The sequence below is a fragment of the Caulobacter sp. GW822-FHT01G02 genome, assembly GCF_058802865.1.
The window spans coordinates 110,437-225,779 of the sequence record NZ_JBXAON010000001.1 but is presented as its reverse complement, the minus strand read 5'-3'; the positions used below and the strand labels follow the sequence as shown (position 1 = coordinate 225,779).

Sequence of the window (115,343 nt, the reverse complement as noted above, 5' to 3'; positions counted from 1 at the left end):
GGCGCCCTCGCCCTGCCGGAAGCCGAAGCGCAGGCGCTCGAAGTCGACCTCGACCCGCAGCTCGACGGGGCCGGCGGCCAGCGGGATGGGCGCGGTGAAGCTGTCGGACTGCGGGCTATCGGGGCTGCAGCTCATCACCCGCAGATGCTTGCCGATCGCGTCGTCGTGGCCAACGTGCAGATAGTGCAGCTTGGAGCCGTTGTAGTAGCAGATCAGCCCCGCGGCCTGCTGGAAATGCTCGGGCTCGAAGTCCAGCACCGTGGCGGCCGAGTAGCAATGGGCCTGCTGGCGTCGGGCGACCAGGGCCTGGCGGAAGACGCTGCCCACGCTCTCGCGGCCGTAGAGGCGCAGGAAGCCGGGCCTGACGGCCAGGCTGAAGATCTCGTCCGGATACGGTGTGCGCAGCCATTGGAAGTCGATCGGCAGGTCCGGACCGTCGAAATCCGCGCGCACCGGCGCCGTGGGCCAGGGGTGCTCGGGCAGGTCCGGCGCGGGCGTCTCCAGCGTCGGGTCGCCGGAACCGTCCAGGGTGCGCGGCCAGCCGTCCTCGCCCCAGACCAGCTTCTGGATCGCCGTCTCGCGCCCCAGGGGGCAGCGGCCACGATTGGGGAGCGGACGACCGGCCAGATAGACCGCGTAGGTCTCGCCGTCGGCGGTCTCGACCAGATCGCCGTGGCCGGCCCGTTGCAGCGCCACGTGCGGCCGGTCGCGGGATGTCAGGACGTAGGTCTCGGGGTGCAGTTCGTAGGGGCCGTCGAGGCCGCGCGACCTTGCCATGGTCATGGTGTGGCCCCAGCCGGTGCCGCCCTCGGCGGTGACCAGATAGTACCAGCCATCGCGCTTGTAGAGGTGCGGCGCCTCGGTCAGGCCGATCGGCGTGCCCTCGAAGATCACCTTCCGCTCGCCGACCAGCTTCCGCTCGGCGACCGAATATTCCTGCAGCACGATGCCGGCGAAGCGGCTCTTGCCCGGCCGGTGATCCCACAGCTGATTGACCAGCCACTTGCGGCCATCGTCGTCATGGAACAGCGACGGGTCGAAGCCCGAGCTGTTCAGATAGATCGGGTCCGACCACGGGCCGTCGATCGTCTCGGCCGTGACCAGGTAGTTATGAAAGTCTCGCAAGGACGCGCCCGAGGCCCCGCCGACCGTGGTGCGGCCATAGCGCTTCACGTCGGTGAAGATCAGCCAGAACTTGCCGTCGGCATGGGTCAGGCACGGGGCCCAGACGCCGCAGCTATCGGGGTCGCCGCGCATGTCCAGCTGGCTCGGACGGGTTAGCGGACGGGTCAGCAGCCGCCAGTTCTTCAGATCCTTCGAGTGATGGATCTGGACGCCGGGGAACCATTCGAAGGTCGAGGTCGCGATATAATAGTCCTGCCCCACCCGCACGATCGACGGGTCGGGATTGAAGCCGCGCAGGATAGGGTTCTGGATCACGCTCATGCCTTTACCGTCCTGGAAGCCCCATCTGGCGCGGCGCGGTCCTTGACCAGCGTCCACAGCAAGACCGCCCCGGCGATGTCCAGAACGCCCAGGGCCACGAAGAACGGGTCATAGCCGATCGTCGTCACCAGCCCGCCGATCAGCAGCGAGAAGATCAGCAGACCGAGATTGCCCATCATGCCGGCCAGGCCCGCCACCGTGGCGACCTCGTCGCGGCGGAACAGGTCCGAGGCCATGGTGATGACGGTCACCGACAGGGTCTGGTGCGCGAAGCCGCCCAGGCACAGCAAGGCGATGGCCGCGTAGGCGCTCTCGACCTTGCCGACGAACACCATGCCCGTCATCAGGACCGCGCCCAGGGTAAAGGCGATGCGGCGAGCGTTGATCAGCGAAACACCGCGCTTCTGGAGGAAATGCGCGATCACCGGCCCGGCCAGGCAGCCCAGGTCGGCGGCCACGAACGGCATCCAGGCGAACAGGGCGATCTGCTTGAGGTCGAAGCCGCGTGTCTGCGACAAATAGAGGGGCACCCAGAACGACAGCGTCCCCCAGGTCGGGTCGGCCAGGAAGCGCGGCAAGGCGATGCCCCAGAACTGGCCCTGCTTGAGGATCGAGACGATCGACGGCTTGGCTCCAGTGGCGGTCAGGTGCGCCTCCTGGCCCGCGGCGATCAGCGCGCGCTCCTCGTCGGTCATCGACGGGTGCCGCTCGGGCGAGCGGTAGAAGAAGAGCCACAGCACCACCCAGACCAGGCCGAAGGCGCCGGTCAATACGAAGGCCGCTCGCCAGTTCCAGGCCAGCACGGCCCACACCACCAGCGGCGGCGCCAGCACGGAACCGATCGAGGCGCCGATGTTGAACACGCCGCCGGCGAAGCCCCGCTCCTTGGCCGGGAACCAGGTCGCCACCGTCTTCATGCCGGCCGGCTGGGCCGAGCCCTCGGCCAGGCCCAGGAAGGCGCGAAGGAAGGCGAAACCCTGCCAGTTGTGGACCAGCCCGTGGGCCATGGCGATCAGCGACCAGGCGGCGGCGAAGACGGCGAAGCCGGTGCGCAGGCCCAGGGTGTCGAGCACATAGCCGCAGACCGGCTGCAGCATGATCCCCAGCTGGAAAGCGCCGGTGATCCAGGAATACTCCTTCACGGAGATATCCAGGTCCTTCATCACCGTCGGGGCGGCGATGCCCATGGTCGAGCGGGTCAGGTAGTTGACGATCGCGCCCAGCATGACCAGGCCGATGATCCACCAGCGCAGGGCTTTCAATTTCGGCAAGGCGGCTCTCCCCGTCGGGCGCGCTCAAGCCGGCCCATTGGATGGTACCGCTATCGCCGATAAGATCTGACGTCCACCCTGTCGTGGTCTGATATCATCCAGCCTTCTTGGACGGCGGATGACCGGCCGTCAGGGCCTTGGCGCGGCCGGCGGCGCGGGTCGAGACGGACGGCGCCTTCTTGGTCGACTTGGCGGAAGCCTTGCCCTTGGGCCGGACCTTGAGGCGGGCGTCCTTCTCGGCGGCCAGCTTCTGGAAGGCTTGCATATGCTTGTCCGCCCGCTGCTTGCAGTGGGCGTGTATGACCTCGAGCTCCTTGTCGGTCAGCTTCTCGATGCCGATGAATTCGTCCTCGGCCTCGGTGGTGGCGCGGATCAGCTCGTCCAGCTTGGTCTGCAAGGCCAAGCCGTCGCGGTTCTGGGTGTTCTGGATCAGGAACACCATCAGGAAGGTGATGATCGTCGTGCCGGTGTTGATCACCAGCTGCCAGGTCTCGGAGAACTTGAAGATCGGCCCCGTCACCGCCCACAGCACCACCAGGCCAACGCAGATCAGGAACGCGGGCGGGCTGCCCGTGGCGCGGGCCGTGACGTTGGCGAATTTGGCGAACAGCTTGTCCACGAGCGACCTCCGGAGCCTTTCCGCGGAAAGGCGCCATCTTCTTGGGGTTCGAGCGCGCTACGCGCTCGGGATCGCCCCGGTAACGCCTAGACGGGCGCTGAAGCTCCGCGCTGTGGCCTCGGTTGGTGCGGAACCCGGGCGCCCTGTCGCTCGATCTCGCCGATGAAGCGGTCCTTACCGTCGGCGGCAGACTCCCAGACGAACACGCCGACGCAGTCGTGCGCCGCCGCGACCTCGGCCGCCAGTTCCAGGGCGTCGACATCGTCCTCGGCGGCGTTGGCGATGAAGGTCAGCGACACGCCGTCGGCCCGTCGCGGGTAGAAAAGGTAGGTGGGCATGATGCGAACTCCTGCCTTTCGAGCGGGAGTGAAGCCGGGGCTTCGTCTCTCAGTCATCGGCGCTCGAGAAGGCCGTGCCGATGATAGCCAGAGCTTAACACCCCGATTTGGGGATATCGAGCAAATACAGCCAAGTCGAAAAATAAATGTTAGTCGTAAACCCGACATTCACGCGCGCGTGATTGCTATAAACCACCGAAATACATGATGAATAGGAAGTACTCTCGATCCGTGATCAACGTCATGATTGACCCTTGATCTGCGATCGAGGCTCGAGAAACAATGCTCCGGATCCCCACCCGCGAAAGCCGGGTGAGATCAGCTTATCTGTAGCGGATCGTCCAGCTGACCTTGATCGGCCCATTCAGACCGGCGGCGCCGGTGCAGCTGGTCAAGGCCGTCATCGCGCCGGTCGGGCCGCGATAGGCCTTCTCGTCGACCAGGGCGCGGGTCGAGCAGGCCAGGCCCTCGACCTTGAAGCCGGTGACGTCACCGACTCCGAACGTCGTTGTCCCGCCCCTGGTCACGGCCTTGCCCGAGAAGCTGGCGAAAGCCAGGTCCACGGCCCTCACGGCGACACCGGACCTGGGCGTGAACACGTCCGTGCGGCGAATAAGGCCCGGCTCCAGGATGTAAGTCGTCCTGACACTGAAACGGTCGTCGGCGACCGGGGCCTTCTGGCCGAGGCGGTCCAGCTGGTCCTGGTCGTAGGTCACGGTCGTACGCGCGCCCCGCCCGTCCACCCTGACGTGGGCGGCATAGGCCAGCGGCGCCAGCTGCGCGCCATCCGCCAGGGTGATGCGCGGCAGCAGTTGCGGGAACACGCCGTCGGCCACGCCCTGCAGCAGACCCGGCGAGAACGGGATCGGATAGTACGGCGTGTTCATGTGCTGGCTTTCGCCGCCATTGATGATCGGCAGGGCGATCACGCGCCTCTTGTCGCGCAGGGTCACGACCAGCCGGTCGTTCTTGCCGCGCGCGAACCAGGTCACCGTCCGCTTGGGCAGCTTGTCCAGCCAGGCGCTGAAGCCAGGGTCGGGCGCCTTGTCCTTGAAGCCCAGCGCGTCCCAGATCGCGCTGGTATAGATGTACTGCCGACCCAGGCTCAGGTTCTCGCCCAGGATCCGGTGCTTGCCGCGATACGTGTCCGTCCGGCGGCCATGCTCCCACAGGTCGACCGAGCCTGTCCCGGGATCGAACCAGAAATCCATGTAGCGGGCCGCCACGCGCGACGAGAACGCATAGGCCATGGTCTTTTCTTCGAGCGTCAGCACGTCCAGCTTGGCCGCGGCGGTCAGCACCTCCAGGAAGGCCGTCTCGCCATAGGCCCCGATGCTGCGGCCGTATTCGAAACCCTCGCCGCGAAGGTTCAGGCGCGGCAGCATCAGATCGACCGAGCGGCGCAGCCATTGGCGCACCTCGGGCGTGGCGGGCATGCCGGCCTCGATCAGGCGGTGGCTGATCTCGCCGATCAGAAGCACGCTGTAGCGGTCGAAGCGCCCCTCGCCATCGGTCTCGTCGGCGAAGCCGTACTCGCCCGAATACTTGCGATAGTGGTCCAGCGTCTTGCCTAGCAGGGCTTCGCTGGCCGAGGCGTCCTCCCAGCCCAGGCGATAGCGCAGCCGCGCCACGCTGAAGGCGACGCCGTAGTAGTTGTTGGGCAGGTTGATCAAGGTCAGGTCGTCGGCGCGCACGAAGCGCCGCCAATCCAGCTTGGCCTTCAGCTTCTCCAGGGTCGCCGGCGCGATCGCCTCGTCCAGCAGGCCGGCGTCCTTCAGCATGTGGATCGCCTGACAGTAATAGTAGACACCCCAGGTGTCGTTGGGATCGTCGACGGTCAGGTCGGCGATCTGGCGGTAGGCGGCCAGGTAGCGCTGGAACTTCGGATCGGTGCGCGGAGTGTCGACGATCAGGTAGGCGAGCCCGATGGCGATCTTGCCGGGCAGGAACTTGTCGTCGGCCTCGAACACCTTGACCCCGTCCAGGGTCATGTCCCGCTTCTCGGCCAGCAGCGTCTCCAGCAGCACGGCGGTCTGCGGCAGCAGGCGCTTTTCCACCGTTTGGTTCATCGGCGCGACGGCGCCGGCATACAACGGCCCGCGAGGGTTCTGGTCGGCGGCGAAGGCAGGCGCGGCGACCGCGAAAGCCGCCGCCGTCAGCGGAAGAAGCTTGCGCAACGCAGTGGCCTTACCAGTTGAACATGGTCCCGTCCTGAAGACGGTTCACCGGCAGGTAGGCGCGCTTGTATTCGTACTTGCCGGCCAGTTCCTCGTCGATGTCGACGCCCAGGCCCGGCTTGTCGCCCGGGTGCAGCATGCCGTCGTCGAAGGTGTAGGCGTGCGGGAACACGGCGTCCGTCTCCGGCGTGTGGCGCATGTATTCCTGCAGGCCGAAGTTGGGGATCGACATGTCGAAATGCAGGGCCGCCGCCATGGTGATCGGCGACAGATCGGTAGCGCCGTGGCAGCCGGTCCTGACATGGTGCAGGTCGGCGAAGGCGGCGATCTTCTTGAGGTTGCTGATCCCGCCCGCGTGCAGCACGGTGGCCCGCAGATAGTCGATCAGCTGCTCCTCGATCAGCTGCTTGCAGTCCCAGACGTGGGCGAAGATTTCGCCGACGGCCAGCGGCGTGGTGGTGTGCTGGCGGATCAGGCGGAAGCCGGCCTGGTTCTCGGCCGGGACCGAGTCCTCCAGCCAGAACAGGCGGTAGGGCTCCAGGTCCTTGCCCAGGCGGGCGGCCTCGATCGGGGTCAGGCGATGGTGGACGTCGTGCAGCAGGTGCACGTCCCAGCCCAGGACTTCCCTCGCCTTCTCGAACAGTTTCGGCACGTGGTTCAGGTACTTGGCGGTCGACCACAGGTTCTCGGTGGGCAGGTTGCCGTCGGCCGGCTCGTAGAACATCTTGTCGCCGGAGACGCCGTAGGTGCTGGGCAGGCCCGGCACGCCGGTCTGCAGGCGAATGGCCTTGTAGCCCATGGCCTTGTACTTCACCGCCTCGGCGATGGTGTCGTCGATGGTCTCGCCGTTGGCGTGGCCGTAGACGGTGACGCCCGTGCGGCAGGCGCCGCCCAGCAGTTGATAGACGGGCAGGCCCGCGACCTTGCCCTTGATGTCCCACAGCGCCATGTCGACGGCCGCCAGGGCGGTCATGGCCACCGGACCGCCGCGCCAGTACGAGCCGCGATAGAAGAACTGCCAGATGTCCTCGATCTGATGGGCGTCGCGGCCGATCAGGCTGGGGACCATGTGGTCCCGCAGGAAGCTGACCACCGACAGCTCGCGCCCGTTCAGGGTGGCGTCGCCGACCCCGGTGACTCCGTCCTCGGTCGTGATCTTCAGCGTCACGAAGTTGCGGCCGGGACAGGTGACGATGACCTTGGCGTCGATGATCTTCAGCATGGACCTGGAGTAGCTAAGCGAGACCGTAAAGTGGCCTGACCACTTCTAGCGACTTATCCGACAAGAAGCTAGTGACCTTGCCACACCGCCGGCCTCAAGCCCCGTAGCGCGAACATCGGCCATACAATAGGCTAAGCTCGCGCCGACGCCGCGTCGGCTCGATCAGCGAAAACACATGACCACTTCGACGGCCGAAACCCGCAAGCTCTACCAACAGGTGGCGAATTCGATCGCGGATTCGATTCGCGACGGCACGCACCGCCCTGGCCAGCGCCTGCCGTCCGAGCGGGATCTGGCGGAAGACTACAAGGTCAGCCGCCCGACCGTTCGCGAGGCGATGATCGCCCTGGAAATCCGCGGTCTGGTCGAGGCCCGTCACGGCTCGGGCGTCTATGTCACCGAAGCTCCGCGCGCCGAGGTCACCGCGCCCGAACTGGACATCGGCGCCTTCGAGCTGACCGAGGCCCGCCGCCTGATCGAGGGCGAGGTCGCGGCCCTGGCCGCCGCCACCATCACCGACGAGGAACTGGCCGATCTGGCGACGATCATGGACGATATGGTCGTGGAGAATGACAGCGACCCGCGCGGCGGCGAGCGCGCCGACCGCCGTTTCCACGTCACCATCGCCCAGGCCAGCCGCAACAGCGCCTTCGTCACCGTCGTCGAGAACCTCTGGGACCTGCGCTACAAGTCGCCCCTGTGCCGCGCCATGCTGGAGCGCGCCCGCCAGGTCGGCGTTCGCCCGTTGATCGACGACCACCAGGAGATCCTGCGGGCCCTGAAGCAACGTGACCCCACCGCCGCCCGCAACGCCATGCGCGAGCACCTGGGCCGGGTGATCGACAACCTGCTGACCGCGACCGAGATCGACGCGCTGGAACGGGCGCGGAACGAGGTCGCCGCCCGGCGGACCGAGCTGGCGCGCCGGTCGGCGATTTAGCGCGACTACTTCCCGAACCCTGAAATCACCAACCGGCTCTGCGCCGCCGGCTCCTTCTTGGCGATGAAGTCCGCCTTCGCCGCGAAGCCCGCATCGCCATAGGCCCAGGCCGCCAGGTCGTAGAGCGGCAGCGCTTCGTCCGTCGCGTCCTGCGGCTTCAGTTCCTTGTACGGAAACGCCGCCTCGTCGCCGACATAGGGCGCCAGATAGTCGAGAGCGGCGCGGATGCCCTGCCCCTTCGGCCCCTTGTAGCCCCACAGGTCGACGCCGACGCAGGGGCCCAGTTCGGCCAGGCCGACCAAGGGTTCAAGCGCGAAGTAGCTGTAGTGCAGGCCTCGGGTGCGGGCGAGTTCCTTGGGCATCTTGCCGTCGGGGTCGATCTGCGGATCGATGCGGGTCTTGCCCGCCTCGGCGATCACCGTCCTGGCCAAGTCCGGCCGGCGGGCGAACAGCGAGAAGGTCGCCAGCTGGTAGTCGTACCAGATGCCGTGGTTGTTCTGGGCGGCGCGTTCTTCCTTGGCGGTCGGCCCCGTTCCCAGCCAGGCGACGTAGTCGCCGAACCAAGCCTCCAGGCCCCTCTGCTCCGCCGGCGCGAGCGCCTTGGAGGGGGCCAGGAGGCCGATCGACTCGACCACGCGCAGCAGGCGGAAGGTGTCGAGCACGCCCTCGGCGCGGCCCAGGGTGCGGCCGGGCACGCCCTGGGCGTAGCTCATGGACGGTTTCATGCGCGTGGCCGGATCCAGAAACCACACGCGCAGCAGCTGGGCGGCCTTGGTCGCGTACCTGGCATCGTCGGTGAAATAGTAGGCCAGGGACAGGGCCTCGACGGCGCTGGCCATGCTGTCCATGCGCACGGCGTCGAAGGCGTTGGTGTTCCGCTCCGGATTCACCTCGCCATCCTTGCGGATATAGGGCTCGCCGGTCGGCTGGGCCGGATCCGGCCACCAGTACGGGCCCATCGAGAGGTAGTCGTGCTTGTCGCCGCTGGGCGGGACGCGGGTCTTCTCGGTGACGGCGTAGGACGGACCGCCCAGCGCCTTGTCGGCGCGGGCCAGGAGGGCCTTGTAGGCCGGCGCCACGGACGGGACGGCGAGATGGGTCTTGGCGGCCTTCAGCCATTGCGGCTTCCAGCGGAAGGTGCGGCGACCGTCGAAGTCGGCGGCGTAGCCGTCCTCGGCCTTGCAGACCGGACCCGTTTTACCTTGAGGGGCGGCCAGGGCCGGCGCGGCGGTCGAGAGCGCGCCGACGGCGACGGCGCAAAGGGCCAGGGCTCGGATCGTCGAGTGGATCATCGGGCCTTCCCTCCTCCTCGTGTCGCCCGCCGCGTCGAGGCCGCGAGCCCGCGCTGGCGCCATCCAGGAAACCGGCGCCAAACCGGCTACACTGAAATTGGGCTACCGGACAAGCTAACTGGCATGACCAAAATTCCATTCCGCGGGCGCGATTTGCCCAAAAGCGATCGGATCAGGTAAGACAACTTTCAGCGGAGCCGCCAGGCGACGCGACGCGACGTCCGGCAGAGGCGCGCCCCACGGGAGGTTTCGATGCGCGTGCGGTTCGCGACGGCTGTGATCTGCCTGGCCTTGAGCGCCGTTCCCGCCCCCTTCTCCGCCGCCGCGCGGACGTCCCAACCCGCCACACCAGCCAAGGCTTCCGCCGATCTCTCCGCCGCCGCCCTGACCCTGGGCCGCGCCGTCGCCGACTGGCAGCTGCGCCACATGGACGGCCGGTTCGATTATGTGAAGACCCAGCACGCCAAGACCCAGAACCCGCGGGGCTGGATCCAGGGCGCCTTCTATGCCGGCCTGACCGCCTTCGCCGAGCGAACAGGCGACCAGGGCTACGCTCAGGCCCTACGGACGCACGGCGCCCAAGAAGGCTGGGGTCTGGGCCAGCGCCCGCTGCACGCCGACGACCACGTCATCGCCCAGTCCTGGATCTGGGTTTACGGCCGCGACCACGAGCCCGCTCAGATCGCGCCGGTGAGGGCCCGCTTCGACGCCATCCTGGCCGATCCGCCCAAGGCGGACCTGACCTTCGTCGACGGCACGGAGGATCAGCCCTGCCAGGCCCGCTGGTGCTGGAGCGACGCCCTGTTCATGGCCCCGCCGACCTGGACCGCCCTGTCGGCCGCCACCCAGGATCCGCGCTACGCCGCCCATGGCGACAGGGAGTTCTGGGCCGCCACCGACTGGCTGCTGGACAAGCAGGAAGGCCTCTATTTCCGCGACAGCCGCTACTTCGACCGCAAGGACGATCAGGGCCGCAAGATCTTCTGGGCCCGCGGCAACGGCTGGGCCTATGCGGGCCTCGTCAACATCCTGAAGATCCTGCCCGCAAACCACCCGTCGCGCCCGCGCTACGTGGCGCTGTTCAAGCGGATGTCCGCCAGGCTGGCGACCCTGCAGAAGCCCGACGGCTACTGGCCGGTGTCGCTGCTGGCGCCGGAGCAGGGCCCGCCGGAAAGCAGCGGGACCGGCTTCTTCGTCTATGGCCTGGCCTGGGGCGTGAACAACGGACTGCTGAAAGACCCGAAGTACGAAGCCGCCGCGCGCCGGGGGTGGAGCGCCCTGGCCCAGGCCGTGCAGCCGGACGGCAAGGTGGGCTGGGTGCAGCAGGTCGGCTACGCGCCCGACCACGTCGTGGCGGGCGACACCCAGCTCTACGGCGCGGGGGCGTTCCTGCTGGCGGCTTCGGAAGTCTCGCGCGGTCGCTTCTAGCGCCCACTCCACCCTTTCGAATTCAGCCCTATCCCGGCGATCTCGCGGGGCATGCGCCCGCGCGCAGTCCCACGCGACACCGCGCGAGCCTGAATATCGATATTCAACGAACGCCTCGATTATTATATACACTAAAAACGCTACATAGAGTTCAGCGTTCCGCGAACGATGTGATTTCCGCATTGTTCCCAGAGTGGATCTATAAATTTCCGTAATGTTTCACCAACGATATGGCCTCGTCTCATTCCCGCCCCAATTGGCCAAAGTCGTGGCCTTAAAGATACAGCTTCACGACAATTCTATTACACGAATTGCCTCACGATTGACCACTTGCTTCGGAAGCGCCTAAGGCGCCGACAACCGCCGGATCGCGGCGGGAAACACATCTTGCATCGGGCTGTAAGGACGTCGGCGCTCGCGCCGGCGAGGGCGGCCCGGAAGGATAAAGACATGAACTATCAGTTTACCCGGGGTCGTTTGCTCGCGACCTCGATGATCGTGGGCGTGGCCACGCTGGCCGGCTTCGCCGCGAACGCTCAGACCGCCGCGCCGGCCGCTCAGCCGGCCGCCCAGGACAACGAGGTCGAGGCCGTCGTCGTCACCGGTTCGCTGCTGCGCCGCACCGACACCGCCACCCCCTCGCCGGTCCAGGTCCAGACCAACGAACAGCTCAAGGCCCAGGGCATCACGACGGTGGCCGACGCCATCCGCAGCCTGTCGGCCGACAACTCGGGCTCGGTCCCCGCCGCCTTCGGCAGCGGCTTCGCCGCTGGCTCGACGGGCGTTGCCCTGCGCGGCCTGACCGTCAACTCGACCCTGGTGATGATCGACGGCCTCCGCAACGCCAGCTACCCGCTGGCCGATGACGGCCAGCGCTCGTTCGTCGACCTCAACTCGATCCCGTTCAACGCGGTCGAGCGCATCGAGACCCTGAAGGACGGCGCCTCGTCGCTGTACGGCGCCGACGCCATCGGCGGCGTGGTCAACATCATCATGAAGTCGAACTTCCAGGGCATGGGCGCTGACCTGTCGGTCGGCACGTCCGAGCACGGCGGCGGCGACCAGTACCGCTTCAACGGCGAGGTCGGCTACGGCGACCTGAACACCGACAAGTACAACATGTACCTGGACGTCGAGTACCAGCTGGACAAGCGCATCCGCATCGATCAGCGCGGCTATCCGTACGACACCTTCGACCTGTCGGGCATTCCGGGCGGCAGCAACGACAACCCGGGCGCCGGCGGCAGCACCTACTACGGTCAGGTCAAGCGCGCGAAGATGGGCACGGCGGGCGACATCTCGACCGGCGTCGCCCTGGCCGACCAACTGTGGCAACCGCTGCGCACCTGCGCGGCCGACGCCCCGCTGACCACCTCGGCCGGCGGCGCGTACTGCGCCCAGAACGTCGCCAAGCTGGGCGACGTTCAGCCCAAGCAAGAGCGCGTGGGCGCCTATGGCCGCTTCACGATCAAGCCAAACGACAACTTCCAGGCCTATCTGTCGGCCAGCTTCATGCAGTCGAAGACTTCGACCCGTGGCGCTGAACGCTCGATCTCGTCGTCGACGCCGCACAACCTGTCGAACATCGTCCTGCCGGCCCTGCTGTCGAACGGCCAGCTGAACCCGAACAACCCGTTCGCGGCCGAGGGTTATGACGCGCTGATCCGCTACCGCTTCAGCGACATCCCGTTCTACGCCAACTACACCAACCGCATGGCCCGCCTGGTCGGCGGCGTCGAAGGCTCGGCGGCCGACTGGAACTACAAGGCCAATCTGGTCATCGCCCACGGCTGGCTGGAGAGCGCCAACCATGGCTACATCAGCTACGACGCGCTGATCGACGCGGTGAACAACGGCACCTACAACTTCCTCGCCCCGTCGAAGAACAGCCAGGCCGTCCGCAGCGCCCTGGCCCCGGTCCTGGCCAAGACCTCGACCAGCGACCTGGACTCGATCAACTTCCAGGCCTCGCGCGACGTCTTCAACCTGCCGGGCGGCCCCGCCCAGCTGGGTCTGGGCGGCGAGTTCCGCTACGAGGCGGTCAACGACCCGGCCCTGAACCCGACCAACGACGCCCAGGGCCTGGGCAACGCCCGCACCATCGGCAACCGCACGGTCGCCTCGGCCTTCGCCGAGCTGGGCATGCCGGTGCTGGACAATGTCGAGGTCAACGTCTCGGGTCGCTACGACCACTATTCGGACTTCGGCGGCAACTTCTCGCCGAAGATCGGCGTCAAGTACACGCCCATCAAGACGGTCGCCCTGCGCGCCACCGTCTCGAAGGGCTTCCGCGCGCCGTCGTTCTCGGAATCGGGCGACTCGGCCAGCCAGGGCTTCACGAACTTCTCGTTCGCGAACTACCCCGACTTCGTGGCGGCCCACGGCGGCAGCGAGTATACTAAGACCTACTCGCTCTCGAGCATCACCGCGGCCAACCCGGACCTGAAGCCGGAGAAGTCGACCAGCTACACCATGGGCGCGGTGTGGGCCCCGACCCGCAACTTCAGCGTCTCGCTGGACTACTACCACATCAAGAAGACCGACGTGATCGCGCAGGCCAGCGCGGGTAACGCCATCGCCGCCTACTATGCCGGCGAAGCCATCCCGGCCGGCTACGTGGTGACCGCCGACCTGCCGGATCCGGACGCCCCGAACGCCCTGCCGCGCATCCTGTCGGTGGCCTCGCCGTACATCAACGCCGACTCACTGCGCACCAGCGGCATGGACCTGAACGTCCAGAACACGATGTACCTGCCCGCCGACGTCAAGTGGACCAGCGAGCTGAACGCCACCGTCCTGTTCGACTTCAAGTACACCCAGGGCGGGGTGACCTATAACTACGTCGGCAAGCAGGCCCCGTACGTGCTGTCGTCGGGCGCCGGGACGCCGAAGTACCGCGCCTCGTGGAGCAACACCTTCACCCGCGGTCCGGCCACGATGACCGGCACCCTGAACTATGTCAGCGGCCTGCGCTCGATCGACGAAAGCTATGTGGGCGACCAGACCTGCCTGTACGGCGACGCCGACTTCAAGTGCCACACGAAGGACTTCATCTCCTTCGACCTGACCGGCGGCTACGACGTCACCGAGCACACGACGGTCTATGCCGACGTGCTGAACCTGTTCGACGCCGGCCCGATGTTCAACCCGGCCAACTACGCCGCGGTGAACTGGAACCCGACCTACTCGCAGTCGGGCGCCGTGGGCCGCTACTTCCGCGTGGGCGTCCGCCTGAAGTACTAGTCGTTAGCGGATCTCGCGTACGGACCGCGTGCGTATGGTCCGATGAGATGGAGGGGGTCGTCCGCGAGGGCGGCCCCTTTCCTTTTGCCCTGTCCTTGTGCGGGTGAAAAAATGGGCTGGGCCTGCCGTTGCCGCGGGTGCGGAAACGCTCTCCACTTACGTCAGTCTAAGGAAGGGCCGACGCACCGTTGCGTTCGCCATGGGCAACGGGGTTGGAAATGACGCGAAGCAGAGCAATGGCCGGGGCGGCCCTCGGCATGGTGCTGGCCTTCACGGGGATCAGCGGCGCGATCGCCGCCGACATCACCCCGCCGGACAAGGCCTTCGCTCAACCGGTCGGCAGCGACTACTTCCTGGCCGACTACACGGCCTACGAGGCCTATCTGAAGACCCTGGCCGGCCAGTCGGACCGGATGAAGCTGGTCGACATCGGCAAGACCGAGGAAGGCCGCACCATGTGGGTGGCGATCGTCTCCTCGCCCGCCAACCTGGCCAAGCTAGACCGCTACAAGGAGATCGCCCACAAGCTGGCCAAGGCCGAGGGCGTCAAGGAAGACGAGGCCCGCAAGCTGGCCGCCGAGGGCAAGGCGATCGTGTGGATCGACGCCGGCCTGCACGCCAGCGAGACGATCACCTCGCAGGGCCAGATCCAGGTGCTGTACCGGATGCTGACCCAGACCGATCCCGAGACGCTGCGCCTGCTGGACGACACCGTCATCCTGTTCGGCCAGGACAATCCGGACGGGATGGAGATGGTCTCGGACTGGTACATGCGCAACCAGGATCCGAAGAAGCGCGAGTTCGGCTCGCTGCCGCGCCTCTATCAGAAGTACGTCGGCCACGATAACAACCGCGACAGCTTCATGTCGGCCATGGCCGAGACGACCAACGTCAACAAGATGCTGTTCCGCGAGTGGTATCCGCAGATCATCTACAACCAGCACCAGACCGGCCCGAACGGCATGGTGGTGTTCGTCCCGCCGTTCCGCGACCCGTTCAACTTCAACTACGACCCGCTGGTCATGACCGAGCTGCAGGAAGTCGGCATGGCCATGCACAGCCGCCTGGTGGCCGAGGACAAGCCGGGTTCGGGCGCCCGCAGCGCCGCGCCCTACTCCACCTGGCATAACGGCATGGAGCGGTCGGTCGCCTACTTCCACAATTCGATCGGCCTTCTGACCGAGATCATCGGCGGCCCGACCCCGACGACGGTCAATCTGGTGCCGGAACTGCAGCTGCCGGGCAACGACCGCCCCGCGCCGATCGCGCCGCGCGAATGGCGTCTGCAGGACTCGCTGGACTACCAGTGGACCATGAACAGGGCGGTGATCGACTACGCCGCCCGCAACAAGGAACGCCTGCTCTTCAACATCTGGAAGATGGGCGACAACAGCATCAAGCGCGGCGGCAAGGACAGCTGGACGATCACCCCGACCCGCGTCGAGGCGCTGCAAGCGGCCGGCAAGGGCAAGCCGGGCGTGGGCCGAGACGCGGTCGACCCGAGCCTGTTCAAGTCGGTGCTCCAGACCCCGGAAGAGCGTGACGCGCGCGGCTACGTCATCCCGGCCGACCAGGCCGACATGCCCACGGTGGTCGCGTTCCTGAACGCCTTGATCAAGACCGGCGTCGACGTGGACAAGGCGACCAAGCCCTTCACGATCGGGGCCAAGACCTATCCGGCCGGCTCCTACGTCGTGCGCGCGGCCCAGGCCTATCGCCCGCACATCATGGACATGTTCGAGCCGCAGGATCACCCGCACGACCTGGAATATCCGGGCGGCCCGCCCAAGGCCCCGTACGACGTCACCGGCTACACCCTGGCCTACCAGATGGGCATCAAGTTCGACCGCATCCTGGAGGGCTTCGAGGCCCCGACGGCGCGCGTGCCGGACCTGATCTCGGTGACGCCGGGCGCGGTGAAGGGTTCGGGCGGCGCGGGCTGGCTGGTCAGCCACGAGACCAACGCCAGCTTCACCCTGACCAACCGTCTGCTCAAGGCCGGCGCCAAGGTCTATTGGGTCAAGGACGGCGCCAAGGCCGGCAAGACCGCCTTCGGTCCCGGCGCGATCTTCGTCCCCGCCTCGCCCGCCGCCAAGGCGGTGATCGACAAGGGCGTCAAGGACCTGGGCATCGACGCCTACGCCATCGGCGGCAAGCCGTCGGGCGCGACCATCGCCCTGAAGCCGATCCGCGTCGGCCTGGTCGACGTCTATGGCGGCTCGATGCCCTCGGGCTGGAACCGCTGGATGTTCGAGAAGTTCGAGGCGCCCTTCCAGGTCGTCTATCCGCAACGCCTGGACGCCGGCGACATCGCCAAGGATTACGACGTGCTGGTGTTCCCGGACGGCGTCGTCCCCGCCCCGGCCGACGGCCCGTTCAAGGCCGGCCGCGGCGGTTCGCAGCCCAAGCCCGAAGAGATCCCGGCCGAGTACCGTCCGTGGCTGGGCCGGGTGAGCGACGAGAAGACGCTGCCCCAGATCGCCGCCTTCGTGAAGGGCGGCGGCTCGGTCGTCGCCATCGGCGCCTCGACGCGCCTGGCCACGGCCCTGGGCGCGCCGGTCGAGGTCGCCACCGCCAAGATGGAGAACGGACAGCTGAAGGCCTTCACCAACCGCGAACTCTACATTCCGGGCTCCGTGCTGCGCGCCAAGGTCGATCCCAAGCAGCCCCTGGCCTATGGGGCTTCGGACCAGGTCGACGTGTTCTTCGACCGCAGCCCGGCCTTCACCGTGAAGGCCGACGCCAAGGGCGTGTCGCGCGTGGCCTGGTTCGACGCCGACAAGCCGCTGCGCAGCGGCTGGGCCGTGGGTCAGGAAAAGCTGAAGGGCTCGACCGCCATGCTCGACATCGATGTCGGCAAGGGCAAGGTCTTCGCCTTCGGCCCCGAGATCACCCAGCGGGCGCAGTCGTACGGAACGTTCAAGTTCCTGTTCAACGGCCTGCTGTACGGGCCGGCGGTCAGCGGGAAGTAGATCGGAGCACGGCTTCTGGCGTTTGAAGCTGGAGCCGAGAAACAAAATCGGCGCCGGAGGGGAATCCGGCGCCGATCTCGCTCGGGACTACAGGGGGAGTCGCCCCGAGAGCAGCAACTGTCCGACGCGAACTGGCGACCACGTCGGACCGTGAGAGCCGGACGAGAAACCGGACCGCAGCCCCTCGCCGATCTCAAGATGAAGCTTGCGCCACGTCCGGAGCGGCGACGTTGATTTAACGCAAACGGAAATGAAATCGGCGCCGGGAGGGCAGTCCCGGCGCCGATGAATCGCGTCCCAAGAGGTCTCTCAGGTGGGGGGAGGTTGACCCCTAGGGCGCGATTGCCTCGGCTCCGGGACGACGCGGGTCGGCGCCGCCCAGGAAGAGACCCTTGTCGATCATGATCGACTGGGCGGAGCCCATGGTCTCGTCCGAGGACAGGGGGTGGCCCATAGCCTTGAGGGCGGCCACCGTGTCGGGATTGAAGTTCGGCTCGACACGCAGATTGTCGCTGGCGTCCTGGAAGATGCGCGGCTGGTGGGTGGCCTCGGCCACGTTCAGCTTGAAGTCGACGATGTTGACGATGACCTGCAGCACCGTATCGATGATCGTGCTGCCGCCCGGCGTGCCGGTGATCAGCCATGGCTTGCCGTCCTTGAAGATCATGGTCGGCATCATGGTCGACAGCACGCGCTTGCCCGGCTGCAAGGCGTTGGGCGGCAAGGGCCTTCCACTCTTCTGGGCCCGCCACGCCGCGGCGTGCGAATAGTTGTTCATCTGGTTGTTCAGCACGAAGCCCGCGCCGGCCACCATCACGCCCGAGCCGAAGTCCGCGCCCAGGGTGAAGGTGTTGGAGACGGCGTTGCCGTCGGCGTCGGCCACCGAGAAGTGGGTGGTGTTGTGGCTCTCGAACGCCCACGGATCGCCGGCGCCCAGGTCCTTGGCGCTCTTGGCCTTGTCCGGGTCGATCAGCTTGGCGCGCTCGACGCCGTAGGCCTTGGAGGTGAAGCCAGCCAGCGGAACCTTGACGAAATCGGTGTCGCCCAGGAACCGCGAACGGTCGGCGTAGCCCAGCTTCATGGCCTCGGCCATCAGGTGCAGCGACTTGGCCGAGCCGGGCCCCGAGGCCTTCAGGTCGAACTGCTCAAGAATGTTCAGCATCTCGAGCAGGGTCGCGCCGCCGGCGCTGGCGGGCGGCGAGGTCTTGACCATGAGGCCGCGATAGGTCCCCTCCAGCGGCTGGCGGACCACGGCCTTGTAGGACGCCAGGTCCTCGGCGGTGATCAGGCCGCCGTGGGCCTTCATGTCGGCGGCGAAGCGCTGGGCGATCTCGCCCTTGTAAAAAGCGTCCGCGCCCTTGTCGGCGATCTGGCGCAGCGACCAGGCCAGGTCCGGCTGCTTCAGGGTCTCGCCGGCGCGGTAGAGCTCGCCGCCGGCCTTGTAGAAAGCCGCCTTGCCGGCCGCGCTCTCGGACAGGCGCTGCTTGCCCCAGCTGAACACGAAGGCCTCGTCCGGCGACAGGACCACGCCGTCGCTGGCCAGCCTGAAGGCCGGCTCGACGACCTGTTTCCACGGCAGACGGCCGTACTTCTGGTGGGCGAGATAGAGGCCCGCCACGGTGCCCGGCACGGTCGGCGCGCGATAGCCGCGCGAGGCGACGTCGTCCATCTCCTTGCCGTTCTCGTCGACGAAGGTCTCGAGCTTGGCGGCCTTGGGGGCGATGCCCCGATAGTCGATGAAGACCGTTTCCCGGGTCTTGGCCATATAGACCATCATGAAGCCGTCGCCGCCGATATTGCCGGCGCGCGGCAGGGTCACGGCCAGGGCGAAGGCGGTGGCGACCGCGGCGTCCACGGCGTTGCCGCCCTGGCGCAGGATCTCGACGCCGACCTTGGTGGCGATGGCGTTCTGGCTGACCACCATCCCCTTCTCGCCCACGACCGGCGAGTGGATGCTGGGATATTCCAGCAGCTGTTTCTTCTGGGCCAGGGCGCCGCTCGAGGCGATCGGCGTGAAGGCCAGGGAAATGGCGGCCAGGCTGACCGAGACGAGACGAATGAACTTCACGGCGGCCTCGTTCAATAGACGCAAATCTTCACTCCGCTTTCCCCGGCGTTCGCCGGGGAAAGCGGGTTAGTGAACTAGAACTTCTTGGACAGGTTCATGTACCAGTAGCGGCCCGTGGCGTTGTGCAGGGCGCCCGAGTAGCCGAAATTGGACGCCGAGAGCGGCGGATCCTTGTCGAACACGTTGCGCGCGCCGATGCGGACCGTCGAACCGCCGAACATGCCGTCCTTGAACGCGTACTGGCCGTAGAGGCTGAGCGTGGTCCAGTCCTTGATCGGGAAGTACTCGCCGTTCACCTGCGCCGGGCCGGTGTCGTAGGCTTCGCCGACATACTGCACGAACGCGCCGGCGCCCCAGCCGTTGTAGCGCCAGGTGAAGCTGGCGGTGCCGCGGAACTCGGGGTAGCCGTCCATCTTGATCTGGTTGCCGGCCGACGAGATCGTCAGGCCCGGCAGTTCGCCAGAGGCGACGGCGCTCTGCAGCAGCGACTCCAGCGGGCTGGCCGACTGGTCGTACTTCAGCAGCTTGGCGACATTGACCGACAGGCCGAAGTCGCCCCAGGCGGTGTCGTCCAGGTCGTAGTCGATGCTGAAGTCGGCGCCCTGGACCATGCGCGGCTGCAGGTTCTGATAGGTGTCGTTGATGTAGGCGATGTTGCCGACCGTGGCCGAGCCGACCGGAGCCTCGCGGACGACGTTCGGGTTCGACGAGCCGTGCAGGCGCAGATAGTAGTCGTAGGCGATGGCGTTATAGCCGCCGACGACGCCGATGACGCCCTTCTCGCGGATCGACCAGAAGTCGGTCGTCAGGGTCAGCTTGCCGTACTGGGCCGGAATGAAGGTCGGCTGATAGACGAAGCCGACCGTGGCGTTGTCGGCCTCTTCCGGCTTCAGGTTCTTGTTGCCGCTGCGCGACTCGATCGTGCTGGCGGTCGCGCAGGTCGTGCCGTTGAGGCGGCAGGCGGCGTAGTCGATGCGGTTGTTCGAGACCGTCGCGCCGTCGCTGTAGAACTGCGGCAGGTTCGGCGCGCGGAAGCTCTGCGAGACCGAACCGCGGAAGGCCAGGCCGTAACCGACCTTCCAGTAGATCGCGCCCTTGGGCTTATAGACGCTGCCGAAATCCGAGTAGTCCTCGCCGCGGGCGGCGATCTGCAGGCTGATCTCCTCGACGAACGGGATGTTCATCTCGGGCGAGATGACCGGCACCGCCAGTTCGAAGAAGGCCGACTTCACCGAACGGCTGCCGTGCACGTCCGGCGAACCCGAAGCGCCCAGGACGTCGGTGTTGTAGGTCACGCCGGTGACGCTGTTGGTGTACTTGATCTTGCCGTCCAGACGGTCGTCGCGATTGTCATCATAGGTTTCGCGGCGCCATTCGACGCCTGCCGCGAAGCCCACGTCGCCGCCGGGCAGGCGGAACAGGTCCTTCTTCGAGACCTTGAAATCGGCCAGCGCCAGCGAGGTTTCGCTGATCCGATAGACGTTGATGAGGAACGAGTTGATCGTGTCGCGGCTGTTGGGCGAGGTGTCGCCCAGCGCGTAGTTGTCCAGGTTGCCGCCGTTGAACGGGTTGTAGGCCGACGCGTCGGTGCGGTTCAGCGCCTGCTGGAACAGCGTGTTGCTGATCGCATTGTGCGTCATGTCCTTGGTCCGGGCCTTGGAATACAGCGCCGCCGAATCCCACTTCCAGCCGTTCCACGAGCCCTTCAGCCCGCCCAGCAGGCGGTAGCTGTCGTCGGTCACCGTGTAGGTGCGCGGGCCGGTGTCGACCACGCGATAGGTGAGGATGTTCATCGCGGCGCCGCCGGTCGGCACGCCGGTCAGGTTGGCCAGGCGGTTGACGCTGCCCACGGGGCCGAAGGGGTTCCAGTAGGCATTCGCCGCGATGGTGATGGGCGCGGTGCTCAGCGGCGCGGACTGCTCGCGGCTGCCGGTGAACAGGGCGTGGTAGTAACCCGCCTCGCCATAGGCCGTGATGTCGCCGAAGTCGTGCTCGACGGTCGAGAACAGGTTGGTGCGCTCGACGCCGCCCTTCAGGGTGCGGTCGGGGTTCTCGTCATAGCGCAGCACGCGGTCGTTGGCGCCCGTGATGGTGCCCGACTTGATGCAGATGCCACCGGTCAGCACGGTGCTGGAGCAGCCGGCCGCCGTGTTGCTGACAGGCTCGATGTGGAAGACGCCCGAGGTCGTCAGGGCGCTCGTCCCCTGGCGCACCGCCGTGGTCGCCGGGATCAGGGTGAACGACCCCCACGGGCTGGAGGTCGAGCGGCTGTCGAACGTGGTGTTGTCCACCCACGGGGTGTTGGCGACCTGGGCGCGGTGATCCTCGCTGGCGGAATAGTCGCGCTCGCTGGCGTTCAGACGGCTACGGCCGGTGTAGTTGCCGAAGAAGGTCAGGCGCGTGCCGTCTTCCAGGCGCGTGCCAGCCTTCACGTTGAACGAGCCTTCGCGGTAGCTGGTGCCTTCCGAGCCGCCGTACTGGGCTTCCATCTTCAGGCCGCGGAACTTGGTGTCGAGCACGGTGTTGACCACGCCGGCCACCGCGTCGGTGCCGTAGATGGCGGCGGCGCCGTCGCGCAGCACTTCAACCCGCTTGACGCCCGCGACCGGGAACGAGTTGGTGTTGACGGTCTGGACCGGCACCAGGTTCTCGGTCTGCGTGCCCGGCGCCAGCACGGCGCGGCGGCCGTTCAGCAGGGCCAGGGTGTTGCCGGTGCCGAGGCTGCGCAGGTTCAATGAGGATACGTCACCGCGCGCGTCGTTCAGGTTACCCGTGGTGCGGGCTTCCTGGAACTGCACGTCGCCGGCCTGCGGGATGGCGCGGAACAGTTCGTCGCCCGACACCGCGCCCGTGGCGATGATGTCGTTCTCGCTGACCACCGTCACCGGCAAGGCTTCGGTGGTGCGGGCGCCTTCGATCTGCGAGCCGACGACCACGATCGCTTCGACCGTCTGGGCCTCTTCACTCGTCGCGCCGGCCCCCGCGCCAGGAGACTGGGGGGCTTGGGACTGGGGGGAGACGGCCGATGCCTGGCGCAGCGTGATCGTCTTGCCGTCGTCGGAGGCCACGACCAGGCCCGCGGCCTTGGTCAGGCGGGCCAGGGCGTCGGCGTCGGCGACGTCGCCGGTCACCGCCGGGGTCGTCTTGCCCGAGGCGGCCTCGAACGGGAACAGCACCTGCTTGCCCGATTGCTTGGCGAAGGTCTGCAGCGCGCTGACCGCGTCGCCGGCTGGAATGTTGAAGCTGTGCCGGGCCTCTTGCGCCAGGGCCGGACCGGCCAGGACGAGCACGGCGGCGGACGCCATCAGGAAGCCGCGGACCGTGCGGCGGCGAGTGTCGATCGACATTTTTCTTGGTAACCCCTCGGGGCGTCGTCCATCCCCATGGGAAGACGCCTTCAGCCCTACCGACGCGAGGGATCCTCGTTTCCGCCACTCGGCCGGAAACTTTTTCAGCCCACTTTTTCTCAGCCGGTCTTTTCGGAGACCACGCGACGCGTCAGGCGGATGGCCCCGTCCGAGCCCGCGGCGGCGCGCACCGGGAAGGCGCCGGTCACCGCGCTGACGAAGCTGTTGGGTTCGGTCGTCTGAAAATAGCCGGCCAGACGCAGGCCCGAGATCGACGGATCGGCGATGCGGATCTGCTGTCTGTTGTAGCGGTTGAACTCGGCCACCGCCTGCTCCAGCGACTGACCGTTCAGGGCGATCGCGCCCTGTCGCCAGGCCAGGGCCCGGTCGATCTCGCTGTCGGATACCGCGCGCGAACGGCTGCCGGCCGAGCTGTAGATGGCGGTGACGCCGGCCGTCAGACGCAGGTCGTCCTTGCGCTCGTCCTTGTGCTCGCCCGGGGCCGCGTCGAGGTCGACCGCGCCGCGCTTGACCGTCACGGCCGCGCCGTCCGAGCGCAGACGCACGGCCATCTCGGTGGAGCTGTCGGCCTGCATGACCGCGTCGGCGGCCTTGATCACGAACGGGCGGACGTCCTTGGCGGCCTCGAACACCGCCTCGCCCTTGATGAGCTTCACCTCGCGCACGCCCTTGCGGTAGCGAACGACGACCTTGCTGTCGGTATTGAGCTCGATACGGCTGTTGTCGCTAAGGACCACCACGCGGCGCTCGCCGATGGCGGTGGCGTAGGCCGTGCCGCCGTCGAACGTCATCGTGCCGGCCACGACCAGGGCGATGGCGGCCGCGGCGGCCATGCCGCGCGCCCACGGCGTCCGCGCTACGTTCGGGCGGCGCTCGGCCAGCAGATCGCGATCCGGACGCTCCACGCCCGGGCGCAGGGCGCGCAGACGCTCAAGCCGCGCCCAGGCGGCGGCTTCGCGCTCATAGGCGGCTTCATGCTCGTGGCTGTCGTCGCGCCAGGCCTCGAAGGCGGCGCGATCGGCGGCCGAGCACGAAGGATCGTCAAGCCGGACCACCCAGAGGGCGGCCGCCTGCCTTACCGCTTCGCGTCGTGATCCCGTCTCGCGCTCCATGAGCGTCCTTCGTCGACCTTATTCTTGCGTCCGATACGACGTCCCAACTTGTCGGAACAGTACCGAAGGCCCTTCACCAGATGCTTCTCAACAGTAGAGACGGATAGTCCGAGCCGAACCGCTATGTCCTCGGGCGAGAGGCTATAAACTTTTCTCAACGTAAAGACGCGTCGGCATTGAGTCGGAAGTTCGGCGATCGCGTCGGCCAGCAGCCGCAGCTCTTCGCGTGATTCGAGCATCATCTGCGCGGTGGGCGTTTCGTCGATCGGTTCGATGCGATCGAAGTCGGCGACGGCGGTGATGGTCAGGACCTTGCGGCGGCGCAGCGCGTCGAGCGCGCAGTTGCGCAGGATGCGGGTGGCGAAAGCGCCCGGATTTCCGATCTCGCGCCAGGTCTTGCAGGCGATCGCGCGAGCGAAGGTCTCGTGGACCAGGTCCTCGGGATCGCTCTGGCCGTCGCGACAGAACTGTCGCGCATAGGCCAGCAGATCCGGCTCCAGCGGCAGGATCTCGCGCCTGAACCAGGCGCGACGGTCTTCGTCTTCTTGCGCCATCGACGCTCCCCTCGGCGGCCAACCAAGCGGATTAAGAGCCCGAAGGCAACCCGGCGGCGGCGCGGCCGCCGGGTCGCGGAAGGCGGCTGCCTAATCGTCGATCGCGTTGTGGCGCGTGTCCTTCAGGAACAGACCGCCGATAACGGCGGTCACCGAGGCGATGATCACCGGGTACCAGAGGCCTGAATAGACATCGCCCGTCGCCGCCACGATCGCGAACGAGGTCGTGGGCAGGAAGCCGCCGAACCACCCGTTGCCCAGGTGGTAGGGCAGCGACATGGCGGTGTAGCGGATCCGGGTCGGGAACAGCTCGACCAGCATGGCCGCGATCGGGCCGTAGACCATGGTCACATACAGGACGAGCAGGAACAGCAGGCCGATGACCTTGGGCTTGTCGACCAACTGGCTGTCGGCCTTGGCCGGATAGCCGGCGACCTTCAGCTGGTCGCCCAGCTCCGCCTCCCAAGCCTTGCGCTCGGCGGCGAAGGCCTTGCCGGTCGCGCCTCTTGCGTCGAAGCCCGACAGCGTTACGCCGCCGACCTGCACGGTGGTCGGCGCGCCCGGACTGGCCTCTCGCACGGAGTAGGTGACGCCGGCCTTGGCCAGATAGGCCTTGGCCACGTCGCAGGCGGTGTTGAACTTGGCCTTGCCGACCGGGTCGAACTGGAAGGCGCAGGTGGCCGGATCGGCCGAGACCGTCACCGGCGCCGAGGCTTCCGCCTGGGCCAGCAGCGGGTTGGCGTAGGTGGTGATGGCCTTGAAGATCGGGAAATAGGTCGCCGCCGCCAGCACGCAGCCGGCGATGATGATCCACTTGCGGCCGATCTTGTCCGACAGCCAGCCGAAGAACACGAAGAACGGCGTGCCGATCAGCAGGCCGCTGGCGATCATCAGGTTGGCCAGGGCGCCGTCGACCTTCAGGGTCTTTTCCAGGAAGAACTGGGCGTAGAACTGGCCGCAGTACCAGACCACCGCCTGGCCCATGGTCAGGCCGAACAGCGCCAGCAGCACGACCTTCAGGTTCTTCCACTGGCCGAAGGCCTCGGCCAGCGGCTTCTTGGTCCCCTTCCCCTCGGCGATCATGCGCTGGAAGGTCGGGCTCTCGTGCAGCTTCAGGCGGATCCACAGCGACACGCCCAGCAGCAGCAGCGAGACCAGGAACGGCACGCGCCAGCCCCAGGCCTTGAAGGCGTCCTCGCCCAGCTGGGTGCGGACAAGCAGGATGACCAGCAGCGACAGGAATAGGCCCACGGTCGCCGTGGTCTGGATCCAGCTGGTGTAGAAGCCGCGCCGGCCCTCGGGCGCGTGCTCAGCGACATAGGTCGCGGCGCCGCCGTATTCGCCGCCCAGGGCCAGGCCCTGAACCAGGCGCATGACGACCAGGGCGATCGGCGCGGCGATGCCGATCTGCTCGTAGGACGGCAGCAGACCGACCACGAAGGTCGAGACCCCCATCAGCAGCATGGTGATCAGGAAGGTGTTCTTGCGGCCCCAGATGTCGCCGAGGCGGCCGAAGATCACCGCCCCCAGCGGCCGGATCGCGAAGCCGGCGGCGAAGGCCAGCAGGGCCAGGATGAAGCCGGTGGTCTCGTTGACGCCCGAGAAGAAGTGGCTGGTGATGATCACCGCCAGCGAGCCGTAAAGATAGAAGTCGTACCACTCGAACACGGTGCCGAGCGAAGACGCCCCGATCACCAGCACGTCGCGTCCCTTGCCCTGCTTCGACGCGGGCGCGGCTTGGCTGTCAGCCCCCATTACGCTTGTTCCTTCCCTCGATCACGCCGCGTGTCCCCCGCGGTCGTCCCCAAACCTAACTCCGAGAGACCCTAGCTCAGAGAACGGGATTCTTAGACCAGGCTTTTTCGGTAGCGCTACCATCAATTTGCCAGGGGCGGTCTCCCGGTCGACTTCGGCGCTCGCCATCGGCTAGGGTCCGCGCGAACCTTTGGTGGGATTCCGATGAACCAGATCGTCCGTCGCGCCGTGATCGGCGCCGTCCTCGCCCTGCTGGCCTCGACCTCGGGACTTGTTACGTCTGCTTGGGGCGCCGCCGGCAAGCCGCGCGTGGCGATCGAGACCGACAAGGGAACCATCGTCGTCGAGCTGGAAGACAAGAAGGCCCCGATCACGGCCGCCAACTTCCTGACCTATGTCGATCGCCACCGCTTCGACGGCGGCCAGTTCTTCCGCGCCAACCGGGCCAAGGGCGCGCCGGGCGCCGGCTCGATCCAGGGGCAGCCCAAGCCCTATTCCCGCCGCGCCCCGCCGATCGCCCACGAGAGCACGCTGAAGACCGGCCTGCGCCACACGGCCGGCGCCATCTCGATGGGCCGCGACGCGCCCGGCTCGGCCACCGCCGACTTCTTCATCTGCGCCAGCGCCCAGCCCTATCTCGACGCCAAGCCGGGCAAGAGCGACGCCGCCCAGGGCTATGCCGTGTTCGGCAAGGTCGTGCAGGGCATGGACGTCGTGAAGAAGATCCTGGCCGGCCGCACCGACGGCGCGACCAACGTGCCGTCGATGAAGGGCCAGATCCTGAACCCGCCGGTGAAGATCATCGCGATGAAGCGGCTCTAGGCCACCGTCTTGAACGGCGCGGCCACCGGTTCCGGCGGCGGCGCGGGGCAGTTCTGGGCCAGGAATTCGCCGTGGCTGGGCAGGCCCGCGACCTGGGCGGCCAGCATCGGTTTGGACTGGTCCAGGGTCCGGGAAATGACCTCGTAGGGCGCGGTGTCGGCCAGTTGCTGGTAGCGCTGGGGCCGCACGCCCATGCCTTCCATCACCGACTGCCAGGACGGATTGCGGAACATCTCGTCGACGCCCTCGCGCAGCACGCCGTGCGCCTTGAACAGCTCCATGCGGGCCTTCAGAGTCTCGGGGACCGGGGCCTGGCGGACATCACGCCAGAACGGCGTGTCGTCGCGCTGGGTCGTGCAGTAGTGCAGCACGATGAAGTCGCGAATCTCCTCGTAGTCGGCCGTCATGCGCCGGTTGTACTCGGCCGCCAGGGCCGGGCTGCAGTCGCGGTCGGGGAAGAACCGCAACAGGAAGTCCATGCCGCGATAGATCAGGTGCAGGGCGGTCGATTCCAGCGGCTCGATGAAGCCGCCGGCCAGGCCCACGGCGACCACGTTCTTCTCCCACAGGCGCTGGCGCATGCCGGTCTTGAAGGGGATGAACATCGGCTCCATCAGCATCGGACCCTGGACGTTACGCACCAGGACGGCGCGCGCCTCGTCGTCGCTGAGATGCCTGGAGCTGAACACGTAGCCGTTGCCGGCCCGGTGCTGCAGCGGGATGCGCCAACGCCAGCCGGCGTCCTCGGCCTTGGACAGGGTGTAGGGGTGCGGTTCGCCGATGTTCTGCGTCTGCACCACCACCGCGCGGTCGCACAGCAGCATGTCGGACCAGTCGTTGAACGGCACGTCCAGGGTCTTGCCGATCAGCAGGGCGCGGAAGCCCGAGCAGTCGATGAAGAGATCGCCCTCGACCTCTTGGCCGTTCTTCATGATCACCTTGGCGACCGAGCCGTCCGGGTGCGTGACCACGTCGGTGACGATGCCTTCGGTGCGCTTGACGCCGCGCGCCTCGGCGAAGCCGCGCAGGACCTTGGCGATCAGGCGCGCGTCGATGTGCAGGGCGTAGCTGGCCCCGGCGATCAGCGACCGCTGGGCCTTGAACGGCAGCATGAACTTCCACTGGTCGGCCATCACCGTGCCGGGCGCGAAGTCCTGCAGTTCCGACGGGTGGCCGTTGGCCTTGGCCCGCAGCCAGCACTGGTAGAACTCGTGCGGGCCGATCGGGCCGCCGATGGCGCCGAACGGATGGTAGTAGTGCTGGCCCTTCTGCTTCCAGTCCTCGAACCGGATGCCCAGCTTAAAGCTGGCCTGGGTGGCCTGGATGAACTCCCGCTCGTCGAGGCCGAGACTGGCGATCAGTTGCAGGAACGGCGGGATGGTCGACTCCCCCACCCCGATCGTGCCGATCTCCTCGGACTCGATCAGCTCGACCTGACAGCCGCCCTTCTCGAAATAGTGGGCCAGCATCGCCGCCGAGATCCAGCCGGCCGAACCGCCGCCGACGATGACGATCTTCCTGATGGCGTTGGGATTGGTGTTGGTCATCGGCATGGTCCTACTCAGCCGCTATCGGCGCTGGGCGGCAGTATTGGTCGAGGAAGGCCTCGTGCGGCGGGGCGTTGGCCACGACGTCGCGGATGGCCTTGCGCATCTCGGCGAGCGGCGCGCTGAGGGTCTTGGGATCGATGCCGTCCAGCGATGGGTCCACCGTCTGCGGCAGCAGTTCGAAGCCAGCATAGATCGCCATCCAGCTGGGCGGGGCGAACATCTCCCAGCGGTAGCGGACGAAATGACCGCGCTTGAGAAACAGGTCGACCTTGCGCCGCAGGGCCTCAGGCAGCACGACCTTGTTGCAGTCGCGCCAGAACGTGGTGTCGCCACGCTTGTTGGCCCAGTAGTGCAGGATGATGAAGTCGCGCACGCGCTCCATCTCACGACGCGACCAGTCGTTGAACTCGTCGACGACCTCGGGGGCGAAGTCCTTGTCCGGGAACAGCGCCTTGATCTTCTCGATGCCGGTCTCGATCAGGGCGATCGAGGTGCTTTCCAGCGGCTCCAGGAAGCCGGACGCCAGGCCCAGGGCGATGACGTTCTTGTTCCAGACCTGCTTGCGCCGGCCGGGGTTGAAGCGGATCAGGCGCGGTTCGTGCAGCAGCGGATCGGGGATCGCCGCCTTCAGCTCGGCCAGGGCGTCCTCGTCGCCGATGTGGCGCGATGAGAAGACGTAGCCGTTGCCATAGCGGTGCTGCAGCGGGATGCGCCAGCGCCAGCCGCCGGTGTGGGCGGTGACGTCCGTGTACGGCATGGGATCGCCCACACCCTCGCTCTGCACCGCCCAGGCGCGGTCGCAGAACAGCATGTCGTTCCAGTGCTCGTAGCCAGTCTGCAGAGCCTCCTCGATCAGCAGCCCCCGGAAGCCCGAGCAGTCGATGAAGAGGTCGCCCTCCAGCGTCTCGCCGGTGTGCAGGTCCAGCGAGGCGATGAAGCCGTCCTCGGGGCGGAGGTTGACCTTGGTGACCTTGGCGTCGACGCGGCGCACGCCGTTCTCCTCGGCCACCCGGCGCATCAGCTGGGCGAACAGGCTGGCGTCGAAATGCAGCGCCCAGTCGAAGATCGACAGGGTCGAGGCCGGGTTGCGGCTGGGGGCCATGAACTTGCCGGCCTGCGCCAGGGACGCGCCCAGCGAATAGTCGGCGATGTTGGTCGGCTCGCCGGCCTCCCCCAGCTTGCGCCAATAGTGGTGGAACGGCACGCCGCGCAGGTCCTGGCCGAAGTGGCCGAACGGATGGATGAACGACTGGCCCTCGCGGACCCAGCCGTTGAAGCTGATGCCCAGCTTGCAGGTCGCCTGGGTGGCCCGCATCACTTCGATGTCGGTAAGACCCAGCTGGTTGTAGAAGGCGCGGATGGTGGGGATGGTCGCCTCACCCACCCCGATCGTGCCGATCTCGGAGCTTTCGACCAGGGTGATCTCGAGCGGGCCGCCCTGGAAGTGCCGCCGCAGCGCAGCCGCCGCCATCCAGCCGGCCGTGCCGCCGCCGACGATCACCAGCTTGCGGATTCGATTGTCCTGCATGGGCTTGCTCCCGACTTCCCGGCGTCTTCGTCCGGTTAGGCTCCAGGCTATCGGCTCGCGCGTGGACCGGACAGGCCCAAGCCCTCCCAAAAAGAACGGGGCTCTCAAAAAAAGAAAGCCGCCGTGGGGATTCCACGGCGGCTGCAGGAGGTGAGAGGGATCTAGACTACCAGCGAGCCCGGACGCCCAGCGTGTAGCGGGGCTCGAACTCGTTCTGCTTGATGTACTGGGTCTTACCCTTGGCGAAGCGAGCGTAATAATCCTCGATCTCGCTCGTGACGTTCGACCCGTTGAAGTAGACGGTGATGTTGTCGCGAACGTTGTAGCTGACGTTCACGTCCACATAGCCCGTGCTCTTTTGATAGATCGGGATGTTGTTGCTCATCACCTCGGCCAGGCGGTCGGTGCGATAGTTGTAGGCGACGCGCGCCTGCAGCTTGGCGTCCTGGTACCAGCCGATCAGGTTGAACTGGTGCTTGGAGTTATCCTGGAAGGGCAGCTTTTCGCCGTCCAGACCCGTGCGCGACTCCTTGCTCGGCGAGTAGGTGTAGTTGGTGTCGACACCGAAGTTCGAGAAGAAGCCAGCGTCGTCGAAGAAGTCGCTGACCGCCAGCTTGGCGCCCACTTCGACGCCCTTCACCTCGCCACCGTCGCCTTGGATCGGCAGGGTGACGTTGACCGTGCGGCGGATGACGCCGTCCTGGTCGGGGAAGCGGCCGGTGGTGACGCCGTTGGTGACGAAGCTGTCGATCTTCAGCTTGAAGGCCGAGATGTTGAACATCGAGGCGCGGCCGACATAGTACTCGATGGCGCCGTCGAAGTTCTGCGAGCGCCACGGGTTCAGCATCGGGTTGCCCGACGATTCCGCGCTCGTGACGCAGCGGACGTTCGGCAGAGCCGCGCCGCAGTCGGCGGTGTTGATCTTCAGACCGCCGCCATAGTTGCCCAGGTCGAGAGGCTGCATCGTCTTGGAGTAGGCGAAGCGGAACTTCAGGTTGTCGTTGAAGTCGTAGCTGACGTTCAGCGAGGGCAGCCAGTCGGTGTACTTGCGCTGGGTCACCTGGTCGCCCGCATCGGCGTTGGTGTCGCCGTAGTTGCGGGTGTCGCCGGTCAGGTTCTGCTTGACCGTCAGTTCGGTCTCGATGACGCGCAGGCCGAAGTTACCCGACAGGGCGCCCGCCGCGAAGTTCATCACGCCGTAGGCGCTCTGCTCGTTCAGGCGAACGTCGTAGGTCTGGCCGGGAACCTGCACGCGGATGGCGCCGCCGAACACCTTCTTGTGGAAGGCTTCCGCGTCGTCGAAGTCGCGCGGATCGATGGCCCAGAAGCCCGGGATGCCGCTGGTGACGCCGCCCAGGTCGTCGACCCAGACCACGTTGTTATAGGTCGACAGGCCGGTCGGCTGGTTGACCGTATAGCCTTGGAACACCGGCAGGCCCGTGACCGGATCGGGCACGAACTCGCCCGCCTGGCACTGGTTCTGGTTCATGACGACGTCGATGGCCTTCCACTGAGCCTCGCAGCCACCGGCCGGAACCGGCGTGCCGTTGGCCTGAACCGCGCCCGGCGTGCCGCCGTAGAAGCCCGAGAACAGGTGGAACTGCTCGACCTCGACCGTGCGCTTGCTCTGGCGGACGCCCGCGTCGATCTTGGTGATGAAACCCAGCAGCTTGTCGTCGAACTTGTAGTGGCCGTCAGCGCGGAACACGTTCATGTCCGAATTGACTTCGTTGTTACCTTCCGACGAGAAGGCGCCGATGGCGTAGCTGTCCTTGTTCGCCATGTAGTCCTTGAGCGACTTGCCAGCGCCCAGGCCGCCGGCCAGCGTGCGATCGAAGCCGCTCCACACCGGGTGATCGCCGGCGATGTTGTAGTGCAGCTGCGGATTGGCGCCGTAACCCAGCGGGTTCGGATCCAGATAGCAGCCACCGGCGCTGCCGGTGACGGCGTTGGTGCGCCGCGCGGACCCGAACTTGTCGCAGATCGCCTTCGGATAGAAGGTGCCGCGCGTGCGGTCGGCGGGGTCGCGGAACAGGTTGAAGCGACCGTCGGCGTAGCGCCAGTTGGACAGGTCGCCCTGGGCCTGGCCGTTCATGCTGAGACGGTCGCCGTCAGCGCGGATGGCGCGCGCCTCGAAGGTGAACGGACCGCCGTTGTCGTAGTCGAGACCCAGGTTGAAGTTCTTGGTCTTGGACTTGGTCGTGCGGTTGACGGTGAAGGAGTTCACCCACCACGCATTGATGTCGTACTCGTCGACGGCCAGCCAGTTGCCGATGCCGACTGGGGTCGAGACCGTCGGCTTGTTCCAGGTGCCGAAGGCGCCGCCGTCCCAGCGATTGGAGATGTTGATGCCGACGGCGCGGTTGTACTCGTCGAGCTTGGCGTAGAAGCCCTCGGCGATCAGGGTGAAGCCTTCACCCAGGTCGGCTTCGAACGCGGCGTTGATGCCGAGGCGCTTGCGCTCGACCACGCGGTTGAAGCTCTCGTAACCGTGGGGCGAGATGTAGCTGTTGGCGAAGCCGCCGCCCCAGTCGTTGTTGCCCGACAGGCCGACGGTGCCCGAATAGTTGTTGCCGAGGTTGGACTTGCTGCCAGCCGCGCCGATCATCAGGCCGACTCGGTCGTTGCGCCAGTTGACGACGCCGTTCAGCAGATAGTCGTCCTTCTTGGTGCGGTCGCCGCGTTGGGCTTCGGCCGCGCCGGTGAAGGTCAGGCCTTCGCCGAACTGGAACGGACGACGCGTGCGCAGGTCGATGGTGCCCGAGATGCCCGACAGGGCGTTGTTCGGGTTGGTCGACTTGTAGACCAGCACCTGGTTCATCAGCTGCGACGGCACGTCCAGCAGGTCCGGCTGGGCCGAGCCCATATTGCCGGCGCTGAGGTACTGTTCACCGTTCAGCAGGGTGATGACCTGGCGCAGACCGCGGATGTTGACGGTCTTGCCTTCACCGGCGTCGCGCTGGATCTGGATGCCCGAGATGCGTTGCAGCGAGTCGGCGATGGTGACGTCGGGCAGCTTGCCGATGTCTTCCGCCGAGATGGCGTCGACGATCGAGGCCTCGCGGCGCTTCACGTCCACCGACTTGATCTGCGAGCCGCGGACGCCGGTGATGACGACCTCATCGACCTGGGTCTGGGCGTCCTGGGCGAAAGCCCCGGTGACCAGAGCCAATTGCGACGCGCCGGCGACCAGCGCCAGCGTCAGGCCGCGCCTGAGCACGGCTTTCCTTGCTTCCTGTGACAATTCCTCGCTCCCCAAAATAAGTCGTTTTTATTGGACGCCCGCCCGCCGCTCGCGCCGCCGCTCTTGTCGACGGCTTTCGAGAAACGTTGGAGGCTTTGCGGACCCGACCGTCGCATGTCTCGCGATCGGACAAGGTCCTCGGCGGCCCCGGCACCCGGACTCTCGACTCCGGCCCCGCGCCTTCATCGAACGATGTCACATTCCTCAAATGTCCCAGGCAAGTCAACAACAATGTCAACGTTGTCATTCCCGCGAGACAAGGGTTTTGACTGGGCGTCGCCGCAAGCGGGAACCCCTGTCGTGGAGCCGTTCAGCGCCCAGAGACTCGCGAGATCAGACATAAATTCGTTGTTTTAACTAGGCTTTTCCTGACGACACCAGCGACAACGCATCCAACGTTGCACCAACGTCACAATGCGACCGACTCGCCCAGAACGCCTTGCGAGACACCCCGGAAGCCGAGCCTCGGCCGGTCGAAATGTCCTGAAAATGTCCTGTTCGACAGGGTTTTTTGACCAATTTTTGTCCCATAGACATGACATCCGAGACAACATGGACTATGGCTCTGACAGTTCACCGCCTTGTGGACGCCGCCTTTCACTGCTGGGGTGGCGCCGACAAGCTTGGCGGTTGGGGATACGGGGACCCATGACGACGATCACCGACGTGGCCGAACGGGCGGGCGTTTCGCCCAAGACCGTCTCCCGCGTTCTCAACGATCACGACAGTGTCAGCGCCAAGACGCGCGACCGTGTCCGCGCGGCCATGGCCGACCTGGACTACCAGCCCAGCGCCGTGGCCCGCAGCCTGCGCTCGCAGGGGTCCGGTTCGGTCGGCGTGCTGATGGGCGATCCGTCCGGCGGCTACCACACCCGCGTCCACCACGCCCTGCTGGTGGCCTGCGTCGAGACCGGCCGCCACCTGTCGGTCGACCTGTCCGAGGGCCCGATCCCCGGCTGGGCCGACCGCGTCCGCGCCTTCGTCCGCGACGGCGGCATCCGCGAGATGATCCTGCTGCCGCCGGAATGCGACTTCGGCCCGATGAAGGACCTGATGCGCGAGCTGGACGTGCGCTGCGTTCTGATCACCCCGACGACGCCTGATCCGCAGTTCCCGGCCATCGGCATGGACGACCGGGCCGCCGCGCGCGAGGTGGTCGAGCACCTGTTCTCGCTGGGCCATACCCGGATCGGCCACATCGCCGGCCACCCGGACCACGCCGCCAGCACCCACCGCCGCAACGGCTTCTTCGAGGCCTATGCCGCGCGAGGCCTGCCGCGCCCGCCGCCCGAGCTGATCGTCGGCGGCGAGTTCACCTTCAAGACCGGTCTCGACGCGGCCCGCCAGCTGCTGGACATCGACAATCCGCCGACCGCGATCTTCGCCGCCAATGACGACATGGCCGCCGCCACCTGCATGGAAGTCCAGCGTCGGGGCCTGCGGATTCCGGACGATGTCTCGGTGGTCGGCTTCGACGACGCCCCGATCGCCGGCGTCATCTGGCCGACCCTGACCACCATCCGCCAGCCGTTCGATCAGATGGCTCTGCGCGCCATGCACACCTTCGCCGCCTGGAGCGCCAACGAAGGCGCCGGCAAGACCAACACACCCTTCCTCGCGCAGCACAGCCTGGTGGTGCGCGAATCCACCGGTCCCGCCCGGAGCGGCCCGCCGCCCCGGCGAAAGACTTGAACCCCTCCCCGACCCGGTCCGAGAGCCGCGCGGGGCGCCAGAAGAACACGACGGAGGAAACATGACTCGGACGACCTGGCGGAGCCTGCGGCTCGCCCTGCTGATCGGCGCTTCCGCCTCGACGCTGACCGCCGCTCCGGCCCTGGCCCAAGCGGCGTCGAAGGCTTCGGGGAAGCCCGTGGCCTCCAAGCCGGCCCATGCCTGGCTGAATCCCAAGCTCTCCGCCGACGCCCGCGCCGACCTGGCGCTGAAGGCGATGACCAACGACGAGAAGTTCACGGTCATCTTCGGCTACTTCGGCTCGGACATGAAGCCGAAGTATACTCGCCACAAGGACTCGCACGACGCCTCGGCCGGCTATGTCGCCGGCGTGCCGCGCCTGGGCATCCCCGGCCAGTGGCAGACCGACGCCGGCGTCGGCGTCGCCACCCAGGGCAGCCACCAGGATCTGCGTCCGCGCACCGCCCTGCCCTCGGGCCTGGCCACCGCCGCGACCTGGAATCCCGAGCTGGCCTTCAAGGGCGGCGCGATGATCGGCAAGGAGGCTCGCGACTCGGGCTTCAACGTCCAGCTGGCCGGCGGCGTGAACCTGACGCGCGAGCCGCGCAACGGCCGGAACTTCGAATATGCCGGCGAGGATCCCTGGCTGGCTGGAACCATGGTCGCCGCCCAGATCCGCGGCATCCAGTCCAACCACATCATCTCGACGATCAAGCACTACGCGCTGAACGGTCAGGAGACCGGCCGCTTCGTGGTCAGCTCTAACATCGACGACGCCGCCGCCCGGACCTCGGACCTGCTGGCCTTCCAGTTCGCCATCGAGCAGTCGGATCCGCACTCGGTGATGTGCGCCTACAACCGCGTCAACGGCGACTATGCCTGCGAGAGCGACTGGCTGCTGAACACGGTCCTGAAGAAGGACTGGGGTTACAAGGGCTACGTCATGTCGGACTGGGGCGCCGACCACTCGTCGGCCAAGGCCGCCAACGCCGGCCTCGACCAGGAATCGGCCGGCGAGGCTTTCGACAAGGAGCCCTACTTCGGCGCGCCGCTGAAAGCCGATCTCGCCGCCGGCCGGGTCAGTCAGGCTCGCATCGACGACATGGCCCGCCGCGTGCTGCGCGCCATGTTCGCCAGCGGCCTCGTGGATCATCCGGTCGTCAATCCGGCCCCGATCAACCTGCCGGCCGCCACCCTGGCCGCCCACGCCAAGGTCACCCAGGCAGACGCCGAGGAAGGCGTCGTCCTGCTGAAGAACGACGGCGATCTTCTGCCCCTGGCCAAGACCGCCAAGACCATCGCCGTGATCGGCGCCCATTCGGACGTCGGCGTGCTGTCGGGCGGCGGCTCCTCGCAGGTCTATCCGGTCGGCGGCCGCGCGGTGAAGGGCCTGGAGCCGGCGACCTGGCCGGGCCCGGTGATCTACTACCCGTCCTCGCCGCTGAAGGCGCTGCGGGCTCGCTATCCGAACGCCAAGGTCGTCCATGACGACGGGACCGATCCGGCCCGCGCCGCCAAGCTGGCCGCCGAGAGCGACCTGGCCGTGGTCTTCGCCGACCAGTGGACCACCGAGTCGGTGGACGTCGTCGACCTGAACCTGCCGCGCAACCAGGACGCCACGATCGACGCCGTGGCCTCGGCCAACAAGAAGACGGTGGTCGTGCTGATCACCGGCGGCCCGGTGGTCATGCCCTGGCTCGACAAGGTCGGCGCCGTGGTCGAGGCCTGGTTCCCGGGCACGGCCGGCGGCGAGGCCATCGCCCGCGTCCTGTCCGGCGAGGTCGACGCGAGCGGCCGCCTGCCCGTCAGCTTCCCCAGGAGCGTGGCCGACCTGCCGCGCCCGAAGCTGGACGGCGTCGGCAAGCCGGAGGGCGAGATGTTCGATGTCGACTACAACCTCGAAGGCGCCGCCGTCGGCTACAAGTGGTACGACCTGAAGCAGATCGAGCCGCTGTTCCCGTTCGGCCACGGCCTGTCCTACACGAAGTTCGCCTATTCGGGCCTGACCGCCACGGCGGCGGGCGACAAGGTCACGGTCAGCTTCGACGTCAAGAACGTCGGAGCCCGGGCTGGCAAGGACGTGCCGCAGATCTATGTCGCCTCGAAGGCCGGTGGCTGGGAGGCGCCCAAGCGCCTGGCCGGATTCGAGAAGGTCGCCCTCGCCCCCGGCGCGACGCGGCGCGTGACCCTGACGGTCGACCCGCGCCTGCTGGCGGTCTGGGACGGCAAGGCTCATGGCTGGTCGATCGCGGCCGGCCAGTACGATATCGCCCTGGGCTCTTCGTCCCGGGCTCTCTCCTCCACCGTCCAGGTCACCCTGGCGGCCCGGAGCCTGCCGGTTTCGCCGGCGGGCAAGTGAGGGTCGCGGGGCATTTCCACCCCTTGCCCCGCGTCCGTCAGTCTCTTCCCTTCTCGGGGCGTCGTTCGCGACGCCCCTTTTTTTAGTTCACCTGCCGCTCGCGCCCTTCCCAGTAGGGGGCCCGCAGCTCCCGGCGCAGGATCTTGCCCGAGGCGTTCCTCGGCAGGGCGGCCACGAAGTCCACGCTCTTGGGCGCCTTGAAGCCCGCGATCCGGGTCCGGGCGAAGGCGATGATGTCCGCCGCGTCCGGCGTCACGCCCGGCTTGGCCGCGACCACCGCCTTGACCGCCTCGCCCCATTTCTCGTCCGGCACGCCGATCACCGCCACCTCGGCCACGTGCGGGTGACCATAGACGGCGCTCTCGACCTCGGCCGGATAGATGTTCTCGCCGCCCGAGATGATCATGTCCTTCACCCGATCGTGGATGAACAGATAGCCGTCCTCGTCCAGATAACCGGCGTCGCCGGTGCGCAACCAGCCGTCGGTGTCGATGGTCTTGGCGGTGGCGTCGGCCAGTTTCCAGTAGCCGGCCATGTTGGCCGGGGAGCGGACGGCGACCTCGCCCACCGCGCCGGTCGGAACGCTGTTCCCGGCCTCGTCGATGACCTTGATCTCGACGCCGGGCATCGGCAGGCCCGCCGCCCGCATGCGCTTGTTCCCCGCCGGATCGTGGTCCTCGGGCGGCAGATAGACCACCGTGCCGGTCGTCTCGGTCATGCCGTACTGCTGGACGAAGCCGCAGCCGAACACCTCCATGCACTCGCGCAGCAGATCCAGCGGGATGGGCGCGGCGCCGTAGAGGATGTGGGTCAGGCGCGAATAGTCGACCTCGCGGGCCCGGGGCTGGCGCACGACGATCTGCAGCGCCGCCGGCACCATGAACATCTTCGAGACGTGGTCCTTCTCGATATAGTCCAGCACCTTGAACGGATCGAACTCGCGCGCCACCACGCCCTTGGCGCCGTTCAGCAAGCCCACGAGCCCCCAGCCGGTGCCGCCGATGTGGGCGACCGGCATGGCGACAAGGCTGACGTCGTCCGGCCCCCAGCGGTTCCAGTCCAGCGGATCCTTGGCCGCCGCGCGGCGCATCGCCAAGAGGTTGTCGTGGGTCAGCATCGCGCCCTTGGGACGCCCCGTGGTGCCCGAGGTGTAGAGCTGGATGGCGATGTCCGAGGTCGCGATCGGCTTGAGGGCGTCGGCGTCGGACTGGGCGTCGCGCCAGGCCTCGAAGGCCGGATGCTCGCCGGCGCCGTCGGGCTCCATGGCCACGACCGCCGGACGGTCGGTCAGTTCGGCGGCGACGCTCTCGATGTGGCCGATCAGCTCGGGACCGACGAAGACGATCTTGGCCTCGCTGTCGCCGACGATGTAGGCGATCTCGGCCGCCGCCAGGCGCCAGCCGATCGGCGTGGTCACCACCCCGGCCTTGGCGGCCCCGATCAGCAGCTCGAAATAGTGGTCGCTGTTCTTGCCGACATAGGCGACGTGATCGCCCGTCGAGAGCCCCGCCGCGATCAGGGCGGCGGCCACCTGGCTGGTATGCCGGTCGAAGTCGGCGAAGGTCGTGTCCCGCCCCTCGAAGCTGAAGGCGACATCTCCCGGCCGCGCCTCCGCGTGATAGCGGGCGACGTCGCCCAGTGTCCGCATGCGGTCGAAATCGATCGCTTCCGCCATCGCGCCTGACTCCCTGGTTGTCTGGATCTGCGTCCGGTCAAACGGATGTTGGGCCAGGGTTACGGTCGCGGCAAGCTGTCTGTAACGATAGGATCAGCGCCAGGCGCGGACGCCGATCACCACCGCCGTGCTTCCGGCCCGCTCGCCGGCGACCACGGCGGGTCCGAACGCCCGCTCGCGCACCACGCCGACATAGGGGGCGAACGCCCGCGTGATCTCGTAGCGCAGGCGCAGACCGCCCTCGAGCTTGGCGGCGCCCGCCTCGGCGAGATCGGCTTCCAGGCGAGGTTGCAGGATCAGCTTCTGGGTCAGGCGCAGATCGTAGGACGCCTCGCCACGGGCGGAGACCTTGCCCTGATCGGACAGGTAGGCCGTCCCCTGCAACTCGAACCAATAGGGCGCCAGGCCCTCGAAACCGACGGCCGCGTAGGATCGCCCTTTGGGCGCCAGATCGTAACGAACGCCGGCCTGGAGATCGAAATAGGGTCCGACCGGCCAAGCCTTCAGCACCTCGGCCTCGCCCTTCTCCCACCCCTCCCCTTCAAGACGCTCGCCGCGCGCCTTGACGACCCACTTGGACGCGTCGCCACCCCACCAGGCCTCGCCCTCGAAAGCCTGGGCGTCGGCGCCGTCGCGCGAGCGGTATTCCAGCTGGTCTGCGCGAATGGTCCACGCCGTCGCCCCGCCATGCTCTTTCATCAGCTGGGCGCGGGCGGCGGCCATGGCTTCCGGGCTGTAGAAGCGCTCGGCGGCGTGGTCGGTGGGGATCGCTGGCGGCTTGGCTTCGGCGGCGGGCTTCATCGCCTCCATGGCGTGACCGGCGTGCGGGTCCGGAGCCTGCTGATGATGTTCGTGCTGGAGGAAGATCATGCGAGCGGCCGGACGGTCACGACATTGAACATGCCCGCGTGCATGTGCAGCAGCAGGTGACAGTGGAAGGCCCAGTCGCCGGGCTCGCTGGCCGTCAGGTCGAAGGCGACCTTGCCGCCCGGCGCGACATTGACCGTGTGCTTCAGCGGCTGGCGATCCTGGCCGTTGACCAGCTCGAAGAAGTGGCCGTGCAGATGGATCGGATGAGCCATCATGGTGTCATTGATCAGCACCACGCGCGCCCGTTCGCCCCGCTCGAAGGCGATCGGCTTCTTGATCGGCCCGAACGCCTCGCCGTCGAACGCCCACATGAAGCGCTCCATGTTGCCGGTCAGGTGGATCTCGATCTCCCGCCCGGGCGGACGCGCGTCGGTCGGCGGATGCAGGCTGGCCAGGTCGGCGTAGCGCAGCACCTTATGGCCGACGTCCTCCAGACCCTGCGGCGGCTCGGCCATGCGGTCCATCGGCATCGGCGCTATGGTCTGGACGCCCGGCGTCAGCGGCACGTTCGGCGCGTTGGCCTGGGAGCGCATCGACATGTCCATGCCGGGCATGTCCATCCCGTGACGCATGTTCCCCATGCCCATGTCCTTCACGGTCGCCAAGGGCCGCGTGCGGAGCGGCGGAACGGCGGCCGACATCCCCAGGCGGGGCGCCAAGGTTCCACGCGCCAGACCCGAGCGATCCGAAGCTTCCGCGACCAGGGTGAAGGCCTTGTCCTCGACCGGCCGGACGATGACGTCGAAGGTCTCGGCCGGGGCGATCTGGAACTCGTCGACGGCGACCGGCGACACCGGCTGGCCGTCGGCGGCCACGACCTCCAGGGAAAGGCCCGGGATCCGGACGTTGAAGATGGTCATGGCCGCGGAATTGATGAAACGCAGCCGCACCCGCTCGCCTGGCGAAAACAGGCCCGTCCAGTTGTCGCCCGGACCGTGGCCGTTGACGAGATAGGTGTAGACCGAGCCCGTGACGTCGGCGATGTCGGTGGGGTCCATCCGCATCCTGGCCCACTCGACGCGGTCCTTCAGCGGCTGGTCCCGACCGGCCAGCAGGCCCGCCACGGTCTGCTTCTGCATGTTGAAATGGCCGGCGTTGACCTTCAACTTCCGGAACAACTCGTGCGGATGCAGGAAACTCCAGTCCGACAGTACGACCACATGCTCGCGGTCATAGGCGATCGGGTCCTCGCCCGCCGGATCGATGATCATCGGGGCGTAGAGGCCGACCTGCTCCTGCAGGCCCGAATGGCTGTGCCACCAGTAGGTCCCGGCCTGCCGCACCGGGAAGTCGTAGGTAAAGGTCTCGCCCGGCTTGATCCCCGGGAAGCTGACACCCGGCACGCCGTCCATCTGGAACGGCACCAGCAGGCCGTGCCAGTGGATCGAGGTGTCCTCGTCGGCCAATGCGTTGGTCACCGACAGGCGGACGTTCTGGCCTTCCTTCAGCCGGATCAGCGGGCCGGGGATCGAGCCATTGACGGTGACGGCGTGGCCCGAGCGACCGTCGATTGTCGCCATGGCGTGGCCGACGGTGAGCTTGATCTCATCACCCGACAGCGCGGCGGGCGAGCGACCGCTCTCGCCGGCGCGCGCCCAACTGGGCAGCAGGCCCGCGGCGCCCAGCGCCAGGGCGCCGCGCAGCAGGGTCCGTCGATCAAAAGCGGTCATCCGCGATCCATATTCCAGCCGCCTATATTCCAAGGCCTGGCACAGTTGGCTATGACGCGAGCCATGTCCAAGAGCACTCCCGCCACCATCGCACTGACCAAGGCCGGCGTCGCGTTCGACCTGCATACGTATGACTACGATCCGGGGTCGGAGCGTGTGGGCCTGCAGGCCGCCGAAGCGCTGGGCGAGGACCCTCGCCGCGTTCTCAAGACCCTGATCGTCATGCTGGACGGCAAGCCCGCCTGCGCGATCCTGCCCTCGGACAAGGAGGTCAGCATGAAGAAGCTGGCCGCCGCCCTCAAGGGCAAGTCGGCCGCCATGGCCCCTGTCCCCGACGCGGAGCGGATCACCGGCTACAAGGTCGGCGGCGTCAGCCCCTTCGGCCAGAAGAAGCGCCTGCCAACGGTGATGGAAGAGGCCGCCCTCACCGAGCCCTACGTCTTCATCAACGGCGGCCAGCGGGGCCTGCAGGTCAAGCTGGCGCCCGCCGACGCGGTCAAGGCGCTTGGCGCCGTGACATCGGCGATCGTCTCGGAATAGCCGCCGCTTGAAATCCCGCGCGGTTCTCGCCTATAAGCCCCGCCTCCTGGGGCTGGGTAGCTCAGATGGTTAGAGCGGTGGATTCATAACCCACAGGTCGGCGGTTCGATCCCGCCCCCCGCCACCAGGACGGATTTCCGTAACCACCTGGTTTTCTTACGCTTCTCCTGGGAACACAGAAGAACAAAGCCGGGCCGTTAGCCTCCCGTTCGCCTGGCCCGCTAGACTTTTATTCCCGCTAAGTACCGGCCGCCACTAGCTAGCAACGCGGGAAAGATCGGCGTTGAGAGCCGGGCGGGCCTCCCAGGCCTGGGCGGCGACTTCGCCGACCACGATCAGCACCGGACCGCTCCTCAGCTCGGCCATTCGGCTGGGCAAGCTCGCCAAGGTGCCGCGAACCAGCCGGGCCGCCGTCCCGCCAGCCTGCTCGACGGCCACGGCGGGCGTGTCGGGCGAGCGGCCCGCGGCGATCATCCGGGCGCTCAGGACCTCGACGACCTCGCGGCCCATGTAAATGGCGATGGTCGCCTCCGGATCGCCCGCCGCGCTCCAGTCGCCGCTCAGGGCGCCGGCCTCCAGACGCGCGGTCGTAAACACCACCCGCCGGGCTTGGCCGCGATGGGTCAGGGGAAAGTTAAACTGCGCGGCGGCGGCGCAGGCGGCGGTGACGCCAGGCACCACCTCGACCGGCACGCCGTGGCCCCGCAGGAACTCGGCTTCCTCGCCCACCCGGCCGAAGATCGACGGATCGCCGCCCTTCAGCCGCACGACCCGCAGACCCTTGCGGGCCAGCAACAGCATAAGCCGGTTGATCTGGTCCTGGCGCATGGAAGGCTTGCCAGCCCGCTTGCCGGTCTGGATACGCACGCAGCCGGGCGGGGCCAGAGCGATGACATCCTCGCTGATCAGGGCGTCATAGAGCAGGGCCTGGGCGCTTTGGACGGCGCGGGCGGCGCGCAGTGTCATCAGGTCGACGGGACCGGGGCCGGCCCCGACGAGCAGGACTTGGGCGTCAGACATGGGCGGGCTCCTTGGTCGGAACGGAAGCAGCGATCGCGGCGATCATCCGGGCGATCTCGGGACGGCACGAGCCGCAGTTGGTTCCCGCCCCAGTGGCGGCGCCGACCGCGTCGGGATTGGCGGCCCCGGCGGCGATGGCGGCCTGCACGGCCCTGGCGCCGACCTTCAGGCAGGCGCAGACCAGCGGCCCCTTGTCGACCGGCGCGCCGGGCGGACGGCCAAGCAGCAGGGCCGAGCGGGCTTCGGCGGTCAGGGCGGGTTCGGCGAACAGCTCGGCCAGCCAGTCGCGCGACGGCAGGCGGCCGGTCCGGGTCACGTACAGCACCGCGACCAGTCGGCCGTTGGCGTCGAGCCAGGCGTCGCGCCGCGCGCCGGTGGCGGCGTCGTCATAGGTCACGCGTTCGCCGGCCAGGGACCGTGTCAGGGCCTTGCGCAGGGCGGCGCGCTCGACCTCGTCGCCCCGGCCGGCGAACTCGTGTTGCTGGCAGTCGTCCCATGGGATGCGCCGCCAGACGAGGTCCAGCCCCGGTGGGGGGCCAAGGCTGTTTCGCGTGAGGAAGAAGCCCTTCCAGGTCTCGCGATAGGCGCGGATCCGGGCGGGGGTGTGCTTGAACTCCGGCTGGCCGGAGGTCGGATCGAGATTGGGCGCGATCAGGGGATTGGATCGCCCCGACGGCGCGAAGGCGTCGGTCCAGTGCATGGGCATGAACAGCCCGCCCGGCCGCTGACGGTCGGTGACCTTGGCCAGGGCCACGGCCTCGCCGCGCGCGGTGATCACCCGGGCCAGGGCGCCGTCCTTCAAGCCGGCCGCTTCGGCGTCGGCCGGGTGGACGTCGACGAACGGCTCGGGCGCGTGGCGGCAGAGATCGGGGGCCAGGCCCGTGCGGGTCATGGTGTGCCACTGGTCGCGGATGCGGCCGGTATTGAGCGACATCGGGAAGGCCGCATCGACGGCGTCGGCCGGACCCTTGGGCCGGGTCGGGACCATGCGGGCGCGGCCGTCGGGGGTCTGGAAGCGACCGTCGACGAACAGGCGCGGCGCGCCCTGGCCGTCCGCGCTCACGGGCCACTGCACCGGAGTCAGGCTGGCGTAGTCGTCGGGCCCCAGCATCGCCAGGCCGGCGAGGTTCAGCAGCCGGCCTTCGTTCTCATAGGCCGTCAGCCGCGCCCATTCGCGGAACACACCGGCCTGCGAGCTCCAGCCAAAGCCGTCGAACCCCATGGCCTTGGCCACGTCGGCGACGATCCGCCAGTCGGCGCGCGCCTGACCTGGCGCGGGAAACAACGCCCGCTGGCGTGATATCCGGCGCTCGGAATTGGTCACCGTCCCGTCCTTCTCGCCCCAGGCCAGGGCCGGCAGCTTGACGTCGGCGAAGGCCGTGGTGTCGGTGTCGACGCAATCGGACACCACCACGAACGGGCAGCGCGCCAGGGCTTCGCGGACCCGGGCGGCGTCGGGCATCGAGACGGCGGGATTGGTCGCCATCACCCAGATCGCCTTGATTTTCCCCGAATGGACGGCGTCGAACATGTCGACGGCCTTCAGACCCGGCGCGCGGGCGGTGTCGGGCGCGCCCCAGAAGCGGGCGACGCGGTCGCGGTCGGCCGGGGCGAAGTCCATGTGGCCGGCCAGGGTGTTGGCCATGCCGCCGGTCTCGCGTCCGCCCATGGCGTTGGGCTGGCCGGTGATCGAGAACGGACAGGCGCCCGGCTTGCCGATCCGGCCCGTGGCCAGGTGGACGTTGAGGATCGACAGGCCCTTGGCCGTGCCCTGGACCGACTGGTTGGCGCCCATCGAGAACAGGCTGACGGTCTTCGGGTTGGCGGCGAACAGGTCGTAGAACGCGATCAGGTCTTCGACCGCCACGCCGCAGTCGGCGGCCACGGCGGGGGGCGACTGGTCCGAGTCCGCCAGGGCCGCCTCCACGTCGGCGAACCCGTTCACATGGGCGGCGATGTAGTCGCGGTCGATGGCCTCGCGCCGGATGAGGTCCGCCAGCAGGCCGTTCCACAGCCGCACATCGCTCTGCGGAGCGATGGCGAGATGCAGGTCCGCGCCCTCGGCGGTGTCGGTGCGGCGCGGGTCGATGACCACATGCTTCTGGCCCCGCGCCTTGGCCGCCTCCATGCGCCGGAACAGCACCGGATGGGTCCAGGCGGCGTTGTGGCCGCTGAACACCACGAGCTCCGCCAGCTCCAGGTCCTCGTAGCAACCGGGCACCAGATCCGCGCCGAACGCCTGCTTGTGGGCCGCCACCGCCGAGGCCATGCAGAGGCGGCTGTTGGTGTCGATGTTTCCCGAGCCGATGAAGCCCTTCATCAGCTTGTTGGCGACGTAATAGTCTTCGGTGAGGAGCTGGCCGGAGACATAGAAGGCGACGCTGTCGGGGCCATGCTTGGCGATGGTGTCCTTGAAGCGCTTGGCGACCAGGGCGGTGGCGTCGGTCCAGCTGGCGACCTTGCCGCCGACAGTCGGCTCCAGCAGCCTGCCCTCCAGCCCCACCGTCGCTCCCAGCGCCGCGCCCTTGGAGCACAGGCGGCCGAGGTTGGCGGGGTGGGCGACGTCGCCCTTCACCGAGAGCATGCGCCCCTCACCGACAGCGCCGGTCACGCCGCAACCGACCCCGCAATAGGGACAGGCGGTCTTGACCGGGATCGGGGCGGCGCCTTCAGCCATCGACGGCGGCCGTCGTCAGGCTTAGCAGCAGTCGGCCGTCGCGGACCTCCAGGGGCACCACCGGCGTGCAGCCCTTGCCTCGATCCGCGCCCATGGCCTCGCCGGAAGCCAAGTCGATGGACCAGTTGTGCAGCGGGCAAGCCACGGCGCGGCCGTGGACGATGCCCTGGCTGAGCGGCCCGCCCTTGTGCGGACAGGCGTCGATCAGGGCGAACACCTCGCCGTCGCCGGTGCGGAAGATGGCGATGTCGCCGCGCGGGCTGGTGACCCGACGGGCCCCGCGACGCGGGATGTCGGTGACGGCGCCGACATCGATCCAGACAGGCGGTTTCAGAGGGGCGTTCATGCGGGGGCGAACTCCATCCGGCGGCTCATGGGCGTGAATTCCTCGTTGTGGCGACCGGCCACGCGCTCGGCCCACGGGTCGATGCGGGCGAAGCGCTGCGAGAACACGAAGCGGTCGTAGAGGGCCTTGCGCTGGTCCGGATCGGTGACCTGGGCCTGGATGCTCTCCAGCCCGACGCGCGCCATCCACTTATAGACCCGCTCCAGGTACCAGCCCTCCTCGCGGTACAGCTGCATGACCGCCGCGATCACCCAGAGGACCTCGTCCTCGGAGCCGGCATGGGTCAGCACCTTGGTCCCCTGGATGTGGAGGCCGGCCGCGCCGCCGATGTGGATCTCATAGCCGCTGTCGACACAGATCACGCCGAAGTCCTTGCAGGTGGCCTCGGCGCAGTTGCGCGGGCAGCCCGACACCGCCAGCTTGACCTTGGCCGGCGCCCACGAGCCCCACAGGAACTTCTCCAGGCGGATGCCAAGGCCCGTGGAGTCCTGCGTGCCGAACCGGCACCAGTCGCTGCCGACACAGGTCTTCACCGTGCGCAGGCCCTTGGCGTAGGCATGGCCGCTGACCATGCCGGCGGCGTTAAGGTCGGCCCACACCGCCGGCAGGTCGTCCTTCCTGACGCCCAGCAGGTCGATGCGCTGGCCGCCGGTGACCTTGACGGCCGGGATGGCGAACTTGTCGGCGACGTCGGCGATAGCCCGCAGTTCGTCGGGGGTGGTCATGCCGCCCCACATGCGCGGCACGACGCTATAGGTCCCGTCCTTCTGGATGTTGGCGTGGACCCGTTCGTTGATGTAGCGCGACTGCTTGTCGTCGCGGTACTCGGCCGGCCAGGCGCACAGCAGGTAGTAGTTCAGGGCCGGACGGCACGAGGCGCAGCCATCGGGCGTGGCCCATTCCATGGCCTGCATTACCGCCGGCATGGACTTGAGGTCCCGCGCCAGGATCGCCTCACGCACCGCCGCGTGCGGATGGCGGGTGCATTTGCACATCGGCTTGGGACCGACCTGCGCCTTGAAATCGTCGCCCAGGGTCAGTTTCAGCACCTGCTCGACCAGCGGCGTACACGAGCCGCACGAGGCCGAGGCCTTGGTCACCGCCTTGACGTCGTCCAGCGTCGTCAGGCCCTGGCCGGTGATCGCCGAGACGATCGCACCCTTGCAGACACCGTTGCAGCCGCAGATTTCCTGCGTGTCGGGCATGGCCGCAACGGCGGCGTTAGGGTCCAGGCCGGACAGCCCCTCCGTGATGGCCTGGCCGAAGATCAGGGTGTCGCGGATGTCGGCGACGGCGGTCCCCGCCCGCATCAGGTCGAAGTACCAGCCGCCGTCGGCGGCGTCGCCGAACAGCACCGCGCCGGCGACCTTGCCGTCCTCGATGACCACGCGCTTGTAGACGCCCCGACCGGCGTCGCGGAACACGATGTCCTCGCAGCCCTCGCCGCCGGCGAACTTGCCGGCCGAGAACACGTCGACGCCCGAGACCTTCAGGCGCGTGGACAGGACAGAGCCCTCATAGGCGCCTTCGCCGTCGGTCATCGACTGGGCCAGCGCGCGGCACATGTCCCAGATGGGCGCGACCAGGCCATAGCAGGCGCCTCGATGCTCGGCGCATTCGCCCACCGCGAACACCGCCGGATCGGAGGTGCGCATAGCGTCGTCGACGACCACGCCGCGATTGACCGCCAAGCCGGCCTCGCGCGCCAGAGAGGCGTTCGGACGGATACCGACGGCCATGACCAGCAGGTCGCAGGGCAAGACCCGGCCGTCCTTGAGCTTCAGACCCGTGACCTGGCCGTTCTCGCCGACCACCTCGTCGGAATGGGCGCCCAGCACCGTCTCGACGCCCCGGTCCAGCAGGGCCTCGCGCAGCAGGAAGCCGGCGCTCTCGTCCAGCTGACGCTCCATCAGCACGTCCATCAGGTGGACGACCGTGGCGGCCATGCCGCGCCTGGCCAGGCCGTAGGCGGCCTCCAGCCCCAGCAGGCCGCCGCCGATCACCACGGCGCGGGCGCCGGGCTTGGCCGACGCCGCGACCATGGCCTCGACATCGTCCAGGTCGCGGAAGGTCACCACGCCCTTCAGGTCGATTCCCGGCAGCGGCAGGCGGAAGGGATCGGAGCCCGTGGCCAGGATCAGCTTGTCATAGGCAAGCGAAAGCCCCCCTTCGGCCCGCACCGTCCTGCCTTCGATATCGACCTCGACGACCGCGCGGCCAGCATGCAGAGCGATGCCGTTGTCGCGGTACCAGGCCTCGTCATTGATGACGATGTCCTCGAAGGTCTTCTCGCCCGCCAGCACCGGCGAGAGCATGATGCGGTTGTAGTTGACGCGGGGTTCGGTCCCGAAGATCGCGATCTCGTAGCGGCCAGGATCGCGCTTGAGGATCTCCTCGACCGCCCGGCAACCGGCCATGCCGTTGCCGATGACGACCAGTTTTTCCTTGGTCATGCCGGTTTTCCCTTGGTCATGCCATTTTCCCTTGGTCATGATTGTGCTCTTCGACTGAAAGGAAGGGGGCGGGCGCGGCGGCTAGACGCGGACGGGCGCGGCGTCGCCGTTCAGCGTCGGCCAGACCGCGCGCCAGCGGGCCTTCAGGCCGTGCAGGGCGACCAGGGCGACCAGCGCCAGAAGCGAAAAGCCGAGGAAGCCGATCTGGTAGGCGCCGGTCAGCTTCTTGGCCATGCCCAGGGTCGAGGCCAGGTAGAAGCCGCCGATGCCGCCGGTCATGCCGATCAGCCCGGTCATCACCCCGATCTCCTTGCGGAAGCGCTGGGGCGCCAGCTGAAACACCGCGCCATTGCCGGCGCCCAAGGCCAGCATCGAGAACATCAGCACCGCCAGGGCCAGCCATGCCGAGGGCGCGTGGAAGCTGGCGGCGGCCAAGCCCAGGGCGGCCAGGGCGAAGACCACCGTCAGGGTCCGCACGCCGCCGAAGCGGTCGGCCAGGGCTCCGCCGACTGGACGGATGAACGAGCCGGCGAACACGCAGGCGGCGGTGAAGAAGCCGGCGATCACCGGATCCAGGCCATATTCCGAATTGAAGTAGATGGTCAGGGACGAGGCCAGGCCGACAAAGCCGCCGAAGGTGACGCCGTACAGCAGCATCAGCCACCAAGCGTCCGGCGTCTTCAGAACGTCCATATACTCGGCCAGCTTCTTGGGCGCGGGCTGCTCGGGAGCGTCCTTGGCCAGCAGCATGTAGACGACGAAGGCCACGGCCAGCGGCAGGGCGGCCAGGCCGATGACGTTCTGCCAGCCGAAATGCTTGGCCAGGATCGGCGCGAACAGGGCCGCCAGGGCGGTGCCCGAGTTGCCGGCCCCAGCGATGCCCAGGGCCAGACCCTGATGCTCCTGCGGATACCATCGCGAAGCCAGCGGCAGGGCGACCGCGAACGAAGCGCCCGCCACGCCCAGCACCAGACCCAGGGCCAGCACCTGATGATAGCAGTGGACGCCCAGCGACCAGGCCATGGCCAAGCCGGTCAGCACGATCAGCTGGCTGATCATCCCGGTGCGCTTGGGGCCGATGCGGTCGACCAGCACGCCGCTGACAAGGCGCAGTACAGCCCCGGCCAGGACGGGGATGGCGACCATCAGGCCCTTCTGCGCGGGGTCGAGATGGAAGTCCTTGGCGATGGCCACGCCCAGCGGACCCAGGATCACCCAGACCATGAAGCTGAGGTCGAAATACAGGAACGCGGCGAACAGGGTCGGCGCGTGGCCAGCCTTGAGAAAGTCTCGGGAGAGCATGATCTGCCTCGGATGTGCGTGTCTGCGAGAGCGAGGCGTGAACGCCTCGGGCGAATGACCGCATCCGAGCGGTCGTCTCTGGCAGCCACGAACGCCGTTGTCCGAAGGCCTGAGCGAGTGAAGGGTCGGATGGCCGGCGTAGTCACCCGCCGCGTCGCGCCCCGGCGTCAGCACGCGCCCACTTGTATGATTGCGCGGCAAAAAGGCGGTCGCCTTGCGCGAACCTTGGGCGGAAGGGCGTCGGTCAGGCCGTCGGAGACGTCGGCGCCGCGCCGTCGAACAGGGCCGAGGGCGCCGGCGCGGCGTCGGCGAACACCAGGGTCGGGTCCAGCACCGGCCCCAGAGACAAGGCCGCCGCGCGGAACAGGTCAGGGCGGTAGACCCGGTCGGCGACAGCCTCCGCGTCGAGGTCCCGCGCGACCTGACCCCAGCGGGCCATCTGCGACAGGAACCACAGGGCGTGGTCGCGGCGCGGCAGGCCAGCGGCGCCGCGGTGGAAGACGATCTCGCCCTCCAGCGCCCGCGCGATCGCGGCGGGATCGACCCCGACATGTTCGGGTCGCGCCAACAGGGCGACGAGTTCGTCGCGATTGGCCGGGTCGTCGGCCCAGGCGGCGGCGCGGATCAGGGCGCGCAGCGCGGCCCGGAGCTCGTCGGCGTGGCCCGCGGCCCAGTCAGCGGTGACGCCGAACACCTTGTCGGGTCCGCCGGGCCAGAACTGCGAGGCCTTCATCAGAATCTCGCCCACGCCCCGCGCCGCGGCGACGGCGTTCCAGGGTGCCCCGACGCAGAAGCCATCGATCGCCCCGGACGCCAGTTGCTCGACCATGCGCGGCGGCGGGGTGACCACAAGTCGTACATCGCGATCGGGATCGACGCCCGCCTGGGCGAGCCAGTAGCGCAGGGCGTAGTTGTGCATCGAGTAGGGGAAGACAACGGCGAAGGTCAGCAGCCGCGCGCCCGTCCGCCGACGCTGGTCGATCAGCGCCTTCAGCGGCGCGGCGGTGACCGGCCGCGCGGCCAGGGCGACGGGATCGATCTCTTCCAGCGCCTGGGCCAGGGCGGTCGAGACGGTGATGGCGCTGCCATTGGCGTTGAGGGCCATCGGGGCGATCATCGGCTTGGCGATGTCGGGCGAGACGCCCGCCGCCAGGGTCATCGGCGCCAGCATATGGGCGCCATCCAGGGCTCCAACCGCCACCTTGTCGCGGATCGTCGCCCAGGCGGCTTCGCGGGTGAGCTCGACCCGCAGCCCCTCCTCGGCGAACAGGCCAAGCGTCCGGGCCACGATCAGCGGCGCGCAGTCGGTCAGGGGAATGAACCCCAGGCGCAGATCGGCCAGCCCGCTCACGACGCGTCGCCCTTCAGGATATTGGCGAAGGCCAGCAGGTCGGCGGCCACCGATCCGATCGGTCGCCCCTTGTCCATCGCCAGCTTGCGCAGCAGGCGATACGCGCCGTCCTCGTCCAGGCCGCGCTCCTTCATCAGAAGGCCCTTGGCCTTCTCGACGGTCCTGCGCGACTCCAGGTCCGCCTTGGCCTTGGCCAGGTCGCCCCGCAGCTGCTGGGTCAGGGCGAAGCGGCTCATGGCGACATCGAGGATGGGACGCACCCGGGACGGCGCGAGGCCGTCAACGACATAGGCCGCCACGCCGGCCCGCACCGCCTGTTCGGCCAGGCCCGGCTCTGAGCGGTCGACGAACATCACCACCGGACGGGGATTGGTCTGTGACGCCTCGCGCAGGCTTTCGAGGGTGTCGCGATCCGGGCTATCCGATGCGATCACAACGACGTCTGGCGCAAAAGCCTGCACTTCGCGCTCGTCGAAGGCCGCGGCCTGCTTGACCTCCAGGGGATCCACACCCTGTAAACCCTCGGCGACAAGAGCGGCTCGGGCAGGGTCGGGATCAATGACAAGCACGCGCATGCCACCTGCCTAGGACCCTAAACGCTCGCGCAGGAACCGGCCTTGACGCCCCAGGCCGCACAACGCCCCTGGCGCCTACATTTTGAACAGGCATGGATCGATCGTGGGCGCCGTCCTCATTGCGCTCGGCGGCGCTTTCATCAGCAACGCAATCTCGCACTTCGCGCCGGCGGCCGATCCGCCAGGACTTAGCACCGGTCGACCGAACGCCGCCGTCGTTGCCCAGCAGCCCCCCCCCCAACAGCCACCAGAACGGTTCTCCGTAACAGTCTGGCTTCTCGCGAGCGCGGCTTACGGCGTGAACAGGCCGCCCAGTTCTACCGGTCGAACTTGGTCGACAGGATTATCGAGGAGGTCGTGCGCTCGACGCCCGGCAGATGGCCGATGCTATCGATCACCTCGTCCATCCGCGCGACGCTGGTGGTGGCCGCCACGGCGATCATGTCGAAGTCGCCGCTGACCGAATGCAGGACCCGCACCTCGGGAATGGCCCGCAGCGCCGCTTCCACGGCGCGGCTCTCCTTGGGCGCGACCTTGATCATGACCTGGGCGCGCACGGCGCCATGCTCGTGGTCGGGCGCCAGGCGAACGGCATAGCCGACGATGACCCCCTCGCGCTCCAGGCGCTCGATCCGGCTCTGGACCGTCGTGCGGGACCGCCCCACCCGGCGGGCGAGGTCGGCGGTGGCGGCCCGGCCGTTCTCGCGCAGCGCGGCGAGCAGTTTCTGGTCGATGGCGTCGATCGTCACTTCGCCCATATCCCCCTGCATTTCGCCGATATTTTCGCGGCATTTCGACGATAGCGCCACTATGAATCGCTTATGCGCCTCGCATCATGTGTCCGCGTCTGTCGCGGGGAGAATGGGACACATGAAAGAGGTCGTGGTTGTTGGAGGCGGCAAGATCGGGTCGATGATCGCCGAAATGCTGGCCGGGTGCGGCGACTACGCGGTGACCGTGGCCGACGCCTCGGCCCAGGCGTTGGAGCGCCTGGAAACCACCGCCGCGGTGAACAAGATCAGGGTCGACATCACCGACGAGGCGGCCCTTGACCGTCTGCTGGCCGGCAAGTTCGCGGTGCTGAGCGCCGCCCCCTTCAGCCTGACCGTCACCATCGCCCGCGCGGCGAAGGCGGCCGGCGCCCACTATCTGGATCTCACCGAGGACGTGGCCAGCACGCGCGCGGTCAAGGCCTTGGCCAAGGACGCCCGCAGCGCCTTCGCGCCGCAGTGCGGCCTGGCGCCGGGCTTCATCACCATCGCCGCTTACGATCTGGCCCGGCGGTTCGACGAACTACACGACGTGCGGATGGGCGTGGGCGCCCTGCCGAAGTTTCCCTCCAACGCCCTCAACTACAATCTGACCTGGTCGACGGACGGTCTGATCAACGAGTATTGCGAGCCGTGCGAGGCCATCGTCGGCGGCGTGCGTCGCGAGACCCAGCCGCTGGAGGACCTCGAGGAGTTCGCCCTGGACGGCGTGCTGTACGAAGCCTTCAACACCTCGGGCGGGCTGGGCGGCCTTTGCGAGACCCTGGACGGCAAGGTGCGCAACCTGTCGTACCGCACGATACGCTATCCGGGCCACGCGGCCCTGATGAAGGCGCTGCTGCACGACCTGCGCCTGCGCGAGCGGCGCGACGTGCTCAAGGACATCCTGGAGAACGCCCTGCCCGCGACCCTGCAGGACGTGGTCATCGTGTTCGCCAGCGTCAGCGGCCTGCGCGGCGGCCGGCTGATGCAGGAGACCTACGCCCAGAAGATCTACGGCGCCCAGATCGGCGGCCGTCCCCGCAGCGCCATCCAGATCACCACGGCGGCGGGCATCTGCGCGGTGCTGGACCTGCTGGCCGAAGGCAAGCTGCCGTCCGCCGGGTTCGTGCGCCAGGAGGACGTGGCCCTGGCCGACTTCCTGGCCAATCGCTTCGGGCGACGCTACGCCCCGAGCCAGGCCGAAGACCTCGCCGCCTGACGTGCTGAGCTCTCGCCATCTGGCCGCGCTCGAAGCCCTCGTCGGTCCCTCCGGCCTGGCGTCGGATCCCGCCGCCTACGAGACGCCGGCCCGTTACGCCAAGGGCCTGGCGGCGGCGGTCGTGCGGCCAGCCACCACCGCCGAGGTCTCGGCCGTCATCAGCTACTGCGTGCGCGAGGGCCTGGCCTTCGTGCCGCAAGGCGCCAATACCGGCTTGGCCGAGGGATCGACGCCGGACGCCAGCGGCCAACATCTGGTCGTGTCGCTCGATCGCCTGACCACCACGCTCGCAATCGACGCCGCCGATCGCACGGCCACGGTGAGCGCCGGCGTGCGTCTGTCGACCCTCAACGCGGCCCTGGAGCCGTACGGGCTGTTCCTGCCCATCGACCTGGGCGCGGATCCCAGCCTGGGCGGCATGGCGGCCACCAACACCGGCGGCGCGCGGTTCCTGCGCTATGGCGACATGCGCCGCCACGTGCTGGGTCTGGAAGTCGTGCTGCCCGACGCGGCGGGCACGGTGCTGACGCTGTCTCACGGCCTGCGCAAGGACAACGCCGCGATCGCGCTGCGCCAGCTGTTCGTCGGCGGCTGCGGGGCGTTCGGGGTGATCACCAAGATCACGGTCGAGGTCCACCACCGCCCGCGCCAGACGGCCGCGGCCCTGCTGATTCCGCGCGATATGGACGCGGTGCTGCCGCTGCTGTGCGCCTTCGAGGCCGAGGCCGGGACGATGCTGACCGCGTTCGAGGGCATGTCCCAGGCGGCGATGGAACGGGCTATCGCCCACGTTCCGTCTCTCGCCAACCCGTTCGTTGGCGGGATCCCCGACTACGCGGTGCTGGTCGAGCTGACCCGCTCGTGGTCGCCCCGCGACGGCGAGCCCAGCCTGGACGAGACGCTCCAGCAGATCGCCGTTCCGTTGCTGGAACGCGACGACGCCCCGCTGGCCGACGCCCTGTTCGGCCCGACGACCAAGATGTGGGCTCTGCGCCATTCCCTTTCGGAAGGCCTGCGGGCCAGCGGCGCGGTGATCGGCTTCGATCTCAGCTTCCGCCGCCCCGACCTGGCGCGTTTCCGGGCCGAGGCCACGGCGATGCTGGCCGCCGACTTTCCCGACTACGCGCTGTGCGACTTCGGCCACGTGGCCGACGGCGGGATCCACTTCAACCTGGTGGGACCAGCCGATCCGATCCGCCGCGCGGCCCTGCGCGAGGAGGTGCTGACCCTGGCCGTCGACGGCTTTTCCGCCAGCTTCAGCGGCGAGCATGGCCTGGGCCGCGCCGTGCAGGACGCCTACGACCGCTTCACGCCGCGCGCCATACAGGACTACGCTGCCGCAGTAGCGGCCGTGTTCGGGCGGGGATCGGCCAGCATCCGACTGGCGCCCGCCCCCTTCCGCCCTCTCTCTTGCCAGGACTCCCGATGACCACCCTGCCCTCCGCTATCGCCGACGCGCGCGCCCTGCTGACGCGCCTGGGCGTCGATCCCGTCGTTCTCGACGGGGGCGCCCTGGCCGCCCGTTCGCCGGTCACCGGCGAGGTCCTGGCCCGCTTGCGCGAGCACACCCCCGACGAAGCCGCCCTGGCGATCGAGAGGGCCCACCAGGCCTATCTCGCCTGGCGCAAGATCCCCGGCCCGCGTCGGGGCGAGCTGGTCCGCCTGCTGGGCGAGGAACTGCGCGCCGCCAAGGCCGACCTGGCCGCCCTGGTCACCCTGGAGGCCGGTAAGGTCACCTCCGAGGGCCTGGGCGAGGTGCAGGAGATGATCGACATCTGCGACTACGCCACGGGCCTGTCGCGTCAGCTGTTCGGCCTGACCCTCGCCACCGAGCGCCCGTCGCACCGGATGATGGAGACCTGGCACCCGCTGGGCGTGGTCGGCGTCATCAGCGCCTTCAACTTCCCGGTCGCGGTCTGGTCGTGGAACGCGGCCCTGGCCTTCGTCTGCGGCGACGCCGTGGTCTGGAAGCCTTCGGAAAAGACCCCGCTGACGGCCCTGGCCGTCCAGGCCCTGTTCGAGAAGGCCCGCGCCAAGTTCGGCTCGGACGCCCCTGACGGCCTGTCCACGCTGCTGATCGGCGACCGCGCGGTGGGCGAGGCCCTGATCGACCATCCCAAGATCCCGCTGGTCTCGGCCACCGGCTCGACGGCCATGGGCCGACAGGTGGCCCCGCGCCTGGCCGCCCGTTTCGCCCGCGCCCTGCTGGAGCTGGGCGGCAACAACGCCGCCATCGTCGCGCCGTCGGCCGACCTGGACCTGACCCTGCGGGGCGTGGCCTTCGCCGCCATGGGCACGGCGGGCCAGCGCTGCACCACGCTGCGTCGCCTGTTCGTGCATGACAGCGTCTATGACGCCTTCGTCCCCCGCCTGAAGGCCGCCTATCCCACCGTTCCCGTCGGCGATCCGCGGGCGAGCGGCGTGCTGGTCGGCCCCCTGGTCGACAAGGCCGCTTTCGACGCCATGCGGGACGCCCTGGAGCAGGCTCGCGCGGCCGGCGGCAAGATCACCGGCGGGGCCCGCGTCGACATCGCCGGGCCGGACGCCTACTACGTCGCCCCCGCCCTGGTCGAGATCGACCACCAGGCCGACATCGTCCGGCATGAGACCTTCGCGCCGATCCTCTACGTCATGCGCTACGCCGACCTGGCCGACGCCATCGCTTCCCAGAACGACGTGGCCCAGGGCCTGTCATCGTCGATCTTCACCCTGAATGTCCGCGAAGCCGAGCTGTTCGTGTCGACCGAAGGCAGCGACTGCGGCATCGCGAACGTCAATATCGGCCCCTCCGGCGCCGAGATCGGCGGCGCGTTCGGCGGCGAGAAGGAGACCGGCGGCGGGCGCGAGGCCGGCTCCGACAGTTGGAAGGCCTACATGCGCCGCGCCACCAACACCATCAACTACGGAACCACCCTGCCGCTGGCGCAGGGCGTGACCTTCGACGTCTGAGGCCCTCGAACCATGTCGCACCTTTCCTCCCTCGTCGCCTCGGCCCTGGGCCAGAAATCGGCCGCCGCGATCCTGGACGTCCTGGAGATCGCCCCCGCCCTGGCCGGAGAGACCGACGGACCGGTCTCGCGCGCGGTCTTCGCCATGGCCCTGAACGCGGTGCTGTTTCACGACGTCATGAACCGCGTGCCCCTGGGCGCGGCCTATGTGACCGAGCGCCGGGCCGAGGGACATCGGATCCTGTTCGACCACGGCGCCCTGCGCACGATCGACTTCGGAGACGGCCCGACCGGGGCCCTGCCGGCCGGTCACCAGGCCTTCGCTCGGATCCTCGAGCCGCTAGGCTATGGGGTGGCCGACCTATACCCGCTGGACCGTCTGAAGATGACCGGCCGGGCCTACGCCCACCGCGACCTGCCCGAGGCGATCCCGCAGTTCTTCGTCAGCGAACTGCATGTCCAGCGCTTCTCGCCCGCCTTCCAGGTTATCGCCCACGCGGTGTTCGACTCCTCGGCCGACGCTCTGGGCAAGGCGGCCAGGACCGCCCTGGAGACCTTCGCCACCGAGGGCGTCTGTGACCTGGATCAGGCGCGCGCCGCCCTGCCGGAGGTGATCGCTGCCTTCGCCCGCACCCACGGCCCGCTGCGCCTGGAGCACTACGAGGCGCTGAAGGCGGAATCGGCCGAGGCCGCCTGGATCGCCACCGAGGGCCAGGCCTTCAACCACGCCACCGACCGCGTTCCCGACGTCGACGCCGTGTCCGACGCCCAGAAGGCTTTGGGTCGTCCGATCAAGGACGCCGTCGAGATCTCGGGCTCGGGCCGCGTGCGCCAGACCGCCTTCAAGGCCCAGCCGGTCACGCGCACGTTCGTCACCGACGCCGGCGAGGAAGCCCGGACCGTCCCCGGCTCTTTCCACGAGTTCATCAGCCGCGACCGCTTCGTCGACAAGGATGGCGTCGAACGGCTGGACCTGAGGTTCGACAGCGGCAACGCTCAGGGCATTTTCAAGATGACGGAGGCGGCCTAGCCGCCCGGTCGCCAGCCGGCCCGGCGCACCACCTGCCCAGGTCGCGCCGAGGTCGGGACGCCCTTGTCGAGCACGACGACGCCGTTGACCCAGACCGTGCGGACGCCGGTCGCCACGGCGTTGGGGTGGTCCAGATCCGAATGGTCCGTGATCCGCGCGGGATCGAACAGCACCAGGTCGGCCTGAAGACCCGGCGCGATCGTCCCTCGGTCGGCCAGGCCGAGCTGGGCGGCGGTCTGAGCCGACATCTTGTGCACGGCCTGCTCCAGGGTCAGCAGATGCTTCTCCCGGACATAGACGCGCAGGATCTTGGCGAAGGCCCCGAAGCCCCGGGGATGCAGGCCGTGCGTCATGCCATCGGAGCAGATCACCGAGTGCTTCCAGGCGATGAAGGCGGCGATGTCGGGCTCGGCCATGGCCGAGCCGATCACGGCGTCCACGCGCTCGACCTCCGGATGGGCGGCGCGATAGGCCTCCGACTGGCGCGTCAGCGCCAGATAGGTCTCGATGGGATCCGCGTGGCGCTCAGCCGCGATCTGGGCGATCGACTTGCCGACAAGGGAGGGATCCGGCGCGAACACGGCGATCCGCAGGCCCTCGGGCGTGGTCAGCTTGGTCAGGGCGAACCGCGCGGCGGTCCGGTCCTCGAAGTTCCGCTCCGGCAGCAGCACCGACAGATTGCTCTGCCAGTAGCCGTAGGGATAGACGTCGGCGGTGATGTTCACGCCCTGGGCGCGGGCAGCGTCAAGCTTGGCGAGAATCGCGGGCGCGTCGCCCCAGCGGTCGACCAGGCCGATCTTCAGGTGCGAGATCTGAACGGGCAGCTTGGCCTCGCGGCCGATGGCGATGATCTCGTCGATCGCCGCGTCCAGCTTCACGTCCTCGCTGCGCATATGGCTGATATAGCGTCCGCCGCCGGCCGCCGCCGTCTTGGCCAGGGCCACCACCTCTTCCGGCGTTCCGTAGATGCCGGGATCGTATTCCAGTCCGGTGGACAGCCCCAGCGAGCCCGCGCGCAGGTCCTCGGCGAGGTCGTCCCGCATCCGCGCGATCTCGGCCGGCGTCGCCGGACGCTTGTAGTCCTGGCCCATGGCGCGGGCGCGCAGGCTGCCGTGCCCGGTGTAGGAGGCGACATTGACGGCCAGGGGCGAGCGCGCCATCTGCTGCAAATAGGCCTTCAGCGGCAGGGCGGACTCACCGTCCTGCCCGACCACGATGGTGGTGACGCCCTGGGCGGTCAGCATCGCCATGTCCGGCGTCTTGTCCGCCAGCCGATCGTGATGGCTGTGGGCGTCGATGAAGCCGGGCGCCAGGGTCAGGCCTTTGGCGTCGACGACAGCCTCTCCCGGCGCGGGCTTGAGTTGGCCGATGGCGACGATCCGGTCCTTGTCGATCCGGACGCTGGCGTCGCGAGCCGGCTTTCCGGACCCATCGATCACCTTGGCGTGGACGATCAGCGTCGAGGCCAGGGCGCTCGACGCCAGCAGACACGCCAGACCCAGGGCCGAACCGAACAGGTGAAATCTCATGCGCCCATGCTCTGTTGCCTGCGCGAGTCTAGCGTGCGCCGGCGAAGGTTTCCGTCGTTTCCGCCACCCGGGACGCGAGGAGCTCTCCCGCGCCCCGGCGCTGGCGCTTACCTTTACCGCCGCCGTTGCGCTAAGCCTGGAACGACGATCATCAAGGACGGCTCATGAACGATCAGCGCAAGGACCTGGACCGGATCGACATCAAGATCCTGGCGCTGCTGCAACGCCAGGGGCGAGTCACCAAGGCCGCGATGGGCGAGCTGGTCGGGCTGTCGGCGTCGCGCTGCTGGGAGCGCATGAAAAGGCTGGAGAAGTCCAAGATCATCCGCGGCTATCACGCCGAGGTCGATCTGGGCCGCCTGGCCAAGCTCTCGACCTTCGTCGTGCAGATCAAGCTGACCGACTATTCGTACGCCAAGGCCAAGGTCTTCGAGGCCGGGATCGCCGGCCTGCCCAATGTCATCGGCTGCCAGGCCGTGCTGGGCGGAGTCGACTACCTGATCACGGTGGCCGCCTTCGGCATCGAGCACTATCAGACCATCATGGAGCACATGCTCGACACCCTGAACGTCTCGTTCGACTACGTGACCCTGCCGGTCACCAAGAAGCTGAAGGGCGAAGCCAGCCTTGACCTGACGGCGCTGCTGGCGACGGCCGAGGATCTCGAGACCTAGCCCCAGAGGTCCGGCCCGTTCGGGCGCAGCCAGCCATCCCGGTAGCCGAAGCCGCCGTCGACGTCGCGGACCAGTTGCATCGGGCAATCGAGATCTACGATCTCGCAGCCCTGGGCCAGCAGCAGCGCCGGGGCGATACCTAGCGACGTGCCCTCCATGCAGCCGACCATGAGCCGCAGGCCGCGTTCGCGCGCCGCTGTCGCGACGGCCAGCGCCTCGGTCAGCCCGCCCGCCTTGTCCAGCTTGATATTGCAGAACGCGTAGCGGCCCACGATGCGGTCGAGGTCGGCTCGATCGTCGAACGACTCGTCGGCGCACAGGGGCACGGCGCCGCGATAGTCGAGAAGCTCGTCGTCACGTCCGACCGGGAGCGGCTGTTCCAGCAGTTCCACGCCCAGGCGCGTCATGCGCGGCGCGCGATCGTTGAGCTGCGCCAGCGTCCAGCCTTGATTGGCGTCGGCGATCAGGCGAGCCCGCGGCGCGGCGGCGCGGATCGCCTCCAGCCGCGCCATGTCGTCGGCGTCGCCCAGCTTGACCTTCAGCGCCGGGTAGCGCTCGGCCCAGCGCGCGGCCTTGGCCCCCATGGCCGCGGGCGAGTCCATGCCCAGCGTGACGAAGGTCTCGATGGCGCGCGGCGGCGCCAGGCCCGCGCGCGCGGCGGCCGACACGCCCGATTGCTTGGCCTCCAGATCCCACAGCGCGCAGTCGACCGCGTTGCGGGCGCCCCCGGGCGGCAGGCGCCGGGCCAGGACGTCACGGTCCAGGCGCTCGCCGGCTTCCAATCCTTCCGCCAGCTCCCGCAACTGGATCAGCATCCGGTCGGGCGTATCGCCGCGATAGTCGACTCCCGCCGCCTCGCCGCGCCCGATAACGCCGTCCGCCTCGATCTCGACCTCGACGACCAGCGCCTCGGTGTAGGTCTTCCGCGCGATGACAAAGGGCTCGATCAGCGCGTGAACCCGCGACCTCGCGGTCAGGCGCATCAGGCCGCGCCCCGGCGAACCGATCCCGCCAGGAGCGCGTCGACGATCAACGCCACGCCGGTCCGCACCGGGTCGCAGCAGGGAACGCCCAACTCTGCGGCCGCTTCGCTCAGATACGCCGCGGCGGCCTCGGGCGACAGGCGCGAGGTATTGATGCAGACGCCCGCGACGCGGACGGCCGGATTGGTCAGCCGGGCGAGCCGCAGGTTCAACTCGATCGCCTCGGCGAGGCTGGGCGTGGGGAAGGCCTCCAGACCGTCGATCGCCGTGCGCGTGGCGTCATGGCAGACCACCAGGGCGTCCGGCTGGCTGCCATGGAGCAGCCCCAGAGAGACCCCCGCATAGGCCGGGTGGAACAGCGATCCCTGCCCCTCGACGATATCCCAATGATCCTCGCTCGCCGCCGGGCTGAGGACCTCGGCCGCGCCGGCCACGAAGTCCGAGACGATGGCGTCGATCGGCGCGCCGGATCCGGCGATGAAGATGCCGGTCTGGCCCGTGGCGCGGAAATCGGCGCTCACGCCGCGCGCCTTCAGTTCCTTGGCGATGGCCAGGGCCGCGTACATCTTGCCCACGGCGCAGTCCGTGCCGACCGTGAGCAAGCGCTGGCCGCCGCGTTTGACGCCTTCGCCGACCACATTGAAGCGTGGATCGGGCTCGCGCGCTTCCAGCAGGCGCCGCCCCAGCCGCTCGGCCGCCTCCCGAACGCGCGGCAGGCTGGCCAGGCGGGTATGAAGCCCTGAGATCAGGTCCAATCCGGCCTCCAGCGCCTCGATCAGCACGGCTTCCCAGTGCGGGGGAATATAGCCGCCGGCATTGGCCACGCCGATCAGCAACGAGCGCGCGCCGGCCGCCTTGGCCGCGCCGGGGGTCATGTCGGGCAGGCCGAGGTCCACCTCGCAGCCTTCCAGCCGAAGCTGGGCGACGCAGGCGTCCGGCCGCCAGTAGGCGACGCCCAGGGCGGTCTTGGCGCTGACGCGATCGACGTCGGCGAGGAACATCAGGCACGGATAGGGAAAGTCCACGGCAGGCTCTCGTTTTGGCGCGTTGTGAGGTGACACAGGCGCATGAAGGGCGGCGCGACGGCCGGTTAGGCGGCGAACGATCGGGCGTTGGATGACCGGAGCGTCGGCAGAAGACGCGAAGCCATGGCCGCGCGAACGCCGCTCAGCCCGCTGATCCTGTCGATCAGGTCGTCCAGCGCCTCGGCATGCGCGGCCTCGACGATCGCGACGAGGTCGTACTCACCAGTGATCTGGTGCAGGGCGGTCAGTCCGGCGACCTCCGCCAAGAGCCGCTCCACCGCGTCCATGTCGCGCCGCGCCAGCCGCAGCATGACGTGCGCGCGATGGGCGGCGGCGTCTCCGGCGTCGGCGGCCGCGCCCAGGAAGCCTGGTCCGGTATGGATCTGCTCGAGGCTCAAGGTCTCTCTCCACTGAGGCTTGGTGGAGAGGTTATGCTGGCGAGCACCCCGGAAACGGCCGACTTGCCGGGGTTCGGCGAGAGAAATCTTCGCCGATACGCGTCAGCGCAGGACCTTCGTCGCCAGCAGGATCGACGAGGTCGTGCGCTCAATGCCCTCGATTTCCCCGATGCGGTCGATCAGCGCGTTCAGTTCGCCCACGGTCTCGGCCTCGACCACAGCGATCAGATCGTATTCGCCGCTGATCGCATGCAGCGCCGAAAGCTCCGGTATGGCGGCCAGGGCCTCCTCGATGGCCTTGGCGTGCTTGAGCAGGGCCTTGATCATCACCTGAGCGCGGATCAGGCGCCGGTCGTAGGGATCGCCGAGCCGCACCGTGTAGCCGCCGATGATCCCCTCCTCCTCCAAGCGGCTGAGGCGGGCGTAGACGTTGGCGCGCGACAGGCCCAGGTCACTGGCCAGCTTGGTCACCGGCTGGCGCGAATCCGCCCGCAGCATGGCCAGAAGGCGCCGGTCGACGTCGCTCAGGCCCTTGTCATCCGATTTGGTCACGCCCGTCCCCCTGTTGGCGATCGCGTCAGCGCGGCGAAGGCTCGTCGGCGTAGATCGCCGTGCGCGGCGTCGGCGCCGCCGCGGAGATCGCCCCACGATACATGCCCAGATCGTTCATGCCGAACGCCGCCCGGCCCTGGCCGTCAATGGCGATCAGCCCGCCGTCGCCGCCGATCTTGGTGATCGAGGCCATGGTTCCGTCCGCGGCCTGCTGGACGGTTTCACCCTTCCAGGCCAGCCGGTCGCAGACCTGGCGCGCGGCGCTTTCCCGAATGAAATATTCGCCCGAGCCCGTGGCCGACACCGCGCAGACCCCGTCACGCGCGTAGGTCCCCGCGCCGATGATCGGGCTGTCGCCGATCCGACCCCAACGCTTGCCGGTCATGCCGCCGGTCGAGGTGGCGGCGGCGACGTGGCCGGCCTGGTCCAGGGCGACCGCGCCGACCGTGCCGAACAGGTGGGTGGGATCCAGCATGGCCTGGTGATCCTTGCGCCAGGCCAGCAGCTGCTTCCAGCGCTCCTCGGTATAGAAGTACTCGGGAGGCGCCTGCTCCAGGCCCTTCTCCTTGGAGAACTGATCCGCGCCCTCGCGGGCCAGCAGGACGTGCGGCGACTTCTCCATGACCGCGCGGGCCAGGCTGATGGGGTTGCGCGTGCGCGTCACGCCGGCGACCGCCCCGGCCTTCAAGGTGGCGCCGTCCATGATCGCCGCGTCCAGTTCATTGCGCCCTTCGGCGGTGAAGACCGCGCCCTTGCCGGCGTTGAACAGAGGATTGTCTTCCAGCACCCGCACGGTGGCCTCGACGGCGTCGAGGCTGGAGCCGCCCGCCTTCAGGATCTTGGCGCCCGCCTCGAGCGCGGCGTCCAGTCCGGCGCGGAAGGCCTTGTCCTTCTCGGGCGTCAGTTCTCCGCGCTCGAGCACGCCCGCGCCGCCGTGCACGGCCAGCGACCATTTGGGCGCGTTGTCGGCCGCCACGGCGGGAGCGGCCAGCGCCGACGTGGAGAGGGCGAGGCCGCAGAGGGCGAAAGAGGCGAAACGGCGAAGAGTCTGAAGCGTCATCTTGATCTCGGTCTGGCGGTCGGTCGGATCTTATCGATCACTGCGGACAAGCGTTCCCTTGTCGACGCGAGCGGTGATGGTGAAGTCCGGCTTGGTGACCTTGAATGTCTTGAAGTCGAGCGTGCTGTTGGGTCCCAGCCCGACAATCGGGAACGACGCGTAGGTCAGCGGCTGTCCGGCGATGATGGTGGCGGGTTTCCTCAGCGGACGCACCAGCCAAGCATGACCGGGGCCGTAGTAACGGCCGACCCCGTCTCCGTCGACCAGCATGGCGCCGGCCTCGTCCACGCCCAGACCGGTGATCGTCGTGTCGTTCTCTTCCTGGATCAGCCGCCCGACGAAAGTGACCAGACGCCCCTGGCGATCGCGCTTGTCGAAGTGGGTGTCGGTGACGACCTTGGAGAGATACGGCAGGTGCAGGAAGTCGCGCACCAGCGTGACGCTGGCCCCGGTCGGGTTCTTCAGCGCGTCCGGCGAGGTCAGGCTGATCGAGTCCAGGCAGCCATAGACATAGCCGCCCAACACCGCCAGCCCCGCGCTGGTGCCGCCGATCGGCTTGCCGGCCTTGACGTGGGCGTCCAGCGCCTTGTTCAGCGCCGTGCCCTTCCAGGCGCGCACATAGTTGCTCTGATCGCCGCCGCCGAAGAAGATGCCGTCGGCGCGCGCGATAATGGCCAGCAGCTTGGGATCTTCGCCAGCGTCTTCGTCGCGGATCACCAGGGTCTCGACCGAGACCACGCCGCCGACGTCGTTATAGATCTCGTCCTGCAACTCGCGGCCCCCGCGGGCGCGCAACACGACGATGTGGCCGCCGCCAGACTGCTTGACGAAGGTCCGGAAGGCGTCGACCGGCCAGTCGCCGCCGCCGAACAATCCCAACAGCGGCCCGGTCTTTCCCGGCGTGGGCGCGTTCACGTCGCCGATCATATAGTACTCGTAGCCCGGCCCGACGGCGTCAGGCCCCGCCGGCGTCGCCGCGTGCGCGACGCTCGCGCCCATGAGCAGCGCGGCCATGGCCATCGCGGACGCAAATCGAACCATCCGGCTTCCTCCGTTCAGACCGAGCCTAACCGCTCGGCGCGTTTTCTCGATCCGTCTTGGCGCGTTTCGGCGCCAGGATCGCCATAGCGCCCAGTATCGAGGCGCGATGACCAAATTGCTGCATGCTGCGAGCAATATGTCCATAAATTTTGACAATCTGTCATTTCCGGCTTTCAATCTGCGAAAGTCGCGATCCAAATGGATGCAATCTCGGAGCAACGCCGAGGTGCTGAGCACCCAGGACAGGACCGTCGGCGCAACAAAAAAGGGGGATATCCATGAAGACGCATCTTCTTCGCGCCAGCGCATTGGCTGGCGCGGCCGGCCTTCTGATCGTCGGCCAGGCGGCCGCGCAGACGACGTCGACCACCAGCGACGACGCCGTCGAGACGCTGGTGATCACCGGCTCGCGCATCCCTCGCGTCGCGACCGAAGGCCCCGCCCCCGTCACGGTCATTACCAGCGACAACATCAAGGCCGCGGGCTTCAACAGCGTCCCGGACGTCATGCGCGCCCTGACCCAGAACGGCGGCGAAACCCAGACCCAGCAATCGTCCAGCGGCATGGACTGGACGCCCGGCGCCCAGCAGGTCGACCTGCGCGGCCTGGGTCCCAACCATACGCTGGTGCTGGTCAACGGCCGCCGCATCGCCGATTTCCCGCTGCCCTACAACGGCAAGAGCGCCTTCACCGACACCTCGTCGATCCCGCTGGGCATGATCGACCGCATCGAGGTGCTGAGCGGCAGCGCCTCGGCCGTCTACGGCTCGGACGCCATCTCGGGCGTGGTGAACTTCAATCTGAAGAAGAAGGTCGACGGCACGACGGTCGATGTGACCTTCGGCGGATACGAGCACGGCGGCGGCGCCAGCCAGCGCGTCAACATCTCGAGCGGCTATTCCAAGGACAACTTCGACCTGGTGATCGGCGGCGAGTTCGTCAATCAGCGTCCGGTCTGGGCCTATGACCGCGACATTCAGGACAGCACCAAGGACAGCCCGACCAAGCGCACGGCGATCGCGCGGCGCGACTTCATGCGGATGGAGCCGACCGAGGAGGTCTACATCGATCCGGGCGCGAACACCTGCAAGGCGCTCTCGAAGCTCAATGACGGGTCGATCGAATATGTCAGCCGCCCCGGTTGGGGTCCCGACGGCGATCCCGGCTTCTACTGCGGCAGCTACAGCTCGATCGGCTACGGCACGATCGTCAGCGAGCGTAAGAGCGCCAACGTCGTCGCCTCGCTCAACTACGCCCCCCGCGACACCCTCTCGTTCTTCGCCGACATCTCGGCGGGCTACAGCCGCACCCGGCAGTTCCAGGACGTCCTGAGCTGGGAGTACCAGGACGCCAACGGCAGCGAGGACGGCATCTTCTACAACCAGTTCATCGGCGCGCTGGATCTCTGGCATCGCCAGTTCACGCCCGAGGAGATGGGCGGGCTGAACAAGGGCTTCATCAAGAACGTCTCCAAGACCTTCAGCATCACGCCGGGCGTGAAGGGCTCGCTGGGCGGCGGCTGGGACTACGAGGCCTTCTACAACTTCAGCCAGCACCGTTCCTCGATCAGCTGGCCCAAGGTGGTGACCTCCAAGGCCACCGCTCTTTTCCTGGGCTCCCAACTGGGCGTCGACGCGGACAGCGGCTATCCGATCTTCAACGCCGATCCGGCGCGCCTCTACAAGCCCCTGACCACGGCCGAGTTCGACTCGATCACCGCCCGCACGACCTACAAGCCGGTCGCCCGGCAGCAGGGCGTGTCCTTCCAGATCAACCAGGCGGAACTGTTCCACTTGCCCGCCGGCCCGGTCGGCTTCGCGGCGGTCGCCGAATACGGCCACCAGTCCTACAAGCTGGGTCTCGATCCGCTGGCCACGGTGAACTACTACTACAATCTGCGCGACGCTGATGGCTCGGGCTCGCGCGATCACTGGGGCGCCGGCTACGAGTTCCGCGCGCCGCTGCTGAGCAGCGTCGAACTGTCCACCGCCGGCCGCTATGACAGCTACAAGTACGGCGGCAATACGATCGACAAGTTCACCTACAACGGCGGCGTCGAATGGCGGCCGGTGAAGACCCTGCTGCTGCGCGCCGCCTACGGCACCGGCTTCCGCGCGCCGGACCTGCACTACGTGTTCGCCAAGGAAGGCATCAGCCACCCCTCGGGCACCGACTACTACCGCTGCCGCACCGAGGAGCCGGACGAGGACGTCGGCGACTGCAGCTACGCTGACGAAGGCCTGGTCAAGGTGCGCCTGGGCAACGCCAAGCTGAAGCCCGAGACGTCCAAATCGTTCAACTACGGCGCGGTCTGGTCGCCGGTCCGCAACTTCGACATCTCGGTGGACTACTTCCGCGTTCAGCTGGACAACGCCGTGCTGGACATGAGCCTGGACAGCGTCCTGCGCCAGGAAGCCGACTGCCGGATCGGCAAGACGTCCGCCGGAACCGCCGTCAGCCCCACCTCGCCGACCTGCGTCGACGCCCTGGCGCGCGTGAAGCGCAACCCGCTGACCGCCGCCATCAAGCCGGGCGCGATCAGCACCGTGACGATCAACCCCATCAACGTGGCCACCGAGCGGACCACCGGCGTCGACGTCGCCGTCCACTATCGCTTGCCGACCAGCGGCCTGGGGACGTTCAACTTCAGCCTCGCCCACACCTGGGTGCACAACCACACCAGCCGCCAGTACCCGGGCGATCCCATCGAGAACCAACTGGCCTTCGACAGCGGCTATGACATCCCGCGCACCAAGAGCAGCGCGACGATCAACTGGACGCTCGACGGCCTCAGCGTCGGCCTGCACGGCCAGCGCCTCGACCGGGTGCCCAACTACGCCGAGGACGGCTGGACCAAGGCGACCTACATGGTCAACGCCACCGTGCAGTACGAGATCAACGACCGCACCCGCCTGAGCCTGGCCGTCGACAACCTGCTGGACAAGGACCCGCCCCGCGACCCGACCTATTCGGGGTATCCGTACTACGACACCTCATGGTTCTCCTCGACGGGACGCAGCTACTACCTGCAGCTGACCCACAAGTTCGGCGGCGCCAGCGGCCTGTGACGCCAGGCCCGGAGCGGTCGCATCCGCGACCGCTCCGCCACTTCGCGCGAGGAAACCGCATGACGCCCAAGCTCGTATTGGCCGCGTGCCTGGCCCTGGCGGCCGTCCCGGCGCTGGCCGGTCCCAGGCCCGCTCCGCCCTCGCCGCCGATCCCCGCGGCGCGCGCGGTGGACTATCCGGGCGTCATCGACCTGAAGGTCGATGTCAGCGACACGACACGGAAGGTGTTCCGCGTCACCGAGACCCTTCCGGTGACACCAGGCCCCCTGGTGCTCTCCTTGCCCAAGTGGATCCCGGGAGAACATTCGCCCAGCGCCCAGATCGTGCTGATGAGCGGCTTTTCGATCACCGCCGATGACGGGCGGCGGCTGGCCTGGCGGCGCGACCCGGTCGAGATGACGGCCTTCCACATGGACGTCCCGCCCGGCGTCCAATCCCTGACCATCCGCCTGGAACAGCCCACGGCCCAGCCCGGCGGTCCGGTGCGGATCGCGGTGACGCCGAACCTGGTCCTGCTGAAGTGGACCGCCGTCGCGCTCTATCCCGCCGGTCACGAGGTCGGCCGTATTCGCGTCCGCCCCACCCTGACCGTCCCCGCCGGTTGGAGCCTCGCCACCGCTCTGGATGGCGCGGAGACAACCGGCGCGACCACGCGGTTCGCGATCACGAGCTTCGAAACCCTGATGGACTCGCCCGTCTATGCCGGGCGCCACAAGGCGGTCTTCGACCTCGATCCCGGATCGCCGCGCCCGGTCCGGCTCAACGTGTTCGCCGATGCGCCCAAGGATCTGAAGGCGACCCCGGCCCAGGTCGCGATCCATCGCCGCCTCGTCCAGCAGGCCGACAAGCTGTTCGGCGGCGCGCGCAATTTCGATCACTACGACTTTCTGCTCAGCCTGAACCCCACGGTCGGCTATCTGGGCGCCGAGCATCAGAGGTCCAGCGAGAACGGCTACAGCTCGGCGGGCTATTTCACGGCCTGGGACACGGCGTTCAGCGGCCGGGACATCCTGGCCCACGAGTATGTGCACGCCTGGAACGGCAAGCACCGCCGTCCGGCCGACCTCTGGACGCCGGACTATACGACGCCGATGCGCAACAGCCTGCTCTGGGTCTATGAAGGCCTGACCGAGTACTATGGCGACACGCTGGCCACGCGGTCGGGCCTCTATTCGCCCGAGCAGATGCGCCAGCGCCTGGCCCTGATCGCGGCCAACGCCCAGGCCACCCCAGGGCGCGGCTGGCGCGACCTGCGGGACACGACGAACGCCTACATCATGAACTCCGCGGGCGGCACGGGCTCCACCAGTTGGCTACGCGCGCTCGACTACTACGAGGAAGGCCAGCTGCTCTGGCTGGACGTCGACACCCTGATCCGCGAGCGCACCAACGGCGCCAAGTCGCTGGACGATTTCGCCCGCGCCTTCTTCGGCGTGGACGACGGCGACATGAACGTTTCGACCTATGACGTCGAGGATGTCGTCGACGCCTTGAACGCGGTGACGCCCTACGACTGGGCGGGCTTCCTCGACGCCCGCCTCGACGCCCACGATCGCGCGCCGCTCGACGGCCTGGCCCGTTCGGGTTGGCGCCTGGTCTTCGAGACGCGGCCGTCCGCCTATGTCACCGCCTATGAGAAGACCGCCGAGGCCAGCCTGCTGACCTTCTCGCTGGGCGCGGAGATCGGCTGGGACGGCGCGGTCAAGGAAACGCTCTGGGACGGACCGCTCTTCCGGGCCGGCGTCATCGCCGGGACCCGGATCGTCAAGGTCGCCGGCAGGCCCTACACCCCGGAGGCGCTGCGAGCCGCGATCGCCGCGGCCGCCAAGTCGGGCTCGCCCCCGATCGCTCTCAGCGTGAAGGCCGACGACCGGGTTCGCGTCGTTCGGGTCCCCTATCACGCAGGCCTGAAGTATCCGCGCCTGAAGCGTCTGACACAGACGCCAGACAGGCTGGAGCAGATCCTCTCGGCCCGCTGATTTCAAGCTTTATTGACGCCCGTCCAGCGCCGACCCAAACTCTGCTTCGACGCCGGAGGTTGTGATGCAGGACATCTGGAAACGCCATGGCCTCTTGATCTTCGCCCTGTGGGCGGGGGTCGGCGAGATGGCTCGCGCCGTCCGGATCGAGCCTTGGTCGTTCAAAGTCGGCCCGGTCCATGTCCATCCCGTTCCGATCGACATCCGCTTTCAGGAAACCGGCCTCGATGGCGGCGCCCTCCTGCTGGGCCTGACCATCCTGCTGGGCGGCCTGCTGTTCCATCGCTGGCGCCAACCGCTCGTGGACCCGATTTCCGGGGGCGACAAGAACAGAGCCGCGTCGCGCCGATGACGGCGTCCTTCAAGGGCGGCTGCCTGTGCGGCGCTCTGCGCTGGGAGGCCGATCGCGCGCCGGACTTCATGGGCCTGTGCTGCTGCGCCGACTGCCGCAAGGCGTCGGGCGGGGGCTTCATCCCGTTCATGGGCTTTCCAGCGTCGGCCCTGACCATAAAGGGCCCGGCGCGGCAGTACCGCAGCCGGGCCTTCCGAGGGGGCGAGGCCACCCGCAATTCGTGTCCCACCTGTGGGGGCCTCGTCTTCGGCGGCGAGCATGGGCTGCACGACAGCCACACGATCTACGCCGGCAGCCTGGACGACCCGACCCTGTTCAAGCCGTCCATGGCCCTGTTCGACCGCGACCGTCCGGACTGGGTGATCCTGCCGGACGGCCTGACGGTGTTCGAAACGATGCCCGACTAGAGGAGGCCCCCTAGACGAAGGCGCCCTAGACAAAAGCCCCGGCGTCGTGGTGGTCGGCCGGCTGGGCGACCAGGGCCACCGCGTCGGCCGAGGCCGGGATGCTCGCCTTGGCCGCCACGAGGGCGCCGCCGTAGCTGGCCTTGCCGTCATAGGCGTCGGTCAGGAAGGCCTTGGTCGACTCGGCATAGGCCCCGACCCCGGCGTTCATGCCGGCGTACATGACGAAGCCGGCCATGGCGGCCTTGGCCCCCAGGGCGTCGTGGCCGTAGGCGGTGAAGTAGCTCTGCTGCGAGACGATGTAGTCGATCGCCGCGTTGACATTGATCCCCGCCGCCGCGGCCTTGGCGTTGCCGATGATGGCGTCATAGGCCTTCACCACCGCGTCGCGGAACGACAGGCTGTCATAGGCGGTCTTGAACGACGCCGCGCCCGCGCCGCTCATGGCCTGGTTGACCGCGAACTCGATATATTTGTTGGAGGTGTTGTAGATCGCATAGGCGTAGTCGGTCAGGTCGGTGGTGTTGGTGGCGCTGTCGATCAGGTCGTTCAGGGCCGCCTGGCTGGGCGTCTTGCCGGTGAAGAAGTTCATCGCCTGCAGCGCCAGCGCCGAGGTGTCGACCGAATAGCCGACCAGCTTGTCGATGAAGACCGCCTTGGTGATCTTGGACGCCGCGACGTCCGCCTGCAGCTGCGCCAGCTCCTTCATCTCGTTGTAGAAGGCGTTGATCACCTTTTCACCGTTCGGGCCGCTCAGATACTCTGACAGCGCCTTGGACGAGTTGGCCGAGATGCCGGCCAGGGCTTTGTAGGCGTTCTGGATCTGATCCATGGTCAGGGTGATCGGATTGGCGACCGCTCCCCCGCCGCCCGTCCCGCCGCCCGTCCCGCCGAAAGCCGCGCTGATCGGCGTATCCAGCGAATACTTGCTCAGGGCCTCCTTGAAAGTCTGGATGCCGAGATTGATCAGCGCCGGATTGGCCTCGACGATGGCCAGCGCGGTGTCGACTTCGGGCGTCAGCACGCCAATGCTCTTCAGAAGAACGCGCAGGTCGGCAAACCGGAAGCTGGCCTGGATGAGGCCTGCATCCATCAGCTGGACCAGGAACTGGAAGTCGCGAAGTGTCGGCTCGGCCATGACGGGATCCCTCCGGGACCCTCGCCGCACCACGCGTCACACCTGGCCCCCGAACGCCGTTCTACGTTTCCGGCGCCCGGGACCGACATCCCCCGAACAGGGGGTAGCCAGAAGGACTCAACCTCCGGGCAGCGTGCCGGGACGGATATAGGCGAACATGTGCGGCACCCAGTCGGGCTTGCCCAGCGGGACGCCCTGGTTGCGCAGGATCGCGTAGGCGGTCGTGACGTGGAAATAGAACTGGGCCAGGGCCCAGTCGCGCAGGAACTGCTCGCCGGTCAGGTCGAAGACGATGCCGTTGGGCATCTTCAGCTCGATCGGCTTTTCGGCCGCGCCGTCGAAGGCCGAGGCCGGCGTCGCCTCGATCCGCGCCGCGGCGTCGGCGAGTTGGGCCCGCAGGCCGGCGAAGTCGGTCGCGTCCTCGGCCGGGGCGAACGAGTCCGCGCCCGTCAGGTAGCGCAACAGGTCGCTGGCCTGCACGCAGACGAACCGCACCTGGGTCGACAGCGGGAACATGTCCGCCGCCAGCCGCGCCCCGATCAGGCTCTCCGGCGCCAGGCCGTGCTCGGCGGCATGGGCCTCGCCCTTGGACAGCTGGGCCGACAGGCCTTTCAGCATGTGGGCGTAGGTCGGGATGGCGATCGCGTACAGGTCCATGGGCGTCCTCCGGTTTGGCGAGGAGGTAAGCCGGACTCGGCGTCAGGCGCCAGGCCCGAACCGCGCCACCAGGTCGTAGGCCTCGCCTGGAAATACCTGCCGCACCCTCGTGACGTGCTGGCCCTCGCGCCAGGTGCGGCGGTCGACGACAAGGCAGGCCGCGCCCTCGTCCAGGGCCAGCAGGCGGGCGTCGTCGGCGTCGGCGTTGACGGCGCTGATGCGGCTCTCGGCCTCGGTCCAGGCGACGTGCTCCAGCAGCCAGGCGCCGGGCGGGACATGGGTGAAGTCGGCGGCTTCCATCCCGGGCGCGGCCTTCAGGGCGACGAGCCGCCGCTCCAGGGCGAACGGCCGGCCGCCGGCGTCGTGGACCCCGTCCAGCGCCAGCAGCTTGCCGCCCGCCGCGAGCTCGACCTCCTCGGGGCTGTCGCGATCGGCGGCGCGCACCGTCCGGGCCAGCAGGCGAAAGGCGTAGGCCTCGCCGCGCGCGACGATCTCGGACTGGATGTCGGGGATATTCAGCACCGGCGCGTGAACGCGCGGTCGGGCCACGAACGAGCCGGCGCGTTTGCGGCGCACGATCAGCCCGGCCTCGACCAGGGCGGTCATGGCCTTGTTCACCGTCATCCGCGAACAGCCGTACTCGGCCAGCAGCTCGGCTTCGGTCGGCGCGCGATGGCCGGGCGCCCATTCGCCGGAGCGGATGCGGGCCTCGATGTCCGAGCGGATGCGCTGGTGCAGCGGTCCCGTCACGCCAGCAGGGCCTTCAGGGTCTGAACGTAGCGCGCTCTGATCGGCTCGCGGGCGTGGTGGCGGCCGCCCGAGACCAGCTGCTTGCCGTGCCGCCAGACAGTGTCGATCCCGCCGCCGGCGAAGACCAGGCTGTCGATCAGCGTGTCGCCGGAACGGCCGACGATGTTCGGATGGTTCGCGTCCAGCGTGATGAAATCGGCCGCCGCGCCACGGCGCAGGCCGCCGCGTCCGACGCCCAGGGCTTGAGCCCCGCCCAGCGTCGCCGCGCGCCACAGGTCGCCGCCGGTGGAACGGCGCGGACCGCCGGCCAGCACGTTGCGGGCCCGGCGGGTCAGGCGCTGGGCGTACTCCAAGGTCCGCAACTCCTGGGCGGCGTCGATCACGATGTTGGAGTCGGTCCCGATTCCGAAACTTCCGCCAGCGGCCAGGTAGTCCGGCGTCGGAAAGATCCCGTCGCCGAGATTGGCCTCGGTCACCGGGCACAGGCCGGCGGTCGCGCCGCTCTTGGCCAGACGTTCGGTCTCGGTGGCGTTGATGTGGGTGGCGTGGATCAGGCACCACCGCTTGTCGACCTCGGTGTGGTTCATCAGCCAGCGGACGGGACGCTGGCCGGTGGCGGCCAGGCAGTCGTCGACCTCCTTGGTCTGCTCGGCGACGTGCATGTGGATCGGGCCGCCGGCGGCCAGCGGGACGATGGCGTCCAGCTCCTCGGCCGTGACCGCGCGCAGGCTGTGCGGGGCGACGCCGACCACCGCCTCGGGCAGGCCGGCGACGATCTCCCGACAGGCCTCGACCAGCCGCGCGAAGCCGTCGACATCATGGATGAAGCGCTTCTGGCCGTCGGTCGGCGGCAGGCCGCCGAAGTTGCTGTGTGCGTAGAACACCGGCAGCAGGGTCAGGCCGATCCCGGTCTCCTCGGCCGCCGCCGCCATCCGCGCGGCCATCTCGGCCGGGTTGTCGTACAAGCCGCCGTCGGGCGCGTGGTGCAGGTAGTGGAACTCGCCCACCCGCGTGAAACCGCCCTCCAGCATCTCGACCTGACCCATGGCGGCGATGGCCTGGGCCATGTCGGGATCTAGCCGCTCCAGGAAGCGGTACATCACCTCGCGCCAGGTCCAGAAGGTGTCGCCCGTGTCGCCGCGCGTTTCGGCTAGACCCGCCATGGCGCGCTGGAAGGCGTGGCTGTGGACATTGCCCAGGCCCGGCAAGGCGGGGCCGAGACGGACAGCGTCGCCCGCCGACGTATCGGTGTCGATCCGGGCGATGCGGCCGTCGGTGATGGTGAACTTCACACCCCGCGCCCAGCCGTCCGCCAGCAGAGCGCTCTCGCACCAGACCACCGTGGAAGACTCGGAAATGTGCGCGTCGGTCACTGGACAAGCCTCATCGTTCGCAAATATGTCTATACATATTGAAGCGGCCCGCAAGAGACGGTCCGCGTTGGCGGAGGCAGGCTCATGCGCTGTGATCGGGTGTGGATCAACGCCCGCCTCGCGACCCTGGCCTCGGACCGCGAAGGCCTTGGGATCGTCGAGGACGGCCTCATCGCCAGCCTGGACGGCCGCATCGCCTATGCCGGCCCCGCCGCCGACGCGCCGACGTTCGAAACGACCGAAACCATCGATGTCGAAGAGCGCTGGATCACCCCCGGCCTGATCGATCCCCACACCCATCTGGTCTTCGCCGGCGACCGCGCCCACGAGTTCGAGCTGCGCCTGGCCGGGGCCTCGTACGAAGAGATCGCCCGGGCCGGCGGCGGCATCGTCTCGACCATGCGCGCCACCCGCGCGGCCTCCGAGAGCGAACTGGTCGCCGCCGCCCTGCCCCGCCTCGACGCCCTGATCGCCGAGGGCGTCACCACGGTCGAGATCAAGTCCGGCTACGGCCTCTCCCTCGACGACGAGATCAAGAGCCTGCGCGCCGCCCGCACCCTGGCCGACATCCGCCGCGTCGGCGTCAGCACGACCTTCCTGGGCGCCCACGCCCTGCCGCCGGAATATCGCGACGACAAGGACGGCTATGTCGCCCTGGTCTGCGAGAAGATGATCCCCGCCATCGCCGCCCGGGGCCTGGCCGACGCGGTCGACGGCTTCTGCGAGGGCATCGGCTTTTCCCCTGGCCAGATCCGCCGCGTCTTCGAAGCGGCCAAGGCCCACGGCCTTCCGGTCAAACTGCACGCCGAGCAGCTGTCGAACCTCGACGGCGCCGCCTTGGCCGCCGAGTTCGGGGCGCTGTCGGCCGACCACCTGGAGCACCTGGACACGGCCGGGATCGCCGCCATGGCCGCCTCGGGCACGGTCGCGACCTTGCTGCCCGGCGCCTACTACTTCACGCGCGAGCACAGGGCCCCGCCGATCGCGGCCCTTCGGGAAGCGAACGTGCCGATGGCCCTGGCCACCGACTGCAATCCCGGCACCTCGCCCCTGACCTCGCCGCTGCTGGTGATGAACATGGCCGCCACGCTCTTCCGGATGACCGTCGAGGAGTGCCTGGCCGGCGTCACGCGCGAAGCCGCACGCGCCCTGGGCCTTCTGAGCGATCGCGGGACACTGGAGGCCGACAAGGCCTGCGATCTCGCGATCTGGGACGTCGAGCGTCCCGCCGAACTTGTCTATCGCATGGGCTTCAATCCGCTCCATGCGCGCGTGTGGAGAGGCCAGTGACCAAACTTGTTCTGAACCCCGGCGACGTGCCGCTGGCCGACTGGAAGGCGATCTATCGCGGGGCCTCGGCGCGCCTGGCCGAGAACGCCTGGCCAGTGATCGCGGAGAGCGCGGCGGCGGTCGAACGCATCCTGGCCAGGGGCGAGCCGGTCTACGGCATCAATACCGGCTTTGGGAAACTGGCCAGCGTCCGCATCGGCGACGCGGACCTGGAGACCCTGCAGCGCAACATCGTCCTGTCGCACGCGGCCGGCGTCGGCGAGCCCTCGCCGGTCCCGGTGATCCGCCTGATGATGGCCCTGAAACTGGCCAGCCTGGCGCAGGGCGCCTCGGGCGTGCGGGTCGAGACCGTGCGCATGCTGGAGGAGATGCTGGCCCAGGGCCTGACGCCGGTGATCCCGTGCCAGGGCTCGGTCGGCGCCTCGGGCGACCTGGCGCCGCTGGCGCATATGGCCGCGACCATGATCGGGGTCGGCGAGATCTTCGTCGAAGGCGAGCGCAAGCCGGCCGCCAAGGCGCTGAAGAAGGCCGGCCTCGCGCCCCTGACGCTCGGCCCCAAGGAAGGCCTGGCCCTGCTCAACGGCACCCAGTTCTCGACCGCCAACGCCCTGGCGGGCCTGTTCGAGGCCGAGCTGCTGTTCCAGTCAGCCCTGGTCACCGGCGCGCTGTCGACGGAAGCCGCCAAGGGCTCGGACACCCCGTTCGATCCGCGCATCCACGCCCTGCGCCGCCATGCCGGCCAGATCGAGACCGCCGCCGCCCTGCGCGACCTGATGGCGACCTCGGAGATCCGCGCGTCGCACCTGAAGGCGGACGGGCGCGTCCAGGACCCCTATTGCCTGCGCTGCCAGCCGCAGGTGATGGGCGCGGCGCTGGATGTCCTGCGCCAGGCGGCGGCGACGCTGGGGACCGAGGCCAATGGCGTCTCGGACAACCCGCTGATCTTCCCGGAAGCTGATGAGGCCCTCTCCGGCGGCAATTTCCACGCCGAGCCGGTGGCCTTCGCCGCCGACATGATCGCCCTGGCCGTCTGCGAGATCGGCTCGATCGCCGAGCGTCGCATCGCCATGCTGGTCGACCCGGCGCTGTCGGGCCTGCCGGCGTTCCTGACGCCCAAGCCGGGCCTGAACTCCGGCTTCATGATCCCGCAGGTCACGGCCGCCGCCCTGGTCTCGGAGAACAAGCAGAAGGCCTATCCGGCCAGCGTCGACTCGATCCCGACCTCGGCCAACCAGGAGGACCACGTCTCGATGGCGGCGCACGGCGCGCGGCGCCTGATGGGCATGGTCAAGAACGCCACGGCGGTGCTGGGCATCGAACTGCTGGCGGCGGCGCAGGGCTGCGACTTCCACGCCCCGCTGCGGTCGAGCCAGGCGCTGGAGGCGGTGCGGACGCTGACGCGCAGCCAGGTGCCGCATCTGGACGACGATCGGCACTTCCACCCGGACCTGGAGGCGGCGAACGCCTTGGTGCGCTCGGGTGCGGTGATCGCGGCGGCGGGTGTGCTGCCGGGGGTTAGCTGATGCCCTCTTTTCTTGTCATCCCGGAAAGCCCGCAGGGCTTGTCCGGGACCCAGGGGTCGGCGCACTGCTGTCGCCCCTGGATCCCGGCTCTCCGCTTCGCTGCGGCCGGGATGACACGATGAAGGATTGGCTCCAGATCGTTCGCGGCGACGCCCCCTTGATCGTTTCCCTGCCCCACACCGGGACCGAGATCCCGCCGGAGATCGAGGCCCATCTCGTCTCCCCCTGGCTGGCCCGCAAGGACGCCGACTGGTGGGTCGATCGGCTCTACGCCTTCGCCGAGGAGATGGGCGCTACGATCGTGCGGACGGCGATCTCGCGCACCGTCATCGACGTCAATCGCGACCCGTCGGGCGCCTCGCTCTATCCGGGCCAGGCGACCACGGAACTGTGCCCCACCACCACCTTCGACGGTGAGCCGCTCTATCGCGACGGCGGACCCGCCGCGGCCGAGATCGACCGTCGCCGCACCACCTACTTCGAGCCTTATCACGCCGCCCTGCGCGCCGAGATCGACCGCCTGCGCGCGGTCCATCCGACCGTGGTGCTGTACGAGGCTCACTCGATCCGTTCGCTTGTGCCGCGCCTGTTCGACGGCGAGCTGCCGCAGTTCAATCTCGGGACCAACGGCGGCGCCAGCTGCGCCGCCGTCCTGACCGCCGCCGTCGAGGCCGCCTGCGACGCTTCAGGCCGAACCCGCGTCACCAACGGCCGCTTCAAGGGCGGCTGGACCACGCGCCATTACGGCCAGCCCGGCGCGGGCGTCCACGCCATCCAGATGGAGCTGGCCTGCCGGGGCTACATGGACGACCCGGTCGAACCGCCGACGCCCGACACCTGGCCCACGCCGTTCCACGCCGACCGCGCCGAGCCGCTGCGCGCGGTGCTGGAAGACGTGCTGACGGCCTGCCTGGATTTCGCGAACACGACCTGATCGCGCGGCGAAACCTCGTCCTTCGACAGGCTCAGGATGAGGTTTCGAATGATCGCTCCGAGCCTGAATTCGTCCTCATCCTGAGCTTGTCGAAGGACGAGGACGGTTCCGCCGAGGATACCCATGACCCGCCGCGACAACACCCGCGTCATCCGCCCCGCCACCGGGACCGAACTTTCCGCCAAGTCCTGGCTGACCGAAGCCCCGCTGCGGATGCTGATGAACAACCTACATCCCGACGTCGCCGAGCGGCCGGAGGAACTGGTGGTCTATGGCGGCATCGGCCGCGCGGCCCGCGACTGGGAGAGCTTCGACAAGATCGTCGAGACCCTGCGCCGGCTCGAGGATGACGAGACGCTGCTGGTCCAGTCCGGCAAACCGGTCGGCGTCTTCCGCACCCATGTCGACGCGCCGCGCGTGCTGATCGCCAACTCCAACCTGGTGCCGCGCTGGGCCACCTGGGAGCATTTCAACGAACTGGATCGCAAGGGCCTGGCCATGTACGGCCAGATGACCGCCGGCTCGTGGATCTATATCGGCGCCCAGGGCATCGTGCAGGGCACCTATGAGACCTTCGTCGAGATGGGCCGCCAGCACTATGCGGGCGATGTCTCGGGCAAGTGGCTGCTGACGGCGGGCCTGGGCGGCATGGGCGGAGCTCAGCCCCTGGCGGCGGTGATGGCCGGCGCTTCGTGCCTGGCCATCGAGCGCCAGCCTTCGCGGATCGAGATGCGCCTGCGCACCGGCTATCTCGACAAGTCCACCGATAGCGTCGACCAGGCCTTGGCCTGGATCGAGGAGTCGTGCGCCGCGAAATCTCCAATCTCGGTCGGCCTGCTGGGCAACGCCGCCGAGCTGCTGCCGGAGCTCTTCAAGCGCGGCGTGCGACCCGACCTGCTGACCGACCAGACCAGCGCCCACGACCCGGTCAATGGCTACATTCCGGCCGGCTGGAGCCTGGACCAGTGGCACGACGCCCGCGAACGCGATCCGGCCAGCGTCGACAAGGCCGCCCGCGCCTCGATGGCCGTCCATGTTCGGGCGATGCTGGACTTCCAGGCCGCCGGCGTCCCGACCGTCGACTACGGCAACAACATCCGCCAGATGGCGCTGGAAGAGGGCGTCAAGAACGCCTTCGACTTCCCCGGCTTCGTGCCGGCCTATATCCGCCCGCTGTTCTGCCGGGGGATCGGCCCGTTCCGCTGGGCGGCGCTGTCGGGCGATCCGCAGGACATCGCCAAGACCGACGCCAAGGTCAAGGAACTGATCCCGGACAATCCGCACCTGCACAACTGGCTCGACATGGCCGCCGAGAGGATCAAGTTCCAGGGTCTGCCGGCGCGCATCTGCTGGGTGGGCCTCGGCGATCGTCATCGCCTGGGCCAGGCCTTCAACGAAATGGTCGCCAGCGGCGAGCTGAAGGCCCCGATCGTCATCGGCCGCGACCACCTGGACTCAGGCTCGGTCGCCTCGCCCAACCGCGAGACCGAGGCGATGAAGGACGGCTCGGACGCGGTGTCGGACTGGCCGCTGCTGAACGCCCTGCTCAACACCGCCTCGGGCGCGACCTGGGTGTCGCTGCACCACGGCGGCGGGGTCGGCATGGGCTTCTCGCAGCACGCGGGGATGGTGATCGTCGCCGATGGCACCGAGGCGGCGGCCAAGCGGATCGCGCGGGTGCTGTGGAACGACCCGGCCTCGGGCGTCATGCGCCACGCCGATGCCGGCTACGACATCGCCCTCGACTGCGCGCGGGAGAAGGGCCTGGACCTGCCGGGGATTCTTTAAACCAAACTTGTCATCCCGGCTCATGGCTTCGCTATGGCCGGGATGACAAGAGTTTGGCCGCCTCGGCGGGGCTCTTCTTGCCGGTGTCCCGATCGACCGCATAGTTGGCCGCCTGCATCGCCTTGACGTCGATACTGCCGCCAAGGGGCTCCAAGGCCTCTAGCAGCCGCGGATCCCCCGCCCGCTTCGGCGAGACCAGGATCACCGCATCGTAGGGCGGTAGCGCGCCCTTCGGATCGCCCAGCAGCACCAGGTCGTCGGCCGCGATCCGCCCATCCGACGAGAAGGCCGAGATGACGTCGGCCTCGCGGCTCTCCAGCGCCCGGTACATGAAGGTCGGCTGGAACTGGCGCTGGGCCTTGAAGCTCAGGCCGTAGGCCTTGACCACCGCCGCCCATTCCGGCCGCGAGAAGAACTCCAGGTCGCCGCCCATGGTCAGCTGGGGGGCCTTGGTCGCCAGATCGCCCAGGGTCTTCACGCCCAGCGCCTCGGCGCGGTCGCGGCGCATGGCCAGGGCGTAGGCGTTCTCGAAGCCCAGGGCGCTGAGCAGCACGACGCCGTCGCGGGCCTTCAGCTCGGTCCTCAGGCCGTCCAGCACAGCCTGGCGGCCGGGGTTGTCCGTGCGGTTCAGGACGTTGGCCCACAGCGTGCCGGAATAGTCGACATAGGCGTCGATCTCACCGCTGGCGAGGGCGCGGTAGGCGACGGCCGAACCCAGGTTGACGCGGCGCTGCACGCTGGCGCCCCGAGCCTCCAGCTTGCCGGCCATCAGCTCGGCCAGGATGTACTGCTCGGAGAAGTTCTTGGCACCGATCACATAGGCCGGGCGACCTTGCGACAGCGCCGCGCCGGCCAGGGGGGCGATCGCCGCCAGTAGGCCGACGCCCAAGCCCACGCCGCCCGCCCACAGGCGCTTGGCGTCACGCCGCGCCACGCCGCCTTCGATCAAGCCCAGCAAGCCGTCCACGATCAGCGCCAGGCCCGCCGAGGCCGCGCAGCCGACCAGCACCGCGACCCAGTCCTCGGTCTGGAGACCCGAGAAGATGTAGTCGCCCAGCGAGGTCTGACCGACGGGCGTCGAGAGCGTCGCGGCCCCGATCGTCCAGACGGCGGCGGTGCGGACGCCGGCCATGATCACCGGCGCGGCCAGGGGCAGCTCGACACGCCACAGCCTCTGGCGGTCGGTCATGCCGACGCCGCGCGCGGCCTCGACCACGGCCGGGTCGACGCCGGAGACGCCCGCCGCCGCGTTCCGCAAGATCGGCAGCATCGAATAGAGGGTCAGGGCCAGCAGCGACGGTAGAAAGCCCAGGGCCGGGAAGCCATGGCCCAGCACCTTCACCGCGAACCCGGAGAGCAGCAGCAGGACGGGGTAGAACAGCGCCAGCAGGGCCAGGCTGGGGATGGTCTGGACCAGGCCGGCGGTCGCCAGCGCGATCCACTTCAGGCGCGGACTGCGCGCGGCGGCGATCCCCAGCGGCAAGGCTATGGCCAGGCCAAGGGCCAGGGCCGAGGCCGAGAGCGTGACATGCCAGCCCAGGCGCTCGGGCAGGACGGCGAGAGCCGACGAAAGACGATCAGCCACGGGCAAGCTCCGCGAGACGTTCGGCCTGCCGCTTCGGCGCGGCGATCAGCTCGGCGACGACGGGATCGGGATGGCCCGCCAGCAGCGCCCGAGGCGGCGCCTGGGCCAGCACCTTGCCACCAGCCATCACCACCACCTCGTCGGCCAGCAGCAGGGCCTCGCCGACGTCGTGGGTGACCATCACCGTGGTCAGCCCCAGCCGTGCGTGCAGCGCCCGGACGTCGTCGGCCAGGGCCGCGCGGGTCACCGGGTCCAGCGCCCCGAACGGTTCGTCCATCAGCAGGATCGAGGGGCGCGCGGCGAGCGCCCGCGCCACGCCGACCCGCTGGCGCTGGCCGCCCGACAGCTGCGACGGCGCGCGGCCAGCGATCTCGCGCGGCAGGGCCACGAGGTCGAGGAGTTCATCGGTCCGCGCGACGATCCGATCCGCCGGCCAGCCCAGCAGCTCGGGCGTGACGCCGATGTTCTGGCCCACGGTCATGTGGGGAAAGAGGCCGATCTCCTGGAAGACATAGCCAATGCCCCGCCGCAGTTCCGGCCCCGGCCGGCCGGCGATGTCCGCGCCGTCCAGCAACACCCGGCCGCTCGATGGCGTCGAGAGACCGTTCACCAGCTTCAGCAATGTCGTCTTGCCCGCGCCCGAGCCGCCGACCAGGGCGACGAAACGGCCCTTGGCGACGCTCAGCGAGGTCGGCGCCAGCACCGTCTGGCCGCTGTACGTCTTGCTGACCCTGTCGAGGACGATGGCGGTCATGCGGGCTCCGGACGGCGGGTGCAGAATCAACGGTTCACCGCTCTCAAGCGTTGTCTCAAAGCCCCGGGTGCGACAAGGCGGCGCGCGACAGGTCGCCGGGTTCGCGAAGGCCGAGTCAATCTCGACCATGGGGTCATGGTTAAGGAGCCCCTCATGACCGTTGCGTCTCAAGCCCGTCCGTTCGATCCGCGTCCTGTCCGCCGGCCCGCCAAGGGGTCTGGCCGCCAGTGGCCGCTGGGTTTCGCGGTTCTGCTGGCCTCGGTGTTGAACGCCATCGTCTGGGGCGGCCTGTTCACGGTCGCCAAGGCGTTCCTGCACCTCTGAGTTTGTTCAGTAAGCGTAGCGTTTCCATCTTCTCCCCCGAAACAAACTGGGCCGCGTCCTCCCCGGACGCGGCCCTTCTTTTGTCGCTCACAACAACCACGGCGGTTAGGGGAAGGCGGAGTTTACGACGCAGACGCCTTAGATCGGCATCCGCATGATCTCTTGATACGCCGAGATCACCTGATCGCGCACGGCCATCACCGTCTCCAGGCTGGCCTCGGCCGAGCTGATGGCGGTGACGACGTCGACCAGTTCGGCCTTGCCGGCGACCTGGTCGGCGATCTTGGTTTCGGCGACCTTGGAGGTCTTGGCCGCGCCTTCCATGGCCGACTTCAGCATGTCGCCGAAGTCCATGCCCTTCTTCTCGGAGCCGCCGATCGATCCGATCGAGCCGACGCCCATCGCGCTTTGCGAAGCATAGGCCTTGGCGGCGGCGAGCGCGGTGATCATGGCCTAGCCCCTTACTTCTTGAGGATGTCGAGGGTGCGCGATTCCATCGACCGCGCGGTCTCGATCACGTTGAGGTTGGCTTCGTAGGCGCGCTGCGCCTCCTTCATGTCCAGCGCCTCGACCAGCGTGTTGACGTTGGGCAGCTTGACGTAGCCCTTGGCGTCGGCGGCCGGGTTGCCGGGCTCGTACTCGGTCTTGAACTCGCTCTGGTCGGGGTCGACGCGCAGCATCTGCACGCCCTCGGCGCCCTGGACCTTGGTCGGCTTGAACACCGGCACCTGGCGGCGGTAGGGATCGCCGCCGGCGGTGCGCGCGGTGGAGTTGGCGTTGGCGATGTTCTCGGCGATGACCCGCATGCGCCCCTGCTGGGCGCGAAGGGCCGAGGAGGCCACGGCCATGGTCGCCAGCGAATTGGATTTGATCTCGGGCATCGCTTAGTCCCCTAGCCGTTCGGCTTGCGCGCGGCCTGGCGCAGCATGTTCATGGACTTCTGGTAGAAGCTGATCGCCGCGTCGTAGTTCATCCGCGCGTCGGTCATCTTGAGCATCTGGTCCTCGAGCGACACGGCGTTGCCGTCGAGGGTGACTTCCGAATCGACGCCCGCCGTCGACCGCCAGGCGCTCGGCGCGTTCGACGGAGCCATGTGGGCGGCCGAGGTCTCCATCATCTGGACGCCCGAGGTCGGCGCGGCGCGCCCGCCGCGATAGACCGAGCCCGCCCCCTGGTTCATCAGCGAGGCCTGAAAGCTGTAGGCCTTGAGATCACGCGGGCGGTAGCCGGGCGTGTCGGCGTTGGCGACGTTCTGGGCGACAAGCTTCTGGCGCTCGGTCAGATAACCGAGGCGGCTCTTGAGCATGCCGAAAAGAGGAATGTCGTCCGGACCCATGACGATCATGGTGAAGAAACAGGGTTAATTCGGCATTAAGAACCCTCAGGCACACCAGTGTCGTGGGCCTGTTCCGCCTGCGCCAAGTTGTCTCGCTTTTGGGCGGCCATGATCGACATCATCGAGTTCATTCGCGCCCTCGCCGCCCTGGCCGTGACCCTGGGCCTGATCGGCCTGGCCGCCTGGGCGATGCGCAAGTACGGCCCCGACGCCATCGGCCGCGTGATCGCCGCCCGGCAAGACCGCCGCCTGAGGATCGTCGAGAGCCTGGCCCTCGACCCGACCCGCCGCCTGGTGGTGGTCAGCCTGGACGGCGAGGAGCGCATGGTCCTGCTGGGCGACGGCAAGCTGCTGGACTGGATTCCGCAACCGCGTCCCGTCGTCGAAGTCCCCGCCCCCGCCTCGGAGCCCGTGGCCTGATGATCCGCGACCTGATCAAGACCGTGACGGGCGCCCGGCCGGAGGATCTCCGCCGCGCCGCGATCATCTCGGTGCTGGCCGCCATCGCCTTCGGCGTCATGCCGGCCGCGGCCATGGCCCAGTCGGCCGTGAACATCAACCTGGGGACCGGCGCGGGCCTGACCGACCGGGTCGTCCAGCTGGTCGGCCTGATGACGGTGCTGTCCCTGGCCCCGTCGATCGTGATCATGACCACCTCGTTCGTGCGGATCGTGGTGGTGCTGGGCCTGCTGCGCACGGCCATCGGCATTCAGCAGAGCCCGCCCAACCCGGTGATCATCAGCCTGGCCCTGTTCCTGACCGCCATCGTCATGGGCCCGACCTTCGAGAAGTCCTACGACGCCGGCATCAAGCCGCTGCTGGACCACCAGATCGAGCTGCCGGAAGCCTTCGACCAGGCCAGCGGTCCGGTGAAGCAGTTCATGCTGAAGCAGGTCGGCCGCGAGGACCTGGCCCTGTTCGTCCGCCTGTCCAAGGTTCCGCAGACCAAGAACGTCCAGGACCTGCCGATGAAGGTGGTGACACCGGCCTTCATGATCTCGGAGCTGAAGCGCGCCTTCGAGATCGGCTTCCTGCTGTTCATCCCGTTCCTGGTCATCGACCTGGTGGTGGCGAGCGTGCTGATGAGCATGGGCATGATGATGCTGCCGCCGGCGACCATAAGCCTGCCCTTCAAACTGATCTTCTTCGTGCTAGTGGACGGCTGGCGACTCGTGGCGGGCAGTCTCGTGGAGAGCTTCCAACGGGGCGGCGGCGGTTAGGCGCATTTAGCTAGAAGACGTACGACATGACTGTTTTTGTCCTGGGCTCGATCAATCTGGACGCCGTGGCGCGGGTCGACGACCTGCCCAGACCCGGCGAGACCGTGGCGGGCACCTCCCTGGAACTCTTCCTCGGCGGCAAGGGCGCCAACCAGGCGGTCGCCGCCGCGCGCATGGGTGTGGCCACGCGGCTGATGGGGGCCGTGGGCGGCGACGATAGCGGCCTCAGCCTCAAGGCCAAGCTGGCCGGCTATGGCGTGCAGGTCGCCGACGTCATGGCGCTGGAGGGCGTGCCGACCGGCCAGGCCCACGTCTGGGTCGCCAACAACGCCGAGAACATGATCGTGGTCACGGCCGGGGCCAACGCCATGATCACGGCGCAGCAGGTCGCCGCTACGGCGATCGAGGGCCAGCGCGTGCTGCTCTGCCAGTTGGAGACCCCGCCCGTGGCCATCGAGGCCCTGTTCCGCCTCGGCGCGGCCAAGGGCGCGCTGCGGGTGCTGAACGCCGCGCCGGCCCTGCCGCAGGGCGCGGCCCTGTTTCCGCTGACCGACATCCTGATCGTCAACCAGACCGAGCTGGCCAGCTACGCCAAGCTGGACCGCGAGCCGATGCGCCTGGAGGAGGTGTCGGTGGCGGCCCGCAAGCTGATGAGCCGCCCGGACCAGACGATCATCGTCACCCTGGGATCCGCGGGCGTCGCCGCCGTGCGCCGCGACGAGGCCTTCCTGGTCGAGGGCAAGAAGGTCAAGGCCGTCGACACCGTCGGGGCTGGCGACTGCTTCTGCGGCAGCCTGTGCGCGGCCCTGGCTTCGGGCATGGACCTGCGCGAGGCCGTCGAGCTGGCCAACGCCGCCGCGGCTTTGTCGGTGCAGAAAGCGGGCGCCGCGCCGTCGATGCCGTCCCGGCGCGAGGTCGAGGCGTTTTTGGAGGGGTGAGACCCTCTGATTGCCGAAGCAGATTGGAGCCCGCGCATGGAGTTGATCAGCCTTCCGGTATCGCCCTTCGCGGCGCGGGTCCGCATCGCGATCTACGCCAAGGGCCTGTCGATCGACCTGGTCCCGCCGCCGGCGGACTGGCGCGAAAGCCGCCGCTTTCGGGACCTCAGCCCGACCGGTCGCATCCCGGTCCTGCTCGACGACCGCGGCCCGATCTGGGAGTCGGCGGTCCTGCTCGACTATCTGGAGGAACGGTTTCCAGAAGCGCCGTCTTTGATGCCGGTCGACGCCTTCGACCGGGCGATGGCCAGACTCCTGGTGCGGCACGTCGACCTGTACCTGATGCCGCCGATGGTGGTTCTCGCCCGGCCTGGCGTCGAAGACGCCAACGCCCGTCGGGCCGTCGAGGACCTGCTGGACGGCGTCGCCATGCTCGATGGTATGCTGAAAGGGCCACGATACGCCCTGTGCGATCGCCTCACGATCGCCGACTGCGCCCTCGCGCCCGCCCTCTTCGCGATCCGCGTGACGGCCGAACGCCTCGGGATGGACCTGGTCGAAGCCGGTTCGCTCACCGAGACCTATAGCCGGCTTTCAGGGCGGGATCCCCATGTGGGACGGGTGATCGAGGAGATGGAGGAGGGCTTGCGCCACCTGGTTCGGCTCGGCTAGCCGCCCCGGCTCCGTCGAAGCCCGGGCCTCAGGCCGCCCGGATGCCCGAGAAGCCCTCGGACTGGGAACCGACCACGGCGTCGTAGCCGAGGATCATGTCGACATCCTTGCCGTTGCTGGCCAGCGGCAGGCGCAGCCACAGGATCGACATGTGCGGGGCGCCGCGCCAGGCCAGGCTGTGGACGCCGACGCCGGGGCGGCGCTCGTCGACCACCTTGTCCAGTTCCTTGCGCCAGTAGTCGAAGGCGTCCTTGTTGTAGACGTCGCCGATCATCCGGCCGGTGATCTCGCGGCCATAGACGCCATAGAGGCCGGTGCCGGCCAGGCGCAGGCGGTAGTCGCGGGGCTGGTTGACCACGTCGATCAACGACACCGTCGGCAGCAGCCGCTTCATGCTCGTGGGATGCAGGTCGACGCGCGCGGGGAGCCTCGCCCCCCGACGGAGGGACGCCCAGTAGGCGAACATCTCCTGGTGAGCGCGGGCCGCCGTGGCGGATGCGCTCAGTTGCGCGGACATCTTCAGAGTCCTTAACAAGTCGTTGGAATCACTTCGATTCACTATCGCTTAAGGAACGAATCGGCGGCAAGCGAAAAACATGTCGCGCGACAAGATTCCCGCGGAGAGTCAATCACCAACGAACACGCCCGCCGTCCGGGTTCGGACGACGGGCGTTATGATCTTCAGTTTGGCCCCAAGGCCAAGCTTTTGTTCCGACTCGGCTATTTCGTCTTGCGGGCGGGTTTGCGACCGCCCTGGCCCAGGCCCATCTGCTTGGCCAGGTTCGAACGCGCCTCGGCGTAGTTCGGCGCCACCATCGGGTAATCCTTGGGCAGGTTCCACTTCGCCCGGTACTCTTCCGGCGTCATGTCGTACTTGGTGCGCAGGTGGCGCTTCAGCGATTTGAACTTCCGGCCGTCTTCCAGGCAGATCAGGAAGTCGGGCGTGATCGACTTCTTGACGGCGACCGCGGGCTCTTTCGGAGCGGGGGCGGGCTCGGCCGCCGGCGAACCGACGGTGGCGAGGGCGCCGTGAACCTGCTGGATCAGCGCGGGAAGGTCGGCCGTGGCGACCACATTGTTGCCGACATAGGCCGAAACAATGCCCGCGGTCATCTCGATCAGGTCGGATTGATCTTCCATCATAGCCTCGCCAGTCGACAAATCTTTTTGTTGATGTCTCTGATTCCAAGATCAGTCGAGGGCTGCATACAAAGATTGCAGACGCCCGGCAATACGGTCTCTACAAAGAGATCGCACGTAGTCTTCCAGTGTTCGTGAGATGGACATAACCGGCTAGAGGTTGTGTCCCGCATTTTGAGTTCCTGAACGACGTCCAGCGAACATATTGAGATACCAAAGATATCCCGAAACTAACGACCGAAGTCGCGGGACAGGGCCAGCATCGCCGCGCGCTGCGGCGCCGAGTATTCGTCCACGGCGGCTTCGTCGCCCTCGCGGATAGCCTTCAGCAGGGCCGGCGTCAGGGCCGAGGTCAGCGACCAGTTCCAGTAGCGCAGCACCGTCTGGGCGCGATCGACGGCGATGGTGTCATAGACGGTCAGCACCCGCTCCAGGGCTTGATCGGTCTGGCCGCTGTCGTCGACTTCCTGGCGGCGCAGCCCACGCCACAACTGGCGCACGCAAGCGCGCGGCAGGCCGGTGGCCTTGCAAAGGATGGCCAGCGGCTCGCCGCCCGGATCGGTGAAGATCTTGGCGCCGGTCATCGGCTTCAGGCCCGAAAGATAAGAGATCTCCTCGGCGATCTCGCGGGTGATGCCGGTCTCGCCGGCCGCCACCGCCTCGTCCAGGCTGCCGTAGGGGCTCTTGGCGATGGCGGCGCGGTTGCGCTGGCGGCGCTCGATGAACTGCAGCGCCTTGCGCGACAGCGGGTCCTGCCACCCCTCGGCCGAGGCCAGGGCGAAGACGTCGCCCACCGCGTCCTGCAGGATCTCGCGCGACACCGCGAAGCGCTGGAGGATCGTGCGGCGCGCCTCGGCGTCGGCCCACCAGAACATCACATAGGCATGGCTGGGCCGCAGTTCGGGCCGGCGCAGCAGCAGCGGGATCAGGTACTGGGCGTCGCGCGTGATGGCGACGATGTTCTCAACGCCCTGGTGGCTGAACTTGACCAGTTCGTTGCGCAGCAGGGTTTCGATGACGGCGGTCTCGCCCATGTCGATCAGCGCGTCGGCCACCACTTCGTTGACCCCGCGCCGCTTGGCGATGAGGCGGCGGTGATCGGTGGTCGACTGGTAGAGGCAGGCGATCAGGTCGGCGTCCGACAGCCGCTCGGCCTCGACCAGCAGGGCGCGGGCCACCGGCAGCTCGTCGCGCATCAGCAGGCGCGCCAGCACGCCTGGGATCTCGACGAGCGTAGCCAGGCGGCGGGCGACCCTCTCGCGCTCGCCGACATTGGCGTCGCGCAGCATCTCCACCAGCAGGTCGGCGGTCATCGAGCGTTCGAAGGCGTTGATCCGGCTGGTCGGCAGGCAGACGACGTCGGCCAGCCGCTTCAACAGCGCCGAGCGCGAGCGCGGCGCGGCCCTCGGGGCCTCCGGCTCGGGAAACGACAGGGACGCGGGCTCGCTCATCGCATCGACAAGATCAGATCGTGCTTAACGGGTCGTGAGCGAGAGCCGCGACAAACTCACCTAAAATCTCTTAGCGGAACTGGGGCTCCTCCCACTCTGGCCAGATGTCCGGCAGGTCGGTCGAGACCTTGTTGGGATAGACCGGCGCGCGCTTTTCCAGGAACGAGGTCACGCCCTCCTTGGCGTCGCCAGAGGCGCCGCGCGACTGGATGGCCCGGCTGTCGGCCTTGTGAGCCTCCATGGGATGCGAGGCGCCAGCCATGCGCCACAGCAGCTGCCGGGTCAGGGCGACCGAGACGGGGGCTGTGTTGTCGGCGATCTCGCGCGCCAGGGCGCGGGCGGCGGGCAGCAGATCGTCGGGCGCGTGCAGGGAGCGGACGAGCCCCTTCTCCAGCGCTTCCGACGCCGGGAACACGCGGCCGGTGTAGCACCACTCCAACGCCGTCTGCAGTCCGACCAGGCGCGGCAGGAACCAGCTCGAAGCGGCTTCCGGATTGATGCCCCGGCGGGCGAAGACGAAGCCGAACTTGGCCTCGGTCGAGGCCAGGCGGATGTCCATCGGCAGCTGCATGGTCACGCCCACCCCGACCGCCGCGCCGTTGATCGCGCCGATGATCGGTTTCAGGCTGTCGTACATCCGCAGGGTCACGCGACCGCCGCCGTCGCGATAGATGTCGCCGACCTTGCCCTCCTCCCGCTCCAGCGCCTGGGGCGAGGTCCGGTCGAAGGTGGCCCCGCCGGCGCCGAGATCGGCCCCGGCGCAGAACGCACGGCCCGCGCCGGTGATGATCACCACCTTCACCGCATCGTCGGCGTCGGTGACGTCCAGCACCTCCAGCAGATCCTTCATCATCCGGGCGGTGAAGGCGTTCATCCGCTCCGGACGGTTCAGGGTGATCGTCGCGATCCCGTCCTCGACGTCGTACAGCAGGGTCTCGAAGGTGGGTTGCGACATGCAGGCTCTCCGCTTTTGGGGCAGTCAAACATGCGTATGAACTCAGAGCAACGAGGAAGCCCTAACTAAAATCCGATCTCCCCGGCGAAAGCCGGGGCCCAGATTCAGCCTGAGCGGCTGGGGATGATCCGAGATACGCCGCGTCAGCTTGGCAGCCGCTCATGGGTTCGATCTGGGCCCCGGCTTTCGCCGGGTGACGGACGTTTTAGCTACCCCCGCCTCACCCCCAGCTTGCTGATCGCATGCACGAAGTTGTTCGGCGCGATCTCGATGTTTCCGGTCCACTTCAGATCCGGGAAGCGGGTCAGGATCTGGCGGTAGGCTTCCTCCAGCTGGATCTGGGCGACGCGCTTACCGATGCAGGTGTGGGGGCCATAGCCGAAGGCGATGTGCTTGCTGGCGTTGGGCCGCGTGACGTCCAGCGTGTCGGGCTCGGAGAACATCGCCGGGTCGCGGTTGGCGGCGCCGTAGTACATGACCACCTTCTCGCCCTCGCGGATCAGTTGGCCGTCGACCTCGACATCGCGGGTGGCCGTGCGGCGCATGTAGATCACCGGGCTGACCATGCGGATGAACTCGTCGACCGCGCCGGGCAGCAGCGACGGATCGTCGATCAGCTTCTGCTTCTGGTCCGGAAACTCGGTCAGCAGCTTCATCGCGCCCGACAGGGTGTTGCGGGTGGTGTCGTTGCCGGCGAACACGATCAACAGCCACGAGCCGTCCAGATATTCGTCGGCCAGCAGGGCGCCGTCGACCTGGGCCCGCGCGATGGCGGTCATCAGGTCTTCCCGCGGGTCTTCGCGACGCCGCTTCAGCATCATGCGGCCGTAGTCGAACATCTCCTCGACGCCGGTGTTGAAGTCCTGGACGAACTGCATCAGCTCCAGCGTCGGGGCGACGGGGGCGGCGGCGTTCTGGACGGCTAGGTCCTGGGCGCGCTCGAGATAGTGCATCCACTTGAGGAACCGGGGCCGATCCTCGGGCGGCACGCCCAGGATCTCGCACAGGGTGAACAGCGGCAGGTGCGACGAGAAGTGTTCGACCATGTCGATCTCGGCGCCGTTCGCCAGCAGCGGCTCCATCGCGTCCAGAAGCCGCGTCACCTCGGCCCGCACCCGCTCGGTGAGGCCGCGCAGATAGGCCGGCGTGAAATACGGCATGTGCTCGCGGCGCAGCTGCAGATGATGCGGCGCGTCGAGATTGATCATGGTGTCCATCGACGCCCTGAACAGCAGCGCGTGGCGCTTCTCGGGCGAGCCCATCGACATCAGGATGCCGCCGCGCTGGGACGAGAAGGCCTCCGGATCGCCATTGACCCGCTGGACGTCGTCGTATCGCGTCAGAGCCCAGAAGCCGGGGCCATCGAACGGCTCCGGATGCCACATCACCGGCGCCTCGGTCCGCATCCGCGCGAAGTCGGCCCAGGGCTGGCCCTTCGAGAACCGGAAGATGTCGGCGAGGTCCACGCCGGCAAGCGTCGGATAGGCCGGCGGCGCGCCGGGACCCGCCACACCGTCCACCACTGTCTGGCTGATCAGGTCCATCGCACGCCTCCCGGATGGCGCCCATGTGAACGCCGTTCTTTCGGCGGACGATAGCCCGGAAACAGGTCGAACCAACGGCGCCGCGACGGCAACTTGCGCGATCGCGAAAGCTGGGCGCATCCTGCCAACTGAACGCCGATCATGCGCAGACAAGCAGACGGCGACAGGGAGAGAGACGATGACCGGGATCATCGAGGCCGACTACGTCGTCGTGGGCGCGGGCTCGGCCGGCTGCGTGCTGGCGGCGAGGCTGTCCGAGGACGGCAAGTTCAAGGTCGTGCTGCTGGAGGCCGGCGGCGACGACCGCCCGACCAAGAACCTCTCCCAGTTCGCCTCGAACCTGATGATCCACATCCCGGTCGGCTATTCGTCGACGCTGAAGGATCCCAAGGTCAACTGGCTCTACCAGACCGAGCCCGACCCCGGCACCGGCGGCCGCACCCACGTCTGGCCGCGCGGCAAGGTGCTGGGCGGCTCGTCCTCGATCAACGGCCTGCTCTATATCCGCGGCCAGCACGCCGACTATGACGGCTGGCGGCAGCTGGGCTGCGAGGGCTGGGGCTGGGACGACGTCGCCCCCTATTTCCGCCGCGCCGAGCACCAGGAACGCGGCGAAAGCGACTGGCACGCCACGGGCGGACCGCTGAACGTCTCGGACGTCACCGAGAAGAACCCGATCTCGAACGCGGTGATCGAGGCCTGCGAACAGGCCGGCATTCCGCGCAACGACGACGTCAACGGCGTCTCCCAGGAGGGCGCGACCTACTACCAGCTGACGGTCAAGAACGGCCAGCGCTGCTCGGCGGCGGTGGCCTATCTGCACCCGGCGATGAACCGTCCCAACCTCCGGGTCGAGACCAACGCCCTGGCCGGCAAGGTGCTGTTCGAGGGCAAGCGCGCGGTCGGCGTCGAGTTCACCCAGAACGGCGTCAGGCGCGTGGTCAAGGCGCGGGGCGAGGTCATCCTGGCCGGCGGGGCGATCAACTCGCCGCAGCTCCTGCAGCTGTCGGGCGTCGGTCCGGCCGAATTGCTGATCCGCAACGGGATCAAGGTCGTCGCCGACCTGCCCGGCGTCGGCGAGAACCTGCAGGACCACTACGTGATGAGCGTGCGCTATAGGCTTAAGGCCGGCGTGGTCTCGGTCAACGAGCAGTCCAAGGGCGGCCGGCTGGCCGGCGAGGCGTTGCGCTATCTCTTCCAGCGCAAGGGTCTGCTGACGCTATCGGCCGCCCACATCGCCGCCTTCTGCAAGTCGCGGCCGGATCTCGCCGGACCGGACATCCAGTTCCACATCCTTCCGGCGACCATGGACCTGGACAAGCTGGTCAACGAACAGAAGATGGAGCTGGAGAACGCGCCCGGCCTGACCATCGCCCCCTGCCAACTGCGCCCCGAGAGCCGCGGCCACGTGCGGATCAAGTCGGCCGATCCCAGCGTCTACCCGACCATCTTCGCCAACTACCTGGCCGATCCGCTGGACCAGGAAGTCGCCGTGGCGGGCCTGAAGTGGGCGCGCAAGATCGGCCAGGCCGCCGCGCTGTCGCCCTATGTCGAGAGCGAGATCAATCCGGGCGGCGAGTTCGCCACCGACGAGCAGCTGCTGGCCTATGCCCGCCTCTCCGGCTCGACGATCTATCACCCGGTCGGCACCTGCCAGATGGGCCAGGGCGTGATGGCCGTGGTCGACGCCCAGTTGCGCGTGCGCGGGGTCGAGGGCCTGCGGGTCGTCGACGCCTCGGTCATGCCGCGCCTCGTCTCCGGCAACACCAACGCCCCCACGATCATGATCGCCGAAAAGGCCAGCGACATGATCCGCGAAGCCGCTCGCGCCCCCGTCGCCGCCTGAGCCGAAGAGGTCCTGGACATGCACCCCTACCTCCACGCCCAGACCCAAGGCGACAAGCCCGCCTACATCATGGCCGGCTCCGGCGAGGTGGTGACCTACGCCCAGTTGGACCAGCGCTCGAACCAGGGCGCGCACCTGTTCCGCTCGCTCGGCCTGCAGCAAGGCGACGTCATCGCCATCCTGATGGAGAACAACGCCCGCTTCTTCGAGGTCGCCTGGGCGGCGCAGCGGGCGGGGCTGTACTTCGTCTGCGTCTCGACCAAGCTGACCGCGGCCGAGGTCGAATACATCCTCGAGGACTGCGGGGCGAAGGTGTTCATCACCTCCACCGCCATGGGACCGCTGATCGACGAGGTGGCCCGGCTGGTCCCGGACCTGACCCTGTTCACGGTCGGCGGCGCCCAGGGCGCCTATGCCGACTTCGAGGAAGCCCGCGCCCCTGAGCCGACCACGCCGATCGCCGACGAGAGCGCCGGCTCGGACATGCTCTACTCGTCCGGCACCACGGGTCGGCCCAAGGGCGTGAAGCCCGCCCTGAACGGCGGCCCCATCGACGCGCCCAACGCCTTGCAGATGATGGCCCAGGGGTTGTTCGGCTTTTCCGGCGACAGCGTCTACATCTCGCCCGCCCCGCTCTACCATGCCGCCCCGCTGCGCTGGTGCATGACCGTCCACAAGCTGGGCGGCACGGTGATCGTGCTGGAGAAGTTCGATCCCGAGACCGCCCTGGCCCTGATCGAGCGGCACAAGGTCAATTGCGGCCAGTTCGTCCCGACCCACTTCGTGCGGATGCTGAAGCTGCCGGAAGAGGTCCGCGGCAAGTACGACGTGTCGTCGATGAGGTCGGCGGTCCACGCGGCCGCCCCCTGCCCGATCCCGGTCAAGGAGCAGATGATCGCCTGGTGGGGTCCGGTGATCTACGAGTACTACGCCGGCACCGAGGGCAACGGCTTCTGCTGGATCAACTCCGACAACTGGCTGGCCCACAAGGGCAGCGTCGGCCAGGCGGTGCTGGGCGAACTGCGCATCTGCGACGACGCCGGCGACCCGGTCCCGCCCCGCACCGAGGGCGCGGTCTACTTCGCCAACGGCCCGGCGGTGAACTATCACAACGCCCCGGAGAAGACCGCCGAGAGCTACAACAAGCACGGCTGGACGACGCTGGGCGACGTCGGCTGGGCGGACGAGGAAGGCTTCCTCTACCTGACCGACCGCAAGAGCTTCATGATCATCTCGGGCGGGGTGAACATCTATCCGCAGGAGATCGAGAACCTGCTGATCACCCACCCCAAGGTCGCCGACGCCGCCGTGGTCGGAGCGCCCTGCGAGGAGATGGGCGAGCAGGTCGTGGCGGTCATCCAGCCCATGGACCACGCCGAGGATCAGGCGGCTCTCGCCGCCGAGCTGATGGCCTTCGCCCGCGCCAATCTCAGCCACGTGAAGTCGCCCAGGCGGATCGACTTCATGGCCGAACTGCCCCGGCACCCGACCGGCAAGCTCTACAAGCGGCTGATCCGCGACGCGTACTGGGGCAAGGGCGAGAGCCGGATCGTCTAGCTCCCGGGAAAGTTATACGCAGATTTCAGATTTGCGTATAACTTGCTTGCATGATCCAGCGCCTGCCGCTTTCGGCCAGCACCAGCTACGCGGAACTGATGGAACGCCTGCGCCTCGCGCGTCTGGGCGAGTTTCCGGCTGGGTCGAGCTTCGTCTCCAAGACGGTGAAGGGCCGGATCTACTGGTACGTCCAGATGCCGACTGGCGGCGTGAGCAGCCGCAAGCAAGTCTATGTCGGCCCCGACAGCGAAGACCTGCGCGAGCGGATCGCCCGCCACGGTGAACATCGCGCCGACGTCGAGGATCGTCGCCGACTGGTGGCGGCCATCGTCGCCTCGGGCGCGCCCCGCCCCGATCGCACCAGCGGCGAGATCGCCGCCGCCCTGGCCGAGGCCGGCGCGTTCCGGCTGCGGGCCCTGGTCATCGGCACCACCGCCTATCAGACCTATGCGGCGCACCTGGCCGTCCGCCTGCCGATCACCAGCCTGGCGACCCTGGACCTCGACATCGCCCAGGACTTCGGGATCGCCACGCATGTCGACGACAAGCTGGAGCGCCCCGTGCTCGATATTCTGCGCGGCCTGGATCCGCGCTTCCGCCCCGTCAGCTACGCTTTCGACGCCGCCCGCACGACAAGCTACGCCCTGGGCGAGCGCTATCGGGTCGACGTGCTGACCACCAATCGCGGCGCGCCGCGCGACAAGCCCTCTTTCCTGCCGACCTTGGGAAGCGACGCCGCGCCCCTCCCCTTCATGGACTATCTGCTGCGCGAGCCGGTCGAGACGGCGATGCTGCATGGCGCCGGCGTGCTGGTGAACGTCCCCGCCCCCGCTCGCTACGCCGTGCACAAGCTGATCGTCAGCCGTGATCGCAAGGTCAATCCGGAGAAGGGCCTCAAGGACCGGCTGCAGGCCGCGCAGCTGATCGAGATCCTGACGGAGGACGACCCCTTCGCCCTCCGCGACGCCTATGCCGAGGCCCGCGAGCGCGGCGAGACGTGGCGGACCCTGCTGGACGAGGCCGTCAGCCTGCTGCCCGAGGCCGCGCGCGAGGCGTTGGAGCGCTAAGCCGCGCCTTTGGTTCTATACGTGCGGCGAATCCACGCTAACGCTTGGCCATGCTCGCCGCCCTGCTCGACCGCCTTCCCAAGACCGCCACCGCGCCATTCTGTCCGGCGGAGGTTCGGGGCGCGGTCGCCGTGCCCGATGGCCTGCCAGCCTGGAAGCGGATGCTGCGGGTCGCTGGGCCTGGCCTGCTGGTCAGCGTCGGCTACATGGACCCCGGCAACTGGGCGACCGACATCGAGGCCGGGTCGCGCTATGGCACGTCGCTGCTGTTCGTGGTGGTGCTGTCGAGCCTGGCGGCGATCGTGCTGCAGACCCTGTCGATGCGGCTGGGCCTGGTCACGGGCAAGGACCTGGCCCGCATGTCGCGCGAACGGTTCGGGCCGCGCACGGTCAAGGTCCAGTGGCTGCTGGCCGAACTGGCCATCATCGCCTGCGACATCGCCGAGGTGCTGGGTTCGGCCCTGGCCTTCAAGCTGCTGCTGGGCATCCCGCTGTGGGGCGGGGTGCTGCTGACCGCCTTGGACACGGTCATCGTGCTAGGTCTCAAGGGCAAGGGCTTCCGGCAGCTGGAGGCGATCATCCTGGGCCTGATCTCGACGATCGGGATCTGCTTCGCGGTCCAGCTGATCCTGGCCCCGCCCAACGCCGGCGACGTCGCACGCGGCCTCATTCCATCGCTGGACGCGCTGAAGCAGGGCAACGCCCTCTATCTGGCGATCGGCATCCTGGGCGCGACGATCATGCCGCATAACCTCTACCTGCACTCGGCGATCGTTCAGACCCGGGTGACGCCGACCGACGAGGCGGGCAAGCGCGCCGCCCTTCGCCTGTCGACCCTCGACACCGTCGTGTCGCTGGCCCTGGCGCTGTTCATCAACGCCGCCATCCTGATCCTGGCGGCCTCGGCCTTTCACGGCTCGGGCCTGACCGAAGTGGCCGGCATCGAGGAGGCGCATCAGCTGCTGGCCCCGGTCACCGGCGGCGCGCTGGCCGGCGTGCTGTTCGCCATCGCCCTGTTCGCCTCGGGCCAGAGTTCGACCTTCACCGGCACCATCGCCGGCCAGGTGATCCTGGAGGGGTTCCTGGACCTGAAAATCCCCTGCTGGCAGCGGCGGCTGATCACCCGGGGTCTGGCCATCGTCCCGGCCCTGATCGGCGTGCTGACCCTGGGCGAGCACTCGGTCGGCAAGCTGCTGGTGCTGACCCAGGTGGTGCTGAGCGCCCAGCTGCCGTTCGCCATCTGGCCGCTGCTGCGCTTCACCGACGACAAGGCGCTGATGGGCGTTTTCGCCAATGGCTGGCGGACCAAGACGGTCGCATGGTTCCTGTTCGTGGTGATCTCGGCGGCGAATGTCTGGCTGGTGGTTTCGACCTTCTCCTAAAATCACCGATCTCCCCGGCGAACGCCGGGGAGATCGGTTGGAATAACGGCTACCGCTTGCCCTTAATCACCACCCATGCGACCTATCCAAACAACTGTTCGAGGGAGAAAACACCATGAAGGAAGTCGCCTACGCCGACGTCGCCAGCCTGGTCGGCCAGGAGATCGGCGTGTCAGACTGGGTCGAGGTCACCCAGGAGCGCGTCAACCTGTTCGCCGAGGCCACCGGCGACCACCAGTGGATCCACGTCGACGTCGAGCGCGCCACCCGCGAGATCGGCGGCCCGATCGCTCACGGCTATCTGACCCTGTCACTGATCCCGATGCTGGGCGCGGACATCCTGCGCGTCACCGGCGTCACGCGCGGCATCAACTATGGCTGCGACAAGGTCCGCTTCACCGGCATGGTCCGGGTCGGCAAGCGCGTGCGCATGCGCCAGAAGCTGCTATCGGCCGAGCCCAAGTCGGGCGGCCTGCAGATGAAGAACGAGTGCACCATCGAGATCGAGGGCGAGGAGCGCCCGGCCTGCGTGGCCGAGACGATCTCGGTGATCTACGGAGCGTAGGTCGCCCACGACCCTCGGACCGCCGGAATCGCGCTAGCGTCCAGCGGTCCGAGGAGCGTCTCATGGCCAAGCAACACGACTATACCAGCCTGATCGAATGGACCGGCGACCGGGGCCAGGGCACGCGCACCTATCGTGGCTACGATCGCACCTGGACCATCATCACGCCCGGCAAGCCGCCCGTCCCCTGTTCCAACGATCCGCTGCTGGGCGGCGACCCGACGCTGCACAATCCCGAAGACCTGCTGCTGTCCTCGCTGAGCGCCTGCCACATGCTGTGGTACCTGCACCTGGCCTCGGTCGCCGGGATCGTGGTGCGCGGCTACCGGGACCAGCCGATCGGCGTCGGCGAAAGCACGCCCGACGGCGCCGGCCGCTTCCTGAGCGCGACGCTGAAGCCCCATATCCGGGTCGAGCGCGGCGCGGATCTCGCCAAGGCCGACGCCATCCACCATGAGATTCACAAGGTCTGCTTCATCGCCAGATCGGTGAACTTCCCGGTGGCCTATGCCGCGACCTACGAGGAAGCGGCCGCCTGACAGGGGGCGCAGCCCAAACGCAAAGCGGCCGCCGGATCGCTCCGGCGGCCGCTTCGGTCAGTCATGGGCGGGTGGTCACTTCCTGATGGCGTCGCCGATCTTGTCCTGAACCTGGCCGACCTTGTTCTGCACGTCGCCCTTGGCCTTTTGGGCCATGCCTTCGGCTTCGAGGCGTTCGTTGCCGGTGGCCTTGCCAGCGGCTTCCTTGACGGCGCCCACGCCCTTGTCGATAGCGCCTTCGACACGATTGGTGCTCATGGCTTTACTCCTGCGTTGCTGGTGTTGCGTTGCAGAAGAAACGGGTCGGGCGCGGGTCTAGTTCCGCCCCAGACGCTTAGTGCGAAGCCCCCATCGCATTGGCCGAGATCGCCACCGCCGCGACCGCGCCAGGGATGGCCGGCTCGGGCTTGGTCAGCCGGGCCTGGGTGACCGGCGAGCCGGGAACCTTGTCCAGCAGGGCCAGGGTCTCGCGGATGAACTTGGCGTGGGTGACGATGCCGATCTCGAGACGCTCGCCCGAAAGCTCGACCTGCTGGGTCAGGAGGCCGGCCACGAACTGGACTTCCTGGCTTTCGCTGGCGCCCGGCCGGCGACGCGCGCCCTCGGCCATGAACACCGGCCCGCCCGAATTGCCGGGGAACACCGAGAAGTCCATCAGGAAGGTCGGGAAGTTGGCGGCCGGCGCCAGCGGGTACGACGCCACCCGGCCCGAGCGCAGGATCGGGAAGCCGGCCGGATTGGCGGAGAGACCGCGCGGGAAGCCCAGCGCCATCATCTCGTCGCCGGGGCCGAGGTTGAACTTGTTGAAGGTGTCGTCCTGGGCCAGGTAGTTGATCGGGATAGCGGCCTTGACGAACTCGGGCGGCGCCTCGACCACCATGACCGCGATGTCGCGGGTCGGGTGCTTGACCCACAGCGGGTGGTCGCCGTCGCGGATCTTCAGGGTCTCGGGATCGAAGCGCCAGACGCCGTCGCCGCCTTCGATGCGGTAGCCGATCTTGGCCGAGACGGAAGGCATCTTGTCGAACACGTGGGCGGCGGTGACCAGGATGGTCCGCGGCTTGCCGTCCGGGGTCGGGTCGGAGATCAGAAAGCCGGTGCCGACCGTCCGCGTACCGTCACCCAGCGGCTGCTCAATCTGAACCGTCGCCTTGATCAGGTCGACGGAGAGATCCCAGGCCATATCGCCCCCTTGGTTACGCTTAACTCGACTACTCGCCCGACTACCGAGTGAGTTTGACCACAGGATTCTCGCGCCGCAAGTTGTCGTTCTGCCGCAGTCGCGCGTTAGAGCCTGTTGGGGAAAATTCTGGCCATGAACCGGCGACAGATGATGACGAGCGCGGCCGCGACGCTTACGTCATCCCCCACAGTCCTCCCTGGAATAGCTTTCGGATCCGCCATGTCCTCAGACGCAGCCCGCCCCGTTCCCCCGGTCGCGCGCAAGATCCCCAAGACGATCGAGCAGCTGGGGCGCACCCGCGTCGACGACTATGCCTGGATGAAGGACGACAACTGGCAGAAGGTTCTGCGCGACCCGGCCCTGATCAAGGCCGACGTCAAGGCGCACCTGACCGAGGAGAACGCCTACGCCAAGGCCATGCTCGCCTCGACCGAGGCGCTGCAGACGGCGATGTTCGAGGAGATGAAGGGCCGCATCAAGGAGGACGACGCCAGCGTTCCCGCCAAGGATGGCCCGTTCGAGTACTACACCCGCTTCGAGAAGGGCGCGCAGCACCCGATCCACGCTCGCAAGGCAGCTGGCGGCGGCGCCGAGGAGATCCTGCTCGACGAAGAGACCGAGTCGAAGGGCAAGGCCTTCTACCAGGTCGGCGCGGCCAGCCATTCGCCGGACCACAAGCTCTACGCCTTCGCCGTCGACGAGCAGGGTTCGGAGGTCTACCGCGTCCATGTGAAGGACCTGGCGACCGGCGAGGTCCTGGAAAGTCCCGTCGAGAGCACCACCGGCGACTTCTGTTTCTCGCCCGACAGCCAGTGGCTGTACTGGACGTTCCGGGACGACAACGGCCGGCCGGCCAAGATCTATCGTCGCCCGGCCAGGGGAGCGGCCCAGGACGACGTGCTGATCTATGATGAGCCCGACGAAGGGTTCTTCATCGGCGTCGGCGTCACCAGTTCCGAGAAATATGTCGTCATCTCCTGCGGCAACCAGGAGACCAGCGAGAACCTGCTGATCCCCGCCGCGACGCCCACCGCGACGCCGGTCGTCTTCCACCCGCGCGAGGTCGGCGTCCGCTACGAGGTCGAGCACTGGAACGACCACTGGGTGATCCGCACCAACGCCGACGGCGCCGTCGACTGGAAGCTGGTCACGGCGCCGGAAAACGCCACCGGCAAGGCGAACTGGAAGGACTGGATCGCCCACCAGCCGGGCCGCCTGATCTCCGGGACCATGGCCTTCAAGGCCTGGTTCGTGCGGCTGGAGAAGGTCGACGCGCTGAACCAGGTCGTGGTCACCGCCGTGAACGGTGACGAGCACACCATCGGCTTCGACGAGGCGGCCTACGCGCTCAGCCTGGAAGGCGGCTACGAGTACGAAACCGCGAGCCTGCGCTTCGTCTACAACTCGATGACCACGCCCCGGCAATGGTTCGACTACGACATGGCCTCGCGCCAGCGCACCCTGCGCAAGACCCAGGAAATCCCCTCCGGCCACGACCCGGCCCAGTACGAGACCCGCCGCCTGAACGCCAAGGCCAGCGACGGGACCGACGTGCCGGTGTTCATCCTGATGAAGAAGGGAACCCCGCTGGACGGCTCGGCCCCGCTGCTGCTGTACGGCTACGGCAGCTACGGCATCGCCATGGAGCCCAGCTTCTCGATCCGGAACCTCAGCCTTGTCGACCGCGGCTGGATCTGGGCCACGGCCTGCCCGCGCGGCGGCTCGGAAAAGGGCTGGGGCTGGTTCCTGGACGGCAAGAAGTTCAAGAAGAAGAACACCTTCACCGACTTCATCGCCTGCGCCGAGCACCTGCACGCGGCCGGCTACGGCAAGCCGGCCAACACCGTCGCCTACGGCGGCTCGGCCGGCGGCCTGCTGATGGGCGCCATCACCAACATGCGCCCGGACCTGTTCGCCGGGATCATCGCCGCCGTGCCGTTCGTCGACGTGGTCAACACCATGAGCGACACGTCCCTGCCCCTGACCCCGCCGGAATGGCCCGAGTGGGGCAATCCGCTGGAGGACAAGGAGGCCTACGACTACATCGCCAGCTACTCGCCGTACGACAACGTCTCGGCCAAGCCCTATCCGGCCGTCCTGGCCACCGGCGGCCTCTCCGACCCGCGCGTCACCTACTGGGAGCCCGAGAAGTGGGTCGCCAAGCTCCGCGACTTCACGACCAGCAGCAATCCCGTTCTGCTGAAAATCAATATGGACGCCGGCCACGGCGGGGCCTCGGGACGCTTCGATTTCCTCAAGGAGATCGCGCTCGACTACGCCTTCGCCGTCTGGGCGGTGGAAAAGGGCTGGTCGAAATGAGTTCCGTCGTTATCCGCGCTTCCGTCGACGCAGACTTGCCCGCCATCACCGAGATCTACGCCTGGAACGTCTTGAACGGGCTAGGCACGTTCGAAGAGGTTCCGCCGGACCAGGCCGAGATGACCCGCCGCCGCGCGAACTTCCTGGATCGCGGCCTGCCCTATCTGGTCGCCGAGCTGGACGGCGAGGTCGTCGGCTATTGCTACGCCGGCCCGTTCCGCCTGCGCGCGGCCTATCGCTACACGGTCGAGGACAGCGTCTATGTCTCGCCCAAGGCGGTCGGCAAGGGCGTCGGCCGGGCGCTGCTGGAGGCGTTGATCCTCCGTTGCGAAGCCTTGGGTCTGCGGCAAATGTGCGCGGTGATCGGCGACAGCGGCAACACGGCCTCGATCGGCCTGCATGCGGCGCTTGGCTTTGAAAAGAAAGGTGTTTTCCCGAGCATGGGCCACAAGTTCGGCCGCTGGGTCGACCTGGTGTGGATGCAGCGCCCTCTCAACGGCGGCGGCGAGACTCCGCCGGACGCGCCCGGCATGGCCCTCAGCGGCGTGTAATTGTAAAATATTGTTACGCCAGAACGAAGTTTAACCAGTCCCCCCATAGCTTTCCCGCCTGGGAAGGTTCGGGAGAACTTCTGAGATGGACGAAAAGCGGCGGACGACGACCGCGCTGATGCGGGCTTACGTGCCAATCGTACGCGGCTACCTGATCGCGGCGGCCGTTTACTATGCTTTGATCAGCCTATCCCACCCCTTCTACGAGAAGGGCGGCGAGCTTCTGGTGCTGGAAGGCCTGGCCGTAAGCTCCGCGCTCTATGCCTTGTGGAGTTGGGTCGCCCTTAGCCGCGGCAGGATCATGGGCCTGTCGCTGGAAGCCGTCAGCTTGGGCATGAACGCCCTGTTCCTGGCCAACACCCTGGCCTACCAGACCCTGCATTTCGAAGCCCAGAAGCTGGTCTATTTCGTGTTGATGGCCCTGGTTTTCGCCACCTCGGCCCCCAGCCGCCGCGTGGCGCTGATCAGCGTGGCCGCCGCCATCGCCAGCCTGACCTGGATGATCCGCCACGCCTCGAAGGAGATGATAGACCAATTCATCTTCGTCGGCCTGGCCGGCGCCTTCTCGGCGGTCGGCATGTCGACCCTGATGCGTGGCGTCGTCCGCCGTGAAGTACGCGCGCGTCTGGCCAGCGAGACTCTGAACGCCGAGCTGCAGCGCGAGCTGATCGAGAACCGCCGCCTGAAGACCGAGGCCCAGGCGCTGGCCTTGGCCGCCGAGACCGCCAACCGCGCCAAGACCGAATTCCTGGCCACCATGAGCCACGAGATCCGCACCCCGTTGAACGGCGTGCTGGGCATGGCCCAGATCATGGGGACCGGCGACCTCTCGCCCGACCAGCGTCAGCGCCTGGAAACCATCGCCGCCTCCGGCCAGTCGCTGCTGGGCGTGATCAACGCCATTCTCGACATCTCCAAGATCGAGGCCGGCAAGATGGACATCCTGCCCGCCCCGTTCGACCTCTGCGCCCAACTCAATACGCTGCGCCAGCTCTATGGCGGCCTGGCGCGCGACAAGGACCTGGCGTTCAGCCTGGAGGTCGCGCCCGACGCCGGCGGCTGGCGACTGGGCGACGCCGAGCGCCTGCGCCAGGTGCTGTCGAACCTGATCTCCAACGCCGTGAAGTTCACCGAGGCCGGCGCGGTGCGGGTGATCGTCGAGGGCGACGCCACGACGCTGACCGCGCGCGTCATCGACACCGGTGTCGGCATCCCCGAGGACCAGCGCGAACGGCTGTTCACCAAGTTCGCCCAGCTGGACAGCTCCAGCACCCGCCAGGCCGGCGGCTCAGGCCTGGGCCTGGCGATCTGCAAGACCCTGATCGAGCTGATGGGCGGCGCGATCACCTTCTCGGCCCCGGCCGAGGGCGGCGCCTGCTTCACTGTTGTCCTGCCGATGGCCAAGACCGCGCCCGCTCCGGCCCTGAACATCGCCGCGCCCGAGCTCGAGGACAAGGCCAGCGCGCCGCGGATCCTGGTCGTCGATGACAACCAGACCAATCGCGCCGTGCTGCTGACCCTGCTGAGTCATCTGGGCGTCGACGGCCACTTCGCCGTTGACGGCCGCGACGCGGTGGCGATGTGGGAGAGGGACCGCTGGGACGCGATCCTGATGGACGTGCACATGCCGGTCATGGATGGGGTAGAGGCTAGCAGGGCCATCCGTGAGGGCGAGCGCCGGACAGGCCGGCCTCGCACCCCGATCATCGCCGTGACCGCCAGCGTGCTGACCCATGAGCGGACGCTCTATGCCGACGCCGGCATGGACGCCATGGTGCCCAAACCCGTCGAGGTTCCGCGCCTGGTCGAGGCCCTGGCCCAGGCGCTGTCGATCACGGAGGTCGATGAGACCGAGGGACGCGGCGCCGCCTGAGCCCGCCAAAGGGCGGATACGAAAAAGGGGACGCTCGCCGGCGTCCCCTTCGTCGTTCTAAAGGCTGGTGAGCGATCAGCCCTTGCGCGAGCGCGTAGCCTTGCCCTTGCGGCCGCCCTGGCCCAGGCCAAGGGCCTTGGCCATCGCCGAACGGGCTTCGCTATAGGCGGGCGCCGTGGTCGGATAGTCGTTCGGCAGACCCCACTTGGCCTTGTACTCGGCCACGGTCATACCGTGGGTCGTGAGGTGGCGTTTCAGAGTCTTGTAGGGCTTGCCGTCTTCGAAGCTGATCAGAGCTTCCGGCGTAATGCTCTTACGGATCTGGGCTGGCGTCGCCTTGGTCACGGCCTCGACCGTGGGCGCCGGCGGCGCGCCAATACCGGCCAGAGCGTCGTGCGTAGCGCGGATCAACGCAGGAAGTTCCGAAACCGGCGTAACGTTATTGGCCACATAGTTGGCCACGATTTCGGCGGTGAGCTCGATTAAGGTCGCTTTATCTTCCACGATCACAACTCCATTCCCCTTTGATCCGCAATTACACGGTCGCCTGAGAAAGACAAGTAGTTTACCCACGATTTGTCAGCCAATTCGTGAAGTACCGTAACAATTGACTGTCGTTGAGCGCGCTCAGCAGCGCTAATTTTCGCCAACTATAACGATGACAACGCTGTTATCAGGCATCGATTCGGCAACTAAACCCCAACGTGCGCCCATCTATCTCGCAACTGCGAACTCGACTTTGATGAGTTCTGACACCCCATGGGCCAATACCGCGACGTGCGCGTGCTCAACGCTCGAAGCGGCGCCGATTGCCCCTCGTCGCCCAGGAATAGGCTTTCGCCGACAAGATCATTGCGCGGCTGGACTTGCCAATCGATTGTATCCGCGCCGCGCTTGACCTTTTGGGACCTCGGCGACGAGACCGCGGTATCGCGAACTTCGGAGAACCGCCACGCGGGCGCGGAAACGACCGCCGCGCTGATCAAGAGCGGAACGCGCCCAAGGGCTGAAGATCAGCCTGACTATTGATGGAAAGAAGTGGCTGGGGAACTAGGACTCGAACCTAGAATGACGGTACCAAAAACCGCAGTGTTACCATTACACCATTCCCCAGCAGGAACGGCGAAACCCCTCAGGGCTCGGCGAGGCGGTGGAAATAGCTCACGACTCGGATGGATGCAACATCCCATTTCAGAACTTTTTTCGGGCTGTCACACGAACCTCGAAAAAGGCGCTTGCGCCCTCCGAAACCGCCCCCTATAAGGCCGGCCTCCAAGTCGGAGTGTGGCTCAGTCTGGTAGAGCACTGCGTTCGGGACGCAGGGGTCGCAGGTTCAAATCCTGCCACTCCGACCATTTCCTCCCCGCCAACCAGAGGCGGGAAAACATCTCAAAATTCATAAGTTTAGGCGTCGCGAAAGCGGCGCCTGACTTGCGACTCGCCAGAACTTGGGCGCGTTGCGCGCTGTTCATTTGGTCGCAACCCGAACAGCGGTTAGCTTGTCGCCGGTTTCGCTCACAGGACCTCCGATGAAGCAGTTCTTCCTGACCGTCGCCGGCGTCTTCGTCGGCCTTCTGCTGTTCGTGGTCGGCGTCCCCTTTCTGCTCATCGTGATGGCCGCCGGCGCGGCGCGGCCCGCGCCCGTTCCCACCCACACCGTGCTGCAGTTGGACCTGCGGGGCGGCCTGTCGGACCAGGCGCCTCAGAGCCCCTTCGCCGCGTTCGGCGGCGGCGGGAGTTCGGTGATGTCGATCATCGAGACGCTGCGGCGCGCCGAGAAGGACGACAAGGTCCAGGCCGTTCTGGTGCGCCTGCCCGAGGGCGGCATGGCCCCGGCCGCGGCCGACGAGCTGCGCCTGGCGTTCAAGCACTTCCGCGAGACCGGCAAGAAGCCGATCTACGCCCACAGCCAGGGGCTCTATCCGTCCGGCATGGTCACCTCGACCTACATGCTGGGCGCGGCCTCCAGCGAGCTCTGGATGCAGCCCGATTCGAGCTTCCAGGCGGTCGGCGTTTCGTCGGAGGCGATGTTCTTCAAGCGCTTCTTCGACAAGTACGGCGTCAAGGCCGAGTATGAGCAGCGCTACGAGTACAAGAACGCGGTCAATCCCTACCTCTACAGCGACTACACGCCGGCCCACCGGGAATCGACGCTGTCGTGGATGGGCTCGGTCTATCGCACGGCCCTGACCAGCGCGGCGATCGACCGCAAGCGCGATCCGGTCGCCCTGACCAGGACCCTCGAGGCGGGCCCGTACAGCGCCCAGGAAGCGCAAGGCAAGGGCCTGATCGACAAGGTCGGCCAGGTCAGCGACATCCAGGCCTTCGCCCTCGACAAGGCCGGCAAGGGGGCCAAGCTGGTCGACTTCGACGACTACGCCGCCCGTTCCAAGCCGCCGACCGTCAAGACGGGCCCGGCTATCGCCGTGATCGGGGCCGAGGGCGCGATCGTCACGGGCTCCGACGGCGGCGGCTCGCCGTTCAGCGGCGACGGCAACGTCTATTCCGACAACGTGGCCCAGGCCTTCAAGACGGCGATCGATGACAAGGACGTCAAGGCGATCGTGTTCCGCGTTTCCTCGCCAGGGGGTTCGGACACCGCCTCGGAGCAGATCCTGGCCTCCGTGAGGGCCGCCAAGGCGGCCGGCAAGCCGGTGGTGATCAGCATGGGGACCTATGCGGCCTCGGGCGGCTACTGGATCTCCAGCCAGGCCAATTCGATCGTCGCCCAGCCCTCGACCCTGACCGGCTCGATCGGCGTCTATGGCGGCAAGTTCGCCGTGGGCGACGCCCTGGCCCGCTTCGGCGTCGACACCAAGCCCCTGCATGTCGGCGGCGACTATTCGCAGGCCTTCGGCGCGGGCGAGGGCTTCACGCCCGAACAGCGCGCCAAGTTCTCCGGCTGGATGGACCGCATCTATGCCGGCTTCGTCGCCCGCGTGGCCGAGGGCCGTCACCTGCCGCCCGAGCGCGTGCGCGAGATCGCCAAGGGCCGCGTCTGGACTGGCGAGCAGGCCAAGCAGCTGGGCCTGGTCGACGAGCTGGGCGGCTTCTACGACGCGGTCGACAAGGCCAAGGCCCTGGCCAAGCTGAAGGACGATGTGCGCCTCAAGCGCATGGATGGCGGCAAGTCGCCGTTCGAGGCCTTCGAGCGCTTCCTGGGCGTCAGCGAGACCTCGGCCAAGACCCTGGCGGCCGCCGCGTGGGTGCTGGGCGATCCGCGCTCCCAGGCGATCCTGGACGAGATGGCCAAGGCGCGCCTGCGGGCCGCGCCGGGCGGGGCGTCAGTGCTGGCGGACACGCCAATCCGGTAAGGCGACCGTCGCATCCGTCAGAGACGACGAGAGCCCCGACGCCGCCAGCGTCGGGGCTTTCTGTTTGTGCGCCGTCCCTAGCGCCGTCAGTCCCGCACAGCCCCCCTGGTTCAGCCGGCATGAGGCCGTGGATAGGCGGGCCTGGCCGGCCACAGCCCTACCCTTGCGGCAGACATGGGCTTCCCACCACAGGGGCGGGCATGGCGTGAGATCTGAGCGCGGAGCCACGATAGCCCCCCGCCTCCCCCAGACACAGCAAAGCCGCTGACCTTGCAGTCAGCGGCTTGCAGCAAGGCCCAAAAGAAAGACGCCGGTGCTTGCGCACCGGCGTCCAACTTTAGAGCGGACTACTGGTTCGATTAGAACGAGTAGCGGGCGCCGAGGTAGAAGCGGCGGGGTTCAACCCAGCCGTTGGCGACCTTGAAGTTGTACACGCCGTCGCCGTTGATCAGCTTTTGCACGCTGTTGGCCGACTGCTTGTTCAGGATGTTGAAGGCGTCGAGGAAGAACTCGACCTTGCCACCCAAACCCGGCACTTCGTGCTCGTACTTCAGGCGCATGTCGAAGGTGTAGTACGACGGGTTCTTCTCGCTGCCGACCTTGCCCGCTTGCGGGTAGGTCGTATAGACGCCGCCGTAGTAGTACGCCGGATCGGTCGGAGCGAAGTAACGGTTCGCAACCGGAGCGGCCGGCGTGAACAGCGAACCGCTGTTCCAGTTGAACACGCTCGAGATTTGCAGACCGAACGGGGTGTCGTAGGCGCCGTAGGCCTTGAACTGGTGCTTGATGTTACCAGCTTGCGGGCCCCACATGTTCGGCGCACGCGGGTCGACGGAGATAATGTCGCCCTGGTAGTCGGCGTTGCCGTCCGAGTTCGTGTTACCCTTAGCCCAGTTCCGGGTGTAGGACATCTGGCCGAACCAGTTGGTGGTCTTGAACTTCGTGACCGTCAGTTCGAAGCCCGTGTACTCACGCTTGCCGCCGGCCAGGGTGCCCAGGACGTAGTTCGCGTTCGGCTTCGACGAGAAGCCGAAGTACGAGTACGGCAGGTAGAACAGAGTGCCCGGCGAGGCCACGCCGTCCGGACCGCAGACCGCGACCGTACAGGTCGGATCCGAGTACACGGCCAGATCGTAGTCTTCGAAGATGTCCCTGGTGACGCGGCGCGTCAGCGAGGTCGAGACGTTGATCGAGGAGCCGATCGTGGTCGAGCCGCCGATCATGTACTCGTCGGTGAACGGGGTCTTGGTGTTCGGGCCGAACACCGAGTCTGGCGTCACGGCGCCGCCGCGGGTGCGGAAGGTCAGCCATTGGTTGCCGAGGTAGACCTGCTCTTCCGTGACCGGACCGGTCAGGTTACCGGCGAAGTTGGCCATGTCCGAACGGATCGGGTCATAGTAGCGGCCATAGAACGCATAGATCTTGCTGCGGCCGTTGCCGGCGACGTCGTAGACGATGTTGACGCGCGGAGCCAGCTTCCAGTCGAACGTGAACAGCTTTTCGCCAGCCGAGCTGAAGTGGCTCCACTTTTCGCTACGAACGCCAGCGGCGACCGTCAGCTGGTTCCAGGTCCAGGTGTCCTGCAGGTAAGCCGTCTCGCCTTCGCTCTTGATCGAGTAAGGAGCGTCGATCGTGCGCAGGGCGCGGTAGGCGTTCACGTTGCCGTAGGGGTTACCCGCCGTCGACGTGAAGGTGTAGGCGCTGACTTCGGTCGGCGCGATCGTGCCGTCGCCATTGGTGTCCAGCAGGCCGCGGAAATAGGCGGCGTTCGGGCTGGCGTTGGCCGCGGTGATGATGCGAGCGCGGTCATCGTTCTGGAACGGACGCGCCGTCCACAGCGAGCTGGAGACGAAGTCGTTGAACGTCGTGCCCGCGAAGGCCGCGGCGATTGACTGATACTGGGCGTTGCCCGGGATCGTCGCGTTGCTCTTGTAGATGTGCTTCGACGTCGTGTAGCCGCCCTTGAAGGTGTGGCTGCCGAAGGCGGTGTCCAGGTAGTACTCGAGCTTCACGCCATACTCTTCGGCGTTGCGGTGCGACTCCGAGTTGGTGCCGGCGCCGCCGAGCTGACGCTGCTCGATAGTCGCGCCCGACCCGCGGAAGATGAGGTTGTCACGAACGGTCTGGTCGGCCGCCTGCGTGGTCAGCTCAGCCTTGTGGTTGTAGTAGTAAGCATTGATCGACAGGTCGTTCCACGTGTGGGTGTAGTCGATCTTGTAGTTGTCGCCACCTTGCTTGGTGGTGTTGTCGCGCCGGTTGATAACCGTGGCGCTGGGCGAACCGTCGCGGAAGTACGGGTCGTTGAAGAAGGTGCCGGTCAGGCGATCGTTGTCGGTGATCTGCCAGGTGGCCTTGAAGAAGGCGTACTTTTCGTCTCTCGTGACACTGCGGCGGACCTCACCCGTGGTCGGGTTCAGCACTTCGTCCGAACGGTGCTTCTTCTGATACGAGCCGAAGACCCACAGCTTGTCCTTGACGATCGGACCGCCGAGGGTGAACGCGGTATCGTAGGTCTTGAAGCCGCCCGAGGTCGAGTGCTTGTCCTTGGCGACCAGGCTGTCGTTCTGCAGGTAGTAGTTGACCGAGCCGTGCCACTCGTTCGAGCCCGACTTGGTGACGACGCGCGAGATCAGGCCCGAACCGCCTTCGTATTCAGCGGGGACGCCGCCGACGATGACCTGCTGTTCCTGGATGATTTCCGAGTTGAAGTTCGAGCCGAACGTACCAGTGGCCGGGTCGGTCACGTTCACGCCGTCGATGTAGTAGATGTTGTCGCTCGAGGAGCCGATGGCGCCGCCGACGTCCGAATAGTTGACGCCCGAACGCGACGACGGGTTGCCGCCCGACGAGGGCTTCACGCCCGGAACCAGCTGCAGGTAGCTCTGATAGTTACGGCCGGTGGGGAGCGATTCCACCGTCTGCAGCGTCAGGGTGGTGGCGACGGTGGCTGAGGTCACGTCGACAGCGGCCAGCGAACGGCCGGTGATGACGACTTCTTCGATCGTGTTGCCTTGAGCGGCCAGGGCGTAACCGACCGAACGGTCCTGACCCGACACGACGGCGACGTTGCCGGTGCTGAACTCGTTGTAGCCCGCCGAGGTCACCGTGACGGTGTAGTTGGTCGAGGGGTCGAGACCGCTGACGCGAACCTTACCTTCGGCGTCGGTCACGCCCGTGCGCGGCTGGATGCTGTCCGGCGACTTCACCAGGACCGTGGCGCCCGCGAGGGGCTGGCCGTTCGGACCGGTCACCGTGACGCGCAGGGCGCCCGACGACGCTTGCGCCAGGGCGACCCCGGCGACGCAAACGCTCAACGCAATGCCGAGCGCGGCGCGGCTCACGCCCTTCGCGAGGCGCGCGCGTGCGCTACCTTTGTTGAATTCCATGCTTTTCAAATCCCCTCTGAGCGTGGCGCGGGCGGCAAGTCGGACAGAACCCCTCGAGAAACTTTGTCCGACCTGGAGCGGAAAAACCGCCAAACGGCGCCACGAGATCACTGGTGTCCCGGAAAACATTTCTCCGGTTGTGCGGACGTTAGGGGGGCGCGCCGCTGAGGGTCAATTGTCATTGCAAAATTGTAATTCACATCACGCCTCTCTGTCGCAAAATCGCCACAGGGTCGCCGCTTTTCCGGAGACCATTGCTCGTCCGGGATACCGAAGGCTCGGGAGACCGCGCAAAATCTTCGCCAGGCTTTTGTTTTATCGAGGTTATTCTGACCTCAAGGAACGCCGTTCAAGCCGTTATCGTTTCGAAGAAAATCCGGCGAGAAAATTACCGGCCATAATTGACAGACAGAAAATCATGCCCGGAACAACGCGGTTCGGCACAAATCTCTTTTGAGAGCGAGGCGAAGGGCGACATATTCTCTTCACAAATGCCACCCCGGCGCGCACCTTGACCGGCAGCGCTGACCATTGCCTAGGCGCCCGTCGCCCATGAAGATGCCGACGCGGCGGAGCACGCCGCGCGACATGAGCCCCAAAGAACCGATGAGTGAATTTCGACGCGTCACCGACTCCCTTTCGGTCAGCCCGCAGGTGACCGAGGCCGACATGGCCCGCGCCGCGGCCCAGGGATTCGTCCTGGTGATCAACAACCGCCCCGACGGCGAGGACCCCAGCCAGCCGTCGAGCGCGACGATCGAGGCGGCGGCGCGGGCGGCGGGGATGAACTATCTGCACGTGCCGGTGCGGGGCGGCCCGACCCAGGAACAGGTGGACGCCGTTCGCGCGGCCGTGGAAGGCGCCGGCGGACCGGTGCTGGCCTTCTGCCGCTCCGGCACGCGCTCCATCGTCACCTGGTCGATCGGCCGGGCGCAGGACGGCGAGGACCGCGAGACCCTGGTCAACCAGGGCCGTGAAGCGGGCTATGACCTGTCGGGCGTGTTGCCCGCTTAAGCCTGACTAGAAAGCGGCCGACTCGCGGGCCGCCATCGGCGTCGGTTCGGGGTGGCAGCTGGCCAGAACGAACTGCGCCATGATGATACACAGGATGGCGAAGGCCACGCGCTGGAGCCGTTTTGAGACAAAAATCGCCGCGTCCGCCGTCATGGCCGATCCCTCCAGGGTTACTGGAAGCTTAAAGCGCAAGACCGGCGCCGCCGCCGTGTCCCAGGAGCGAACCGATGATCCCCTTCGTCCGCGAGCTGGAATTCGAATACGGCCGCTGCGACCCGGTCTCGCCGCTGATCCGGCGGGTGATCGCCCGCAATCCCGGGCCGTTCACCTATACCGGCACCGGCGTCTACATCGTCGGACGGGGCGAGGTGGCGGTGATCGACCCCGGCCCAGATCTGGCAGAGCACTTCGACGCCCTCAAAGCCGCTCTGGCGGGCGAGCGGGTGACCCATGTGCTGGTCACCCATCACCACCTGGACCACTCTCCCCTCGCCCATCCTCTGGCCCGGGCGTTCGGCGCGAAGGTCTACGGCCTGCCCGCCCCCGCCGACCACGGCGAGGCGGCGTCCCCGGGACTCGAGGAAGGCGCCGACGGCCGGTTCAGGCCCGACGTCGCCCTGGCCGACGGCGACCTGCTTTCGGGCCCTGGCTGGACGCTGGAGGCCATCATGACGCCGGGCCACACGTCCAACCACGTCTGCTTCGCCCTGAAGGAAGAGAACGCCCTGTTCAGCGGCGATCACATCATGGGCTGGTCGACCACGGTGATCACCCCGCCCGACGGCGACATGGGCGACTACTTCGCCAGCCTGGAAAAGGTGAGATCGCGCGGATTCGAGATCCTGTGGCCCACTCACGGCGCGCCGGTCCGCGAGGTCAGCCCGTTCATCGACGCCTATGTCGCCCACCGCCGCGCCCGCGAGGCCCAGATCCTCGAGGCCCTGCGCGCGGGCTTCACGACCATCAAGGCGATGGTGCCCAGCCTCTACGCGACCGTGGACCCGAGGCTGCACCCGGCGGCGGCCCACTCGGTTTTCGCGCACATAATCCAGCTGGTCCGCGAGGGGCGGGTGACAACGCCGGGCGAGCCGGAGCTGGACGCGGAATATCGCCTGACTTGAAGGCTACCAGAAAATCCGATTTTCCCGGCAAAGGCCGGGGAGATCGGGATTTTTTCAGCCGCCCCGCACCGCGCTCATCAGCGCGCCGATCCGGGCGCAGTTGCGGCCTTGGTCCGGCCCCGCGTCGCGGCCGATCGAGCGCATGTCGAGGCGCGAGCCCCTGGCGTCCGGACGCACCCGCACCACCAGGTCGTCGGTCAGGCCGTACCAGAAGCTGCTGCCCGTGGCCTCCAGGCGGCCATCCATCGGATCGTCGGTGACCAGGGTCATGCCGGAGGCCAGGACGGCGGCCTTGACCGACTCGTAGACGTCGCCCGGCACCCGCTCGCTGACCAGCGGTCGGGCCGCCGGGCAGGTCTCGGCGTTGATCTCGGCCAGGCGGCGACCGGCATAGGCGGCCGAACCCACCGGCAGGCTGGGATCATCGACGACGATCTCCGCCGAGCCGCCGCGGGCGGCCATCGCCGCGTCGGAGAAGCCCAGCGGCGTCTTCCAGTCGGTGGCCACGTCATGGATCGGCGGCGACTGGCCGCCCAGCGCCTTGGCCGCGAACATCGCCCCGAAGGTGGCCGCCGTGATCACCAGGGCCAGCACCGCGCCCTTCCACAGGCGCGCGAAGCCGGCGCTCAGCGCGATGACCAGGCCGATCAGACCGGTGGCGACGCTGATGAAGGCCATGCGCGGCGCCCAGTCCAGGGTCATGGACGTATAGCCCAGCGGCAGGGGGATCATGCCCAGCTTGACGCCCAGGGCGCCGCCGGCGGCCAGGATGGCGGGGGCCAGGGCGATCAGCAGGGCCAGGTCCAGATACAGCGACGCCCAGCGGGGCGACTTGCCTGAGACCTTGTCCGTGGTCACGACCTTGTCGGTCTTCTTCTTGCCCTTGCCGCGCTTGCCCGGCGTGATCGGCATGGCGAACGGCAGGGCTTCGCCGGCGTCGGCGAGGACGGGCTTGGGCGCCTCCGCCTGATCCGGATCCCGCAGGCGCAGAGGCGGTTCCGGCGCGATCCCGACCCCGCCCGGCTCGGGCTCCCGCGTCACGATGTCGGCGACGGCCGTGGGCGCCGGCTCGGCGGGCTTTTCGACCGGGGCGGCGGCGGCGATGGCGGCGGCCTCGGCGATGATCGCGTCAGTCGCCGAGACCGGTTGGACTTCCGGCTCCGGCGTCGGGTCGGCGACGACCTCGGGCTCCGGCTCGGGCGCGCGCAGCGCCGCTTCGGCCTCGACCTCCTCCACGGGCTCGGGCGCATAGATCACCGCCGCGTGGCCGCCATCGGCGGCGGCCAGGGTCGGGGCCAGCGCGGGCTCCGGTTCAGGCGGCGGCGGAGACGGCGCGGGCGACGGCTGCACCGGGGTCTCCGGCAGCGTGTAGCCCTCGTCCTGCAGGCGCTTGCGGATCACCTTCTTGTCGATCTTGCCGGTCGCGCCCAGCGGGATGTCGTCGACGAACAGCACGTCGTCCGGCATCCACCACTTGGCGATCTTGCCCTGGAGGTAGTCGATGAACTCCGCCTTGGTGGCCGTCTCGCCCGGCTTCAGCTTGACCAGCAGCACCGGCCGCTCGTCCCACTTGGAATGCGGCATGCCGACCACCGCGGCCAGGGCGGCCTTGGGGTGGCCCACGGCGATGTTCTCGATCTCGATCGTGCTGATCCACTCGCCGCCGGACTTGACGACGTCCTTGGCGCGATCGGTGATCTGCATGAAGCCGTGCTCGTCGATCGTCGCGATGTCGCCGGTGTCGAAGAAGCCGTCCTCGTC

90 protein-coding genes, 3 tRNA genes and 2 pseudogenes (2 of these 95 only partly in view) are annotated in these 115,343 nt (G+C 67.8%); 40 read left to right on the top strand and 55 right to left on the bottom strand.

From position 1 onward, the window contains the following. The 6 genes from AC1RNC_RS01040 to manD form a co-directional block, all read right to left on the bottom strand. Positions 1-1,446: the 5' portion of a glycoside hydrolase family 43 protein gene (locus tag AC1RNC_RS01040; protein WP_492882972.1), read on the bottom strand. The gene continues 192 nt to the left of window position 1, outside the view; only the first 1,446 of its 1,638 coding nucleotides appear in the window; it begins with the start codon at positions 1,444-1,446; its stop codon lies off the left edge, out of view. Continuing rightward, positions 1,443-2,672, bottom strand: coding sequence for an MFS transporter (locus AC1RNC_RS01035; protein ID WP_492884362.1), 1,230 nt, complete (start codon positions 2,670-2,672; stop codon positions 1,443-1,445). Before AC1RNC_RS01035 ends, AC1RNC_RS01040 begins: the two co-directional genes overlap by 4 nt. 139 nt (positions 2,673-2,811) lie before the next feature. After that, complete coding sequence (locus AC1RNC_RS01030; RefSeq protein WP_492882970.1) at positions 2,812-3,336, bottom strand: low affinity iron permease family protein; 525 nt, start codon at positions 3,334-3,336, stop codon at positions 2,812-2,814. A gap of 86 nt (positions 3,337-3,422) precedes the next feature. Next, positions 3,423-3,674 carry a hypothetical protein gene (locus AC1RNC_RS01025; protein WP_492882968.1) on the bottom strand — a complete coding sequence of 84 codons (252 nt, stop codon included), beginning with the start codon at positions 3,672-3,674 and terminating at the stop codon, positions 3,423-3,425. A 323-nt stretch (positions 3,675-3,997) separates the two neighbouring features. Next, entirely contained in the window at positions 3,998-5,851 is a 1,854-nt protein-coding gene (locus AC1RNC_RS01020; protein WP_492882966.1) for a hypothetical protein, read from the bottom strand. Positions 5,852-5,861: 10 nt separating this feature from the next. Next, the gene (gene manD, locus AC1RNC_RS01015) at positions 5,862-7,073 is read right to left on the bottom strand and encodes a D-mannonate dehydratase ManD (protein ID WP_492835449.1); all 1,212 of its coding nucleotides are present in this window, start codon (positions 7,071-7,073) and stop codon (positions 5,862-5,864) included. A 175-nt stretch (positions 7,074-7,248) separates the two neighbouring features. Between manD and AC1RNC_RS01010 the strand changes: the two genes are divergently transcribed. Next, positions 7,249-8,013, top strand: a complete 765-nt coding sequence (locus AC1RNC_RS01010) for a FadR/GntR family transcriptional regulator (RefSeq protein WP_492882964.1) — start codon at positions 7,249-7,251, stop codon at positions 8,011-8,013. Between the two features lie 5 nt (positions 8,014-8,018). Here the strand turns inward: AC1RNC_RS01010 and AC1RNC_RS01005 are convergent, their stop codons facing one another. Continuing rightward, a complete protein-coding gene (locus AC1RNC_RS01005) occupies positions 8,019-9,305 on the bottom strand; it encodes an alginate lyase family protein (protein WP_492882962.1) in 1,287 nt (428 codons plus the stop codon). A gap of 252 nt (positions 9,306-9,557) precedes the next feature. Between AC1RNC_RS01005 and AC1RNC_RS01000 the strand changes: the two genes are divergently transcribed. The 3 genes from AC1RNC_RS01000 (at position 9,558) to AC1RNC_RS00990 (ending at position 16,948) form a co-directional block, all read left to right on the top strand. Continuing rightward, positions 9,558-10,733: a glycoside hydrolase family 88/105 protein gene (locus AC1RNC_RS01000; RefSeq protein WP_492882960.1), complete on the top strand. Its 1,176-nt coding sequence runs from the start codon at positions 9,558-9,560 to the stop codon at positions 10,731-10,733. A 450-nt stretch (positions 10,734-11,183) separates the two neighbouring features. Continuing rightward, entirely contained in the window at positions 11,184-13,976 is a 2,793-nt protein-coding gene (locus AC1RNC_RS00995) for a TonB-dependent receptor (protein ID WP_492882958.1), read from the top strand. 218 nt (positions 13,977-14,194) lie between these two features. Continuing rightward, positions 14,195-16,948 carry a M14 family metallopeptidase gene (locus tag AC1RNC_RS00990; RefSeq protein ID WP_492882956.1) on the top strand — a complete coding sequence of 918 codons (2,754 nt, stop codon included), beginning with the start codon at positions 14,195-14,197 and terminating at the stop codon, positions 16,946-16,948. A 331-nt stretch (positions 16,949-17,279) separates the two neighbouring features. Here AC1RNC_RS00990 and ggt read toward each other — a convergent pair whose 3' ends face one another. From ggt to AC1RNC_RS00965, 5 genes are all read right to left on the bottom strand, one after another. Further along, positions 17,280-19,040 carry a gamma-glutamyltransferase gene (ggt, locus tag AC1RNC_RS00985; protein WP_492882954.1) on the bottom strand — a complete coding sequence of 587 codons (1,761 nt, stop codon included), beginning with the start codon at positions 19,038-19,040 and terminating at the stop codon, positions 17,280-17,282. A 50-nt stretch (positions 19,041-19,090) separates the two neighbouring features. Beyond that, the gene (locus AC1RNC_RS00980) at positions 19,091-22,363 is read right to left on the bottom strand and encodes a TonB-dependent receptor (protein WP_492882952.1); all 3,273 of its coding nucleotides are present in this window, start codon (positions 22,361-22,363) and stop codon (positions 19,091-19,093) included. Positions 22,364-22,482: 119 nt separating this feature from the next. Next, positions 22,483-23,496: a FecR family protein gene (locus AC1RNC_RS00975; protein WP_492882950.1), complete on the bottom strand. Its 1,014-nt coding sequence runs from the start codon at positions 23,494-23,496 to the stop codon at positions 22,483-22,485. After that, entirely contained in the window at positions 23,460-24,050 is a 591-nt protein-coding gene (locus AC1RNC_RS00970; RefSeq protein WP_492882948.1) for an RNA polymerase sigma factor, read from the bottom strand. Before AC1RNC_RS00970 ends, AC1RNC_RS00975 begins: the two co-directional genes overlap by 37 nt. A gap of 90 nt (positions 24,051-24,140) precedes the next feature. Continuing rightward, positions 24,141-25,805 carry an MFS transporter gene (locus tag AC1RNC_RS00965; protein ID WP_492882946.1) on the bottom strand — a complete coding sequence of 555 codons (1,665 nt, stop codon included), beginning with the start codon at positions 25,803-25,805 and terminating at the stop codon, positions 24,141-24,143. 204 nt (positions 25,806-26,009) lie between these two features. Between AC1RNC_RS00965 and AC1RNC_RS00960 the strand changes: the two genes are divergently transcribed. Then, entirely contained in the window at positions 26,010-26,627 is a 618-nt protein-coding gene (locus tag AC1RNC_RS00960; RefSeq protein ID WP_492882944.1) for a peptidylprolyl isomerase, read from the top strand. Here AC1RNC_RS00960 and AC1RNC_RS00955 read toward each other — a convergent pair. The 3 genes from AC1RNC_RS00955 to AC1RNC_RS00945 all read right to left on the bottom strand — a co-directional run bounded on the left by AC1RNC_RS00955 (position 26,624) and on the right by AC1RNC_RS00945 (position 32,949). After that, a complete protein-coding gene (locus AC1RNC_RS00955) occupies positions 26,624-28,174 on the bottom strand; it encodes a tryptophan halogenase family protein (RefSeq protein ID WP_492882942.1) in 1,551 nt (516 codons plus the stop codon). The two genes, AC1RNC_RS00960 and AC1RNC_RS00955, sit on opposite strands and share 4 nt — an antisense overlap. A gap of 10 nt (positions 28,175-28,184) precedes the next feature. Next, positions 28,185-29,705: a tryptophan halogenase family protein gene (locus AC1RNC_RS00950; protein ID WP_492882940.1), complete on the bottom strand. Its 1,521-nt coding sequence runs from the start codon at positions 29,703-29,705 to the stop codon at positions 28,185-28,187. Positions 29,706-29,871: 166 nt separating this feature from the next. Continuing rightward, positions 29,872-32,949 carry a TonB-dependent receptor gene (locus tag AC1RNC_RS00945; protein ID WP_492882938.1) on the bottom strand — a complete coding sequence of 1,026 codons (3,078 nt, stop codon included), beginning with the start codon at positions 32,947-32,949 and terminating at the stop codon, positions 29,872-29,874. A gap of 648 nt (positions 32,950-33,597) precedes the next feature. On the opposite strand from AC1RNC_RS00945, the gene AC1RNC_RS00940 reads away from it, so the two are divergent. Then, positions 33,598-34,641 carry a LacI family DNA-binding transcriptional regulator gene (locus AC1RNC_RS00940; protein WP_492882936.1) on the top strand — a complete coding sequence of 348 codons (1,044 nt, stop codon included), beginning with the start codon at positions 33,598-33,600 and terminating at the stop codon, positions 34,639-34,641. A 61-nt stretch (positions 34,642-34,702) separates the two neighbouring features. Then, complete coding sequence (locus AC1RNC_RS00935) at positions 34,703-37,000, top strand: beta-glucosidase family protein (RefSeq protein ID WP_492882934.1); 2,298 nt, start codon at positions 34,703-34,705, stop codon at positions 36,998-37,000. A gap of 82 nt (positions 37,001-37,082) precedes the next feature. Here the strand turns inward: AC1RNC_RS00935 and AC1RNC_RS00930 are convergent, their stop codons facing one another. From AC1RNC_RS00930 to AC1RNC_RS00920, 3 genes are all read right to left on the bottom strand, one after another. Further along, complete coding sequence (locus AC1RNC_RS00930) at positions 37,083-38,675, bottom strand: fatty acid--CoA ligase (RefSeq protein ID WP_492882932.1); 1,593 nt, start codon at positions 38,673-38,675, stop codon at positions 37,083-37,085. A 93-nt stretch (positions 38,676-38,768) separates the two neighbouring features. Further along, positions 38,769-39,545: a copper resistance protein B gene (locus tag AC1RNC_RS00925; protein ID WP_492882930.1), complete on the bottom strand. Its 777-nt coding sequence runs from the start codon at positions 39,543-39,545 to the stop codon at positions 38,769-38,771. After that, positions 39,542-41,215, bottom strand: coding sequence for a copper resistance system multicopper oxidase (locus tag AC1RNC_RS00920; RefSeq protein ID WP_492882928.1), 1,674 nt, complete (start codon positions 41,213-41,215; stop codon positions 39,542-39,544). The genes AC1RNC_RS00925 and AC1RNC_RS00920 overlap by 4 nt, the downstream gene beginning before the upstream one ends. Before the next feature lie 63 nt (positions 41,216-41,278). On the opposite strand from AC1RNC_RS00920, the gene ybaK reads away from it, so the two are divergent. Further along, positions 41,279-41,755 carry a Cys-tRNA(Pro) deacylase gene (ybaK, locus tag AC1RNC_RS00915; RefSeq protein ID WP_492882926.1) on the top strand — a complete coding sequence of 159 codons (477 nt, stop codon included), beginning with the start codon at positions 41,279-41,281 and terminating at the stop codon, positions 41,753-41,755. Positions 41,756-41,805: 50 nt separating this feature from the next. After that, positions 41,806-41,882 (top strand) — tRNA-Met (locus AC1RNC_RS00910). A 128-nt stretch (positions 41,883-42,010) separates the two neighbouring features. Here AC1RNC_RS00910 and cobA read toward each other — a convergent pair. The 8 genes from cobA to AC1RNC_RS00870 form a co-directional block, all read right to left on the bottom strand. Continuing rightward, positions 42,011-42,775: a uroporphyrinogen-III C-methyltransferase gene (cobA, locus tag AC1RNC_RS00905; RefSeq protein WP_492882924.1), complete on the bottom strand. Its 765-nt coding sequence runs from the start codon at positions 42,773-42,775 to the stop codon at positions 42,011-42,013. Next, complete coding sequence (locus tag AC1RNC_RS00900) at positions 42,768-45,452, bottom strand: molybdopterin-dependent oxidoreductase (protein ID WP_492882922.1); 2,685 nt, start codon at positions 45,450-45,452, stop codon at positions 42,768-42,770. The genes cobA and AC1RNC_RS00900 overlap by 8 nt, the downstream gene beginning before the upstream one ends. Further along, positions 45,445-45,798: a nitrite reductase small subunit NirD gene (nirD, locus tag AC1RNC_RS00895; protein ID WP_492882920.1), complete on the bottom strand. Its 354-nt coding sequence runs from the start codon at positions 45,796-45,798 to the stop codon at positions 45,445-45,447. Before nirD ends, AC1RNC_RS00900 begins: the two co-directional genes overlap by 8 nt. Then, positions 45,795-48,251, bottom strand: a complete 2,457-nt coding sequence (gene nirB / locus AC1RNC_RS00890) for a nitrite reductase large subunit NirB (protein WP_492882918.1) — start codon at positions 48,249-48,251, stop codon at positions 45,795-45,797. Before nirB ends, nirD begins: the two co-directional genes overlap by 4 nt. Positions 48,252-48,332: 81 nt before the next feature. Beyond that, on the bottom strand, positions 48,333-49,553 hold the full coding sequence (locus tag AC1RNC_RS00885; protein ID WP_492882916.1) for a nitrate/nitrite transporter: 1,221 nt from the start codon (positions 49,551-49,553) through the stop codon (positions 48,333-48,335). 244 nt (positions 49,554-49,797) lie between these two features. Next, positions 49,798-50,904, bottom strand: coding sequence for a CmpA/NrtA family ABC transporter substrate-binding protein (locus tag AC1RNC_RS00880; protein ID WP_492882914.1), 1,107 nt, complete (start codon positions 50,902-50,904; stop codon positions 49,798-49,800). After that, positions 50,901-51,479: an ANTAR domain-containing response regulator gene (locus tag AC1RNC_RS00875; RefSeq protein ID WP_492882913.1), complete on the bottom strand. Its 579-nt coding sequence runs from the start codon at positions 51,477-51,479 to the stop codon at positions 50,901-50,903. The genes AC1RNC_RS00880 and AC1RNC_RS00875 overlap by 4 nt, the downstream gene beginning before the upstream one ends. A 317-nt stretch (positions 51,480-51,796) precedes the next feature. Further along, positions 51,797-52,237: an Lrp/AsnC family transcriptional regulator gene (locus AC1RNC_RS00870; RefSeq protein ID WP_492882911.1), complete on the bottom strand. Its 441-nt coding sequence runs from the start codon at positions 52,235-52,237 to the stop codon at positions 51,797-51,799. 112 nt (positions 52,238-52,349) lie between these two features. Between AC1RNC_RS00870 and AC1RNC_RS00865 the strand changes: the two genes are divergently transcribed. Genes AC1RNC_RS00865 through AC1RNC_RS00850 form a run of 4 tightly spaced genes read left to right on the top strand, consistent with a single transcriptional unit; the run spans position 52,350 to position 57,428 of the window. Then, positions 52,350-53,450, top strand: coding sequence for a saccharopine dehydrogenase family protein (locus AC1RNC_RS00865; RefSeq protein WP_492882909.1), 1,101 nt, complete (start codon positions 52,350-52,352; stop codon positions 53,448-53,450). 1 nt (position 53,451) lies between these two features. Beyond that, entirely contained in the window at positions 53,452-54,879 is a 1,428-nt protein-coding gene (locus AC1RNC_RS00860; protein ID WP_492882907.1) for an FAD-binding oxidoreductase, read from the top strand. Further along, on the top strand, positions 54,876-56,399 hold the full coding sequence (gene amaB / locus AC1RNC_RS00855) for an L-piperidine-6-carboxylate dehydrogenase (protein ID WP_492882905.1): 1,524 nt from the start codon (positions 54,876-54,878) through the stop codon (positions 56,397-56,399). The genes AC1RNC_RS00860 and amaB overlap by 4 nt, the downstream gene beginning before the upstream one ends. Positions 56,400-56,411: 12 nt before the next feature. Continuing rightward, entirely contained in the window at positions 56,412-57,428 is a 1,017-nt protein-coding gene (locus AC1RNC_RS00850) for a 2-oxoadipate dioxygenase/decarboxylase family protein (RefSeq protein WP_492882903.1), read from the top strand. On the opposite strand, the gene AC1RNC_RS00845 is transcribed toward AC1RNC_RS00850, so the two are convergent. Continuing rightward, the gene (locus AC1RNC_RS00845) at positions 57,425-58,957 is read right to left on the bottom strand and encodes an N-acyl-D-amino-acid deacylase family protein (RefSeq protein WP_492882901.1); all 1,533 of its coding nucleotides are present in this window, start codon (positions 58,955-58,957) and stop codon (positions 57,425-57,427) included. The genes AC1RNC_RS00850 and AC1RNC_RS00845 overlap by 4 nt on opposite strands. Positions 58,958-59,121: 164 nt before the next feature. On the opposite strand from AC1RNC_RS00845, the gene AC1RNC_RS00840 reads away from it, so the two are divergent. Further along, complete coding sequence (locus AC1RNC_RS00840; RefSeq protein ID WP_492882899.1) at positions 59,122-59,631, top strand: Lrp/AsnC family transcriptional regulator; 510 nt, start codon at positions 59,122-59,124, stop codon at positions 59,629-59,631. Here the strand turns inward: AC1RNC_RS00840 and AC1RNC_RS00835 are convergent. The 6 genes from AC1RNC_RS00835 to AC1RNC_RS00810 form a co-directional block, all read right to left on the bottom strand. Further along, positions 59,628-60,614: a dipeptide epimerase gene (locus tag AC1RNC_RS00835; protein WP_492882897.1), complete on the bottom strand. Its 987-nt coding sequence runs from the start codon at positions 60,612-60,614 to the stop codon at positions 59,628-59,630. The genes AC1RNC_RS00840 and AC1RNC_RS00835 overlap by 4 nt on opposite strands. After that, a complete protein-coding gene (locus tag AC1RNC_RS00830) occupies positions 60,614-61,639 on the bottom strand; it encodes an N-acetyltransferase DgcN family protein (RefSeq protein WP_492882895.1) in 1,026 nt (341 codons plus the stop codon). Before AC1RNC_RS00830 ends, AC1RNC_RS00835 begins: the two co-directional genes overlap by 1 nt. 65 nt (positions 61,640-61,704) lie before the next feature. Further along, entirely contained in the window at positions 61,705-62,037 is a 333-nt protein-coding gene (locus AC1RNC_RS00825) for an Lrp/AsnC ligand binding domain-containing protein (protein WP_492882893.1), read from the bottom strand. Positions 62,038-62,139: 102 nt separating this feature from the next. Beyond that, entirely contained in the window at positions 62,140-62,589 is a 450-nt protein-coding gene (locus AC1RNC_RS00820) for an Lrp/AsnC family transcriptional regulator (protein ID WP_492882891.1), read from the bottom strand. Between the two features lie 25 nt (positions 62,590-62,614). Next, on the bottom strand, positions 62,615-63,649 hold the full coding sequence (locus AC1RNC_RS00815; RefSeq protein ID WP_492882889.1) for an isoaspartyl peptidase/L-asparaginase family protein: 1,035 nt from the start codon (positions 63,647-63,649) through the stop codon (positions 62,615-62,617). A gap of 30 nt (positions 63,650-63,679) precedes the next feature. Next, positions 63,680-64,663: a cyanophycinase gene (locus tag AC1RNC_RS00810; RefSeq protein ID WP_492882887.1), complete on the bottom strand. Its 984-nt coding sequence runs from the start codon at positions 64,661-64,663 to the stop codon at positions 63,680-63,682. A gap of 305 nt (positions 64,664-64,968) precedes the next feature. On the opposite strand from AC1RNC_RS00810, the gene AC1RNC_RS00805 reads away from it, so the two are divergent. The 4 genes from AC1RNC_RS00805 to AC1RNC_RS00790 all read left to right on the top strand — a co-directional run bounded on the left by AC1RNC_RS00805 (position 64,969) and on the right by AC1RNC_RS00790 (position 70,496). Next, positions 64,969-67,758, top strand: coding sequence for a TonB-dependent receptor plug domain-containing protein (locus AC1RNC_RS00805; protein ID WP_492882885.1), 2,790 nt, complete (start codon positions 64,969-64,971; stop codon positions 67,756-67,758). Between the two features lie 59 nt (positions 67,759-67,817). Continuing rightward, the gene (locus AC1RNC_RS00800) at positions 67,818-69,737 is read left to right on the top strand and encodes a M61 family metallopeptidase (protein ID WP_492882883.1); all 1,920 of its coding nucleotides are present in this window, start codon (positions 67,818-67,820) and stop codon (positions 69,735-69,737) included. Between the two features lie 64 nt (positions 69,738-69,801). Next, the gene (locus AC1RNC_RS00795; protein WP_492882881.1) at positions 69,802-70,089 is read left to right on the top strand and encodes a hypothetical protein; all 288 of its coding nucleotides are present in this window, start codon (positions 69,802-69,804) and stop codon (positions 70,087-70,089) included. Beyond that, positions 70,086-70,496 carry a GFA family protein gene (locus AC1RNC_RS00790; protein WP_492882879.1) on the top strand — a complete coding sequence of 137 codons (411 nt, stop codon included), beginning with the start codon at positions 70,086-70,088 and terminating at the stop codon, positions 70,494-70,496. The genes AC1RNC_RS00795 and AC1RNC_RS00790 overlap by 4 nt, the downstream gene beginning before the upstream one ends. A gap of 25 nt (positions 70,497-70,521) precedes the next feature. Here the strand turns inward: AC1RNC_RS00790 and AC1RNC_RS00785 are convergent, their stop codons facing one another. The 4 genes from AC1RNC_RS00785 to AC1RNC_RS00770 form a co-directional block, all read right to left on the bottom strand. Next, the gene (locus AC1RNC_RS00785) at positions 70,522-71,631 is read right to left on the bottom strand and encodes a hypothetical protein (protein ID WP_492882878.1); all 1,110 of its coding nucleotides are present in this window, start codon (positions 71,629-71,631) and stop codon (positions 70,522-70,524) included. Positions 71,632-71,748: 117 nt separating this feature from the next. Continuing rightward, entirely contained in the window at positions 71,749-72,288 is a 540-nt protein-coding gene (locus AC1RNC_RS00780; RefSeq protein WP_492882876.1) for a DUF1993 domain-containing protein, read from the bottom strand. 42 nt (positions 72,289-72,330) lie between these two features. Then, positions 72,331-73,038 carry a histidine utilization transcriptional repressor HutC gene (hutC, locus tag AC1RNC_RS00775; RefSeq protein WP_492882874.1) on the bottom strand — a complete coding sequence of 236 codons (708 nt, stop codon included), beginning with the start codon at positions 73,036-73,038 and terminating at the stop codon, positions 72,331-72,333. Further along, on the bottom strand, positions 73,035-74,411 hold the full coding sequence (locus tag AC1RNC_RS00770; RefSeq protein ID WP_492882872.1) for a formimidoylglutamate deiminase: 1,377 nt from the start codon (positions 74,409-74,411) through the stop codon (positions 73,035-73,037). Before AC1RNC_RS00770 ends, hutC begins: the two co-directional genes overlap by 4 nt. Positions 74,412-74,495: 84 nt before the next feature. Between AC1RNC_RS00770 and hutI the strand changes: the two genes are divergently transcribed. Both hutI and hutH read left to right on the top strand, forming a co-directional pair. Continuing rightward, on the top strand, positions 74,496-75,701 hold the full coding sequence (gene hutI, locus AC1RNC_RS00765; RefSeq protein ID WP_492882870.1) for an imidazolonepropionase: 1,206 nt from the start codon (positions 74,496-74,498) through the stop codon (positions 75,699-75,701). Next, entirely contained in the window at positions 75,686-77,224 is a 1,539-nt protein-coding gene (hutH, locus tag AC1RNC_RS00760) for a histidine ammonia-lyase (protein ID WP_492882868.1), read from the top strand. Before hutI ends, hutH begins: the two co-directional genes overlap by 16 nt. Positions 77,225-77,238: 14 nt before the next feature. On the opposite strand, the pseudogene AC1RNC_RS00755 reads toward hutH, so the two are convergent. Beyond that, positions 77,239-77,346: pseudogene (locus AC1RNC_RS00755) on the bottom strand (hypothetical protein); the annotation flags it as partial. Between AC1RNC_RS00755 and hutG the strand changes: the two are divergent. Together hutG and hutU are read left to right on the top strand one after the other, a co-directional pair. Next, positions 77,343-78,158 carry an N-formylglutamate deformylase gene (gene hutG / locus AC1RNC_RS00750; RefSeq protein WP_492882866.1) on the top strand — a complete coding sequence of 272 codons (816 nt, stop codon included), beginning with the start codon at positions 77,343-77,345 and terminating at the stop codon, positions 78,156-78,158. The pseudogene AC1RNC_RS00755 and the gene hutG sit on opposite strands and share 4 nt — an antisense overlap. A 123-nt stretch (positions 78,159-78,281) precedes the next feature. Then, complete coding sequence (gene hutU / locus AC1RNC_RS00745; RefSeq protein WP_492882864.1) at positions 78,282-79,946, top strand: urocanate hydratase; 1,665 nt, start codon at positions 78,282-78,284, stop codon at positions 79,944-79,946. Positions 79,947-79,977: 31 nt separating this feature from the next. Here the strand turns inward: hutU and AC1RNC_RS00740 are convergent, their stop codons facing one another. Next, positions 79,978-81,531, bottom strand: coding sequence for a glycine betaine ABC transporter substrate-binding protein (locus tag AC1RNC_RS00740; RefSeq protein WP_492882862.1), 1,554 nt, complete (start codon positions 81,529-81,531; stop codon positions 79,978-79,980). Further along, a complete protein-coding gene (locus AC1RNC_RS00735) occupies positions 81,524-82,285 on the bottom strand; it encodes an ATP-binding cassette domain-containing protein (RefSeq protein WP_492882860.1) in 762 nt (253 codons plus the stop codon). Before AC1RNC_RS00735 ends, AC1RNC_RS00740 begins: the two co-directional genes overlap by 8 nt. Before the next feature lie 153 nt (positions 82,286-82,438). On the opposite strand from AC1RNC_RS00735, the gene AC1RNC_RS00730 reads away from it, so the two are divergent. Continuing rightward, positions 82,439-82,609: a hypothetical protein gene (locus tag AC1RNC_RS00730; protein WP_492835560.1), complete on the top strand. Its 171-nt coding sequence runs from the start codon at positions 82,439-82,441 to the stop codon at positions 82,607-82,609. A gap of 138 nt (positions 82,610-82,747) precedes the next feature. Here the strand turns inward: AC1RNC_RS00730 and fliE are convergent, their stop codons facing one another. From fliE to flgB, 3 genes are read right to left on the bottom strand one after another with little or no spacing between them, the layout of a single operon-like run. Then, a complete protein-coding gene (fliE, locus tag AC1RNC_RS00725) occupies positions 82,748-83,059 on the bottom strand; it encodes a flagellar hook-basal body complex protein FliE (RefSeq protein WP_492882858.1) in 312 nt (103 codons plus the stop codon). A gap of 11 nt (positions 83,060-83,070) precedes the next feature. Further along, positions 83,071-83,490 (bottom strand): flagellar basal body rod protein FlgC, encoded by a 420-nt coding sequence (flgC, locus tag AC1RNC_RS00720; protein WP_099580657.1) that lies wholly within the window; start codon positions 83,488-83,490, stop codon positions 83,071-83,073. Between the two features lie 11 nt (positions 83,491-83,501). After that, positions 83,502-83,945: a flagellar basal body rod protein FlgB gene (gene flgB, locus AC1RNC_RS00715; protein ID WP_492884360.1), complete on the bottom strand. Its 444-nt coding sequence runs from the start codon at positions 83,943-83,945 to the stop codon at positions 83,502-83,504. A gap of 111 nt (positions 83,946-84,056) precedes the next feature. On the opposite strand from flgB, the gene AC1RNC_RS00710 reads away from it, so the two are divergent. Genes AC1RNC_RS00710 through AC1RNC_RS00695 form a run of 4 tightly spaced genes read left to right on the top strand, consistent with a single transcriptional unit; the run spans position 84,057 to position 86,775 of the window. Beyond that, positions 84,057-84,365 (top strand): FliO/MopB family protein, encoded by a 309-nt coding sequence (locus AC1RNC_RS00710; protein ID WP_492836087.1) that lies wholly within the window; start codon positions 84,057-84,059, stop codon positions 84,363-84,365. After that, positions 84,365-85,165 (top strand): flagellar type III secretion system pore protein FliP, encoded by an 801-nt coding sequence (fliP, locus tag AC1RNC_RS00705; protein WP_492882855.1) that lies wholly within the window; start codon positions 84,365-84,367, stop codon positions 85,163-85,165. The genes AC1RNC_RS00710 and fliP overlap by 1 nt, the downstream gene beginning before the upstream one ends. Before the next feature lie 26 nt (positions 85,166-85,191). Next, positions 85,192-86,103, top strand: a complete 912-nt coding sequence (locus AC1RNC_RS00700) for a ribokinase (protein ID WP_492882853.1) — start codon at positions 85,192-85,194, stop codon at positions 86,101-86,103. Between the two features lie 36 nt (positions 86,104-86,139). After that, complete coding sequence (locus tag AC1RNC_RS00695; protein WP_492882851.1) at positions 86,140-86,775, top strand: glutathione S-transferase family protein; 636 nt, start codon at positions 86,140-86,142, stop codon at positions 86,773-86,775. 28 nt (positions 86,776-86,803) lie between these two features. Here the strand turns inward: AC1RNC_RS00695 and mopJ are convergent, their stop codons facing one another. From mopJ to AC1RNC_RS00670, 5 genes are all read right to left on the bottom strand, one after another. Then, positions 86,804-87,298, bottom strand: coding sequence for a motility/cell cycle regulatory protein MopJ (gene mopJ / locus AC1RNC_RS00690; RefSeq protein ID WP_492836089.1), 495 nt, complete (start codon positions 87,296-87,298; stop codon positions 86,804-86,806). Positions 87,299-87,495: 197 nt separating this feature from the next. Continuing rightward, positions 87,496-87,915 carry a Ros/MucR family transcriptional regulator gene (locus AC1RNC_RS00685; protein ID WP_492882849.1) on the bottom strand — a complete coding sequence of 140 codons (420 nt, stop codon included), beginning with the start codon at positions 87,913-87,915 and terminating at the stop codon, positions 87,496-87,498. A 230-nt stretch (positions 87,916-88,145) separates the two neighbouring features. Then, positions 88,146-89,366 carry a DUF2336 domain-containing protein gene (locus AC1RNC_RS00680; RefSeq protein ID WP_492882847.1) on the bottom strand — a complete coding sequence of 407 codons (1,221 nt, stop codon included), beginning with the start codon at positions 89,364-89,366 and terminating at the stop codon, positions 88,146-88,148. Between the two features lie 70 nt (positions 89,367-89,436). Beyond that, positions 89,437-90,321: a crotonase/enoyl-CoA hydratase family protein gene (locus tag AC1RNC_RS00675; RefSeq protein ID WP_492882845.1), complete on the bottom strand. Its 885-nt coding sequence runs from the start codon at positions 90,319-90,321 to the stop codon at positions 89,437-89,439. A gap of 209 nt (positions 90,322-90,530) precedes the next feature. Further along, positions 90,531-91,865 (bottom strand): cytochrome P450, encoded by a 1,335-nt coding sequence (locus AC1RNC_RS00670; protein WP_492882843.1) that lies wholly within the window; start codon positions 91,863-91,865, stop codon positions 90,531-90,533. 178 nt (positions 91,866-92,043) lie between these two features. Between AC1RNC_RS00670 and AC1RNC_RS00665 the strand changes: the two genes are divergently transcribed. From AC1RNC_RS00665 to AC1RNC_RS00640, 6 genes are all read left to right on the top strand, one after another. Then, positions 92,044-93,711, top strand: a complete 1,668-nt coding sequence (locus AC1RNC_RS00665; RefSeq protein WP_492882841.1) for a GMC family oxidoreductase — start codon at positions 92,044-92,046, stop codon at positions 93,709-93,711. Positions 93,712-93,729: 18 nt separating this feature from the next. Further along, positions 93,730-95,268, top strand: coding sequence for an acyl-CoA synthetase (locus tag AC1RNC_RS00660; RefSeq protein ID WP_492882839.1), 1,539 nt, complete (start codon positions 93,730-93,732; stop codon positions 95,266-95,268). A gap of 50 nt (positions 95,269-95,318) precedes the next feature. After that, positions 95,319-96,335, top strand: coding sequence for a nucleotidyltransferase family protein (locus AC1RNC_RS00655; RefSeq protein ID WP_492882838.1), 1,017 nt, complete (start codon positions 95,319-95,321; stop codon positions 96,333-96,335). A gap of 50 nt (positions 96,336-96,385) precedes the next feature. Further along, positions 96,386-97,717, top strand: a complete 1,332-nt coding sequence (locus AC1RNC_RS00650) for an Nramp family divalent metal transporter (protein ID WP_492884357.1) — start codon at positions 96,386-96,388, stop codon at positions 97,715-97,717. A gap of 115 nt (positions 97,718-97,832) precedes the next feature. Then, positions 97,833-98,282 carry a MaoC family dehydratase gene (locus AC1RNC_RS00645; protein ID WP_125156076.1) on the top strand — a complete coding sequence of 150 codons (450 nt, stop codon included), beginning with the start codon at positions 97,833-97,835 and terminating at the stop codon, positions 98,280-98,282. 62 nt (positions 98,283-98,344) lie between these two features. Beyond that, positions 98,345-98,821 (top strand): OsmC family protein, encoded by a 477-nt coding sequence (locus AC1RNC_RS00640; protein ID WP_492882837.1) that lies wholly within the window; start codon positions 98,345-98,347, stop codon positions 98,819-98,821. A 61-nt stretch (positions 98,822-98,882) separates the two neighbouring features. Here the strand turns inward: AC1RNC_RS00640 and AC1RNC_RS00635 are convergent. Both AC1RNC_RS00635 and AC1RNC_RS00630 read right to left on the bottom strand, forming a co-directional pair. Beyond that, a pseudogene (locus tag AC1RNC_RS00635) lies at positions 98,883-99,079 on the bottom strand (CsbD family protein). 76 nt (positions 99,080-99,155) lie between these two features. Next, positions 99,156-100,004, bottom strand: a complete 849-nt coding sequence (locus AC1RNC_RS00630; protein WP_492835594.1) for a trypsin-like serine peptidase — start codon at positions 100,002-100,004, stop codon at positions 99,156-99,158. A 132-nt stretch (positions 100,005-100,136) separates the two neighbouring features. Here AC1RNC_RS00630 and AC1RNC_RS00625 point away from each other — a divergent pair, with 132 nt between their 5' ends. The 3 genes from AC1RNC_RS00625 to AC1RNC_RS00615 all read left to right on the top strand — a co-directional run bounded on the left by AC1RNC_RS00625 (position 100,137) and on the right by AC1RNC_RS00615 (position 104,747). Continuing rightward, entirely contained in the window at positions 100,137-102,323 is a 2,187-nt protein-coding gene (locus tag AC1RNC_RS00625; protein WP_492882836.1) for a S9 family peptidase, read from the top strand. Further along, a complete protein-coding gene (locus tag AC1RNC_RS00620) occupies positions 102,320-102,874 on the top strand; it encodes a GNAT family N-acetyltransferase (RefSeq protein ID WP_492882834.1) in 555 nt (184 codons plus the stop codon). Before AC1RNC_RS00625 ends, AC1RNC_RS00620 begins: the two co-directional genes overlap by 4 nt. Positions 102,875-102,959: 85 nt before the next feature. Continuing rightward, a complete protein-coding gene (locus AC1RNC_RS00615) occupies positions 102,960-104,747 on the top strand; it encodes an ATP-binding protein (protein ID WP_492882832.1) in 1,788 nt (595 codons plus the stop codon). Between the two features lie 75 nt (positions 104,748-104,822). Here the strand turns inward: AC1RNC_RS00615 and AC1RNC_RS00610 are convergent, their stop codons facing one another. Together AC1RNC_RS00610 and AC1RNC_RS00605 are read right to left on the bottom strand one after the other, a co-directional pair. Next, positions 104,823-105,251, bottom strand: coding sequence for a Ros/MucR family transcriptional regulator (locus tag AC1RNC_RS00610; RefSeq protein ID WP_125156069.1), 429 nt, complete (start codon positions 105,249-105,251; stop codon positions 104,823-104,825). Positions 105,252-105,786: 535 nt separating this feature from the next. After that, a tRNA-Gln gene (locus AC1RNC_RS00605) sits at positions 105,787-105,860 on the bottom strand. A 165-nt stretch (positions 105,861-106,025) separates the two neighbouring features. Between AC1RNC_RS00605 and AC1RNC_RS00600 the strand changes: the two genes are divergently transcribed. Both AC1RNC_RS00600 and sppA read left to right on the top strand, forming a co-directional pair. Continuing rightward, positions 106,026-106,102, top strand: a tRNA-Pro gene (locus AC1RNC_RS00600). 174 nt (positions 106,103-106,276) lie between these two features. After that, positions 106,277-108,061 (top strand): signal peptide peptidase SppA, encoded by a 1,785-nt coding sequence (gene sppA, locus AC1RNC_RS00595; protein ID WP_492882829.1) that lies wholly within the window; start codon positions 106,277-106,279, stop codon positions 108,059-108,061. A 359-nt stretch (positions 108,062-108,420) separates the two neighbouring features. Here sppA and AC1RNC_RS00590 read toward each other — a convergent pair whose 3' ends face one another. Then, on the bottom strand, positions 108,421-111,402 hold the full coding sequence (locus AC1RNC_RS00590; RefSeq protein WP_492882827.1) for a TonB-dependent receptor: 2,982 nt from the start codon (positions 111,400-111,402) through the stop codon (positions 108,421-108,423). 651 nt (positions 111,403-112,053) lie between these two features. Here AC1RNC_RS00590 and AC1RNC_RS00585 point away from each other — a divergent pair. After that, entirely contained in the window at positions 112,054-112,461 is a 408-nt protein-coding gene (locus tag AC1RNC_RS00585) for a TIGR01244 family sulfur transferase (protein WP_492884355.1), read from the top strand. 6 nt (positions 112,462-112,467) lie between these two features. On the opposite strand, the gene AC1RNC_RS00580 is transcribed toward AC1RNC_RS00585, so the two are convergent. Continuing rightward, complete coding sequence (locus AC1RNC_RS00580) at positions 112,468-112,614, bottom strand: hypothetical protein (RefSeq protein ID WP_492835608.1); 147 nt, start codon at positions 112,612-112,614, stop codon at positions 112,468-112,470. Positions 112,615-112,688: 74 nt separating this feature from the next. Here AC1RNC_RS00580 and AC1RNC_RS00575 point away from each other — a divergent pair, with 74 nt between their 5' ends. Then, positions 112,689-113,582 carry an MBL fold metallo-hydrolase gene (locus AC1RNC_RS00575; protein ID WP_492882825.1) on the top strand — a complete coding sequence of 298 codons (894 nt, stop codon included), beginning with the start codon at positions 112,689-112,691 and terminating at the stop codon, positions 113,580-113,582. A 54-nt stretch (positions 113,583-113,636) separates the two neighbouring features. Here the strand turns inward: AC1RNC_RS00575 and AC1RNC_RS00570 are convergent, their stop codons facing one another. Further along, positions 113,637-115,343 carry the 3' portion of a long-chain-fatty-acid--CoA ligase gene (locus AC1RNC_RS00570; RefSeq protein ID WP_492882823.1) on the bottom strand. It continues 1,248 nt past the right edge of the window, so only the last 1,707 of its 2,955 coding nucleotides appear in the window; the start codon falls outside the window, past its right edge — the gene reads right to left on this strand; its stop codon occupies positions 113,637-113,639.

What these genes read in the sequence shown, in the direction of transcription:
- AC1RNC_RS01035 (WP_492884362.1), bottom strand. Translation starts at nt 2,672, where the DNA reads ATGCTGGGCGCGATCGTCAACTACCTGACCCGCTCGACCATGGGCATC.
- AC1RNC_RS01025 (WP_492882968.1), bottom strand. Translation starts at nt 3,674, where the DNA reads ATGCCCACCTACCTTTTCTACCCGCGACGGGCCGACGGCGTGTCGCTG.
- manD (WP_492835449.1), bottom strand. Translation starts at nt 7,073, where the DNA reads ATGCTGAAGATCATCGACGCCAAGGTCATCGTCACCTGTCCCGGCCGC.
- AC1RNC_RS01010 (WP_492882964.1), top strand. Translation starts at nt 7,249, where the DNA reads ATGACCACTTCGACGGCCGAAACCCGCAAGCTCTACCAACAGGTGGCG.
- AC1RNC_RS01005 (WP_492882962.1), bottom strand. Translation starts at nt 9,305, where the DNA reads ATGATCCACTCGACGATCCGAGCCCTGGCCCTTTGCGCCGTCGCCGTC.
- AC1RNC_RS01000 (WP_492882960.1), top strand. Translation starts at nt 9,558, where the DNA reads ATGCGCGTGCGGTTCGCGACGGCTGTGATCTGCCTGGCCTTGAGCGCC.
- AC1RNC_RS00995 (WP_492882958.1), top strand. Translation starts at nt 11,184, where the DNA reads ATGAACTATCAGTTTACCCGGGGTCGTTTGCTCGCGACCTCGATGATC.
- AC1RNC_RS00990 (WP_492882956.1), top strand. Translation starts at nt 14,195, where the DNA reads ATGACGCGAAGCAGAGCAATGGCCGGGGCGGCCCTCGGCATGGTGCTG.
- AC1RNC_RS00980 (WP_492882952.1), bottom strand. Translation starts at nt 22,363, where the DNA reads ATGTCGATCGACACTCGCCGCCGCACGGTCCGCGGCTTCCTGATGGCG.
- AC1RNC_RS00975 (WP_492882950.1), bottom strand. Translation starts at nt 23,496, where the DNA reads ATGGAGCGCGAGACGGGATCACGACGCGAAGCGGTAAGGCAGGCGGCC.
- AC1RNC_RS00970 (WP_492882948.1), bottom strand. Translation starts at nt 24,050, where the DNA reads ATGGCGCAAGAAGACGAAGACCGTCGCGCCTGGTTCAGGCGCGAGATC.
- AC1RNC_RS00965 (WP_492882946.1), bottom strand. Translation starts at nt 25,805, where the DNA reads ATGGGGGCTGACAGCCAAGCCGCGCCCGCGTCGAAGCAGGGCAAGGGA.
- AC1RNC_RS00960 (WP_492882944.1), top strand. Translation starts at nt 26,010, where the DNA reads ATGAACCAGATCGTCCGTCGCGCCGTGATCGGCGCCGTCCTCGCCCTG.
- AC1RNC_RS00955 (WP_492882942.1), bottom strand. Translation starts at nt 28,174, where the DNA reads ATGACCAACACCAATCCCAACGCCATCAGGAAGATCGTCATCGTCGGC.
- AC1RNC_RS00950 (WP_492882940.1), bottom strand. Translation starts at nt 29,705, where the DNA reads ATGCAGGACAATCGAATCCGCAAGCTGGTGATCGTCGGCGGCGGCACG.
- AC1RNC_RS00940 (WP_492882936.1), top strand. Translation starts at nt 33,598, where the DNA reads ATGACGACGATCACCGACGTGGCCGAACGGGCGGGCGTTTCGCCCAAG.
- AC1RNC_RS00935 (WP_492882934.1), top strand. Translation starts at nt 34,703, where the DNA reads ATGACTCGGACGACCTGGCGGAGCCTGCGGCTCGCCCTGCTGATCGGC.
- AC1RNC_RS00930 (WP_492882932.1), bottom strand. Translation starts at nt 38,675, where the DNA reads ATGGCGGAAGCGATCGATTTCGACCGCATGCGGACACTGGGCGACGTC.
- AC1RNC_RS00925 (WP_492882930.1), bottom strand. Translation starts at nt 39,545, where the DNA reads ATGATCTTCCTCCAGCACGAACATCATCAGCAGGCTCCGGACCCGCAC.
- AC1RNC_RS00920 (WP_492882928.1), bottom strand. Translation starts at nt 41,215, where the DNA reads ATGACCGCTTTTGATCGACGGACCCTGCTGCGCGGCGCCCTGGCGCTG.
- ybaK (WP_492882926.1), top strand. Translation starts at nt 41,279, where the DNA reads ATGTCCAAGAGCACTCCCGCCACCATCGCACTGACCAAGGCCGGCGTC.
- cobA (WP_492882924.1), bottom strand. Translation starts at nt 42,775, where the DNA reads ATGTCTGACGCCCAAGTCCTGCTCGTCGGGGCCGGCCCCGGTCCCGTC.
- AC1RNC_RS00900 (WP_492882922.1), bottom strand. Translation starts at nt 45,452, where the DNA reads ATGGCTGAAGGCGCCGCCCCGATCCCGGTCAAGACCGCCTGTCCCTAT.
- nirD (WP_492882920.1), bottom strand. Translation starts at nt 45,798, where the DNA reads ATGAACGCCCCTCTGAAACCGCCTGTCTGGATCGATGTCGGCGCCGTC.
- nirB (WP_492882918.1), bottom strand. Translation starts at nt 48,251, where the DNA reads ATGACCAAGGAAAAACTGGTCGTCATCGGCAACGGCATGGCCGGTTGC.
- AC1RNC_RS00885 (WP_492882916.1), bottom strand. Translation starts at nt 49,553, where the DNA reads ATGCTCTCCCGAGACTTTCTCAAGGCTGGCCACGCGCCGACCCTGTTC.
- AC1RNC_RS00875 (WP_492882913.1), bottom strand. Translation starts at nt 51,479, where the DNA reads ATGCGCGTGCTTGTCATTGATCCCGACCCTGCCCGAGCCGCTCTTGTC.
- AC1RNC_RS00870 (WP_492882911.1), bottom strand. Translation starts at nt 52,237, where the DNA reads ATGGGCGAAGTGACGATCGACGCCATCGACCAGAAACTGCTCGCCGCG.
- AC1RNC_RS00865 (WP_492882909.1), top strand. Translation starts at nt 52,350, where the DNA reads ATGAAAGAGGTCGTGGTTGTTGGAGGCGGCAAGATCGGGTCGATGATC.
- amaB (WP_492882905.1), top strand. Translation starts at nt 54,876, where the DNA reads ATGACCACCCTGCCCTCCGCTATCGCCGACGCGCGCGCCCTGCTGACG.
- AC1RNC_RS00850 (WP_492882903.1), top strand. Translation starts at nt 56,412, where the DNA reads ATGTCGCACCTTTCCTCCCTCGTCGCCTCGGCCCTGGGCCAGAAATCG.
- AC1RNC_RS00845 (WP_492882901.1), bottom strand. Translation starts at nt 58,957, where the DNA reads ATGAGATTTCACCTGTTCGGTTCGGCCCTGGGTCTGGCGTGTCTGCTG.
- AC1RNC_RS00840 (WP_492882899.1), top strand. Translation starts at nt 59,122, where the DNA reads ATGAACGATCAGCGCAAGGACCTGGACCGGATCGACATCAAGATCCTG.
- AC1RNC_RS00835 (WP_492882897.1), bottom strand. Translation starts at nt 60,614, where the DNA reads ATGCGCCTGACCGCGAGGTCGCGGGTTCACGCGCTGATCGAGCCCTTT.
- AC1RNC_RS00815 (WP_492882889.1), bottom strand. Translation starts at nt 63,649, where the DNA reads ATGACGCTTCAGACTCTTCGCCGTTTCGCCTCTTTCGCCCTCTGCGGC.
- AC1RNC_RS00810 (WP_492882887.1), bottom strand. Translation starts at nt 64,663, where the DNA reads ATGGCCGCGCTGCTCATGGGCGCGAGCGTCGCGCACGCGGCGACGCCG.
- AC1RNC_RS00805 (WP_492882885.1), top strand. Translation starts at nt 64,969, where the DNA reads ATGAAGACGCATCTTCTTCGCGCCAGCGCATTGGCTGGCGCGGCCGGC.
- AC1RNC_RS00800 (WP_492882883.1), top strand. Translation starts at nt 67,818, where the DNA reads ATGACGCCCAAGCTCGTATTGGCCGCGTGCCTGGCCCTGGCGGCCGTC.
- AC1RNC_RS00795 (WP_492882881.1), top strand. Translation starts at nt 69,802, where the DNA reads ATGCAGGACATCTGGAAACGCCATGGCCTCTTGATCTTCGCCCTGTGG.
- AC1RNC_RS00790 (WP_492882879.1), top strand. Translation starts at nt 70,086, where the DNA reads ATGACGGCGTCCTTCAAGGGCGGCTGCCTGTGCGGCGCTCTGCGCTGG.
- AC1RNC_RS00785 (WP_492882878.1), bottom strand. Translation starts at nt 71,631, where the DNA reads ATGGCCGAGCCGACACTTCGCGACTTCCAGTTCCTGGTCCAGCTGATG.
- AC1RNC_RS00780 (WP_492882876.1), bottom strand. Translation starts at nt 72,288, where the DNA reads ATGGACCTGTACGCGATCGCCATCCCGACCTACGCCCACATGCTGAAA.
- hutI (WP_492882870.1), top strand. Translation starts at nt 74,496, where the DNA reads ATGCGCTGTGATCGGGTGTGGATCAACGCCCGCCTCGCGACCCTGGCC.
- hutG (WP_492882866.1), top strand. Translation starts at nt 77,343, where the DNA reads ATGAAGGATTGGCTCCAGATCGTTCGCGGCGACGCCCCCTTGATCGTT.
- hutU (WP_492882864.1), top strand. Translation starts at nt 78,282, where the DNA reads ATGACCCGCCGCGACAACACCCGCGTCATCCGCCCCGCCACCGGGACC.
- AC1RNC_RS00735 (WP_492882860.1), bottom strand. Translation starts at nt 82,285, where the DNA reads ATGACCGCCATCGTCCTCGACAGGGTCAGCAAGACGTACAGCGGCCAG.
- AC1RNC_RS00730 (WP_492835560.1), top strand. Translation starts at nt 82,439, where the DNA reads ATGACCGTTGCGTCTCAAGCCCGTCCGTTCGATCCGCGTCCTGTCCGC.
- fliE (WP_492882858.1), bottom strand. Translation starts at nt 83,059, where the DNA reads ATGATCACCGCGCTCGCCGCCGCCAAGGCCTATGCTTCGCAAAGCGCG.
- flgC (WP_099580657.1), bottom strand. Translation starts at nt 83,490, where the DNA reads ATGCCCGAGATCAAATCCAATTCGCTGGCGACCATGGCCGTGGCCTCC.
- flgB (WP_492884360.1), bottom strand. Translation starts at nt 83,945, where the DNA reads ATGGGTCCGGACGACATTCCTCTTTTCGGCATGCTCAAGAGCCGCCTC.
- fliP (WP_492882855.1), top strand. Translation starts at nt 84,365, where the DNA reads ATGATCCGCGACCTGATCAAGACCGTGACGGGCGCCCGGCCGGAGGAT.
- AC1RNC_RS00700 (WP_492882853.1), top strand. Translation starts at nt 85,192, where the DNA reads ATGACTGTTTTTGTCCTGGGCTCGATCAATCTGGACGCCGTGGCGCGG.
- AC1RNC_RS00695 (WP_492882851.1), top strand. Translation starts at nt 86,140, where the DNA reads ATGGAGTTGATCAGCCTTCCGGTATCGCCCTTCGCGGCGCGGGTCCGC.
- AC1RNC_RS00685 (WP_492882849.1), bottom strand. Translation starts at nt 87,915, where the DNA reads ATGGAAGATCAATCCGACCTGATCGAGATGACCGCGGGCATTGTTTCG.
- AC1RNC_RS00680 (WP_492882847.1), bottom strand. Translation starts at nt 89,366, where the DNA reads ATGAGCGAGCCCGCGTCCCTGTCGTTTCCCGAGCCGGAGGCCCCGAGG.
- AC1RNC_RS00675 (WP_492882845.1), bottom strand. Translation starts at nt 90,321, where the DNA reads ATGTCGCAACCCACCTTCGAGACCCTGCTGTACGACGTCGAGGACGGG.
- AC1RNC_RS00670 (WP_492882843.1), bottom strand. Translation starts at nt 91,865, where the DNA reads ATGGACCTGATCAGCCAGACAGTGGTGGACGGTGTGGCGGGTCCCGGC.
- AC1RNC_RS00665 (WP_492882841.1), top strand. Translation starts at nt 92,044, where the DNA reads ATGACCGGGATCATCGAGGCCGACTACGTCGTCGTGGGCGCGGGCTCG.
- AC1RNC_RS00660 (WP_492882839.1), top strand. Translation starts at nt 93,730, where the DNA reads ATGCACCCCTACCTCCACGCCCAGACCCAAGGCGACAAGCCCGCCTAC.
- AC1RNC_RS00655 (WP_492882838.1), top strand. Translation starts at nt 95,319, where the DNA reads ATGATCCAGCGCCTGCCGCTTTCGGCCAGCACCAGCTACGCGGAACTG.
- AC1RNC_RS00650 (WP_492884357.1), top strand. Translation starts at nt 96,386, where the DNA reads ATGCTCGCCGCCCTGCTCGACCGCCTTCCCAAGACCGCCACCGCGCCA.
- AC1RNC_RS00645 (WP_125156076.1), top strand. Translation starts at nt 97,833, where the DNA reads ATGAAGGAAGTCGCCTACGCCGACGTCGCCAGCCTGGTCGGCCAGGAG.
- AC1RNC_RS00640 (WP_492882837.1), top strand. Translation starts at nt 98,345, where the DNA reads ATGGCCAAGCAACACGACTATACCAGCCTGATCGAATGGACCGGCGAC.
- AC1RNC_RS00630 (WP_492835594.1), bottom strand. Translation starts at nt 100,004, where the DNA reads ATGGCCTGGGATCTCTCCGTCGACCTGATCAAGGCGACGGTTCAGATT.
- AC1RNC_RS00625 (WP_492882836.1), top strand. Translation starts at nt 100,137, where the DNA reads ATGAACCGGCGACAGATGATGACGAGCGCGGCCGCGACGCTTACGTCA.
- AC1RNC_RS00620 (WP_492882834.1), top strand. Translation starts at nt 102,320, where the DNA reads ATGAGTTCCGTCGTTATCCGCGCTTCCGTCGACGCAGACTTGCCCGCC.
- AC1RNC_RS00615 (WP_492882832.1), top strand. Translation starts at nt 102,960, where the DNA reads ATGGACGAAAAGCGGCGGACGACGACCGCGCTGATGCGGGCTTACGTG.
- sppA (WP_492882829.1), top strand. Translation starts at nt 106,277, where the DNA reads ATGAAGCAGTTCTTCCTGACCGTCGCCGGCGTCTTCGTCGGCCTTCTG.
- AC1RNC_RS00585 (WP_492884355.1), top strand. Translation starts at nt 112,054, where the DNA reads ATGAGTGAATTTCGACGCGTCACCGACTCCCTTTCGGTCAGCCCGCAG.
- AC1RNC_RS00580 (WP_492835608.1), bottom strand. Translation starts at nt 112,614, where the DNA reads ATGACGGCGGACGCGGCGATTTTTGTCTCAAAACGGCTCCAGCGCGTG.
- AC1RNC_RS00575 (WP_492882825.1), top strand. Translation starts at nt 112,689, where the DNA reads ATGATCCCCTTCGTCCGCGAGCTGGAATTCGAATACGGCCGCTGCGAC.